Source organism: Mycobacterium sp. NPDC050853, from assembly GCF_040653875.1.
Classification (GTDB): domain Bacteria; phylum Actinomycetota; class Actinomycetes; order Mycobacteriales; family Mycobacteriaceae; genus Mycobacterium.
In genome coordinates this window covers 1-113,346 of record NZ_JBFAGW010000004.1, presented here as the reverse complement: position 1 = coordinate 113,346, position 113,346 = coordinate 1, and the positions used below count along the sequence as shown (strand labels likewise).

The window sequence follows — 113,346 nt, the reverse complement described above, 5'->3', positions numbered from 1 at the left end:
ATTCTGTACTGCCGGAATGGTGTTGACGGCGGCAACTCTCACCGAGGGTCAGCTGGACGACCTGGGGGACGCGTTGAAGGGCAATCTCTGCCGCTGCACCGGCTACCGGCCCATCAGAGAGGCCATCCGCGGTGCTGCTGCGCCGCAGGACTCCGTCAGTGCTCCCGCCGCCGCACGGGTCGTTACCGGCACCGAGCCGTACACCATGGACCAGTTGCCCGCTGGTGTGGGACATATTGCGGTACTGGGCAGCCCGCACCCGTCGGCCCGCATCACCCGCATTGATACTGAAAAGGCCCGCGCCCTGCCGGGGGTGCGTGCGGTGCTGTACTACCGCGATGACCCAGGGGTGCCGTTCTCCACCGCTCGACATCACGAGCGTGCCGACGACCCCGATGACACCCTGGTTTTCGATCGCATCCTGCGGTTCACGGGGCAACGGGTTGCGGCGGTGGTGGCCGACTCGCCTACTGATGCGCAGCGGGCACTGGATTCTATCGACGTCGAATATGAGTTGCTGCCAGCGGTATTCGACCCCGAACTGGCGCAGCGGTCGGGAACGCACCTTGTACATGGCGACAAGGGGATCGGCGCCAGGATCGCCGATCCCGCACGCAATCTCGTCGCTGAGGTGCACGGTGAGGTCGGGAGTGTCGCTGAGGCCGTGGCGCGGGCCGGGGAATCCGGTGCGGTGGTCAGCGGCAGCTGGCAGACCGCCCGCGTGCAGCATGTCCACCTAGAGACACATGGTTCGGTGGGCTGGCAGGACGAGCGCGGGCGCTATGTCCTGCGCACCAGCAGCCAGGTCCCGTTCTTGGTGCGCGATGAGCTCTGCCATATCTTCGGCCTTGCGCGCGAACAGGTCCGGGTGTTCGCGCCGAGGGTCGGTGGCGGGTTCGGCGCCAAACAGGAGATGCTCACCGAGGACCTGGTACTGATGGCGGTCCGCGCGACCGGGGCACCCGCCGTCTACGAGTTCAGCCGCACCGATCAATTCACCATCGCACCGTGCCGGCATCCCATGCGGGTGAATGTCACCGCGGCGGCCGACCCTGACGGGGTTCTGACCGCTCTCGCGGTTGACGTGCTCTCCGATGCAGGGGCCTACGGCAATCACAGTGTCGGTGTCATGTTTCACGGATGCAACGAGTCGATGGCCCAATACCGTTGTGCCAATAAGAGAGTCGATGCACAGGCGGTATACACCAATAACATCCCGTCCGGTGCGTTCCGCGGCTACGGGCTGGGGCAGGTGCTGTTCGGTATCGAATCGGCCCTCGACGAGCTGGCACGCGAGCTCGGTATCGACCCGTTCGAGTTCCGCCGCCGCAACGTCATTGTCCCGGGTGATCTTTTTGTCAGCTGGGAGGTCGAAGAGGACGACCTCGAATTCGGCAGCTACGGGCTGGACCAGTGCCTTGACCTCGCCCAGAATGCGTTGACCCAGGGGGCGACCGACCCGGCACGTGACGGTTCGGCGCTACCTGCTGGCTGGAAGATGGGCGAGGGCATGGCCATCGCGATGATCGCGACCGTTCCGCCGCGTGGGCACGTGGCCGATGCGCGCGCCGAGCTGGACGAGCGGGGCCGCTACCGGATCGCTGTGGGTTCGGCCGAATTCGGCAACGGCACCACCACGGTGCACGCCCAGCTCGCGGCGGCCGTGTTGGGCTGTACGCCGGGCCAGATCGACGTCCACCAGGCCGACACCGACGAGGTGGGGCACGACACCGGGGCATTCGGCTCGGCCGGCACCACCGTCGCCGGATTGGCCGTGCAGCAGGCAGCAGAGCGGCTGCGGGAGAAGATCATCCGATTCGCCGCGGCCAAGCTGGTGGCACCGGATTCCCTGTGCGTGCTGGGCCCGCACGGGGTGCAGATCGGCACGGAGCTGCTGGAGCTTGCCGATATCGCACGCTTGGCACCACAGCCACTGTCGGCGATGGGGCGCCACGAGGGCACACCGCGGTCGGTCGCCTTCAATGTGCAGGCATTCCGGGTCGGTGTGCACCCGGATACCGGCACCGTGCGCATCCTGCAATCGGTGCAATCCGTCGATGCCGGGGTGGTCATCAATCCGCAGCAGTGCCGCGGGCAGGTGGAAGGCGGTGTCGCACAGGCCATCGGCTCAGCGCTCTACGAAGAGATCCTGGTGCAGGACGGCGTCGTCAGCACGGCGACCCTGCGCAACTACCACATTCCGCAGCTGGTGGACCTGCCCGATACCGAGGTCTATTTCGCGGACACCTACGACACGCTCGGGCCGTTCGGTGCCAAGTCCATGAGCGAGTCCCCGTACAACCCGGTGGCACCCGCGCTGGCCAACGCCATCAGAGATGCCGTCGGCGTGCGGATGCACCGCTTGCCGATGAACGCGGCGCGCGTGTGGTGGGCCGTCAACGAATCCGGGGGAGGGGAGCCTTCGTGAAAGACATACTCGGTGATCTGGTGAGGCGGCTTGAGGGCGGTGGCGCCGTCGCGCTCGCACGCGTGGTGGAGGTCAGTGGTGCTGCCCCGCGTGAGCCCGGTGCGGCGATGGTCGTGACGGCCGATGGGCGGGTAATCGGGTCACTGTCCGGCGGGTGCGTGGAGGCAGCGGTCATCGAGACCGCGCGCGAGGTCCTGGAGACCGGGGTATGTGTGGGCGAGCGGTTCGGCATCGACGACGGAATCGCACCCGGACTCACCTGCGGGGGCGAGATCGAGATCGTCACCGAATACGTTGGCGCCAAGAGGCTGCCGTTGTTACGCCAGCTGCGCGCCTTGGTTGAGGCGGGGGAACCGGTGGCATTGGTGACCACCCTGTCGGGTGTCTCCGATTGGGCACTGCTGCAGCCGGGCGAGCCGGGGCCGTGGCCGCAGATCGATGGCGATATCGCCGCGCTGGTGCGGTCGGGGCGCAGTGCGGTGGCGGGGGCCGATCGCTGCGAGCCCGATCAATCCGCCCTGCCGCGGGTGTTCGTACAGGCGTTCGCTGCGCCGCCCCGGATGATTCTGGCGGGGGCCAATGCATTCGTGCGGGCGTTGAGCCGCACCGGAAGTCAGCTCGGTTACCGGGTGACGGTGGTGGATGCCCGTGAGGTGTTCGCGACGCCGGCGCAGTTCCCGCATGCAGACGAGGTGGTGGTCGATTGGCCGCACCGGTACCTGCGCGCTGAGGCGGAAGCAGAGCGTGTCGACGGGCGCACCGTCGTGTGTGTGTTGACTCATGACCCGAAATTCGATGTGCCGATGCTGGCGGCGTCTCTCGCCGTGGTGCCGCTCGCGTTTGTTGGTGCGCTGGGCTCGCGGCGGACGCATCTGGACCGGGTGGCGCGGCTGCGAGAGCAAGGCGTGACCGACGCCCAACTGCGGCGGCTGCGCAGCCCGCTCGGCCTGGACCTGAACGCCCGGACGCCCGAGGAGACCGCCATATCCATTGCGGCACAGATCATTGCCGAGACTTCAGGAGGCTCCGGGCGCGCGCTGAGCGACACCGACGGACCGATCCACCGGTAGTTGGGAGCGGCAGACCGAACGGGACGCGTCACAAGACGAAGTTGTTGGGTTTTGTCGTGTGTGGGCTGACGGCCTGTCATACTCGTTGTTATCCATATGGTTTCAGCCCCGGTGAGGTCCGATGCGAGCAGCTCGTGTGCTACGGCGTGTTACTCGATCTGACCGTGAGTTCCAGGCGTTATCTGGCGGATGGAATCGGCGATTTCACGCGAATCCTCTGGAGATCGTGTTTCCGGCCGACGCTGACGAGGTGGCTGTGGCTCTGCTGGATGCGCAAGAGCGGGGGGTACCGTTTCGAATCCGCTCGGGTGGGCACTCAGTAGACGGCTTCTCAGGGGTCGACGACGGGATCATCATTGACCTCGGAGATCTGAATACTGTTGACGTCAGCGCTGATCGTGCGCAGGCCAGAGTGGGGGCCGGCGCGCATCTGCACGATGTCTATGAGGTGCTAGGTGAGATCGACCGGGTGGTACCGGGCGGGGTTGGTCACTCGGTTGGTATGGGAGGGTTGATCACCGGCGGGGGACTGGGCGGCCTGACTCGTTGGCTGGGGGCGCTGGCGCACAACGTGCTCTGCTTCGATCTGGTCGATGCGCAAGGACAGATCCACAATGTGACGCCGGATAGTCACCCGGACTTGTATTGGGCCTGTCTTGGTGCCGGTGGAGGCAATTTCGGCATCATCACCGCCTTCACGTTGCGGACGACGCCCCTATCTGCAGCAGTCTGGTATCGGTTGTCGTGGCCGTGGAGTCAGTTCGAGCACGTTTATGAGGCGTGGCAGCAGTGGGCTCCGGCCGCCGATAGTCGCCTGACGCCGCTGCTGGTGATGTGGCCGACAACGACAGCCAATCGCATCGATGTAGCCGGCATCTTTCCGGGCACCTCTGAACAACTCGAAGACTTGTTAGATCCCCTACTCAAGGCGGTGCCGTCGCCGAGCGAAAAGCAAACAACGCCAACCACATTCGTTGCCGCCATGGCGGCTCTTCTACAGAAGATTGGCGGTGAGTCCTTCGACGTCGACACACGGGCCGCGACCGCATCGCCGTTCTTTGACCAACCACTCGACCGGAACCTCATGGGAATACTTCGTGATTGGCATACCAAAGCGCCAGGTAACTCGTTTGTTTGGTGTCTTCCCGGTGGCGGAGAACTTACAGCCGCCGCTGACCGGGGAACCCAATCGTTCTCCCACGGCCACATGCAGCAGCTGATGCTCATCCGATCGGACTGGAGCGACTTACGCGACGACGATGCCTGTATCTCATGGGTCAGCGGCCTTTACGATCTGGTACAGCCGCACGCCAGTGGTGCTTATCTCAACTGGACCAACACAGACACCGAATCGCGGCCGCACCGGCTATACCGCGACAGTTATGCCAGATTGGTTCAGATCAAGCACCGCCACGATCCGCACAGCATCTTCAGCTTCACGCACGCGATCCCGGCCTCGATATCTCGCGCACACGCCCGTCAGCTCCAACTACCAGACTCCACACTCACCGAGCTGTCCGACCGAGGCCTCCTGGTCGACTAAGAAGCGCCTCGCCGCAGACTGCTTTCGGCTGGACCGCGTCCGGCCAGCCAGGAGGAGCTGCCCTTATCGGTAAACGAAGCCTATGGCAGTAGTCGACTGCAGCACTGAATGCCTTCGGGGTGCCATAGCCGCGGTCGCTGATCGCGACATCGATCGGACGATCCGTGGGGCGATGATGCCTGGCCAGAGGCTTAAGAATTGCCTTTGACCCGTGATCCTGCTGGTGCGCGATACTGGGATTGAACCAGTGACCTCTTCCGTGTCAGGGAAGCGCTCTCCCGCTGAGCTAATCGCGCCTGTCTAAATGGAGGTGGAGACGGGAATCGAACCCGTGTGCACGGCTTTGCAGGCCGTTGCCTCACCACTCGGCCACTCCACCGCAAGGGATGCCAGTCCACCTTCGAGCGGATGACGGGATTCGAACCCGCGACCCCAACCTTGGCAAGGTTGTGCGCTACCAACTGCGCTACATCCGCGCGCAACGGATGAGATCGTCACCCGGTGCGAAGTGAAACAGTAGTCGAACGAGAGGTTTAATCACAAATCCCTTGAGCGCACGGCTCGTAAGCTGCTGGGCTGCGGTCTTTCCGGTACCTCGTGCTAGCCTTTCACCTCGATTGATCAGCCATCTCCGATCAACGCGCGGTCTCGTAGCTCAGCGGAAGAGCACTCGCCTCACACGCGAGGGGTCGCTGGTTCGAACCCAGCCGGGACCACCAAGAGTTCATTTTCATCACGTCCGCCATCCTGATCACTACGCCAGGATGGCGGCATGGCTGAGATCGACTTCTCACTGTTGGATGTGCCACGAACCACGCCGGTGGGCGATCCCGAGGCGTATCTCCGTGCCGCCATCGCCTGGCATTTCCGTGAGGGCACCGGCTCACCGTTCTGGCTGCGTACCGCGCGGACCCTGGACTTCGATCCGTTGACCGACATCAACGGTTTCGACGATCTCCGGCTGTTCCCGAACCTTGTCAACGAGCTACGGCACGCCCCCGTCGAAGACCTCATTCCGCGCGGCTACGGTTCGCCGGCGCCTGTGCCCAAGATCTTCGAGTCGGGCGGCACCACCGGTGCACCCAAACGCACGGCACAGCTGCCCGACTGGGTCGAGCAGGTCACCCAATGGCAGATCGAGGACTTCACCGCCGGCGGGTTCGTAGCCGGAGAGGGTCTGCTGTTCCTTATGCCCAGCGGCCCGCACGGGGTCGGCCACTTCTCCCGTGCGGTCAGCGAGCGGCTGAGGTCGGTGTTCTACCCGGTGGACCTGGATCCGCGGTGGGTCAAGAAGATCGCCGCGCGGGGTGCCACCGCCGAGGTATCGGCGTATGTCGAGCACGTCCTGGAACAAGCCAGATTCGTCCTGCAGACCCAGAAGGTGGCCAACCTGCACATCAGTCCGCCGCTACTAGGTGCCATCGCCCGCGATGACGCCATGGTGGACCTGGTCAACCAGAAGATCCGCTACATCCTGCTCAGCGGCGCCCACGTGGATCTGGACACCCTGGATCTGCTTCGGGAGATCTTCCCGACGACCGAGATCGCGATGGCGTTCGGCAGCACGATGATCTTGTCCCAGGCCAAGACTCGGGTCGAGGGTGACGCGTTGGTGTTCGACCCCAGAACGCCCTATGTGGTCTTCTGGGTGATCGATCCCGACACGGGCGAGCGCGTGCCGTACGGCGAGCGCGGTCAGGTGGTGATGAACCACATCAGCAAGGGCATGTTCATTCCCAACAACCTCGAACGCGATAGTGCGATCCGAATGCGCGGACCCGAGGGCCAGATCGGTGATTCCGTCAGCGAGGTGGCGCCCGTCGCTATCTTCGAAGGCGAGGCCGTCATCGAGGGCGTCTACTGATCGTGATTGCACTCGATGCGCTGGGCCCCAGCGGCGAATACCGCACCCGCACCCGTGAAGTCATCAACGATATGGCCGGGACGCCGGTCGCTGAGCTGAGCATCGTGCCCCCGCTGTATGTGCACCGCAGCATCCGGGCTCAGCACAACGCGAGACCACTGTCGACCGCGCAGCGCGCCATCGCGCTGGCCGGCGCCGCCGAGGTCTTCGGCACCGCGGTGATCGGCGGTTTGGGCTTCGAGCAATACGTCGAGATGGTCAGCCGGACATCGGGTCTGCCGATCGCGGTGGCGCGGTCCAGCGCCCGCGGAGTCGCCGAGTCCGTCCGATGTGCGGTCGATGCGGTGACACCCGCCCAGCCGGTGGGCGCCGCCCGCGATTGGCGCGATGAGCGCACCCGACGGGGGAGCGCGGTGTGGACACGTCGCGGCGAGGTGTTGGCGGTGCACGCATCGGGAAACAGCCCGGGTGTTCACGGCTCGTGGGCGCAGGCACTGGCGCTTGGCTACCGGGTCGCGATACGTCCGTCGCGGCGTGAGCCCTTCACCGGTCACCGGCTGGTCAATGCGTTGCGTCAGGCAGGATTTCGACCCGAGGACGCGGTGTATCTGCCCACCGGCCACGTAGGTGCGGCCGAGATCATCACCGCGGCCGACCTCGCGATCGTCTACGGCGGGCAAGACATCGTCGACAAGTACGCCGGCGACCCGACGGTGATGGCGAACGGGCCCGGCCGCACCAAGATCCTGATTACCGCCGAACAGGACTGGCGTGACTATCTCGATGTCATCGTCGAGTCGATCAGCGGTCAGGGCGGGATGGCATGCACCAACGCCACGGCCGTTCTCTATGAGGGGGACCCGCGCCCGTTGTCGGAGGCGGTTGCGGCCAGGCTTGCGACGATTGCACCGCTTCCGATCACCGACGAACGTGCCATCCTGCCCACCAAGCCCCTCGGCGCGGCGCGGCGCCTCGCGGACTACCTCGCGGTCAAGGCCCGGGGCGCTACGCCACTGTTGGGCGCCGATCAGGTGGTCGCGGACCTCGGCGACGGCTCCGCGGCGCTGCGACCCGCACTGCATCTGCTGGAGCGGCCCGACGGCGACCAACTCAATACCGAGTTGGCGTTTCCGTGCGTGTGGATCTCACCGTGGTCCCGTGCCGATGGCCTAGCCCCGCTGCGGCATTCGCTCGTCATCAATGCGATCACCGGCGACGAAGACCTCATCGACGATCTGCTCAGTGACCCGACGGTGTCCAACGTCTACAGCGGCGGGCACCTCACCTCGTACGCGGCACCCGGCATCCCACACGACGGCTTCCTTGCAGATTTTCTGATGCGCAACAAGGGCATCATCCGAGACTGACGGCTACCCGTGTCACGACACCCAGGGGCCGTTGCCGCCGATGGAGTCAATGCGGATGCGGGTGAGGTACCCGGAGGGGGCGTTCGGCGGCGGGAAGTGTTCATCGGAGCCCAGCATCGAGACGGCCAGCTGCTTGAGCAGCTCGGGTGCCCCGCCCTCGACGACCCACGCGGTGCCTGTGACGGCCAGATACTCGCGCTGCTGACCCGGCTGGCTGGGCGCGAGGATGGTCACGGCGACATGTGGATCCCGCCGGATGTTGCGCAACTTCTTGTATCCGCCGGATAGATGGGCGGATACCAGTTCGTCGCCATCGGCGGTGGACTGCAATGCGAACCAGACGACGGACACCTGCGGGCTGCCGTCGTCGTTGATGGTGACGAGCGTGGCATCTGTGCCCGCCCCGATGAGTGTGCGTGCGGCCTCATTGAGTTCCATGTGCGATGTCTACCCCGTTGCGGTCGGTTTCATTCCCGGATTGGAAGGACGCCCGAAACGACGGTGCCCGGCTGACAGGCATCGTCAGCCGGGCACCGTGTCGTAATGGGCTTACTGCAGAACGGTCGTGGTGTTCGTTCCGAACGGCACCTGCGGGTTGGTGCCCAGGGGAGTGCGTGGGTTCGCGCCCTCGTGAGTTGGCTCGTGGAAACCGCGGTCGTACAAGTTGGTGCCGGGCTGTGTGCAGGCCCCGCCGACACGCGGCGCGCCGCCGGCGCAGGCCGTCCGGCAGCTGTGGTTGTACGGCGTCTCGCCGGCTGAACACACCGGGGATGACGGCTCCGCGGCCGCGACCGGGGCGAGGAACATCGCGGCCGAGGCGCCCAGGGCCCCGGCGAACAGCGCGATGCGAGTGGGCAGCGAAACCATGAGGTTCAGAGCTCCTAACAATGCATGAATGAAACCTGAACAACAGGCTACATATCATAACGATTTCAACTCAAGGAATATTTGCTGCATTGCGAGAAAGGGTATCTGAATGGGTGAACTCCCAGTAGACATGCCTAGTGAACGGACATGCCGTAAGTAGCTGAAGGAGATGAACAGCTAACCTGTAGCCTACCGGGGGAGGGTTCTGGTCGGGGCGATCGATGGCGCTCGACTCACAACGCGCGCAGGTACCGCCTGGTTACCAAACGCTGCAGCTGCCTGGCTACGAGATTGCCTACCCGAATCCACCAGAACGATGGCTTCGAGAAAGCCGTGATCTCCACGGACACAATGTCATTGGATGGATCAAAGCGCACCGTAAAAGCTTCCTCGCCGGTCTCCGGGTGTCCCTGCAAGGTGCCGTACGCGAAACCGCGCCGGTTCGGCTCGTCGATCACGTACACAACACGGCACAACGCCCAGAACGGCCACAGGTGCGTCGCCACGTTCACACCTTCGGCGACGTCCGGGGCGGAGGTCTGCACGGGAAGTCCAATTCCGCGTTGGATGCCGAACCGCATCAGGCTCGCGGTGGCCTCCTCGAACCGCGCCCTACCCGTCCCGATCTGCTGCGACTCGTGCAGATGGTGATATCCGGCGGGCAGTTCACCGGCCGTCGCGCCGATCTCGGGGTAGGTGAACGGGAGCTGGCTCAGCTGCGCAATATCCACCCCAATAACGTAGGGGAGCATGACCACCGAGGAAGCAGTAACAGCGCACGAGGGTGGCGGGTTCAATCCGCCCGATCCCACCCTCAAGGGCGGCCCTGACTACGGCCGCTTCATCGATGCGCTGCGGACCCTGCAGGACCGCGCTCGCGCGGTCCTGCCTCCTGACGAGGTGATCACCGGGCTGGCCGATCAGATCGAGGCCATGAATGATCTGCTTGCCCCACACGAGGTTTCCGAATGGGACGCGCCATCGGGTCGGCGCACAGATCTTCCGCTGCGCGGAAACATCCTGTTGGTCCCGATGACGGTCGATAGTTTTGACAACGGAGTCCTTACGGGCACAGCCACTTTCGGGCGGTACCATCTGGGGCGCAACGGCGCGGTGCATGGCGGATGCCTGGGGCTGCTGTTCGACACCATTATCGGCACCGGCACGATGCTGCTTACCGATCTGCGCAAGCTGCGCACCGCCTACCTCAACATCAACTACCGCAAGGTCACGCCCATCGAGAAGGAGTTGCAATATGACTGCACCCTGGATCGGGTGGAGGGGCGCAAGGTGTTCTTGAAGAGCAGGCTGCTCGACGGCGAGGATGTGCTCGCCGAGGCCGATGCGCTCTTCGTGAAGCTCAACCCCGGGCAGCCGTGACCGAAAACGCCTGGCGCCGGGCCACCCGCAGGTGGGCTCGTTGGCGCGACCGGGTGCGGGATCGGCCCGCGCTGGACATCGCGTATCGCATGGTGGTCGCCGTCGTGGGCCTGGCCGTACTCATTGTGGGCATCATCACCATCCCGTATCCAGGACCCGGCTGGGCGATCGTGTTCCTCGGTCTGGCGATCCTTGCTACCGAATTCTCCTGGGCAGGCAAGGTTCTGCACGCCGTCAGGGCCCGGTATGACAGATTCATGGCCTGGTTCTCCACCCAGCCGCACTGGGTGCGGGGGATCGGGGTGCTCTTCACCGCAGCCGTGGTCGTGGCCACGCTATGGGTGCTGGGCGCGGTCGGCTGGGTTGCTGCACTGGTCGGGATCGAGACGCCGTGGCTGAAGAGCCCGCTAGGACTTGGCGGCTGACCGTCGTCCCCGCACGCGATCGATAACATTTGTCCACAACACTTTTGAACCCGCCACAAACTCCGAACCGACCTCGCGCGTCGAGATCATCTCCTTCATCATTCGAACCGCGTCGGCCTTGTTGCGTGTGGAGGCCTTGCTGAAATGGCCGGTGTCGAACGGAGGCTGCGGGTCGTACTCGATGCAGAGTTGTGTGGCCTCGGCGCGCGATCGCCCGGCGATCTCGCCGACGAGCCATAATCCGAGGTCGAGTCCTGCCGAGACACCGGCGGCGGTGATCACCTTGCCGTCTCGCACGATTCGTTTGTCCCGGCGGGGATTCGCGCCGAAGGTGGTGAGCATCCGTTGCCCGGCCCAGTGACAGGTGGCGTCCTTACCCTGCAGAATCCCGGCCGCACCAAGGATGAGCGACCCGCTGCATACCGACGCCGTCCACTGCGTGGTCCGGTGCACGTTCCGGAGCCAGTTCAGCACGCCCTCATCCGCGGCCGTGGTCATGGTGGCCGGTATCGAACCCCCAACCAGGACGATGTCGGGTGTCTGCGTTTCCTCGAATGAATGCGTCGCCCCGAGCACCAGCACCCCGCTGTCGGTCACTATCGGGCCCGGCTCATGCCAGACGAATCGAAACTCGGCATCGGGTAACCCCCTGAGCACTTCAAACGGACCGATCGCATCGAGTGTCGTCATCCCCGGGTACGCCAGAATCGCTATCTGCATGACTGCCATGGTCGATGAGAGGTCACCCGAGCAGAAGTGGCCAGATAGTCAGCATCCGACGAGATATTGCCAATCGAGGTTTACGCTGGCCGCATGGACACCGTGTCGTCGGGTCGTTCGGACAGGCCTCACTCCGTGCTGTCGGGTCGTTCGGACAAGCCTCACTCCGTCGTCGTTCTCGCCCTTCCCGAAACCATCGGATTCGACCTCGCCACCGCGGTTGAGGTGTTCCGGCGCGTGCACCTGGCCGACGGCAGCCGGCCCTACCGCGTGCGGGTGTGCGGCACCGAACCGGTCGTCTCCGCCGGGCCGTTCGGCATTGCGACAGACCTTGGGCTTGAGGCCCTTTCGGAGGCGGACACGATCGTGGTCCCGGCCCGCAACGACGTGACCGCACCCGTCCCCGATGGTGTCATCGAGGCATTGCAGGCCGCATACGCGCGCGGCGTGCGGATCGCCTCCATTTGCGCGGGGGCGTTCACCCTCGCCGAGGCCGGGATCCTGGACGGCAAGCGGGCCACCACCCACTGGATGGCCGCCGACCTGTTCCGGGAGATGTTCCCGGCGGTACGCCTGGATGCCGACGTGCTGTACGTCGACGAGGGGCAGGTGCTCACCTCCGCCGGTGCCTCGGCCGGTATCGATCTGTGCCTGCACATCGTCGCGTGCGATCACGGCACGGCGGTCGCCTCCGCGGCGGCGCGAGTAGCAGTGGCGCCGCTGCACCGCGACGGCGGTCAGGCGCAGTACGTCATCAGAAACCGTCAGCGTGCCGAGGCAGGTCTTGGCGAGATTCTGGCGTGGATCGAGCACAACGCCCATCGCGAGCTGTCCCTGGAGGACCTCGCGGCGCGGGCGTCCACCAGCGTGCGCAGCCTCAACCGGCGGTTTCGCGCTGAAACGGGCCAGACGCCCATGCAGTGGCTGACAGGGGTGCGGGTCCGTCACGCCCAACAGATGTTGGAAAGTTCCGCGGATCCGGTGGAGTGGATCGGGCGCGAGGTGGGGTTCGGTTCACCTGCGAATTTCCGGGAGCAGTTCCGCCGGCTCACCGGTGTCTCCCCGCTGGCGTATCGGAACACCTTCCGGATGCGGTCGGCCTGAGTGTAGCGACCGCCATCAGGCTGGGAAGGCGCTGGTGTGGACCGATAGCATGAGTTCGCAAACCCCCGCCTCTGACGATGGAGAACTGCTGATGACTGCGCCCAACCCGTCTTCCCTTGTGGCCCCGATCCGGGTGCCGGCCGGGACGACGGCGGGCACCGCGGTGCGCGAGGCGGGCCTGCCCGGTAAGGGTGAGGACGCCGTGGTTGTCGTGCGCGTCGACGGGAACCTGAAGGATCTGTCGTGGACCCCGGAGGTCGACACCGAGGTAGAGCCGGTCGCGGCCAACACCGAGGACGGACGCAGCGTCATCCGACACTCGGCCGCCCACGTGCTGGCGCAGGCCGTGCAAGACCTCTTCCCGGCCGCCAAGCTCGGTATCGGCCCGCCGATCACCGATGGCTTCTACTACGACTTCGGGATCGATCACGCCTTCACTCCCGAGGATCTGACCGCCCTCGAAAAGAAGATGAAGCAGATCATCAAAGAGGGACAACGTTTTTCGCGCCGTGTCTACGGTTCGGTCGAAGAGGCTCAGGCCGAGCTGGCGAGTGAGCCGTTCAAACTGGAGCTGGTTTCGGACAAGTCCGGCGCCGACGACCCGGAGGTCATGGAGGTCGGCGGCGACGAACTGTCGGCTTACGACAACCTGAATCCACGTACCGGGGAACGGGAATGGTTCGACCTGTGTCGTGGCCCGCACATTCCCACCACTAAACACATCCCGGCGTTCCGGCTTACCCGTAGCTCGGCCGCCTACTGGCGCGGAAACCAGGCCAACGCGAGCATGCAGCGCGTCTACGGCACCGCTTGGGAGTCCCAAGAAGCCCTCGACAAGCACCTCGAACTGCTGGAAGAGGCGCTGCGACGCGACCACCGCAAGCTCGGCGTCGAGCTCGACCTGTTCAGCTTCCCCGACGAAATCGGTTCCGGTCTCCCGGTTTTCCACCCCAAGGGTGGCATCATCCGCAAGGAGTTGGAGGACTACTCGCGCGCCAAGCACTCCGCCGCCGGGTACGAGTTCGTCAACACCCCGCACATCACCAAGGAAAACCTGTATCAGACCTCCGGGCACCTGGATTGGTACTCCGACGGCATGTTTCCCCCGATGCACATCGATGCCGAGCTCAACGAGGACGGCACCGTGCGCAAGCCGGGGCAGAACTACTACCTCAAGCCCATGAACTGCCCCATGCATCACCTGATCTACCGGGCGCGGGGCCGCTCGTACCGTGAACTGCCGTTGCGGCTCTTCGAATTCGGTTCGGTGTACCGATATGAGAAGTCGGGCGTGGTGCATGGTCTGACCCGGGTGCGCGGTATGACGCAGGACGACGCGCATATCTACACCACCCGCGAGCAGATGCACGAGGAACTGACCTCACTGCTGCGGTTCGTGCTCGATCTGCTGTCCGACTACGGGCTCGACGATTTCTATCTGGAGCTTTCCACCAAGGACGAGACGAAATTCGTTGGTAGCGACGAAGACTGGGAAGAGGCCACCAGAACCCTGGAGCAGGTGGCGCGCGACTCCGGCCTTCAGCTGGTCCCGGACCCGGGCGGCGCCGCTTTCTACGGCCCCAAGATCTCGGTGCAGGCCAAGGACGCACTGGGCCGGTCCTGGCAGATGTCCACGATTCAGCTCGACTTCAACATGCCCGAACGGTTCGATCTCCAATACTCCGCCGCAGACGGCACCCGCCAGCGTCCGGTGCTCATCCACCGCGCACTGTTCGGGTCGATCGAACGGTTCTTCGGTGTGCTCACCGAGCACTACGCGGGCGCCTTCCCGGCCTGGCTGTCGCCGGTGCAGGCGGTGGGCATCCCGATCGCCGATGCCCACGCTGTGTATCTGAACGACATTGTCTCCCAGCTCAAATCCCAGGGCATCCGTGCCGAGGTCGACACCAGCGATGACCGCATGAACAAGAAGATCGTCAACCACACCAACCAGCGGGTGCCGTTCCTGCTGTTGGCCGGTGACCGCGACGTGGAGGCGGGCGCTGTCAGCTTCCGTTTCCGTGACCGCACCCAGGTCAACGGTGTGCCCCGCGAGGAGGCCGTCGCCGCGATCATCGACTGGGTAAGCAGACGCGAGAATGTGTCGCCGACAGCCGAGCTCATGAAGTTGGGGACCCGTGACTGACGAGGACTCGACCATCACCGACCGGGGAGTGGGCGACCCCGATCACTTGCAGCGGCTGTGGACCCCGCACCGGATGACCTACCTCGTCGAGGCAGTGAAATCGAGCGGGGCAGAGTCCGCTCCGTTCACCGACATTCCTGAGATGGCCGACGAAGACGGGCTGGTGGTGGCGCGCGGCGACCATGTATACGCCGTGCTGAACCTGTACCCGTACAACCCGGGGCATCTCATGGTGGTGCCGTACCGGCAGGTCGCGGAGCTCGAAGACCTCACCGAGGACGAGAGCCGGGAACTGATGGCGTTCACCCAGAAGGCGATTCGGGTGATCAAGAAGGTCTCCCGACCACACGGCTTCAACGTGGGACTTAACCTGGGCAGCGCCGCGGGTGGATCACTGGCCGAGCACTTGCATCAGCATGTGGTGCCGCGCTGGGGCGGCGACGCCAACTTCATCACCATCATCGGCGATTCCAAGGTGCTGCCGCAGCTGCTACGGGACACCCGCAAACTGCTCGCCACCGCCTGGGAGCAATTGCCATGAGCGGCTTCCTATCCCGGGAGACATTCGCCAAGATCACGAAACCGCTGGCCAATGCGGTACTGCGCGCCGGATTCACCCCCGACACCGTCACCATCTTCGGAACCGCGGCATCGGTCGTCGCGGCACTCACCCTGTTCCCGACGGGCCACCTGTTCTGGGGTGGCATTGCGGTGGCACTGTTCACGATGTTCGACATGCTCGACGGGGCGATGGCGCGCGCCCGTGGCGGCGGCACCCGGTTCGGTGCGGTGCTCGACGCGACATGCGATCGGGTCGCCGACGGTGCGGTGTTCGCCGGTCTGCTCTGGTGGGCCGCATTCGGTTGGGGATCAACGTCTTTGGTGGTCGCCACGCTGATCTGCATGATCACCTCGCAGGTGATCTCGTATGTGAAGGCCCGGGCCGAGGCGTCCGGATTGCGTGCCGACGGCGGGCTGATCGAACGCCCCGAACGGCTCATCATCGTGCTCCTCGGAGCGACCTTCAGCGGAGGCCTCGGGGTGCACTGGCCATTGCATGTGGCGATGTGGGCGCTGGCGGTCGGGAGCCTGGTGACCGTGGCGCAACGGATGCACGCGGTGCGCACATCTGCCGGTGCTCTGGACGCGCTGCCCAACCCCGATGGCGGCCAGGACACGGCGGAGTCGAGTCAGTCATGAGCGTCTGGGGTGAACGGGCTGCCGATTGGGGATACGCCGCCGGCTGGAAACTGACACAGGTAACACCAGATCCGATCGCCCGTGCCATATTCGATCTCGGAGCGACGGTCGGCGCGCGCGATGGTGGTCCCGAGCAGCTCCGCAAGAATCTCGCCCGGGTACTAGGGGTGCATCCCCGCGAGGTGCCCGATCGGCTGATGCTTGACGCTGTGCGGTCCTACGCCCGGTACTGGCGTGAAGCGTTCCGGCTGCCCTCACAGAACATGGAACGTCTTGCCGGCCGTTTGGACAGCGGCGCCTTCGGGCGTCGGAACATCGAGGCATCCCAGGACCGCGGTAAGGGAACGGTGATCGCGCTGCCGCACAGCGGCAACTGGGACATGGCGGGTGTTTGGCTGGCCCAGACCTACGGCACCTTCACCACGGTGGCCGAGCGTCTCAAGCCTGAATCGCTGTACCGACGTTTCCTTGATTACCGGGAAACCCTTGGCTTCGAGGTGCTGCCGCTCACCGGTGACCAGTCCGGGCCGTATGAGCTGCTCGTCCAGCGATTGCGGGAGAACCGGGTCGTCTGTCTGATGGCCGATCGCGACCTGAGCCGCAGCGGTGTCTCTGTCGACTTCTTCGGCGCTGAAGCCCGGATGCCTGCGGGCCCGGCACGCCTGGCAATCGACACCGGTGCGGATCTGCTTCCGGCGCACTGCTGGTTCGACCCACATGGTCAATGGGGCGTGAGGATTCATTCGCCTATTGACACCTCGTCGGGGGACGTCGCGGTGGTCACCCAGGCGATGGCCGATGTGTTCGCCGCCAATATCGCTGAGCGCCCCGCGGATTGGCACATGTTCCAACCGTTGTGGCTCGAGGACCTCTCGGAGGACCGTCGCACCAAGCTGCGCGCCGCCGCGGCCCAGCCCACCCCTACAGAGGAGTCGGAGCCCACACGGGAAACGGATCCGGTCGGTGGGCAGGCGTAGTGCGCATCGGGATGGTCTGCCCCTACTCGTTTGATGTACCGGGCGGCGTCCAGTCGCATGTGGTGCAGCTGGCGGAGGTCATGCGGGATCGCGGCCATCACGTCAGCCTGCTTGCGCCATCGTCATCGGAGCTGGAGCTGCCGGAATTCGTGGTTTCCGGCGGTAAGGCCGTCCCGATCCCATACAACGGCTCCGTCGCGCGACTGCGCTTCGGTCCCGCCACCTATGCCAAGACCAGGCGCTGGCTCGTGGATGGCGACTTCGATGTGCTGCATCTGCATGAACCGAATGCGCCGAGCCTGTCCATGCTGGCGCTCATGGTCGCGGAGGGGCCTATCGTCGCGACCTTCCACACGTCGACCACGAAGTCGTTGACGCTGAGCGTCTTTCAGGCCGTGCTGCGTCCCTGGCATGAGAAGATCGTCGGCCGGATCGCCGTCTCCGAGCTGGCACGGCGCTGGCAGATGGAGGCACTAGGTTCCGACGCGGTCGAGATACCCAATGGCGTCGATGTTCGATCCTTCTCCGGGGCGCCGCCGCTCGAGGGCTACCCGCGAGCGGGTAAGACGGTGTTGTTCCTGGGCCGCTACGACGAGTCGCGCAAGGGTATGGACGTGCTGATGGGGGCGCTACCGAAGATCACCGCAGGCTTCTCCGATGTGGAGATCTTGATCGTCGGCCGTGGAGACGAGGACGAATTGCGCTCGCAGGCAGGTCCATTGGCCAAACATCTGCGGTTTCTCGGCCAGGTCGACGATGCGACCAAGGCCTCGGCAATGCGTAGCGCCGACGTGTACTGCGCACCCAACATCGGTGGCGAGAGCTTCGGCATCGTGTTGGTGGAGGCGATGGCCGCGGGTACCGCGGTGGTCGCGAGCTCGCTCGACGCCTTTCGGCGAGTGCTACTGGACGGCAAGGCCGGCCGGCTGACGCAGACGGGCGACCCTGATGCCTTGGCGGCGGCCATCATCGAAGTGCTCGGCAACGACGAAGGTCGCGCGGAGCTTGTCGCGGCCGGTACCGAAGCGGTGCAGCGGTACGACTGGTCGGTGGTCGCGCAGCAGATCATGCTCGTCTACGAGACCGTGACCGCCGCCGGTGTACGGGTGAAGGTCGACAGTTGGTGACCTTCTCGGCGTTGACCGTCATCGTCATCGCCCTCATCGCGACCTTCCTCGCCTTCGGCCTGTTGTGGGCCTATCTGGTGGCCAACCGACTCGACCGCCTGCATGTGCGCAGCGACCTGTCCTGGCAGTCGCTCGATGCCGCCCTGGCGCGCCGCGCCGTCGTCGCGCGGGCAGTGGGAGATGCGCTCAAGGACAATCAGCTGATCAAGGTGGCGGCCAAAGCCGAACGTGCTGAACGCAACTGGCGCGAGGATGCGGAGAACCAGCTGGCCTCCGCACTATCCACCATCGACCCAAACCGGCTGCGGCCCGCGCTGGTGGCCGAACTCGCCGATGCCGAAACGAGGGTGCTGATTGCGCGCCGTTTCCACAACGACGCAGTGCGTGACACCCTCGCGTTGCGTGTACGCCGTCCCGTGCGGTGGCTGCGGCTGGGCGGAACGGCGCCGATGCCAACATATTTCGAGATCGTTGATCTGCAGGGCGCGGGCTCCGAGGATCCTGCTCTGGCCAACTTCCGTACCTCGGCGCGGATCATCCTGTTGGACGAGGACGGTCGGGTGCTGCTGCTGCGTGGTTTCGACCCGGCCGCGCCCAGTCCGGCGGTGCACTGGTGGTTCACGGTCGGCGGTCAAACCCTGTCGGGGGAGAAGCTTGCCGATGGTGCAGTGCGCGAGCTGGTCGAGGAGACCGGATTGACGGTGCCCTCCGGACGGCTCGTCGGGCCGCTGTGGCGTCGGGTCGCCGTCTTCGACTTCAACGGCACCACCATCCGTTCCGAGGAACTGTTCTTTGTGCACCGCACCAAGAGATTCGAGCCGGCCACCGATGGCCGCACCAATCTGGAGCAGCGCTACATCACCGGCCACCGTTGGTGCGACGCCGAGCAGATCGCCGCATTGACGGCGTCGGGGGAGCAGGTGTTCCCCAATCAGCTAGGAGAGCTGCTGAATGAGGCCGCCGCGGCGGCCGATGCGGTAGTCGCTGGTGGGCGCCGCGAACCGATTCTGATCGGGTGAGCCCGGTCACCGCACCTCCCGGAGCAAAATCGCTGGTGCGGCGGCATTAGACTGATGGAAGAACCCGACATCCAGGAGCCCTCAGTTGACTAGCACGACCAACGGAACGTCCCCCGAGACCGGAACCGGCACCGCGCGCGTCAAGCGCGGTATGGCCGAGATGCTCAAGGGCGGCGTCATCATGGACGTCGTCACCGCCGAGCAGGCGAAGATCGCCGAAGACGCCGGAGCCGTCGCCGTCATGGCGTTGGAGCGGGTGCCCGCCGATATCCGCGCCCAGGGTGGCGTGTCCCGGATGAGCGATCCGGACATGATCGACCGCATCATCGGCGCCGTCAGCATCCCCGTCATGGCGAAGGCCCGGATCGGGCATTTCGTGGAGGCGCAGATCCTGCAGAGCCTCGGCGTCGACTACATCGACGAGTCGGAGGTTTTGACCCCGGCCGACTACACCAACCACATCGACAAGTGGAAGTTCACCGTGCCCTTCGTGTGCGGTGCCACCAACCTGGGCGAGGCGCTGCGTCGTATCACCGAGGGTGCGGCAATGATCCGCTCCAAGGGCGAGGCCGGCACCGGTGACGTGTCCAACGCGACCACCCACATGCGCAAGATCGGCGGCGAGATCCGTCGCCTCACCTCGCTGGCCGAGGACGAGTTGTATGTCGCTGCAAAGGAACTGCAGGCCCCATACGAGCTGGTGGTCGAGGTTGCACGGGCAGGCAAGCTCCCGGTCACCCTGTTCACCGCCGGTGGTATCGCCACCCCCGCCGATGCCGCGATGATGATGCAGCTCGGCGCCGAGGGTGTGTTCGTCGGATCCGGAATCTTCAAGTCCGGCAACCCGGAGCAGCGGGCCGCGGCGATCGTGAAAGCCACCACCTTCCACGACGACCCGGACGTGCTCGCGAAGGTGTCGCGTGGTCTCGGTGAGGCGATGGTCGGCATCAACGTGGAGGACATCGCTCAGCCGCATCGGCTGTCCGAGCGCGGCTGGTAATGCGATGAGCCGCTTACGCGAGGAGCGTCGGGGCTAGCTGATGGCCGATATCGAAGAGATCCTGACGCTGGAACAGCTCGAAAAGGACATCTTTCGGGGCAACGTGACCCCGAGCAGCCTGCGCCGCACCTTCGGTGGACAGGTCGCGGGACAGTCGTTGGTATCGGCGGTTCGCACCGTAGAGCCGGAGTACCTCGTACATTCCCTGCACGGATACTTCCTGCGGCCCGGAAATCCCAACGAGCCCACCGTGTTTCTCGTTGACCGGGTGCGCGAGGGACGGTCGTTCTGTACTCGCCGCGTCACCGCGATCCAGGACGGCCAGCCCATCTTCAGCATGTCCGCTTCCTTCCAGACCCTGGATAGCGGCATCGAGCATCAGGATCTGATGCCACCGGTGCCGGCACCCGAGGACCTGCCGGATGTACAGGATGCGGAGGAGTCGTTCAGTAGTGATCTGTTCCGGCAGTTCGCCGAATGGGATATCCGTATCGTTCCCGATGAGCTGATGGATCGGAATCCACGGCTTGCCGCGCAGCAACGCGTATGGTTCCGCTGCCGTAAGCACCTTCCCGACGATCCGGTGCTGCATATCTGTGCGCTGGCCTATATGAGCGACCTGACCCTGCTGAGCTCGTCCAAAGTGCCGCATCGGGATGCGGTGCTGCAGACGGCATCCCTTGACCACGCGCTGTGGTTCCTGCGACCGTTCCGCGCCGACGAGTGGCTGCTGTACGACGAGACATCGCCGTCTGCCGGCTACGGACGCGCGCTGACCCAGGGCCGGATCTTCGACCGCGAGGGCCGAATGGTCGCGGCGGTGGTGCAGGAGGGTCTCACCCGGTACGAACGGAACCCGGATGAGGCGTCGATTGCCAAGGGGAACATGGCGTGAGCCCGCTCGTCGGCGTGCTGGCATTGCAGGGTGATGTCAGGGAACATGTTGCTGCCCTGAGAGATTCGGGTGTCGACGTGGCGAGCGTGCGCCGTCCCGAGGAGCTCGCCAAGGTGGACGCGCTGGTGATCCCCGGTGGTGAGTCGACCACGATGAGCAACCTGCTGCGTGTGTTCGAACTGTTGGACCCGCTCACGGAGCGCCTACGCGAAGGCCTGCCGGTCTACGGTTCGTGCGCCGGCATGATCCTGCTGGCCAGCGAAATACTCGATACCCGTCCGGATGCGGTGGCACTCGGCGCCATCGATATGACGGTGCGGCGCAATGCCTTCGGCCGTCAGGTCGACTCCTTCGAGGGCGACCTGGATTTCATCGGGCTCGACAGTGAGCTGCACGCGGTATTCATCAGGGCGCCGTGGGTCGAGCGTGTCGGCGAGGACGTCGAGGTGCTGGCCAGTGCACAGGGGCATCCGGTCGCGGTCCGGCAGGGGAGCGCACTGGCGACGGCGTTCCACCCCGAGGTGACCGGCGACCGTCGGGTGCACGAGTTCTTCGTCGATATGGTGCGTGCTTCGTAGCAGCCCGTTGCGCGAGCAGACGCGTATTGCACGCGCGTCCTGGGGTTTCTGTGCACTAAGTGTCTGCTCGGCCGGGGGATCTGGCACGTGCGGTTCACCAGCGGAGCATCGGCATGGGGCGCAGCGGGTGCTTAAGCGTCCACCTTCCCGCGGTACGCAACAAGAATCCGTGAAAACCGCCGTAGGGCAACGCCTCCACGACCTCGCGCACATCAGAGCGTTCCAGACCGGTCCAGACGTACAGACCGCGGAAGGCATCGATCCGGTCGCCTAGGCGGAAGGTCTCGACCCACAAGTCCTCAACGGTGCGCAGCTTGTGGTGTTCGGCCACCATCGACCGCACCCGCGCGATGTCGGTGACTCCGAATTCCGGCGCCAGCTGCTCGGCGAGCGCCACCGACGGATCGAGGTAGTCCCAGGTGCCTGCCGTCCAGATCCCGATATCGTGTGTCGCCCACGCCAAGGCAATCTCGGGTGGTGCCTCGGTCATGCCGAGAAGCCGTAGCTGGTAGTTCATGGCGCGGTACAGATGGTTGCGGTAGTCGGTCAGGCTCTCGCCGATGGTTTCCGCGTATCGGTCCAGCACGGCGTCGACAATCGGGTCTTCCACCAGGACAGTCATGCGGTTCACCCTAGTTGCGCGAGTACACTCGGTCAGCGCTGAAAATGAACACAGACAGAAAGAAGTAACCGGGTACATGAGCGGCCATTCCAAGTGGGCCACCACCAAGCATCAGAAGGCCGTCAAAGACGCGCGCCGTGGCAAGGAGTTCGCCAGGCTGATCAAGAACATCGAGGTCGCCGCGCGCACAGGCGGCGGTGATCCGTCCGGCAACCCGACGCTCTACGACGCCATCCAGAAGGCCAAGAAGACCTCGGTGCCCAATGACAACATCGAGCGGGCCCGCAAGCGCGGTGCCGGCGAGGAAGCCGGCGGCGCCGACTGGCAGACCATCATGTACGAGGGCTATGGCCCGAATGGTGTCGCGGTGCTTATCGAATGCTTGACCGATAACCGCAACCGTGCCGCCGGTGAGGTGCGTGTCGCGATGACCCGCAATGGTGGCGCCATGGCCGATCCGGGGTCGGTGTCCTATCTGTTCTCCCGCAAGGGCATGGTGACCCTCGACAAGGGGAACCTGTCCGAGGATGACGTGCTCATGGCCGTCCTGGAGGCGGGTGCCGAGGAGGTCAACGATCTGGGCGAGAGCTTCGAGGTCGTCTCCGAGCCCACGGACCTCGTTGCGGTGCGGCAGGCGCTGCAGGCTGCCGGGATCGATTACGAGTCGGCGGAAGCGAGCTTTCAGCCGTCGGTGAGCGTCCCCGTCGATGTCGACGGGGCCCGCAAGGTGTTCAAGCTGGTCGACGCGCTGGAGGACAGCGACGACGTGCAGAACGTCTACACCAACGTGGACCTGTCCGATGAGGTGCTGGCCGCGCTCGACGAGGACTGACCGGCCGCCCAGACCGCCAGGGTCACCACCGCGGTGGTGACGAGCACGGCGCCGATGGTGTCCGTGACGTAGTGATACCCGCAGGCAACCTGCCCGAGTAGCCCCAGCGTGCTGACGATCGCAGCGGCAACGAAGGACCACATCGCCCCGCCGGCCACCAGCACGACCATTCCCATCACCGATACCACCAGCGTGGTGTGGCCGCTGGGGTAGGCGAGGTAGCCGCCCTTCTCGCGTCCCACGAGCAGCTTGGTGGCCTGAGTGGTCCAGATCGCGACGAACGGACAGGCGAGTACCACCGCCGCCACCCGCCAGCGCCGGCGATACAGCTCGAAGCCGATGCAGGCCAGCAGTACCGGTCCGAGCAGCGCCCAGTCGGTGAAGATCAATAGCCAGCGTGGCTGCACCCCGAATACCTGTTGGGTCGCATCGAAAAACCAGATGTCAAAGGGTGTTGAACCCTTCCCGACGGTGAATCCGAGCACCAACATCGTGATCACGCCAAGGGGAGGCCACCACTGAATCGTTTTCTGGATCGACAGGTTTCCGGCAGACACTATGACGACAGTAATCGTCGGGAATGTAACGCCACCCGTGCGGCGTTACTGTGATGTCAACGACTGTTGGTCAACATGTGTTGACAGCTATGTCAAGTAGGCGTACATCTTAGACATCTAGGAGTGAAGGGAGGCCCGTCATGGCCACACAAACAGTCATCTCGGCGCCCGAATCGACGAGTCTCTGGCGCACCGCGCGTGCCGTACTCGCGCTGCCGGTCACCATGACAGTCCTCATTCCACTGGTCATCCTCTACGGATTGGGCATGGAAGTGCCCTCGTGGATGTCGGACCAGATGTCGATGGCGGCGACGGTGATCGGGACGCTGTTGATCGGTGCGGGCCTGTTCCTGGTGACGCGGACGGTGCTGCTCTTCCATCAGATCGGTAAGGGTTCTTTGGCGCCATTCGATCCACCGACCCGACTGGTGGTCTTCGGTCCCTACCGCTACGTGCGCAACCCGATGATCACCGGAGTGATCGCCATCCTGGTGGGCGAGGCACTCGCCGTGAACTCTGTTGGTCTGCTGATCTTCGCGGCGGTGTTCATTACCGTCAACGCCATCTACTTCCCCCTGGTTGAGGAACGCGGCCTGTTGAAGCGGTTCGGCCGCGACTACGCCGAGTACTCCCAGCACGTACCGCGATGGATTCCGAGGCTGCGCCCCTGGGCTCAGCCCGCGGCCTGAGGTGCGGGTGCGTCGAGGTAGTGCTGAATGATTGGCGCTAACCAGTCGATGACCTGCTCGCGCGTCATGTCCACCACGGGACTCAAGTTGAGGATGTAGCGGCATGCGGCGAAGCCGATCATCTGCGTGCCAACCAGGGCAGCACGCTCGAGGATGTGATCCGAGATCACTGGCGCCATGGCAGGAACCGTCTGGCTGCTGAAGATGTCCTCCATTCGCGCTCGCGCGGATTCGTGCGATACCGCGGCGCGTAGGAGTGCGACCATCGTGTCGTCTACTTCCCAGCGGTCCATGAAGTGCTCGACCATCGTCGTGCCGAGCTCGGCATGGGGCACTGCGGTGAGATCAGGCAGGCACAGGTCGAAGTTGGCGGCCGCCGCGAACAGCTTTGCCTTGTTGCCGTAATAGCGCATCACCAGGGACGGGTCGATACCCGCGGTCGCTGCGATGGCTCGGATGGTTGCCTTCTCGTAGCCGACGCCGGCGAAGTGTTCCTGGGCAGCCTCAAGGATGGCCGCGCGGGTGGCGTCCGATCGCCGAGGTTCGGTGGACATGCGCTGAGTTTAGGCCAACGAGCGTTGACATTTGGAGAGCCCTCGCGTGTTGATATGCCGGATGGGCGAAACCCCTCGATATGCTGATCGAACAGTTGTTCTACGGCGAGAGGGCTGACACGTGCGGGTGATGGGAGTCGACCCGGGTCTTACCCGGTGTGGCCTGTCCATGGTCGAGGCCTCCTCGGGCCGCAAGGTGGTTGCCCTGGATGTCGACGTCGTGCGTACCCCGGCCAATCAGCCTCTCCCGCAACGACTTCTGGCGATCAGTGAGGTCGTCGAACACTGGATGGACACTCACCGCCCCGATGTGGTCGCCATCGAGCGTGTCTTTGCTCAGCACAACGTCTCCACCGTGATGGGAACCGCTCAAGCCGGCGGGGTGATCGCGCTGTGCGCCGCAAGACGGGGAATCGAGGTGTATTTCCACACCCCGTCGGAAGTCAAGGCAGCGGTAACCGGCAACGGGCGGGCGGATAAATCGCAAGTGACAGCCATGGTCACCCGCATCCTGCAGCTGCAGACGGCGCCGTCACCCGCGGACGCGGCGGATGCACTGGCCCTGGCAATCTGTCACTGCTGGCGTGCGCCCATGCTGGCGAGGATGGCCAAAGCGGAGGCCGCAGCGGAAAAGCAGCGGAAGGCCTTTGCGGCCCGAATGAAGGCGGTGGCGCGATGATGAGCCGCTTGCGCGAAGAAGGTGGTATCGAATGATTGCTTCGGTCAATGGCGAGGTCATCGACATTGCGCTCGATCATGTGGTGATCGAGGCCGCCGGTGTCGGATATCGCGTCAACGCCACCCCGGCGACACTGTCGACGCTGCGGCGCGGCACGCAGGTGCGGCTGATCACGGCGATGATTGTCCGCGAGGACTCGATGACCTTGTACGGCTTCACCGACACCGATGCCCGCGATCTGTTCATGACGCTGCTTGGGGTCTCTGGTGTGGGGCCCAAGATCGCGATGGCCACGCTCGCGGTGTACGACGCACCGACGCTGCGTCAGGCACTGGGCGATGGCGATGTCACGGCGCTGACCCGGGTGCCGGGGATCGGTAAGCGTGGCGCCGAGCGCCTGGTGCTGGAACTGCGGGAGAAGGTGGCGGCCGCCCCGAGCGGATCCACCGAGCTGGGCCGCGGCACTGGATCGCTGGTGCGCACACAGGTCATCGAGGCGCTTACGGGCCTCGGATTCCCCGCCAAACAAGCCGAGCAAGCCACCGATGCCGTGCTGGCCCAAGACAATTCCGATGGCGACACCTCGACCGTATTGCGCTCGGCACTGACGCTGCTGGGTAAGACGCGATGAGTCGCTTCGACGAGTTCGGGGACCTTGAGGCCGAGGAGGAGGGCTTCGAAACCGCCGAGATGTCCAGTGCCCTGACGGTCGGCGAGGGCGATGTCGACGCAGGATTGCGGCCGCGGACCCTGCACGAGTTCATCGGCCAGCCACGCGTGCGCGAGCAGCTGGAGCTCGTGTTGTCCGGCGCGAAGAATCGTGGCAGCACCCCGGACCACATCCTGCTGTCCGGTCCGCCCGGGCTCGGGAAGACCTCATTGGCCATGATCATCGCCGCCGAGTTGGGCTCCGCGCTACGGGTGACCTCGGGGCCGGCGCTGGAAAGAGCCGGCGACCTCGCGGCGATGCTGAGCAACCTCGTGGAAAACGATGTGCTGTTCATCGACGAGATCCACCGCATCGCCCGGCCCGCCGAGGAAATGTTGTATCTGGCCATGGAGGACTTTCGCGTCGATATCGTCGTCGGCAAGGGACCCGGTGCGACGTCGATCCCCCTGGAAGTGGCCCCGTTCACGTTGGTCGGCGCGACCACCCGATCAGGAGCGCTCACCGGGCCGCTGCGGGACAGATTCGGATTCACGGCCCATATGGACTTCTATGAGCCCCCCGAGCTCGAACTCGTGCTGGCCCGGTCGGCGGGAATCCTCGGTATCGAACTGGGGGACGACGCCGGTGTGGAAATCGCCCGACGGTCACGGGGCACCCCGCGTATCGCCAACCGACTGCTGCGCAGGGTCCGCGACTACGCGGAAGTGCGCGCGGACGGCGTGATCACCATCGATGTCGCGAAGTCCGCCCTAGAGGTATACGACGTAGACGAACTGGGTCTGGATCGTCTCGACAGAGCGGTGCTTTCGGCCCTGACGCGCAGCTTCGGTGGCGGTCCGGTGGGCGTGTCAACGCTGGCGGTGGCGGTCGGGGAGGAGTCGACCACTGTAGAAGAGGTATGCGAGCCATTCCTGGTGCGTGCCGGGATGCTGGCCCGTACGCCGCGCGGACGCGTGGCGACCCCATTGGCGTGGACGCATCTGGGTCTGACCCCGCCGCCGCAGGCGCTGGGGCAGACCGGACTGTTTGATTGACACGACGCTCCAGTCCTGGCGGGCACGGGGTTCGCGTCGATTCCGCAGAGTCGGATGGCACACTGGTGGCTTGTCGCGCGCTCGTTCACGCAGACCGTGCTTGATCTTGTGAAGACCCAACGGAAAGAACCCCGAAAGCCGCCATGGAATCGTTCATCGTTTTCTTACCGCTCATTCTCGTCATGGGCGCGTTCCTCTACTTCGCGAACCGTCGGCAGCGCAAGGCCCTCGACGCCACCATCTCGCTGCATGACTCCCTGGCAATCGGAGACCGGGTGCACACCACATCCGGGCTGCAGGGCACCATCACCGCCGTCACCGACGACGACGTCGATCTGGAGATCGCGCCGGGCGTCGTGACACGCTGGATGAAGCTCGCCGTCCGCGGCAAGATCGAGGACTCGGACGAAGACACCGATGACACCGTTGAGGAGACCTCTCGCGACGTCGAGAGCTCCGGGGTCGAGCTGACCAAGGACTAGTGGCTTTCGCCTTGCCGAAAGCCTGAAAGCCCCCGACGACCCGCCCTCGACAAGCAAGGAGACCGGACACGTGGCCTCTCCATCGGCCCCTGTGCATCCCGCGCGCTATCTGGCTGCCTTCCTGGTGCTACTGATAGGTGCCTTTCTGCTGGTGTTCCTGACCGGCGATAAGCAGGCCAAGCCCAAGCTCGGTATCGACCTGCAGGGCGGTACTCGCGTCACCCTGACGGCCCGTACCCCCGACGGTTCAAAGCCGACTCGGGAAGCGTTGACACAGGCGCAGCAGATCATCAACGCACGCGTCAACGGACTCGGCGTCTCCGGATCCGAAGTCATCATCGACGGCGACAACCTCGTCATCACGGTGCCCGGTAACGACGGCAGCGAGGCTCGGAACCTCGGTCAGACCGCCAAGCTCTATATCCGGCCCGTCCTGCAGGAAATACCTGCAGAGCCGCCGCAGCAGCCGCAGCAGCCTGGTGGTCCGGCGGGGAAGCCTGGCGGCGAACAGGGCGCAGCGCCGGCCGAATCCGCACCGGCAGCACCGGCAGCACCGACACCCAAGCCGCAGCCGCGCCCGTATCCGGCCCAAACCACCACTCCGCCTCCGCCCCCGGCCCCGGCAACTGCGCCGGCGACCCCGGCCGCCACCACGCCTGCAACTCCTCCGACGCAATTGCCTCCCAAGCAGGACGGCGAGCAGCGCAAGGCGTTGATCGATATGCACAAGCAGCTGCGGCAGAGTGAGGATCCACGGCTGCAGATCGCGGTACTGCAAGCGCAGGCCGCCAGTTGCGCCGACGAGGATCCGTTGGTCGGCAACGATGACCCAAACCTCCCGCTGATCACCTGCTCGCAGGATGGGAAGGCGGCGTACCTGCTGGACAAGTCGATCATCAGCGGTGAAGAAATCAAGGACGCCAGCTCGGGACTTGACCAACAGCGCGGCATCTATGTGGTGAGCATGGAATTCAAGTCCACCGGCGCCAAGGTGTGGGCGGACTACACCGCGTCGCATTGGCAGCAGGGCACCCAGACCGCCTTCACGCTGGACTCCAAGGTGATCAGTGCACCGGCGATCCGCGAACCCATCCCTGGCGGTAAGACCGAGATCAGCGGACAGTTCACCTCCGACCAGGCCAAGCAGCTCGCCGCGGCACTCAAGTACGGCTCGCTGCCGCTTTCCTTTGAGGCCTCTGATGCAGAAACTGTCTCGGCCACACTCGGATTGACCTCGCTCAAGGCCGGTCTCATCGCGGGCGCCATCGGTTTGGCGGTCGTGCTGCTGTACTCGCTGCTCTACTACCGCGTGTTGGGTCTGCTGACCGCGTTGTCCCTGGTGGCCTCCGGCGCGATGGTCTACGCGATCTTGATTCTGCTCGGCCGATACATCTCCTACACCCTGGATCTTGCGGGCATCGCCGGTCTGATCATCGGTATCGGCACCACCGCCGACTCCTTCGTGGTGTTCTTCGAGCGCATCAAAGATGAGATACGAGAAGGTCGTTCATATCGTTCGGCGGTGCCGCGCGGTTGGGCACGCGCCCGCAAGACGATCCTGTCGGGTAACGCGGTGACCCTGTTGGCCGCCGTAGTGCTCTACGTCCTGGCCATCGGCCAGGTGAAGGGCTTCGCGTTCACCCTGGGGCTCACCACCATCCTCGACGTCGTCGTGGTGTTCCTGGTGACGTGGCCGCTTGTCTACCTGTCCTCGAAGTCCGCGACCCTGTCCAAGCCCGTGTACAACGGGCTCGGCGCGGTCCAGCAGATTGCCCGCGAACGTAAGGCGGCGGCACACGCATGAGCACCAGCAACGACACCGTGAGCAATGGAAACGGCGCAAAGGACACCGTGGAGGGCGCCGATAAGGACTCGGCGGACGTCACCGCGAGCGCCGCGAAGGAACCCAAGTCCACTGCGGTGGAAACCGCCGGTGCCGCACCAGAACACGGGTTCTTCTACCGCCTGTACACCGGAACCGGCGCCGTCGACGTGGTCGGCAAGCGCACGTTGTGGTTCGGGATCAGCGGCGCGTTCATGGTCATTGCGATCCTGTCGATCGCGATCAAGGGATTTGTCTTCGGCATCGACTTCGAGGGCGGCACCAAGGTGTCGTTCCCGAAGGGTGAGGCCACCGTCCAGGCGGCAGAGGATGTCTTCAGTCAGACACTCGGTCGCGATGCCGAATCGGTAGTCGTCACCGGAACGGGCGCCTCGGCCTCGATTCAGATTCGCACCGAGACGCTCGACAACGACGAGTCCACGAAGCTCCACAAGGCGATCTTCGATAAGTTCGCGCCCAAGGGGTCAGACGGTAAGCCGTCTATCAATGCCATCAGCGATTCGGCGGTATCGGAGACCTGGGGTGGTCAGATCACCACCAAGGCACTCTGGGCGCTTGGCGTGTTCCTGGTGCTGGCCGGTATCTACATCGCGGTCCGCTATGAGCGTTATATGGCGTTGGCCGCGTTGGCCGCGTTGGTCTTCGACCTGCTGGTCACCGCGGGTGTGTACTCGTTGGTGGGCTTCGAGGTCACCCCGGCGACGGTGATCGGCCTGCTCACCATTCTCGGCTTCTCCCTGTACGACACCGTGATCGTGTTCGACAAGGTGGAGGAGAACACGCACGGCTTCCAGCACACCTCACGGCGCACGTTCGCCGAACATGCCAACCTGGCCGTGAATCAGACGTTCATGCGATCGATCAACACCAGCCTGATCTCGGTGATCCCGGTGCTCTCGCTCATCGTGGTCGCCATCTGGCTGCTGGGCGTCGGAACACTGAAGGACCTTGCACTGGTTCAGCTTGTCGGCATTCTGGTGGGCACGTACTCGTCCATCTTCTTCGCGACCCCGCTGTTGGTGGCGTTGCGTGAGCGCACGGAGCTGGTGGCGAGCCACACCAAGAAGGTGCTGAGCCGTCGCAAGCCCGACGCTGCGCCGCTGGCGGAAACGGGTTCGGGAACGAAGGCCACCAAGGCTGCGTCATCTGGGTCCTCGGAAGCCTCCGACGCTCCCCGGGTGCGGCCTGCCAAACCGAAGCCCGGTGCTCGTCCTCAAGGTAAGCGAAACGCGCGGCGGCACTGATGGTTTCACGGGGCCAGGCACGAGCCAGGGCACGACGGATCGGGCGGATAGGCGCCATCGCCGCGACGGTGCTCCTCGCGTCAGGACTGTTGACCTCGTGTTGGACTTCGGCGGCGAAAACGCTGGACTACGCCGTCGACGGCCGCCTCACGACCTACAACGTCAACAGCGTCGCGGGGAACGCCTCGGCAGGCGCGCAAGCGTTCAACCGCGTACTCACCGGTTTCGGCTTTCACGGACCCGACGGTCAGGTGATTGCCGACCATGACTTCGGCTCCGTGGAAGTAGTGGGCCGCATTCCGCTGGTTCTCGACTACACCATCAATGACAAGGCCGTCTACTCCGACGGCAAGCCGGTGACCTGTGAAGACATGGTGCTGGCCTGGTTCGCGCAATCCGGCAGGCAGCCTGATTTCGATGCTGCCAGCACGGCCGGATACGCCGACATCTCCTCGGTCGACTGCAAGCCGGGGCAGAAGACCGCGCGGGTCACCTTCGCGCCCGATCGCGCCTTCACCGACTGGGCCCAGTTATTCACCGCGACAACGATGTTGCCGTGGCATGTGATCGCCGACAAGCTAGGTGGGGGTGTCGACCTGATCGGCGCCATCGCCGCCAACGATGTTCCGACGCTGCAGAAGATCGCCGATTTCTGGAACACCCAATGGAATTTCGGGCCGGACCTGGACCTGTCGAAGTTCCCGTCAGCAGGCCCCTACAAGCTCGACGGTTACAACGAAGACGGATCGGTTGTACTCGTCGCCAATGACAAGTGGTGGGGGAACCCGCCGGTCACGAAGCGGGTCACGGTGTGGCCCAGCGGGATCGACGTGCAAAAGCGTCTGTCCGACGGTGACCTGGAGGTTGTCGACGTCGCCGCAGGATCGGCCGGGACTCTCACCGCGCCTGACGGATTCGCACGCACCGAGGAACCCGGATCGGGTGTGGAACAGCTCATCTTCGGTGCCGCCGGATCGGTCGGGGCTCCCGATCTGCGCCGCGCGGTGGCCCTGTGTACCCCACGCGACGCCATCTCGGGAATCGCCGGAGCGCCGGTGATGAACGCACGACTGGATACCAGTATCGGAGACTCGTTCGCCTCAGTAGAAGCTGCGGCCGAGGCGGGACGATTCATGCGTTCGGACCCGGCCGCGGCCCGTGCCGCCGCGGCCAACCGTCCGCTGACCGTCCGAGTGGGATACCAAGCGCCCAACCCGCGTCGCGCGGCGATCGTGTCCGCGATGGCGCAGGCCTGCGAACCTGCGGGGATCACCGTGCAGGATGTGAGCGCACCTGAGGTCGGGCCACAGTCGTTGCGGGACAATCATATTGACGCGTTGCTCAGCTCGATCGGCGGTGCTCCCGGAAGTGGGTCGACCGGTTCGTGGCTCATGGATGCGTACGCCCTGCGTTCTCATGAGGGAAAGAACCCGGCGAACTACGCCAACGGTCAGATCGATGGAATCATCGCCGCGCTCGCGGTGACCACCAATGCCAGGGACCAGAGCCGGCTATTGGGCGATGCATCGGCGATCCTGTGGAACGACCTCCCGACGCTGCCGCTGTACCGACAGCCACGCGTGCTGATCGCACCGAAGTCGATGTACGCCGGCACACCCAGCGTCACCCGGTGGGGCGCGGGCTGGAACATGGACCGCTGGGTGCTGCCCGCGTGACGGATACGGATCCGCGGATTGCGCTTCTGGTGGCATCGCTGACCCGTGAGGTTCCCGATTTCCCGGAGCCAGGGGTGCAGTTCAAGGACCTGACACCGCTGTTCGCGGATGCGAATGGTTTGTCACAGGTGACCGACGCGTTGGCAGAGGCGGCCGATGGTGCGTCTCTGATTGCGGGGATTGATGCGCGCGGTTTCCTCTTGGGGGCGGCCGTGGCGATTCGGCTCGGTGTGGGAGTGCTGGCGGTGCGTAAGGCCGGAAAGTTGCCGCCACCCGTGCATTCCCAGTCCTATCAGCTCGAATACGGCACCGCGGCGCTGGAGATCCCCGCCGACGGGGTGGAACTCGCCGGTCGCCGCGTGTTCATCGTCGATGACGTGCTGGCCACCGGAGGAACGCTCGCGGCAACGGTGAGGCTGTTGCGCAGTGCGGGGGCCGACGTGACGGGCGCCGGTGTGGTCCTGGAATTGTCTGATCTGGGCGGTCGCACCGCCGTGGCGCCACTGCCATTAACTGCGCTGCGCGTGATCTGAGAGATAATCTAGGCAAAGACCGGCGGAGGAGGTGAACCGTGGCTGACGAGCACGTACCCAGCGAGAATCAGGTCGCGGTGGAATCCCTGCCTGTCGTGAACGAACTGACGGTACCGAGCTCGGAGTCCCTGCGGGTCAGCGGCACCATGAGCGCTTCGCGCCGGGTGCGAGCTCGACTGGCTCGCCGGATGACCGCGCAGCGCGGTGCTGTTAGCCCAGTGCTCGAACCGCTGATGGCCGTCCATCGCGAGTTCTATCCCAAGGCCGACAGATTGGTGCTCCAGCGCGCCTATGAGGTGGCCGAAAGCCGACACTCCGAACAGTTCCGCAAGTCGGGCGATCCGTACATCACGCACCCGATCGCGGTGGCGAACATCCTGGCCGAGCTGGGCATGGACACCACCACGCTGGTTGCCGCGATCCTGCATGACACCGTCGAGGACACCGGCTATAGCTTGGAGCAGCTGACCGCCGAATTTGGCAGCGAGGTGGCCCATCTGGTCGATGGTGTGACCAAGCTCGACAAGGTGGTGTTGGGCAATGCCGCCGAGGGCGAAACCATCCGCAAGATGATCATTGCGATGGCGCGCGACCCTCGGGTGCTGGTCATCAAGGTCGCCGACCGGCTGCACAACATGCGCACCATGCGATTCCTGCCGCCGGAGAAGCAGGCGCGGAAGGCACGCGAGACACTGGAAGTGATTGCGCCACTGGCGCATCGGCTGGGCATGGCCACGGTCAAGTGGGAGCTCGAAGATCTTTCCTTCGCGATCCTGCACCCCAAGAAGTACGAGGAGATCGTGCGGCTGGTCGCCGACCGGGCGCCGTCACGCGATACCTATCTGGCCAAGGTTCGTGCGGAAATCATTGCCACCCTGAATGGTTCGCGTATCAGTGCCGTCGTCGAGGGGCGCCCCAAGCACTACTGGTCGATCTACCAGAAGATGATCGTCAAGGGCCGTGACTTCGACGATATCCACGACCTGGTGGGCGTCCGGATTCTGTGCGACGAGATTCGTGACTGTTATGCCGCTGTGGGCGTGGTGCACTCGTTGTGGCAGCCGATGGCGGGCCGCTTCAAGGACTACATCGCGCAACCGCGTTTCGGTGTCTATCAGTCGTTGCATACCACCGTGGTCGGGCCTGAGGGCAAGCCGCTGGAGGTGCAGATTCGCACCCGCGATATGCACCGCACCGCCGAGTACGGCATCGCCGCGCATTGGCGTTACAAGGAAGCCAAGGGGCGCAACGGAGTTCCGCTCACGCTTGCGGGCGCCGAAGTCGACGATATGGCGTGGATGCGCCAGCTGCTCGACTGGCAGCGTGAGGCCGCCGACCCTGGTGAGTTCCTGGAGGCGTTGCGGTACGACCTGGCGGTGCAGGAGATCTTCGTCTTCACCCCCAAGGGCGACGTCATTACCCTGCCTGCCGGATCCACTCCGGTGGACTTCGCCTACGCGGTGCACACCGAGGTTGGGCACCGCTGCATCGGTGCGCGCGTCAATGGGCGCTTGGTGGCACTGGAGCGCAAGCTCGAAAACGGGGAAGTGGTGGAGGTTTTCACCTCCAAGGCCGCCAGCGCCGGCCCGTCGCGCGACTGGCAGACCTTCGTGGTGTCACCGCGTGCCAAGGCCAAGATCCGGCAGTGGTTCGCCAAGGAACGGCGCGAGGAGGCGTTGGAGGCCGGTAAGGACTCCATCGCCCGTGAGGTGCGCCGCGGTGGACTTCCGCTGCAGCGCTTGGTCAACGGCGAGGGCATGGCATCGTTGGCCCGGGAGCTGCGCTACCAGGACACCTCCGCGCTGTACACCGCGGTGGGCGAGGGGCATGTTTCGGCCCGGCATGTGGTGCAGCGGCTGGTTGCCCAGCTGGGCGGGGTGGACAGCGCCGAGGAGGAACTCGCAGAGCGGTCCACTCCATCGACGATGCTGGTGCGCCAGCGCCGTAGCGACGATGTGGGTGTCGCGGTGCCGGGTGCCCCGGGTGTGCTGACCAAGCTCGCCAAGTGCTGCACCCCGGTACCGGGGGATCAGATCCTCGGATTTGTCACCCGCGGCGGGGGAGTCAGCGTGCACCGCACCGACTGCACCAACGCCGAATCCCTGCAGCAGCAATCGGAACGGATCATCGAGGTGCACTGGGCGCCGTCGGCGTCCTCGGTGTTCCTGGTGGCCATCCAGGTCGAGGCGCTGGACCGGCATCGGCTGCTCTCCGATGTGACGCGTGTCCTTGCTGATGAGCGAGTCAACATCCTGTCGGCCTCGGTGACCACATCGAATGACCGAGTTGCCATCAGCCGGTTCACTTTTGAGATGGGCGACCCCAAGCATCTGGGCCATGTCCTCAACGTGGTCCGCAATGTCGAGGGCGTCTATGACGTCTACCGGGTTACATCCGCCGCGTAATCCCTTACGCCAAGCACAAGTGTGGACACTCGGTGGTTAGGAAGTCAGTGCCTTGAGCGCGATTCGGGTGGCCTCGGCGATGGTCTGCTTGCCCTTGGTGGATTTCGGGTCGTCGGGGATCGCGAGCACCGCGATGGCGATGGGCGCACGCCCGGGTGGCCAGATCACCGCGATGTCGTTGGTCTCGCCCTTGAATCCGCTGCCCGTCTTGTCACCGACCGGCCAGCCCGTCGGGACACCCGCCCGAATCGATTGATCACCTGTGGTGTTCCGCTTCATCCAGTCGGTGAGCAGGTCCCGGCCCTGGGGATCCAGCCCGTCACCGAGAACCAGCCTGCGCAGGGTGGTCGCCAGCTGTAGCGGGGTCGACGTGTCCTTGTCGCCGTCGGGAATGTTCAGCTGACCCTCGATGCGATCCATACGAGAGATGTTGTCGCCCAAGCCTCTGACGAACTGCTCGGTGACCTTGGGGCCGCCGAGCTGAGCGATCAGCAGGTTGGCGCCGGTGTTGTCGCTATAGCGGATCGTCGCATCACACAGCTCCGAAATGGTCATGCCGTCGGCCACATGCTTGGAGGTGATCGGCGCCCACTCCAGAACGTCGGCCTGCGTGTAGTGAATCCGCTTGTCCAGCAGGCCCGGATCGCTGCGGCGGCGGTGCAGAATCGCCGACACGATGAAGGTCTTCACCGTCGAACACATGATGAAGCGTTGGTCGCCCCGAAAGCTGAATGTCGCACTCGATCCGACCTGGACCGCACACACGCCGAGGCGGCCGCCGAAGTCCTCTTCGAGGGAACTCAGCGCGATCCTCGCCGGGTCAATGGGTAGCCGGCATCCGGTTCCCGCGGATTGGGTGAACTCGTACGCCCCGGCACCCACCGCGGCCACCGCACCTGCGGAGAGGCCCCCGATAAGCAGCTTGCGACGCGAAATCACGTCAGTCGAGCTGCAGGTCGATGATCTTCACCTCTTGGGCGGGTGTGCCATCGCCCGAGCCGCGAGAACCCGGCTTGATGCCGTTTTTGGCGATCTTGGCCAGGGTGTCCATACCGGTCTTGTCGATGGTTCCGAACACCGTGTACTGCGGCGGAAGCTTCGAATCCTTGTAGACCATGAAGAACTGGCTGCCGTTGGTGCCAGGTCCCGCATTGGCCATCGCCAATGTGCCCGCCGGATAGACGACGGGACTCTCCGCGGCCGGATCACCCGGCTTGTACTGGTTGGTGGGGTACTCGTTGTCGAACTGGTATCCCGGGCCGCCGGAACCGGTGCCCGTCGGGTCGCCACACTGCAGCACCGAGAGACCGCCACTGGTTATCCGGTGGCAGATGGTGTCGTCGAAATATCCACCCTGCGCCAGGCTGGCGAAGCTGTTCACCGTGCACGGAGCCTTCGCATTGTCCAGCACCAGGCCGATGTTGCCCTGGCTGGTTTTCACGCTGGCGGTGAGCGTCGCGGGTTCGGTGGGCACCTTCCCGGTTCGCGGTATCTGCTTTTCGATCTTCTTGGAGGGCTTTTCCGCGGGCAGGTACTGGCAGTTGGCACCCAGATTGGCGGGGGCCACGAACTGCGGGAGAGCCGGCCCGGTGACAGGCGGTTCGTCGGGTGTCGGCAACGAGGAGGTCGGTGGTGCGTCGACCGTGGAGACCGGGGTGGTGTCAGAGGCGGTGGCCAGGGCGGAGTCGGTCTTATCGCTCTTGCGGATGGCCAGCCATGCGGTGATGGCCACCGCTGCGAGGACGGCGACAACCGCGACGCCGCTGATCGCCCAGATCCGCTGCTTGCGAGCGCGCTCCGCACGGCTCTCCAGCTGTCGCTCCAGCTTGCGCTTGGCGGTCTGACGTCGCTGCTCGTTGGTCGGCACCGGGCTCTCCTTCTAGGGCTTCCGCTGAAGAATCATCGAAGAATCTAGGTCGCCAGAGAGTGTGCCAGCCACACCTAAGAGAACGTGCAGGACCCGCCGCCTAAGCTGTTCGGGTGCTGATCACCGGATTTCCCGCGGGCATGTTCGCCACGAACTGCTATATCGTGGCGCCCCACGAAGGCGGCCCTGCCGTCATTATCGATCCCGGCCAAGAGGCCATCCCGGGTGTCAAGGAGATCCTCGCCGAACGCAATCTGACCCCCGCGGCGGTGCTACTCACCCACGGGCATCTCGATCACACGTGGACCGCGCAGCCGATCGCCGACGAGTACGGGATCCCGGTGTACATCCACCCCGATGATCGCGTGATGCTTGCCGATCCGCTTGCCGGGATCGGGCCGGGCCTGGGTCAGTTCATCCAGGGCGTGGAGTTCACCGAGCCCAAGGAGCTCATCGAGATCGGCGACGGCGACAAGCTGGAGCTCGCGGAGATCACCCTCACCGTGGATCACACGCCCGGGCATACGCGCGGCTCGGTGGTCTTCGGGATCGAGGTCGACACCGAGAACGGCCCGGTTGATGTGGTGTTCAGTGGCGACACCCTGTTCCAGATGTCGATCGGGCGCACCGACCTGCCTGGCGGGAACCACCAACAGCTGCTTAATTCGATTGCGGCCAAACTGCTGACCCGCGACGATTCCACCGTTGTCCTCCCCGGGCACGGCAACTCCACCAGCATCGGCGACGAGCGACGCGCCAACCCGTTCCTCGAGGAAATTCAGTGAGCGAGAAGACATACGGGGCTGGATCCTTTCGGGCCCCGAAGGGCATTCCCGATTACATACCACCGGACTCGGCGCAGTTCCTGGCGGTGCGTGACGGCTTGTTGGAACAGGCGCGGCTGGCTGGGTACGGCTATATCGAATTGCCGGTGTTCGAGGACACCGGACTGTTCGCCCGTGGGGTGGGGGAGTCCACCGATGTGGTCAGCAAGGAGATGTACACCTTCTCCGATCGCGGCGATCGTTCGGTAACGCTGCGCCCGGAGGGCACGGCCTCGGTGATGCGTGCGGTCATCGAGCATGGCCTGGACCGCGGCCAGCTGCCCGCGAAACTGCGTTACGCCGGACCGTTTTTCCGGTATGAGCGTCCGCAGGCCGGCCGCTACCGCCAGTTGCAGCAGGTGGGCGTGGAAGCCATCGGCGTCGACGATCCGGCCCTGGATGCCGAGGTGATCGCGATCGCGGATGCCGGGTACCGCTCGCTGGGGCTTACCGGCTTCCGCTTGGAGATCAGCTCGCTGGGCGATGCGTCTTGCCGCCCGCAGTACCGAGAGTTGTTGCAGGAATTCCTCTTCGGCCTGGACCTGGACGAGGCGACGCGGGAACGGGCCCGTATCAATCCCATTCGGGTACTCGACGATAAGCGGGCCGAGGTGCGCGAGATGACCGCCGCCGCGCCGCTCATGCTCGACCATCTCTCGCAGGAATCCAAGGCGCATTTCGATGAGGTTCTCAATCATCTGGACGCGTTGGGCGTGCAGTACGTGGTGAACTCGCGGCTGGTGCGCGGCCTGGACTACTACACCAAGACCACATTCGAGTTCGTGCATGACGGACTGGGCGCGCAGTCGGGGATCGGCGGCGGCGGGCGCTATGACGGACTCATGGCGCAGCTCGGTGGACAGTCGTTGTCGGGTATCGGGTTTGGGCTCGGCGTGGACAGAACTCTGCTCGCCCTGCGGGCCGAGGGCGTCGAGGTGGGGGACAGCGGGCGCTGCGAGGTGTTCTGCGTTCCCCTTGGGCAGGACGGAAAATCGGCGTTGGTCAAGGTGGCGGCGCAGCTGCGTGCTGCTGGAATCCGCACCGATATCGCGTACGGCGACCGTGGACTCAAGGGTGCGATGCGCGCGGCGGACCGCTCCGGAGCCTCGATTGCACTGGTCGCCGGGGACCGGGAAATCGGTGAGGGAAACATCGAACTCAAGACGCTGGCAGATGGCGTTCAGCACCCGGTGCCGATTGGTTCGATTGTCGACGAGGTAACGGCGCGGCTAGCATCGCGGATATGACACGTATGGGACGTATCGCAGCAGGTCTGCTCGCCGTGGCCGGTTCCGCAACCTTGACCATGTCCGTGACGGCCCTGATCCCGGTAGCGCAGGCGGCACCGCACCAGGTGAAGTACGTGATCAGCTCCGACCGTGAGTTCCTCTCGCAGACCCTCGTGCTGCAGAACGAGCCGCCCAGCAAGGCCGCGTACGACTCGGAGTCGAGCAAGTATCTGGTGCGTAACTCGACCCGTATCTCGCCCGACGCTCCGTTTGTGGTCGAGACCACGTTGAACGATCCGACGCAGTGGGCTTATGTCAGCGCGAGCGCGGCGGCCAAGGCCGTTACCGGTGCTCCCGTGTTCCATTGCGAGGTGTTCGTGGACGGCGCTCTCGCAACGCAGGCCGATGGCGAGACCGCCGTTACGTGCGCACTGCGTAAGTGGTAGCGCGCTAGCCGGCTGCCCACACGTAGACCCAGGCCGTTGCGCCTGAGCGCAGCGGCACCGAAATGCGTCGATAGTCGTCGACTTCGTATTCGTCGGCGGAGGCCAGCTGTGCGGGGGTAATGGAAAAGACTGTCCCCGGGACCTCCGCAGCGGCCGTTGCCGACGGACGCAGGATGGGATGCCGATCGTTGCCGCTGGTTGCTATGACATGCGGGTCGGTGATGGTGACGTAGTCCAGGTCGAACCCGACGATGGCGTCGCCCTGCCCTTCGAGTTCCTGCCCGAACGTGGCGCGTTGCACCTCGGGCTGCTGCAGGGTGCCATAGGAAAACAAGAGCTCTGTCGTCGATTCCGTCACGTGATAAGTCAAGCAGTCCCTCGCGTGCGACGCATCTCAGTACCACCGCGCTCCTACACTGACCGGCATGCGTCGTTGGCCGGTCGAACTCTGGAAGATGCTTACCCGGGTGAGCATCGGATACATGTTTGTCAGTGGCGCGGTGGGAAAGATCGCCAATCTCGGGAGGTTTCGCGATGACTTCGCGGCATGGGGTGCCCCGCTGCCGTCGATATCGGCGCCCGTGACGGCGTGGGTGGAGTTGATCGCCGGAGTCATGCTCATTGTGGGTCTGCTGACCTGGATGGCTGCGCTGGCACTGTCCGCAATCATGGCCGGAGCGATCTGGCTATCGGTGGTTCCTGGGCTCGCGGGGCAGTCCACGGCTGAGTTCTTCAGCAATTTCTTCTACTCACCGGAATGGCTGTTGTTGCTGGTGCTGGGAGCGGTCGCGTGGGTCGGTGCGGGCACGCTTAGCTGCGACAACCGGCTGCGGCACGCCAATCTTCTTGTGGCCGGCCATAAGTGGAATTTTGCCGATCCACGGGGGCTTTCGAGCGCGGTTGGTGCTTGACACCGTATCGAACATATGTTCGCATAGATCATGCGATGGGACGGCCAGGCGCTGGGCGCCGACGACGGGGCGCTCCCGGGTTTGGAGCGCATCGGTCTGGTGCGCAGCGTCCGCACACCCGAGTTCGAAGGCATCACCTTTCACGAGGTGTTGTGCAAATCGGCGCTCAACAAGGTCCCGGCCGCGTCCATGCTGCCGTTTCGCTTTACGGTCAACGCATTTCGCGGGTGTTCGCATGCCTGCCGTTACTGCTTCGCGCGCCCGACGCATGAGTACCTGGAATTCGACAGCGGTGCTGATTTCGACACTCAGATCGTCGTGAAGACCAATCTGGTTCCGGTGCTCCGGAAAGAGTTGCAGCGCAAGTCCTGGGTGCGTGAGACGGTCGCGCTCGGCACCAACACCGATCCCTATCAGCGGGCCGAGGGCCGCTATCAGTTGATGCCGGGAGTGATTGCCGCGCTGGCCGATTCGGGGACACCAATGTCGATCCTTACCAAGGGGACGCTGCTGCGCCGAGATTTACCCCTGCTCGCCGAGGCGGCCGGGCAGGTGCCGGTAAGCCTGGGCGTCTCGCTCGCTATCGGCGATGACGCGGTACACCGGGAAGTCGAGCCGGGGGTGCCCTCACCCCAGGCACGGCTGTCGCTCATCGCCGCGGCGCGCGAGGCGGGATTTGAGCCGCATGTGATGGTGGCGCCGGTGCTTCCGTTTCTCACCGACTCGATTGAGCATCTCGATGACCTGCTGGGCCGCATCGCGGATGCCGGCGCGGGTTCCGTGACGGTTTTTCCGTTGCATTTGCGTGGGACGACACGGGGCTGGTTCATGTCCTGGGTATCGCAATCGCATCCCGAGCTGGTCGGTCGATACCGGGAGCTGTACCGGAAGGGCGCATATGCGCCGGCCGAGTATCGGTCATGGCTACGAGAGCGGGTGGCCCCGTTGGTCGACAAGTATGGATTGGCCTCGCACCGTGAGGAAACCCCTACGCGGCCACCAAAACTGGTGCCCGCGCTGGAGCCGACGCTGTTTTAAGCCGCCGAGCCCGGTGCCTAGTTCAGGTTCTCGGCGTTGAAGGTGTCGCAGACGCGGTAATCACCGCTGCGGTACCCCTCGGTGAACCACCGCTGACGTTGTTCGGATGAGCCGTGCGACCACGACTCCGGGTTGACGCGCCCGGTCGCACGCTTCTGAATTCTGTCATCGCCCACCGAGGATGCCGCGGAGAGCGCGTCCTGAATGTCCTGATCCGACAGCGGTTTCAGGAAGGGCACCCCGGTGCCCTCCTGCTTGGTGGTCGATGCGTGCTGGGCCCAGACCCCGGCGTAGCAGTCGGCCTGCAGCTCGGTGCACACGCCGCCACCTGCCTGGCCCTCGGCGCAGCGTTGATTCTTGCCCAGCACGCCGAGCAGGTTCTGCACGTGATGGCCGTACTCGTGGGCGACCACATATTCCTGCGCCAATGGGCCGCCGCTGGATCCGAACTGGTCGACCAGCACCTGGAAGAAGCTGGTGTCGAAGTATGCGGTCTGGTCGGCGGGGCAGTAGAAGGGGCCGACCTCGGTGGTCGCGGCGCCGCAACCGGTGTTCACCTGACCGCTGAACAGTTTCACGCCGGGCCGTGGGTACTTCGGCCCGAGGATCTGCTTCCAGACGGCGTCGACGGAATTCCCGGTAGCGATGATGCGGCAGTCCAACGCGTTGTTCGCATCCGCACCGGTTTTGCAATGGCTGAAGTCCTGTGTCTGCTCCTGCGCCGGGCCCGCTTGCTGCTGGCCCTGCTGTTGCAGAACCTGGCTGGGGTCGCCGCCGAGCAGCATCACCACCACTGCGATCAGCAACCCGCCGACACCACCGCCGATGGCCAGTTTCGGGCCGCGGCCCATGCCTCCACCCGAGGTGGTGCTGGTATCGATCTGCATGCCTTCGTTGAAGGTCATTGGTCTGCCACTCCCACGTTGTATCTCTGCTACTCAGTTATCGGCTGCGTCCGGCTGCCGATACCTTTGCATACTCCACAGGCCGACGTATCGCTACACGGCGAAGAGTTCATGTCCGTCTCCGGTACTTTCCCGCGGCGCCACACGGCCCATAGCGGGTCTATGGCCTCCGCCCGCATTACGATTCGATACGTGGCCGTTGATGTCGCCTTACCGACCATCGTCCGCACACCATTGGGAGACCTGCGGGGAACCATCGATCGCGGCGTTTCGGTGTGGCGTGGGGTGCCGTACGCGCAGCAGCCCGTCGAACAGCTTCGGTTCCTGGCACCCGCTCCGCTGGAGGCCTGGGACGGTGTGCGCGACGCCATAGAGCACGCGCCGTTGCCGCATCAAGGAAAATCGTTCGTGGGTGCCGGGCGGGACGACCCCAAGGTCCGAGGCGAAGACTGCCTGACGGTCACCGTATGGTCGCCCGACGTCCACGCCAGCCTGCCCGTCATGGTGTGGATCCCGGGCGGGGCCTTCGTTTTTGGTGCTGGGCAGCTGGAGCTGTACAGCGGTGCGCGACTGGCCGCCAATGGCAATGTCGTGGTCGTCAATGTCACGTACCGGATCGGAGCGCTGGGTGGGCTGGAGCTCAGCGCCCTGGGCGAGGGTTTTGACGACAACCTGGCCCTGCGTGACCAGATCGCCGCGCTGAAGTGGGTGCGCGACAACATCGCGGCCTTTGGTGGCGACCCCGATCGCGTCACGATTTTCGGTGAGTCGGCAGGGGGGACTTCGGTGCTGGCGCTGTTGGCCAGCCCGGCGGCGGGAGGGCTGTTCGGTCGCGCCATCGCGCAGAGCCCGGCGTTACCGCTCATTGCCGACAAGGCCCTGCGAGACCGGCGTGCGCACCGGTACATGGAGCTGCTCGACGTCACGGACCCCAGCCGTCTCAAGGTGTTGCCGCAGCGGGAACTGCGCCGCGGCGCGGCCAAGTTGCAGATCGAGAGCGCGACCGATACCCCGATCCTCGGATACGGGCTCACCTACGGCACTGACCTGCTGCCACACCACCCCGTCGAAGCGGCGCGGCGCGGCGAGGTGCATCAGGTGCCGCTCATCATCGGGTCCAACAGCCATGAGGCATCGATGTTCGCGCGGGTGAAACCGCCGATGCTGCCTACCACTGAGTCGACCATCAACGGCTACTTCAACCGGATAGGCCCGGAGTATCAAGACGCGATCGTGTCCGCATACCCGAGATACCCGAGCCGTTCGGCGCTCGTCGCCCTGGGTTCCGATGCCATGTTCGCCGCCCCCATGTGGGCCTTCGCCGATGCCTACAGTGCCTTCGCCGATACCTTCATGTACCGGTTCGACCACACCGCCTGGGGCCTCAAGGTGCTCGGCCTCGGTGCTACCCACGGCAGCGAGATCGTGCACGTCCAGCACAGTTATGGGTCATTCGTCGGGATGCTGCTGAGCCCGCTGGGGGCGCGGATGATGCCCTCGGTCGGCCGCCGCATGCAGCGCGCCTGGCTGGACTTCGCGGTCGGAGACGGACCCGAGGGCTGGCCGACGTATGGAGCAGAGGGTCGACGGACCCGGATCATCCGGTCCCGTGCCGACGTCACCGTGGAGGATCCGGACTCGGTGCGCCGCCTCGCCTGGGCCCAGGTGCACTGAGTCCGTCGAGGTCGCTAAACGCGGGCCGCTAGGCTCAAATGTCTTAACACTGACTTTTCGAAGGGATCTTTTGTGCTGCGCAGTCACGACGCGGGAACGTTGCGGGAGTCCGACGCCGGGCAGCGGGTAACGCTTGCCGGCTGGGTGGCTCGACGACGCGACCACGGCGGCGTCATCTTCATCGATCTGCGCGACGCCTCCGGCGTGTCGCAGGTGGTGTTCCGCGACGACGCGGTGCTCGAACAGGCTCATCGGCTGCGTGCCGAATTCTGCGTCGAGGTCAGCGGAATCGTGGAGGTCCGGCCCCAGGGCAACGCCAACGACGAGATCCCCACCGGCCAGATCGAGGTCAACGCCGCCGAACTGACCGTGCTCAACGAGAGCGCGCCGCTGCCGTTCCAGCTGGACGAAACCCCGGGTGAGGAAGCGCGTCTCAAATACCGGTACCTCGACCTGCGTCGCGAGGGTCCGGGCAATGCAATGAGGTTGCGCTCCAAGGTGAGCGCCGCGGCGCGCAGCGTGCTGGCCCGCCACGATTTCGTCGAGGTGGAGACGCCGACACTGACTCGCTCGACGCCGGAGGGCGCGCGCGACTTCCTGGTACCGGCCCGTCTGCAGCCGGGCAGCTTCTACGCCCTGCCGCAGAGCCCGCAGCTGTTCAAGCAGCTCCTCATGGTCGCGGGTATGGAGCGGTACTACCAGATTGCGCGTTGTTACCGGGACGAGGATTTCCGGGCGGACCGGCAGCCCGAGTTCACCCAGCTCGATATCGAGATGAGCTTCGTGGACCAGGACGATGTCATCGGGCTTGCCGAGGAGATCCTCGTGGCGTTGTGGGATCTGATCGGCTATCACGTGCCGACACCCATCGCGCGCATCACCTATGCCGAGGCGATGCGCCGCTACGGCAGCGACAAGCCGGACCTACGTTTCGGCCTGGAGCTGGTGGAGTGCACGGAGTACTTCTCCGACACCAGTTTCCGGGTTTTCCAGGCGCCCTACGTGGGTGCGGTGGTGATGCCCGGCGGTGCCGATCAGCCACGTCGCACGCTGGACGGCTGGCAGGAATTCGCCAAACAGCGCGGACACAAGGGACTGGCCTATGTGTTGGTGGGGGAGGACGGCACCCTCGGCGGCCCTGTCGCCAAGAACCTGTCCGATGCCGAACGCGATGGGCTGGCGGCCCATGTCGGCGCCAACCCGGGTGACTGCATCTTCTTCTCCGCCGGTGCTGTGAAGTCCTCGCGGGCTCTGCTCGGTGCGGTGCGCGGCGAGGTTGCGCAGCGCCTCGGTTTGATCGACCCCGACGCCTGGGCATTCGCCTGGGTGGTGGACGCGCCGATGTTCGAGCCTGCCGATGACGCCACCGCCGCGGGTGACGTGGCGGTCGGTTCCGGTGCGTGGACTGCGGTGCACCATGCCTTCACCTCGCCGAAGCCGGAGTCGGAGAACACCTTCGATACCGATCCGGGTTCGGCGCTGGCATTCGCCTACGACATCGTGTGCAACGGCCACGAGATCGGCGGAGGGTCGATCCGTATCCACCGCCGCGACGTCCAAGAGCGGGTCTTCAAGGTGATGGGTATCAGCAACGAGGAGGCCCAGGAGAAATTCGGGTTCCTGTTGGACGCCTTCGCATTCGGCGCCCCGCCGCACGGCGGGATCGCCCTCGGCTGGGACCGGACGACCGCGCTGCTGGCCGGCACGTCTTCGATCCGCGAGGTCATCGCCTTCCCGAAGTCCGGTGGCGGTGTCGATCCGTTGACCGATGCCCCGGCGCCGATTACCGCGGCGCAACGCAAGGACTCCGGGATCGACGCCAAACCGGAAAAGCCCGGTAAGCCTGCGGACGCATAGGGCACGTGCTTCACGTCCGGATTATCGCACCTGCGGACCTGTCCGATCAGGTGGTGGAATTCCTTTCCACCACAACAGGAGTCGCGCATATCGTGCGCCTGCCCGAAGCGGCGATCAGTCCGGCGGGCGATGTGATCACCGCCGACGTGGCGCGCGAGACCGCCAACGACGTGCTCGACGGACTCAAGTCGATCGATATCGACAAACGTGGGTCGATCACTGCGGAGGTTCTCGACACGGTGATCTCGCAGACCGCCTATGAGGCCGAGGACGAGGCCGAGGGGGATCCGGCCGATGCCGTCATCTGGGACGAACTGATCGGTCGTACCCGCGAGGAGTCGACCCTCAACCTGACCTTCCTGGCATTCCTATGTCTGGCCTGTCTGATCGCTGCAGTCGGTGTGGTCACCGATTCGCCGGTCACCATCGTGGGCGCCATGGTGGTTGGCCCGGAATTCGGCCCGCTTGCCGCCCTGGCGGTTTCGATCGTGCGGCGTAAGTGGTCGCTGGCGCGTCGGTCACTGCTGGCGCTGATGGTGGGCTTCCCGGTGGCGATGGCGGTGACTGCTGTCGGAGCGCTGGCCGCCGAGGGTGCCGGATGGGTAACGCTGAAGAGCGTGCGAGAACTGCAGCAGGTTGACTTCGTGTTCCAGGTGGGGCCGTTCTCGTTGGTAGTCGCGCTGCTGGCCGGAGCCGCAGGCATGCTCTCGCTGATGTCGGCGAAATCGGCTGCACTGGTGGGCGTTTTCATCTCGGTCACCACCGTGCCGGCCGCCGGTTTCGCGGTGGTGGCGGCGACAGTGGGGGAATGGGAGCTCGCCGGACTGTCCACATTGCAGCTGGCGGTCAACCTTTTCGGCATCGTCCTTGCCGGGGTGTTGGTGCTGCTGGTACGGCCCAGGGGTCTGCGCTAGGCGCCGGCTGCTCGTGTCAGCCCGCCAGAGTGTTGACGGCACGCCGGAACAGCGCTGGCGCCAGGGCGGAAGCGGGCACAATGGCCTTCCGGGTGAGACGAGGCGCCGTGGCCAGTACCAGCCCGCGTGTCAGGTACCGGTAGCGCCGGGTCACCTGGTGCCATGCCGCCTCGTAGGACTGCGGTGTGTCATTCACAATGGCATCGATCGCCGCGGCCGCCTGCTTGACCGCCAGGCTGACGCCTTCTCCTGTCAGGGCATCTTCGTAGCCGGCGGCATCGCCGACCAGCAGCACCCGACCCTCGACCCGCCGTGAGACGACTTGGCGCAGTGAGCTGCATCCACGGGCGGGACCGGGCCGGGCATCGCACAGCCGGGCAGAAAGCTGACCGAACCAGGCAAGATCCGGCTGCTTATGCCGGCTCAGGATTGCCACCCCCACGAGATCGGGTTGCACCGGAGTGACATAGGCCTCGCCCCAGGGCGACCAATACACTTCGACGTACTGCGACCATGGCGCCATCGCATAGTGCCTGCGCACGCCGTGTCGGTGCGGTCTACCCGCTGTGGTGGCGATGCCCAGAGCGCGGCGCACCGGTGAATGCAGCCCGTCGGCGGCGATCATCCATTTGGCCCGGATGCCGGCGGCGCTGACCCCGGCTCGGTCTTGGTTGACTTCCGAGACCCGCATTGCTATCGATTGCGTCCCTGCGGATTTCGCGCGCTCCGCGAGCGCGGTATGCAGGGTGGTGCGCCGCACGCCGCGTCCCGTGCCTCCTGTGAAATCCGCCTGGGCGCGGCGGCGCTCGCTCAGATAGGTGATACCGCACAACGGCATTCCCGCCGGGTCTACGTCGAGTTCAAGCAGCTCTGCCAGACCGCCCGGCATCAGTCCTTCGCCGCATGCTTTGTCGATCGGAGAGGTGCGGGGCTCAGCCACAATGACCGTGAGCCCTTGCCGTCTGGCGCGCAGAGCGCAAGCCAGGCCGGCCGGGCCCCCGCCGACGATCAGCAGGTCCGCGTCATAGTCCGTCATGCGTAGCCAAGAGCCTTGTTTTCCACCCGGATTCGCGTCACCAATACGAATGCATTGGCCACGGTGAAGCACAGCGCGGTCGCCCAGGCCGTGTGTACGAGCGGCAGTGCGATTCCTTCGGCGACCACGGCCACATAATTCGGATGGTGCAACCAGCGGTACGGGCCCCGCCGCACCAACGGCGCTTCGGGTAACACGATCACCCGGGTGTTCCATCGCTCACCGAGACTGGTCACGCACCACCAGCGCAGTATCTGACTGAGCACAACGATCGCCAGCATGGACCAGCCGAGAATCGGCAGGAACGGCCTATTCAGCAGCCACACCTCAAGGACGCAACCGACCAACAGCCCCGTATGCACGGTGACCATCGCCGTATAGTGCCCACGGCCAAATTCCTTGCCGCCCCGGCTGAAAGACCAGCGTGCATGCCGGTTGGACACCACCAGCTCTGCGAGCCGCTCGATCCCCACCGCGAGGATCAACAGGTAGTACACGGCGCTACCAGGCCAGCAGTACGAGCTCGGAGCAGAAGCCCGGGCCCATGGCGATCATCATCCCGATAGACCCGGGAGGCGGCGGGGCGGCCAAGGTGGCCCTCAATACATCGAGGACTGATGTCGAGGAGAGGTTTCCGTTATCCCGCAATGAGTTCCGGGTGTGAATCAATGCATCCTCAGGCAGTTCGAGACCTCGCTCGATGGCCTCGATGACCTTGGGGCCGCCGGGATGGCAGACCCAGGTGGTGACATCGTCAACGGTGAGACCGTGATCGGCGAGGAAGCGCGTCACATCTTCCCGGAGGTATTTTTCGGCGATCGAGGCGACCTCGGTGGACAGAATGATCTTGAAACCGTCGGAACCGATATCCCAGCCCATCACCCCCTCGGAATCGGGGTAGAGCCTGCTGCGGGTGGCAAGCACGCGTGGGCCAGACGCTGCCCGATTCGCGCCGACTGCCACCACGGCCGCAGATCCGTCGCCGAAGAGGCTGGAAGCCACCAGGTTTGCCATTGACTGGTCGTTGCGCTGGATGGTCAGTGAACACAGCTCCACCGACAACAAGATCGCGACATGGTCGGGGAAGGCGCGCAGGTAGTCGTGTATCCGGGCGACGCCGGCGGCACCGGCCACGCATCCCAGCCCGAACAGCGGCACCCGCTTGATGTCTGGGCGTAATCCGACCCGCTCGACGAGCCGGGCTTCCAGGGTGGGCACGACCAGGCCGGTGACCGTTGTCGACACCACCAGATCAACTTGCGATGGTTCGATGCCCGCAGATTGCAAGGCTGATTTGATGGCGCGCTCACCGATTTCCAGCGCAGTGTCCCGGAACGTGTCGTTGGCTTCGGTGAAACCGCTGATGGTGCTATATCGGTTGAGAGGCAACGCCAGATGCCGCGATTGCACGCCAGCCGACTTGGCGAACCGCTCGAATGCGGGTCCGGCGAAGCCGGTCAGTGCCGAGCAGATGTCTGCCTGGCTGTACTGATTCGGCGGAAAGGCCGTCGCGGCCGCCGCGATCGATGGGGCCCCTACCTGCTGTGCTGCGACTTTCGCGGCAGCAGATTGGGGACTACGGACGGAGGAAGGATTCGAGTCCACATACATGGTCACGAGTGGGACCGTGGTTTGGTTCAACCGTCTCAGCGGATTTGGTGAATACCGGACACTTCCTGGTCGAACTCCCCGTCCGCGTCGGTGTGCGCCAGCACGGGATCGCCGTATTCGAGTGGTCGCGACACGAACACCGTGCCCAAGCCGATCTCCCGCGCGGCACGCAGGTCATAGGGATGCGCGGCCACCATGGCCGCCTCGCTGGGTGCCACACCGAGGTAGCAGAGTGCACGCCGGTACACCACCGGGTCCGGCTTGAAGCACCCGAACACCTCTGCGGTGAGGACCGTATCCCACGAAATGCCCAGGTGTTTAAAGAGATTCACCATGGTGGCCATATCCGTATTCGAGAGGGTGGCAATCGTGGCTCGCGAACGCAGCGCCGCGAGACCGGCAGGCACGTCCGGCCACGGAATCAGGCGCTGCCAGCTGGCCGCGGCGGCCGCGGCGGTCGCAGCGTCCGGGCGCGGGAGTCCGAACGTCTCACAGACGTCCGCGAAGCCGTCTGTGTAGAGATCCTGAACCCGTGTCCAGTCATCCACGGATTGCGTCAGATTCGAGACGCGGTCGAAATAGTCTGCGCGCCAGGCCCGAGTGAATGCACCGGCGTCGACCTCGGGCACCTGCTCGGCAACCGTGCGCGACACCGGTTCGAAGAAGTCGAGCAGCGTGCCCTGCACGTCGAACAGGTATGCCTTGTACCGCAACGAGGCTCCGTTCAGTAGGTGTTCTTGGGCGGATCGGTGCGGGTGAGGCCGGTCACCTCGATGACGGGAATCGAGGAGGGGCCGCGATAGCTCTGCCCTCCGGGCACCGTCCCGGTCACCGACACCCAGGTGTTCTCCGGCAGCGCCGATGCCGATGCTGCCGCCGGCCCGGTCATCTTCAGCCGTGCCAGCTGGGCGTCCGCCGCGCAACAGACGATGACGATCTTGGCCAGATCGGTGCGCTCACCCTCCTTGAACGTGAACCCGGTGACGGTGATCGTGCGTCCGGTCAGCGTGTCGGAGGATCCGGCAGCAATGCGCATCAGTACTTCGGGCAGCGGCACTGCGGGCGCCGCGCCGGGCGGCAGCGGGGGAAAGGCCCGCCGTGACACGTTGGCGGATCCCGCGATATCCGCCTGTGCGATGGAACGCGGGCTCAGGGCCGGGGGCACGATGAATATCAGCAGAACTATCGGCAGTACCAAAAACCATGTGGCGCCATGCTTGTGGGCGTGATCGCCGTGGCCCTCATGCCCGTGAGCGGCGTCGTCATGATCGGTGTGGCCGTGGCGCACATCTCGGACTATGGCGGCCAGCCCGAGTCCGATCACAATGACCGCCGAGGCGGCAAGCCATGGCAGCAGTCCGGGTTTGACGTAGCGGGTAAACGTTCCCGTCACCGCAATCATCGCCACACTGACCCCCAACAGGATCAGCAGCGTGTTCTCGGTATCGCGCCTCACGAGGTTCCCAGCACTGCCAGGCCGATACCGGTCGCGACGAGCGTGGCCACCACAAACGTCACGGGAGCGAACCGGGCGGCGAAGGCCCGTCCGAACATTCCCGACTGCATGGCCACGAGCTTGATGTCGACGGCGGGCCCCACCACGAGGAACACCAGCCGGGGGATGAGCGGCATCATGGTGATGCTCGCGGCGACGAAGGCGTCTGCTTCCGAGCACAACGCCAGCACAAAGGCCAGCAGCGCCATGGTCACCACGCCGACCACCAGATTCCCCGCCAGATGCTCGAACACCCAGGCCGGTACCAGTACGTGCAGCGCCGCGGCGGCCACTGCGCCGATTGCCAAGTACGAGGCGGCCTGCAGAAAGTCGTGCCGCGCCGCCTCGGTGAATATCGTCCAGCGGGAAGAGGATTCGGAGTGTGCGGCGGGCAGCTTGCGGGTGACCCAGCTGTCGCGGCCCCACCGTGACCACACCATCCCCATCACCATGGCGGTAAGCAGTGAGGCCACCGCGCGCGCCAGCACCATCTTCGGCTGACCGGGGAAGGCGACGGCGGTGGCGACCAACACCACCGGGTTGATCGCGGGCGCCGACAACATGAACGTGAGCGCGGCCGCACCGACGGAGCCCGGTCCGTACAGCCGGCGGGCGACCGGCACCGAACCGCATTCACATCCGGGCAGCGCGGCACCGCTCACACCCGCCACCGCCACCGCCGCGACGGACCGATTCGGCAGCCACCGTGCCAGCCGTTCCGGGGTAACGAACGTCGCGACCAGTCCACTCACGATCACACCGAGCGCAAGGAACGGGACGGCCTGGACGAACACCCCGCAGAACACGGTCCCGGCCGTCGCCAGCTTTTCGTTGCCGTCGACGACGCCGCGTAACCAGCCTGCTGCCAGGGCCATAGTGATGAGCGCCACCACCAGGATCTCGGTCGAACCGAACCAACGTCGTTCCTGGGAGGCAGCCACCGTCACCCAGCCATCCTGACAGTGCAACCTGAGAAACACGGCGCAGGACTGGCACTCTGGTGAGGTGACCGATGACACCCCTTTTAACCAACTGCCCGCCGCGGTGATCAATGAGTTCAACGACGGCATCACCAAGGAGTTCCACGCGAACGACGGAGAGGTCGGCGGACAGTTCGCCGGCGTGCCGATCCTGCTCCTGACGAACACCGGCGCCAAGAGTGGAAGCAAGCGCCTCAATCCGCTGGCGTACTTCGACATCGACGGAACGATCTACGTCGTCGGCTCGTTCGGCGGCGCCGACAAGAATCCCGCATGGGTGCACAACCTGCGGGTAAATCCACATGCGCATATCGCCATCGGAACCGACGGTTATGACGTGTCAGCCCACGAGCTCTCGCGCGCGGAACGCGACGCGCTGTATCCGAAGGTGGTCGAGCGAGTTCCCGTGTTCGCCGACTACCAGGAGAAAACCGACCGGGCCATCCCGATCTTCGAGCTGCGTCGCCACTAACCGAGGAACTTGCGCGTCACCGTCTTCGGCGCCTGGCAGAGCCAAGCCTCGGTGATGAGTTCGGTGAGGTCCGGCGCCGCGATGGCGTCCAACCGGGCCAGCACGATGGGGTAGCCGTCGAAATGCGGTGTCGTGAAGTACACGTCCGGTTCGTCGGCGATGAGTGCCAATTTGACGCCCTCATCGCTGACGCGGGCGCCCAGTATGTCGCCGTCGGGGGCCGAATCTCCCAGGGCTGCCAGATCACGCTTGCGCAACGGCCGCTCCCAGACGAACAGCTTCTTGCGGACCTTCCACACCCGCGGCGACGTCTCGACCACGTCGGGGAGCCCCGATACAGTGCCTTCCACGTCATCCCAGGTGGCCACGGTTTCATTGTGCCCCGATCCGTAGGCGATGCGGGTAGCGCCAGGTTGTGGTGGGATCAGCCGATGGGCATCAAGGTGGCGCTGGAGCATCGGACCAGCTACACATTCGACAGACTCGTTCAGGTACACCCGCACGAGATCAGATTGCGTCCGGCTCCGCACACGCGCACACCAATCGAGGCGTACTCGCTACGGATCACGCCCGAGGACCATTTCATCAACTGGCAGCAGGACGCGTTCGGCAATTTCCTTGCGCGCCTGGTGTTCCCGAATAGGACACGGCGGCTGTCCATCACCGTTGGACTTATCGCCGACCTGAAATCCGTCAACCCGTTCGACTTCTTCATCGAGGAGTGGGCCGAACACGTCGGATTCGCATATCCGCCCGCGCTGGCCGCCGATCTGGAGCCCTACCTGAAGCTGGTGGATGAAAAGGAGCCCGGCGCGGGGCCGGGTGAACTCGTACGCGCCTGGGTCGCCAACTTCACCATGGCTCCCGCCACCCACATCATTGACTACCTGGTCACGCTCAACCAGGCGCTATACGCGGACGTCGGCTACGCGGTCCGAATGGAACCCGGCGTCCAGAGCCCGGACACCACGCTGGCGGTGGGTATCGGCTCCTGTCGGGACACCGCCTGGCTGCTGGTATCCATCCTGCGGCAAAAAGGGCTCGCCGCCCGCTTCGTATCCGGGTACTTGGTCCAGTTGACCTCGGATATCGCCGCGATCGACGGCCCCTCCGGACCGGTCGCCGACTTCACCGATCTGCATGCCTGGGCCGAGGTGTACCTTCCCGGCGCCGGATGGGTAGGCCTGGACCCCACATCCGGACTGCTCGCGGGAGAGGGGCATATTCCGCTCTCGGCAACCCCACATCCATCGACATCCGCCGCCATCTCCGGTGCCACCGACAAATGCGAGTCCACCCTCGACTTCTCCAATACCGTCACCCGTGTCCACGAAGATCCCCGAGTCACGTTGCCGTACACGGCATCGACATGGGAGGCCGTCACCACACTGGGTGCACAGATCGACACCCGGCTCGATGAAGCCGCGGTAGGGCTCACTATGGGTGGCGAGCCGACCTTCGTGTCGATCGACGACCAGGTGTCCGAGGAATGGACAACGGCGGCCGATGGAAGTCACAAGCGTGAACGGGCAGGCGACCTCGCCGCCCGTCTGAAAGCTGCCTGGGCGCCAACGGGTTTGGTGCAGCGAAGCCAGGGCAAGTGGTACCCCGGCGAGCCACTGCCGCGGTGGCAGATCGGTTTGTACTGGCGCCACGATGGCCGGCCGTTGTGGTCGGACCCCGACCTGCTTGCCGACCCGTGGGCCGCTGAGGAAGCGCCGTTCGCACCGGAGGGCGCCGATCGTGCCCTGCTGCTTGCCCTCGCGCACGATCTGGGGCTGCCCGAGACCCAAGTGCGGGCGGCATACGAGGATCCGCTGAGTCGACTTGCCGCTTCGGTTCGGCGGCCCGCAGGTGATCCGGTGGAGGCTGGCGATGATCCGGCACCGCAAGAGGATTCGGCGGAATGGCGATCAGATTTGGTGAACCGCCTGGACGAGTCGGTGACCCGGCCGGCCGCCCACGTCCTACCGCTGCACCGCAGCGAGGAGGACAACGGCTGGGCCAGTGCAGACTGGAGACTACGGCGCGGCCGTATCGTTCTGACCGAGGGAAAATCGCCGGCGGGACTGCGGCTCCCGCTGGGTGCCATCTCCTGGGAGCCGCCACCGCACATGCCCGAAGCGGATCCGATCAGCGTCTCAGCCGAGCTCGGCGCACAACGCTCCGAAACGGCCGCCACTGTGGTGTCGGCGGACGGGGCGCCCCCTACTGCCGTGGTAGCGGAAATCCGCAAGGGGCTGCTGTATCTCTTCCTGCCGCCGCTGGAGAGCCTCGACGACTTCGTAGACCTCATCGCGCGCGTCGAGGCGGCGGTGACCTGCCCGCTGGTCATCGAAGGCTATGGGCCACCGCCGGACCCGCGGCTGGAATCCATGAGCATCACACCCGATCCGGGCGTCATCGAGGTCAACGTGACCCCCACCGGCAGTTTCGCCGAACAATCCCGCCAGCTTCAGGTGCTGTACGAGGAGGCGCGCAAGGCGCGATTGACCACCGAGTCGTTCGACTTCGACGGCACCCATACCGGGACCGGCGGAGGCAACCACATCACACTCGGAGGGCGCACACCGGCGTCATCGCCGCTGCTGCGCCGCCCCGATCTGCTGGTCTCGTTTCTCACCTATTGGCAACATCATCCGGCGCTGTCGTATCTATTCTCCGGAAGGTTCGTCGGCACCACCTCGCAGGCTCCTCGTGTGGACGAAGGACGCGAGGACGCGTTGTACGAGTTGGAGATTGCCTTCGCCGAGATCGAGCGGCTGACGAACCTGGAGGAAGGCGCTGCGGATGAGGGCCGCTCCGCGAGCGGCGCTCCGGATGATGATCGCTCCGCGAGCGTCGCTCCGTGGATCACCGATAGGGCGTTGCGGCATCTGCTCACCGACATCACGGGGAACACCCACCGCGCGGAGTTCTGCATCGACAAGCTGTACAGCCCCGATAGCGCCCGCGGACGTCTCGGCTTGCTGGAGCTTCGCGGATTCGAGATGCCCCCGCATTTTCAGATGGCGATGGTGCAATCGCTGCTGGTGCGCGCACTGGTGGCCCGTTTCTGGGAACAGCCACTGCAGGCGCCACTGATCCGCCACGGTGCCAACTTGCACGGCCGTTACTTGTTGCCGCACTTCATTATTCATGACATTGCCCAAGTCGCCGCGGATCTACGCGCGCATGGAATCGCCTTCGAGACCAGCTGGCTGGATCCGTTCACCGAGTTCCGGTTCCCGCGGATCGGCACCGCGGTGTTCGAGGGTATCGAGATCGAGCTGCGTGGAGCCATCGAACCGTGGCGGGTGCTGGGGGAGGAGGCCACCGCCGGAGGCGCCGCGCGATACGTGGACTCGTCCATCGAACGTGTGCAGGTTCGGGTCATCGGAGCGGATCGCTCCCGGTACGTCGTCACCTGCAACGGCGAACCCATCCCGTTGCTCTCGACAACCAACCCGGATGTACAGGTGGCCGGTATTCGGTACCGGGCCTGGCAGCCGCCGAGCGCGCTGCACCCCAGCATCACCGTCGACGATCCACTGCGCTTCGAGCTCATCGACACCGCCAACGCACTGTCTCGTGGCGGCTGCACGTACCACGTATCGCACCCGGGCGGCCTGGCCTATGACGACCCACCCGTCAACGCGGTGGCCGCCGAGTCGCGGCGCGGTCGGCGTTTCGATGCCACCGGTTACACCACCGGGCGGGTCGATTTGTCAGACTTGCGCGAGAAACAAGCCCGCATGTCCACCGATGCCGTAGCGCCCGGCATCCTGGACCTGCGCCGCGCGAGAACCGTGGGGCGCAGATAGGACTAGATAAGCAACGGGAAGGAAGGTACGGCCGGTGGCAGCACCTGCTCAGGGAGCTCCCGTCGGCCCCGGCTTCCCCATGAACGAGAACCCGTTGATATCGCAGTACCGGAGCGCTCGGGCCCAGGGCGCGCTGTTCGAGGTCGGACGGCGGGGCAGCCCGGCAGGCTACGACGAGTTCCTGGCGCCTGACGGCACCGTGCGCCCGGCCTGGGCCGACCTGGCCGATGCCATCACACAACGCGGCCGCCCCGGTTTGGACCGGCTGCTGGATCGTGTGCGCACGCTCGTCGACACCGACGGCATCACCTATATGGACCCCAGCCGCAGCCCTGGATCTCCGCCCGCGCCCGATGCGCCCACTCATCCAGTGCCGTGGCGTCTGGACGGGCTGCCGCTGCTCATTGATCCCGGCGACTGGAACGCCCTGGAGGTTGGTCTCACCCAGCGGGCCATGCTGCTGGATGCCATTCTGAGCGACCTGTACGGTCCGCAGGAGTTGATCAGGTCCGGTGCGCTGCCACCGCAGCTGCTCTTCGCGCACCCCGGATATGTGCGTGCCGCACACGGCATGGCCCTGCCGGGACGACACCAGCTCTTTCTGCTCGGATGCGATATCAGCCGCACCGGCACCGGAGACTTCCGGGTGAACGCCGACTGGACGCAGGCGCCATCGGGCGCCGGCTATGCGATCGCGGACCGTCGGGTGGTTGCGCACGCCGCCCCCGATTTGTACGAGAAGGTGGCACCAAGGCCGACGTCTCCCTTCGCGCAGACGCTGCGATTGGCACTCATCGATGTCGCGCCCGAGTCGGTCGAAGACCCGGTCGTGGTGGTGCTCAGTCCCGGCATCCATTCGGAGACGTCCTTCGACCAGGCCTACCTGGCATCGGTACTGGGATTTCCGTTGGTCGAGTCCGCGGATCTGGTGGTACGCGATGGCAAGCTGTGGATGCGATCGCTGGGCACTCTGCGGCGGGTGGATGTGGTGCTGCGCCGTGTGGACGCCGCCTACTCCGATCCGCTGGATCTGCGGGCCGATTCGCGGTTGGGGGTCGTCGGCCTGGTCGAGGTGCTCCGCCGGGGCGCCGTGACCGTCGTCAACTCGCTGGGTAGCGGGATACTGGAAAATCCTGGCCTCGCCCGTTTCCTGCCAGAACTGTCATACCGACTGCTCGACGAGCCACTCGGGTTGTCCGGCGGCGAGACCTGGTGGGGCGGTATCGACACGGAGCGCTCGCACCTACTCGCGAACCTGAGCTCACTTCTTGTCAAATCGACAGTGGGGGAAGAGGTTCACACCGGTCCCCTCCAGTCCGCACAGGCGTTGGAGACATTGCGGGCGCGGATCGAGGCGGCGCCCTGGCGGTGGATCGGTCAAGACCTGCCCGAGTTGTCGGTGGCCCCCACCTACCTGCGACCCGGCACGCTTACTGCCGCGCCGATCGGTATGCGTCTGTTCACAGTTGCGCAGCGCGGCGGGTACGCGCCGATGATCGGTGGCCTCGGCTACGTGACCGCTTCCGGATACTCCGGCTCGACTCTCAATAGTTTTGCTGCCAAAGATATTTGGGTTCAGCAGCCGGATCGCGACCAGACCGAGCGGGCACTGACGGTCGCGCCGGTGGACCTGCCCGCCGGACGATTGCCGGAGTCCGACGCGGTCAGCTCACCGCGTGTGCTGTCGGATCTGTTCTGGTTGGGTCGATACGGAGAGCGTGCCGAGAATCTGGTCCGGCTGCTGGCCGTTACCCGGGAACGCTTCCACGAGTACCGGTATCGGCAGTTCATGGAGGCCGGCGAATGCGTGCCGGCACTACTTAAGGCGCTCGGTGATATCACCGGCACCGACACCGAATCCGGCGATCTGAGCACGCATGTGTGGTCCTTGACCGTGGACAAGGAACGGGCAGGCTCGTTGGCGCAGGCGGTGGAGCGGCTCGGTCTGGCCGCCCGTGCCGTCCGCGACCAGATGTCCAACGACACCTGGATGGTGCTCGGCGGCATGGACCGAGCCATCGTCGCGGCAGCGGCCGAATACGACGAGTACACCCGATCCGGCGGCGGGCAGAGTCGGGCCGATGACACAGTGCTCGCCGCCACCCAAACCCAGGTACTGGCAGGGCTTCTCGCCCTAGCGGGCCTGGCCGCGGAGTCGACGGTTCACGATATCGGCTGGACCATGATGGACATCGGCAAGCGCATCGAACGCGGCCTCGGCCTGACTGCGCTACTTCGGTCCACCCTCACGACGGTCCGTGGGCGTGCGGCCGAGCAGTCGGTCACCGAATCCACCCTGGTGGCCTGTGAGTCCTCGGTGATGTACCGCCGCCGTACTCGGGGCAAGATAAGCCTGGTGGCCGTCGCTGATCTGCTGTTGTTCGACGCCGATAACCCCAGATCGCTCCTGTATCAAGTCGAGTCGTTACGAAATGACCTCAAGTCGTTGCCCAGCGCTTCGGGAACCTCGCGGCCTGAGCGCCTGGTGGAGGATCTGGTGACACAGCTGCGGCGGCTCGACCCGGCCGATCTCGACACCGCTGGTGAGCAGGGGCAGCGAGACGCACTCGCCGAAACCCTCGATAACGTCCATCAGGTGTTACGCGAGCTGTCGTCCGTGATCACCGCGACTCACCTGTCCATGCCGACCGGTATGCAACCGTTGTGGGGTCCCGACACCGGACGGCGGCTGCCGTGATGCGCTATCAGGTGACGCACCGCACCCTCTACAAGTACTCCGACGATGTCACGAGCTCGTACGGGCGCGGCTACCTCACGCCGCGTGACACCGATTGGCAGCACTGCGAATCGCATGAATTGATCGTGGAACCGGAACCCTCGGACAGTTCCACCGGCAGGGACCTTTACGGGAACCTCAGCTCCTACTTCCACGTCACAGCGCCGCACCGCGAGCTCAGCGTGACCGCCCGCGCGGTCGTCGATGTCGGCACCCCGCCGTCGCCCGGAGCGGGTTGGGAACAGGCATGGGAGCTGGCCCGCCCGGCGGACGGGGGATCGTCAGGTGCCGGTGCGCTCGCCACCGAGTTCGTGCTGGACTTGGTGCCGCCGGAGATTACCGACGAGGTACGCGCCTACGCCGCAGTGAGTTTCACCGCAGGGCGGCCCCTCGGAGAGGCCGTCGTCGATTTGATGGGCCGGATATACCGCGATTTCCAATATCGGTCGGGGTCGACCACCATTTCCACCAAGGTCAGCGAGGTCTTCGCAGCAGGGGAGGGCGTGTGCCAGGACTTCGCCCGCATCGCGGCGACGGCACTGCGTACGCAGGGGCTCGCGGCGCGCTACGTATCCGGCTATCTGGCAACCAATCCGCCGCCCGGACAGCCTCGGCTCGTCGGCTCTGACGCCACCCATGCCTGGGCGGCGGTGTGGGTGCCGCCGGACGGCTGGGTCGCCTTCGACCCGACGAACGACACGATCATCGACGAGCGGTATGTCACCGTCGGGTGGGGACGCGACTACGCCGACGTGCCGCCCTTGCGCGGCATTATCTACACCGATTCGGACAGCAGCACCATCAAGGTGTCGGTGGATGTCGCTCCCTGTGAGGACAACCCCGCTCATGCGTGACTTCACGTGCCCGCAATGCGGCCAACACCTGGCGTTCGAGAACTCCGTATGTCTGTCATGCGGTAGCCGTGTCGGGTTCTCCCTCGACGCATCGGCGCTACTCGTCATCGCCGATGACTCCGGCCCCGGATTCGTCGATGCCGACAGTCATCAGCTGTGTGCGAACCTGCATGTGGCCGAATGTAATTGGCTGGTCAACGGCTTGGGATCGGCGACGTTGTGTGCCTCCTGTGTGCTCACCCGCACTCGCCCCGGCGATAGCGATGACACCGCGTTACCGGCGTTCGCCGAGGCCGAGCGGGCCAAGCGACGCCTGCTCGCCGAGCTCGCCGAGCTGCGGCTACCGGTCACCGGGCGCGACGTCGACCCCGAATTCGGGCTGGCCTTCGATCTGCTTTCCAGCCAACAGAAGCAGGTGGTCACGGGCCATCAAAACGGGGTGATCACGTTGGATCTCGCCGAAGGTGATGATGTCCACCGCGAGCAGCTCCGCATCTCTATGGATGAGCCGTACCGCACATTGCTCGGACATTTTCGCCACGAGATCGGGCATTACTTCTATTACCGCCTCGTTGGAACCTCGCCGGACTATGCCGACAGGTTCCGGGGTCTGTTCGGCGATCCGGACGCCGACTACCAGGAGGCGCTCGACCGTCACTACCAGCAGGGCGCACCGGAAGGATGGGAGGCGAACTTCGTCTCGTCCTATGCGAGCATGCATCCCGCCGAAGACTGGTCGGAGACCTTCGCTCATTACCTGCATATCCGCGATACCTTGGACACCGCCGCGTCCTTCGCCTTGGCACCCGCCGGAGGCACCTTCGATCGCAGGGTTCTGGGCCCCAGCGGATTCGATACCATTATCGAGATGTGGCTGCCACTGGCATGGTCGCTCAACATGGTCAACCGCTCCATGGGACGCGACGATCTGTATCCGTTTGTACTACCCGGCCCGGTGCTGGAGAAGATGCGCCTGATCCACGAGATCGTCACGGGCGCGGGGGCCGCCGAGGGCGGGTGACTACCCGCCGGGTGTGGCGAATACGAACAGGGCCATGAACGCCACATTGATGAAGAAGGTCGCCTCCACCAGGCTGACGGTCATGAAAAACGGTGTGAACAAACGGTTCTGCGATTCGGGTTGACGGGCTACGCCGGCGATGAGCTGTGCCCCGGCCATACCGTCGCCGATACCCGCGCCGATGGCGCCGCCTGCCAACGTGATCGAGCCGGCTAGCAGCGCGTTGCCCATGAGGAGTTCAGTGGCCATGATGTGCACCTTTCGTCGTCGTGGTTTCCAGTAGTGCGGCGATGATGTCCGTCGCCGCCCCAGCACCGTCCTCGTCACGAATCAGCCGTGAGAGACGTTGCGCTTCTTGGCGGTACCGAGTCTCGGTGATCACGTTGGTGATGGATGTGGAGAGTTCGTCGGCCCGTAGCGATGTACGCGGAAGCGGGGCGCAGGCGGCGCCGAGTCGAGACAAGCGGTCGGCCCAGAAGGGTTGGTCCATGATGCCCGGCACCGGAATCGAGGGGACCCCCGCGCGTAACGCGGCCGCGGTCGTTCCCGCACCGCAGTGGTGGACAACGGCGGCCATCCGCGGAAACAGCCACGAATGCGGAACGTCGTCGACAGTGATGACATCGTCGCCCCCGCAGGAGAGGCCGGCCCACCCACGCTGCACCACTGCCCGCACCCCGGCGCGACGGATCGCGGTGGTGATCGTCTCCGACAACTCGCGACCCTTTGACGTGGCGGTACTACCGAAACCAATGAAGACCGGAGCGGGACCATTGTCGATGAATTCGGCCAGTTCTTGTGGTGGTAGCGAGGTTTCGTCGTCGGCGGGCCACCAGTAGCCGCTGAGGTGCCAGTGCGCTCGCCAATCGCGGGGGCGTGCGACGAGATGGCGGCTGTAGCCGTGCACGATGGGCCAGCGCTTCGCGCGGGCATCCCGATAGCGGCGCCGCGGTGACGGAGCCAGCCCCAGGTTGTGGCGGAGATCGTCGATGAGTGGGGTGTAGATCCGTTCCCCCCACGCGGCGAGGCGCCACACCAGCCGGTTACCGCTACCGCCGAAGGAACGGATGGTGAGCGGCGGTGGCGCGAAATCGGCAGTTGGGCAGGCTGGTTGAAGTGATAGCCCCGCGCTCGGTATGCCGAGTGCTTCGGCGACGTGGTATCCCAGCAAGGTACCGACGGGGCCTTCGGCGAGCAGCACGTCGGCATCCTGGGCTGTTGCGGCCATGGCCTCTCCGACTCCCGCGAGTCCGGTGCGCATCTCGTCGAGAGCCGCCCGCGAGGGCTGCATGCGTGCGCCGTCCACAAGTGCTTGACCATGCTCGGAATCTCGGGTGGCCGTCTCGGTGTCGCCGGGCAGTGTTCGGAATTCCAGCCCGGAGGCACGCACCGCGTGCGCATACGGACCTTGTGCGGCAATGACCACATGGGCGGATAGATTGTTGCGCAGACGGATTCCCAGCCCTGTCAGGGGTGCCACGTCTCCGCGGGTGCCGTATGCGGTGATCACGATGGTGGTCATGACGTGGCTCCGACGGCTCTTGTGAAGATGTCGACCAGCTGTTCTCCGTAGCCGATTGCGTCGTAGTCGGGGTCGCGCCCGAGCTCCCACACGACACCGTCCAGTGCGGCTCGCAGGGCATTTTTCATAAACGGGGGTGAGACCGGTTGGAATTCGCCGCTGGCGACGCCCTCGGTGAAGATGGTCTCGGGATCCATCGCGGCGAATTCGGCGGGGGGAGCGGTGCCGGCGGCGGCCTGGTCGAAGCGGAGGCCATCCTGACTGCGGTAGCCGCAGATAATTTCCAGTAGGGCTATCGCTGCCACTCGATTGCTCACCACGAACTCGATGTTGGCTCTGATGTAGGCCGTCAGGCGTCCGGTAGCGGTTGACTCGGCCTGCACCGCGGGAACCATCACGGTCGCGGCTCGGGTGAAGGCCTCGGCCATCACGGATTCGATGACGTCCGTTTTCGACGTGAAGTGATACAGCACCGCGCTCTTGGCGACTCCCACATGCTCGGCGATCTTCGACAGGGATGTCTGCGGATAGCCCGCGTCGGCCAGCACCTCAATGGCGCCCGCCACTATCTGTGTCCGCCGCGCTCGTTCCGTGAAGGTCAGCGCCTTTTTAGACCGCATGGTCTTAAATTAGACCGATCGGTCAGGAAAGGCAAGCGTGACTATCGCAATGCCGACTGGCAAATACGGCGGTGCGGATGCCGCTAAGACTGTGGGCCGCCCCACAGTCTTAGAAAGACGGGGTATGGTGAGACGGTAATGACGACACTATTGGCAGACCCCGTCGCGCAGGTTATCGCCACCGCCGAGGGGTTGCTCTCTAGGCGGGCGGGCGCAACGGTAACGCTGGCCGAACCGGAGGATCTCGGTGGCAGCGGCCCCGCGATCGTCATCCGGGTTCGCGCGGTGCAGAACCCATTCGCGTTGCCGAAGTCCATGGTGATCAAGCAGGTCCCCGAGGGCGGATCCGATGCGTCGGTGCTTCGCGAGGTGGTGTCGTATCAGTTCGCAAATTCGTTGACGGCCAAGCATCGGCCCGGGCCGGAGCTGGTTGCCTATGACATCGCCGAGCGCCTCATCGTGCTCACCGATCTGGGCGCCGCCCCGACCATGGCCGAGCTGCTCGCGGAGCGTAATCGTGCTGCCATAAACCATGCGCTGATGGCGTGGGCGCAGGCCCTGGGGCGTATGCACGTCGCCACGGTGGGCCGTGAAGGCGACTTTGCTGCGTTGTTGCGGCGCATCGATGTCAAGAAGACGGATGTCGACCCCGCGCAGCAGCGCGTCGGCGGGTCCGAAGCCATCGCGCCATTGCTGCAGATCTTGAGAAGCGAGTACTCGCTCGACGTCTCAAAGACGCTGGTTTCTCGGATACAGCAAACAGCCGCACTTTTCGAGAAGGGTGGCGTTCGAGCCTTCAGCCCCTCCGAAGTGGCCCCCGACAACATCCTGGTCACCGAGCATGGCGTCCGAATCCTCGACTACGAATGGGGCGGATTCCGCGATATCGTGCTGGACATCGCCCACGCACTTACCGTCTATCCGGAGTTCCTCGCCGCCGCCGACCGCGAGGAAGTCGCCGAGCTCGACGATGCGATGACCGAAGCCTGGCGATCCGATGTTGCCTCGATCGCGCCTGCCTTGGCCGATGACGACACCCTCGCGCGACGCATTCTGGATGCACGGCTGACATGGGTGTGGCTTGCCACCCATGAGTACTTCACTCTCGATGTCGACCTCGACGATGACACGGTCGTCTTCGGCAATCCCGCACCCAGCCATACCGCGCTGCTCGGGCGATGGATCGGATTACACGCCGCGGCTGAGCGCGTGGGCGATCGGGGCGTGGCCACCCATGCCGCAGATGTCATCGCAGGGCTACGCGGCGAAACCGCCGCAGAAGACTGAGACACTCGGCGTTTTTGTTTCAATCATTCGGTCAGTCTGATCGAAACGCGCCTGTCAGGCGCCACGGTGGCGCATTGCGTACCGGTGGCCATCGCGGCGCAGGTCACTCCCACCTGCTGGTGGCGTAAACCACGCACGGCGCCGATATGCGTAGCGTGAGCCCCTGAACCGCAACCGAATCCGCTGTTAGCGTCACTCCCGAATCAGACCGGCGCGTAGGGAGACAGATGGTATCGGCGTCGACGGACCGTCCTGGGATCACCGAGGCGCTGAGCGTCCGACTCCGGCACACCATCGCACGGCCGATGACTTCGCCTAAATCCCTTTCGTACAAGGGGATTCGTCGGGCGGTAGTGTTCGTGTTGCCGGTCCTAAGCCTGGCTCTGGTGGTCGCCGGATGGGATCTCGCGGTGCGCCTGGAGCTGTTCTCGTCGCAGTTGTTGCCGTCACCGGGCGCTGTGGCGGCGGCCGCGCGGCAGATGTATGCCGACGGCACATTGGTCACCGATGCGACCGCGAGCTTCCGGAGGGCGTTTCAGGGGTTTCTGCTCGGTTCCGTCATTGCCATGACGATCGGCGCCCTGACAGGTCGCAGCCGGGTCGCTCGCGCCCTGCTGGAACCAGCCATCCAAGTACTGCGCCCTATTCCGGTGATCGCGTTGGTTCCGCTGGCCATTCTCTGGTTCGGAATCGGCGAGGAGTCCAAGCTCTTTCTGACCAGCCTCGGTGTGTTCTTTCCGGTGTGGGTGAACACGCACACCGGCGTGTCGTCGACCCGCGAGGACTACCTGCGCGTGGCGGCATCCGTGGGCGCATCGCGCTATCAGACGTTCGGGCATGTGGTGATTCCGGCATCCCTACCCTTTGCCCTCGTCGGGTTGCGCCAGGGCATTGCCGCATCGCTGATCCTGATCGTGGCATCGGAACAATCCGGGGTGGCCGAGGGCCTCGGGTTCCGTCTCGATCAGGCCCGGTTATTCAGCCAGCCCGACCGGCTGTTTGCATGCCTCGCAGCGCTGGGCATCGTCGGGGCGCTTGCCGATCAGATTTTCCACCAGCTCACTCGGCGGCGAGTGCGATGGGCGCAGGAGCAGTCGTGACGGCCGACGGAATCGATATCGACGCGCTGACTGTGCGTTACGACGATGGCCCAGCCGTCGTCGAGAGCCTCGACCTGACCATCGGTCACGGTGCCTTCGTCGCGCTTCTGGGGCCGTCGGGATGCGGGAAGTCCACGGTGCTCAACTCGATTGCGGGTTTCGTTCGGCCGTCGGCGGGTTCGGTCCGCTTCGAGGGCGCTGTGGTCACCGGACCGGGCCGCGAGCGAGGTGTCGTCTTTCAACGAGATGTGTTGTTCCCCTGGGCATCTGTGGGTAGCAATATTGAATTCGCGCTACGCGCGGGAAAGCTCGGACGTGGCCGACGGTACACGCGGGTGACGGAACTGATCCGTGCGGTGGGACTTGGAGCCGACGTTATTTCGAAACTGCCGCACGAACTCTCGGGTGGAATGCGGCAACGGGTCGGTATCGCACGGGCTCTGGCCAACGGCCCGCGCGTGCTGCTGATGGATGAACCGTTCGGCGCACTCGACGCGCTCACTCGGCAGCAGATGCAGGATCTGGTCATCGAGCTGTGGGAGCGCAGTAAGACGACGATCGTCTTCGTCACTCACGATGTGGACGAAGCCATCCGGATAGCGACCTCGATTGTGGTGATGAATCGCGGTGGCGGAATCGCCGCGCACCTTGCCAACCCGCTGCCGAGGCCGCGCCCCGCGAGCCGACTGGCCGAGATAGACGGGTACGCCGCGCTACGCCGGCGACTGCACGATCTGCTGCGCACCGACGAATACCCGGTATCCCTAGGAGAGGAAACGGCATGACACCCCGGACTAACTTCACAAAGTTATCCGTAGTGATAGCAACGGCTTTGGTGGTATTGGGTGCCGTGGTCGGATGCGGACGCGACCAGAAGGGCGATGCGGAGTCACTCACCCTGGGCTGGGTGGTGGATCCCTCCTGGGCGCAGGTCCCCGTCGCCCGCGACCTCGGCTACTTCACACAGAAGAACGTGAACGTCAAGATCGTCCCCTTTCCGACCGGGGCGGCAGCGCTCGAAGCGCTTACCGGAGGTGCTGTGGACATCGCGAACGCCGGAGACGTTCCGACATCGGCCGCGGTGCTGAAGAACCCGCGCATTCGCGTGATCGCCGACGGATCCCGTTGGCCCGAAGGACGGTTCGTGGCACGTCGATCGGCGGGGATCAACTCGATCGCGGATCTTGCGGGCCGTAAGATCGCTGTTCCGCTGGGCAGCAGCGCACACTTCTTCGCCAGCAAGTTCCTCACCGACGCGCATCTCGACGCCGACCTTGTGCACACTGGGCCCGCCGAGATCGTGACGGCCATCGCCAACAAGGATGTCGACGTCATCGCTGTCTTCCAGCCTGCGCTGAGTAAGGCAGTTGATGCTCTCGGCGGTGATGTCGTCGAACTGCAGGGCACCCAGAAGTACAACCAGCACAGTCTCTTTCTGGCCAACGTGGATGCCATTGAATCGAAGAAGCCTGCCGTGTCCCGGTTTGTCGCCGCGATCACCGAAGCCGACGGACCGTTGACCGAGCGCAGACCCGAGGCGCTTGCCGCGGTGTCCAAGGCTGTGGGACTTGACCCGAAGCTGATCGGGGTAGTCACCGCGGAGTTCGTGTACAAGACGGGACTCGGAGCGGAGCTCGCGCCGGATCTGGCCGACCGCGCCCGCTGGGCCCAGGGCATCGGACGTATTCCGGCTGACCAGAAGCTGCCCGACTATCAAAGCCTGATCGAGACCTCATTTGTGCAGGAGAACCACTCGTGAGCGGGATCGTGCTGCTGGGACTGGGTGGCACCATCTCCATGCACGAGACCGACTCCGGTGCGGTTCCGGTGGCCGATGCAGCCGAATTGACCACGGCGGTGTCAGGTTTCAGCGCCGCTGAGGGGCTGGCACTTGTGGGCGGTTCTGAGGTCGACTTCGATCTGTTGGAGCGGTTGGTGCGCCGGGCCCGCGAGGTCGTGGCGCGCGGTGCCGACGGGATTGTGGTGACCACCGGCACCGATTCGATCGAAGAAGTCGCCGCCTGGTTGTCCTATCGGGAGAACTGGCCGGTGCCGGTGGTGGTCACCGGTTCGATGATTCCCGGCGCCCGCTCCGATAGTGACGGCCGCGCCAATCTCGCCGATGCGCTGGCCGTTGCCGCGTCGGGAGCTGATATCGATCCCGTGGTGGCTTTCGCGGGAAAGGTGCTCGCCGGTCGTGAGGTCGTGAAGGTATCCGGGGTGGTGCGCGACGCATTCGATGCACCGGGACGCGGCGCCATCGGGACCGTGGCCAGCGGACATGTGCGTTGGCATCGGAAACCGGAACGGGTTGCTGCGCATGGTGATCCGGCCGATACGCTGCGACCCGTACCACTGGTGATCGGTGCGCTCGGAGATGACGGCACGTTGTTGCGTGCCGCCGGGGGCGGACAGTCGGTCGTCGTGGTCGCCGCGAACGGATCGGGAAATCTGCCGCCGGGTCAGGCCGCGGCGGCCCGCGACCTGATCGACGACGGCACGCTTGTCGTCATCACCACCCGGGCGGTGGACGCCCGCGTCGCGCCGACGTACGGCTACCCGGGCGGGGGAGCAGGGCTGGCCGCATACGGAGCGCAATTCGCCGACGGGGTGTCACCGCACCGGGCTCGATTGTTGACCACCCTCGGAGTTGCGCAACGCCGAAGCCAGGACGGTCTGCGTGCGCTCATCGACACCGAGGTGCGTCCATGACCGGGGTGTTGATCGCACCCGATGTGCGCGAGCTCGCGCGCTTCACCACCGAGTTGGTGGCCCAAGGGCAGCCGTGGTGCGAAAACAGCCTCGACGGCCCCGCACGTCCGCCGGAGGAGGAACGCATCGCCCGTCCACTGGCCGAACTCCTGCAAAGCTGGGGGTTCTCCGTGGAGTTGGTTGGGCGCACGCCACAGCGCCCGAATGTGCTGGCGTACAAACGTTTCGGAGACGGGCCGACAATCATGCTCAACGACCATCTGGACACCTATCCCTCCGGACCGCCCAGTCGATGGCAGGTGTGTACCGAGAGCCCCTATACGGCAGTGGAATTGGACGGCCGTATCTATGGGAGGGGCACCTCGGACACCCGCGCCAATCTGGCGGCGCTCTTGACGGCGGCCAAACGGGTCGTGGACGACCCGCCGTCGCGCGGCGCGCTGCTGGTCGCACTGACGGTGGATGAGGAACGCAACGGTGTCGAAGGCTCCCGGTACCTGGTGGAGGAAATTGGGCTACGGCCCGACGCGTCCATCACCGTCGAACCCACCGCATGGCGGGAGGGTGGCGACAGTGGAATAGCGCTGGCTGTCGCACAAACCGGGCATGCGCTGCTCGACATCACGGTGCGGGGCCGCTCAAGCCACATCTGGCGACCGGATACCGGAGTCAACCCGGCGCAGTTCCTTGCCGAGTTTCTCGCGGACCTGCGAACCCGCCGAGTAGGAGACTGGCCGGTGTCAGTGGTCGGTCTGGGAGCGGGTGAGGCAGGGATGGCACAGTTCACGCCGCTGAGCGCGACCGCACGTATCGCCGTAGTGAACGTCGGACCGGAGGTGTCAGCCGGTGAGCTGCTCGGCGCCTTCCAACGACGTCTCGCCGAGGCGAGCACGGAAGGCATCGTCGTCAGCGTCGAATACGTCGACGGTCCGACCTTCGTGGCCGGCACGCATCGCATGGACGACGACGAACCACTCATCGCGGCAATAGTTCACGCATACCGGCGAGTGACCGGAGAACCGGTGCGCACCTACACCAAACCCGCATTCAACGACACCATCAGGTTCCGGCACGCCGGCATACCGGCGGTCACATTCGGACCGGGAGATGACGGCTGGGCGGTCTACGACGAGAGCATTTCCCTGCAGACCATGGCCACGGCGGTTCAGGTTCTCGAACAGGCTGTGCGCAAGTATCTTTCATTCGATCGGAATGGGTGATACATTCCCAGTAGTGTCGAGTATCACAGTTGGTAGTCATCTAACCTGACATACAAGGTCGGTCCTGTCGCTGACTTGACACATCAGCATGCGCAGGGTTTATCGCATGCCGTCTGCCTCCATAACCTCAACACTGTTCGCCATGACAGTGTTGTCATCCGCTGCGAAACATAATCCGCGCGTAGATATTTGAGGTGACCGGTGACATCGCACAACACTGTGTACTCCGAGGAGCTCGACCTGGTCTTTGAGGCCGTTCAGTCGGTGGCCACGGAAGAGCTTCCCGAGCTCACTCCCGATTCGGAGATCGCCGACCTTGGCTACAGCTCCGTCCAAACCCTTGAATTCCTTAGCCATATCGAAGAGGTCACCGGGTTCCGGCTGCCGCCGCGCGAGCTCGTCAGGGTGAAGACACTCTCCGACCTGGCGGCTGTTGTACGCGCGCATCTCGCGGGCGAGCTCGCCGGCTGATGGACACGGACCGCGGTAACGGTCCATCGGAGCCGCTGGCCATCGTCGGGATGGCGTGCCAGGTCCCCGGGGCCGGGGATATCCGATCCTTCTGGCAGATGCTGCTGCGCGGCGATACAGCCGTCGGACGGATCCCGCGGGAGCGCTGGGAGCACGGCCCGTTCTTCGATCCGGAGGGCAAGCGCCCGAACACCACATACACCGATGTGATGGCGGCGGTCAGTGGTATCGACCGGTTCGACCCACTCAGCTTCGGGATATCGCCGCGACAGGCCGAGGTCATGGATCCGCAACACCGCATCCTGCTGACAACCACGCGAGAGGCACTGGAGGACGCGGGTTTCGATCAGCAGAGCTTCGCGGGACGCAGCGTTGGCGTGTACGTCGGCATCTCGACATCCGATTTCCGCGAGATGGTGGTGAGTGCGCCGCTGCGCGGGGTTCAGCTGGGCGCGGGCGAATTCGGGGATCCCTCGAATCTCTCGGGTATCGACCACCTGGCAATGACGGCCGATGTGCCGGTGGTGCGACCCTTCACCATGCCGGGCTCATTGCTCAACATGTCGGCCGCGATGATCAGCAGGGCCTTCAATCTGCGCGGCCCGTCGATGGCCGTCGACGCCGCCTGCGCATCATCGCTTGTGGCACTGAACAACGCCGTGCTCGCCTTGCGATCACGGCAGTGTGAGGTGGCCGTCGTTGCGGGGGTGCACCTGAACCTGGTGCCCGACTCGCTGGTCATGTTCTCGAAGATCGGCGCCGTCTCGAAGTCCGGCGTATGTGCGCCCTTCTCTGCTGGGGCGGACGGTTTCGTGCTCGGTGAGGGGGTTGGCGTCATCGTGCTGACCCGCGAGGACACCCTGCCCGCGCGCGGCGAAGTGCATGCCTGGCTACGCGGCGTCGGATGCAATAACGACGGCGCCGGGGCGGGGCCGATGGAACCGCAGGCCGCCGGGCAACGTGCCGCGATCGAATTCGCGCTCGCCGATGCGGGTCTGGATCCTGGTCAGGTCGACTACGTGGAGGCGCACGGTACCGCCACCCCGGTGGGCGATGCGGTGGAGGTTGAATCGTTGAGCTCCTGCCTGCCCCACCGCGGGGATCTGCCGCGATACCTGGGCAGCGCGAAAGCCAATGTGGGGCATGCCATGTCAGCGGCAGGGCTCATCGGGCTGATCAAGGCCGCGCTGGTGTTGCGCACCGGCGTCGTCCCGCCGCAGCCCAATATTGGCGCGAAGCGGGACGCGCTAGGCCTGGACGAACGCGGGTGGCGTATCACCGAATCCGCCACGCCGCTACCGGATGTGCAGGCGCGCGCGCATGTGGCGGGTGTCAGCGTCTTCGGATTCGGCGGAACCAATGTGCATGTGTTGTTGGAGGCGCGTCAGCCGAATCACGCTCAGCAGGTGGGCACGGTACGCGACTCCTGGGTGATCCCGATTCGCGGCGAGAACGCAGGCGATATCGAGGTGCGCTGCCAATACCTACTCGACGATATCGACGCCACCTCGAATTTGGATCTCGGGCAGGTGGCTCGGACGCTCACCCGTCGCGAGGACCGCGACGTGGAGCTGTTGATCGTCACCGGTTCCATCTTGGAACTCCACGAGCACTTACGGGTAGCACTGGCGGCGCTCAGATCCGGCGGCGAGATTCCCACGCGAATCGGCGATGACATCTGGTACCGGGGGGCCAAACAGGCTGGCACGAATCCACGGATCTGCTTCCTGTTCGCCGGACAGGGGGCGCAGACCCTCAACGAGCTGGCTTCGTTGAGAACCTCTGTACCGGAAGTGAACGCGACCATCGAACGCCTTGCCGCCGCGGCAGCCAGCCCCGGGCTGCTCGACGTGATGTACCCGGTCGAGCACACTCCGGAAGCCGAGGAGGCGCTCGCCCGCACCGATCGCTGCCAACCCGCCCTGCTGATCACCCAGCTGGCCGTCGCGCAGTACCTGGCCGGTGCCGGTATCACCCCCGACGTGGTGCTCGGCCACAGTGTCGGTGAATTCGCCGCCGCCGCCACGGCGGGAGTGCTTTCTGACGAGCAGGCGGTGCACTTCGCGGCCCGGCGGGGAGAGGCGATTGCCAAAGCCGATATTCCGGCGGGGGGAATGATCGCCTGCCGCGTCGATGAACCGGTGCTGCGATCTCTCGTCGAGGACATCCCGTCGGTATGGGTCGCCAATCGCAATGCCACCGATCAGACCGTCCTCGCCGGGACCACCGACGGATTGGCCACCGCAGGAGCGCTGCTCGCCGATGCCGACGTTCCGCACAAGGTGCTGAACGTCTCGCACGCCTTCCACAGCCCGCTGCTGGCACCCGCGAACGACGAAATAGTCAGGCGGATAGACGAGTTGCCCCTGCAGGATCCGAAGGTCACCTTCATATCCTGCATATCAGCCTCGGAGTGCGCCGATGCCGAGGACATTCGCGGACGGTGGCGCGAGCACGCGCTCGTACCGGTCCGTTTCGCGGAAGCTCTCGCAGTCCTCGGCGACCCGGATACCGTGTTCGTCCAGATCGGCGCCGGACGTGCGCTACTGAACCTTGCGCGGTCAGCCGGAGCGACGGCCGAACGATTGGTAGCAGTGGACAGCGTGGAGCACACACGACTCCTGAATCGGGTGCGGGCCCAATTGCGTTCGGTGGGCGTTCCCGCAGGCCTGGACGGTACTTCAGATCACCGGGGTGCGCTGCTCACCACGCGCCCGGTTCCCGCGAAGCCGTTGTGGCCCATCAAGAAACGCGACGGAAAACGTGCCGTCACAGCCACCCCTCAGGAGGGGCGGACAGAATCCGCGCTTACCGGGAAGGAATCACCACTCGTGCACGACATCATCTCGCTGTGGCGTGAACAGACCGCGCTGCTCACCACGGTTCTTGGCCATCAGACGGTCGAGGTGCAGCCGATTGTCCAGGCTCCGCCCGTGATCTCCACCGCGCCGGCCGCGCAGCGGAGCGCACCTCGAAGGCCCCAGCTCCGAAACAGCAATGCGCTCAACCAGATCGCGCGTATCGGCTCGTATGACGTGACGGCACTGCAACCGCGGCTGGCGCTCGTCGGGGACCTCGGTTTCGACTCGCTGATGCTTACGGAGCTGTTCAAAATCCTGCAGAAGGACAATCCCGATCTGACGCTGCAGGACTTCAGCGCCAAGGAACTCACGGTGGGGAACATCGTCGCATTCGTAACCGGCGAGGCCGTGGTTGCGATCGAGAAAGAAGTCCCAGCCGAGAACGTCGCCCGCGAGCGCACCATCACCGACTTTCCGGAATGGCAGGCGTTGGACAAGCGCCTGAAAGACTTCGACAGCGAGGGCTCACAGAATCCGTATTTCACGGTGCACCAACAGGTCGTCAACGACACCACCCGCGTCGGCGACCGGGTGCTGATCAACTTCTCCAGCTATAACTACCTCGGGTTATCGGGAGACGAGCGGGTGACCGCCCGCGCCCACGAGGCGTTAAGCCGTTACGGCACATCGGTTTCGGCGAGTCGGCTGCTGTCGGGGGAAAAGCCGGTGCACCGGGAGCTGGAGGCTGCGATATCGCGCCTGCTGAAGGTGGAGGACACGCTGACCCTCGTCGGTGGTCACTCGACCAACGTCACCATCATCGGGCACATTCTTGGCGCGCAGGACATCGTGCTGCATGACGCCCTGGCACACGACAGCATCATGCAGGGCTGCCGTTTGTCTGGTGCGACGCGTCGCCCGTTCAAGCACAACGACGCCGCCCATCTCGACGAGTTGCTCACCACCGTGCGCGACCGATATCGCCGCGCCCTGGTGGTGATCGAAGGCGCCTACAGCATGGACGGCGATATCGCCGACCTCCCGGCCTTCATCGAGGTGGCCAAGCGGCACGACGCACTGCTCATGGTCGACGAGGCGCACTCCATCGGGGTCCTCGGTGCGGGAGGCGGAGGCATCGGAGAGCACTTCGACGTGGACCGTTCCCAGGTCGACATCTGGATGGGCACACTGTCGAAATCGCTATCGAGCTGCGGTGGCTACCTTGGCGGATCCCGCGAGCTCATCCAGTACCTCAAATACAGCCTGCCCGGCTTTATCTACAGCTGCGGGCTGCCGCCTGCCTCGGCCGGGGCCTCACTCGCGGCAATCGAGATCCTCGAAGCCGAACCGGAACGCATTGCGACACTTCATGCCAACGCCGATTACATGCGTGCCGCGTTTGCAGGCGCGGGTCTTTCCTTCGGCGACAGCAGCGGAACACCGATCGTCCCCTTCGTGGTGGGTGACTCGCGCAGATCGCTGCTGCTGGCGGCGCGGCTGCGGGAGGCCGGCATCAACGTGGACCCGATCCTGTACCCCGCGGTGCCCAACGATCAGACCCGGCTGCGCTTCTTCGTCACGGCCAGCCACAGTTTCGAGCAGATCGACCGCACCGTTGCGACGCTCGCCCGCGAGTACCAGAACCTGACCATCCCCACCCCCGGAGTGTGACGATGTTCGATATAGACCACCCGCGATCACTGGTACAGGCGTTGCAGGCCAACGCCGCATCGACCACTCGCGGACTGACATTCATTGGCGATGACCGCAGCGAGGTGTTGGTGCCGTTCGCCGAGCTGCTCGGCGATGTCGCGCGTGGCGCAGGTGCGCTGGCCGGACACGGCATCGAACCGGGCGACCGGGTGGCACTGGTGGTGCCGGACACCCGCGAATTCGTCACGGGATTCCTGGCAATCGTGTGGCTCGGTGCGATACCCGTGCCGCTCTACCCGCCGACGAGCCTGGGCAAGCAGGACGCGTACCTCGATTTTCTCGGATCGGTGTTGTCCTCCAGCGGATCTCGTGCACTGATCGCACCGCAGTGGGTCGATGAGGTACTGAACCTGTCGGTCCGATTTGGTGAGCAGGTGGCCGTCGTGGTGCACACCGAAACGGTCACCGCCGGTGGCGACTACGTGGATGCGGCCCCACGCAGCACGGATCAGATCACCTTCCTGCAGTTCACCAGTGGCAGCACCGGGAAACCGAAAGCCGTTCAGGTGACCGACGCCTCCCTGTGGGCCAACACGCACTCGTTCCTGACCAACCTGCGCTGCCTGGAGGCCCAGAAGTACCCCACTGAACGCTTCGTGAGCTGGCTGCCGCTGTACCACGATATGGGTCTCATCGGGCACTTCCTGAGTGTGGTGCTGTTCGGGCTGCAGGCCACCTATCTGCCTACGCTGGCCTTCCTGCGTAGCCCGGGCATCTGGCTCGACGCAGTATCTCGGCACCGCGGAACCGTCTCTTTCGCACCGAATTTCGCGTTCGCGTTGACCGTCAAGAAGGCCAAGGCGCCCCAGGCAGAGGAGGCGGGCTGGGACTTCTCCAGCATGCGGGTCTTTGGTTGCGGTGCCGAACCGATCAACGCCGATGTGCTCGACGCATTCATTGACGCCTACGCTCGGTACGGCCTCAAACAAGAGGCCGTGATGCCCGCCTACGGCATGGCCGAAGCCACGCTCGCGATTACCTTCGACAACGTCGAGCGCAGATTCCAGCGTCTGCCGATCTCCGGTGCCGCCTACCGGAACGAAGGCCTCGTGGTGCCCGCCAGCGCCAAGGGGCAGGACACCGCCGATGATGTGCTCACCTTCGTCAGCTGCGGGCGGGCCCTCGACGATCGTCACGCGGTACGGATCGTCCATGACGCCGGACACGAGCTCGCCGAGGGCCGCGTCGGCGATGTGCACTTCCACGGACCGTCCGTCGCGGCCGGGTACTTCGAGAACGAGGAGGTAACCCGAAACGCCTTTGGCGCCGACGGGTGGTTGCGCACAGGCGATCGCGGATTCGTGGTGGACGGCAACCTCTACATCACCGGACGCAAGAAGGACATCCTCGTCGTCAACGGTCGCAACTACGACCCGCAGCAGGTCGAATGGGCTGTGGAGGAGGTGCCCGGAATCCGCAAGGGCAATGTCGTGGCCTTCTCCGTCCCGGGAGATATCACCGAAAAGGTGGTGATCGCCGCCGAACGCACCGGTCGAGAAGAGGACCAGATCGCTGTTCAGATCGCTGGGATCCGGCGCTCGGTGTCCGATCGCACCCGCCTGGCGTTGGCCGACGTGGTGCTGCTGCAACCGGGGCAGCTGCCCAAAACCTCATCGGGGAAGGTGCAGCGTTCCCGCACCCGCGACCTGTATGTGCAGGGAGTGCTCGGTGATTCGGTGGTGGCCACTCGCACACACGCCCATGTGGACCCGGTCACGGTCTAGAAACGAAGGCGCGTCGTAACCCGATGCGGCGCGGACGCATTCCTAGGATCGCCGGGTGGCTGATCGCTATGGCATCGACATCTTGTCCAACAACCCGCACACCCCGCGGCGTCCGCAATCCACGGAGGTCGCGGCGATAAAGGGCCTTGTTGTGGAAGACGCCCAGACAGGGTTTGTGGGTGCGGTGGTGCGCATCGAATACGGCCGGATGGATCTGGAGGACCGGCACGGCCGCGTCCGCGGATTTCCGGTGGGCCCGGGATACCTCATCGACGGCAAGCCGGTGATCCTGAAAGAGCCACTGCGGCACACACCCGCCAAGTCGACCACGTCGGCCTCGGGATCTGTTGCGGTACACGGCCTTAAGGCGCGCAAAGCGTTGGCCAGCCGAATCTACGTGGAGGGGCGTCATGACGCCGAGCTCGTCGAGCAGGTATGGGGTCACGACTTGCGTATCGAGGGCGTTGTCGTGGAGTACCTGGGCGGGGTGGATGACTTGGCCGCCGTCGTGAAGGAATTCCAGCCCGGCCCGGGGCGGCGGCTCGGAGTGCTGGTCGACCACCTGGTCAAGGGGTCGAAGGAATCGCGTATCGCCGAAACAGTGCAAAGGGGTCCGTACGGCGAGCACACCCTGGTGGTGGGCCACCCGTTCGTCGACATCTGGCAGGCGGTGAAACCGGAGCGGATCGGTCTGCACGCCTGGCCCAACGTGCCGCGGGATATCGAATGGAAGCACGGCATCTGTCAGGCGCTCGGCTGGCCGCATGGCAGTCAGACCGAGATCGCCGAGGCCTGGCGCAAGATACGGGGCAAGGTGCGCACCTGGACGGATCTGGAGCCCGCCCTGATCGGCCGGGTCGAGGAACTGATTGATTTCGTGACGCAACCTGCCAGCTGAACAAGTCGGTATGACGTGGTAAGCCTGAGACGTGTCAGACAGCCTGTTCGACGTACCGGGGGGCGCTTTCAGCTCGGCTCCTAGCGCCCCAGGGGTGCCACCCAACGCGCCTCTCGCTGTCCGGATGCGTCCCGCCTCCCTCGACGAGGTGGTGGGGCAGGGGCACCTGCTTAAGCCGGGCTCGCCGTTGCGCCGGCTGGTCGACGGGTCCGGCGCGGCGTCGGTAATCCTGTACGGGCCCCCTGGTACGGGGAAAACAACTCTTGCGTCGCTGATTTCGGGTGCCACCGGGCGCAGGTTTGAGGCTCTCTCCGCGCTCTCCGCCGGTGTGAAAGAGGTTCGCGCCGTTATCGACACGGCCAGGCGGGCCGCGGTACACGGTCAGCAGACGGTGCTGTTCATCGACGAGGTACACCGGTTCTCCAAGACGCAGCAGGATGCGCTGCTCGCGGCCGTCGAGAACCGGGTGGTGCTGCTGGTGGCCGCCACCACCGAGAATCCCTCCTTTTCCGTTGTGGCGCCGCTGCTCTCGCGCTCGCTGATACTGCAGTTACTACCTCTGGGCGACAACGATATTCGCGAGGTGCTGTCCCGGGCGATCGCCGATGAGCGCGGGCTCGGCGGCGCGGTGGCCGTGGATCCCGAGGCGCTGAGCCTGCTGGCGCAGCTCGCCGCGGGCGACGCACGGCGGGCGCTGACCGCCCTCGAGGTCGCCGCCGAAACAGCGGGAGGGGCGGGCTCAGTCATATCGGTCGAGGTGGTCGAGCAGTCCGTGGATCGGGCCGCGGTGCGCTACGACCGCGACGGCGACCAGCACTACGACGTGGTGAGCGCCTTCATCAAGTCGATTCGCGGCTCCGATGTGGACGCCGCATTGCACTACCTTGCGCGCATGCTGATCGCGGGGGAGGACCCGCGCTTCATCGCCCGACGGCTGATGATCCTGGCCAGCGAGGACATCGGGATGGCCGACCCGACCGCGTTGCCCATGGCCGTGGCCGCGGCGCAGACGGTGCAACTGATCGGGATGCCGGAAGCGCAACTGACACTGACCCACGCCACCATCCACCTCGCGACGGCGCCCAAATCGGGAGCGGTCCCTGCGGCGCTGGGGGCCGCAATGGGTGACATCCGCGGGGGGAAGGCCGGTTTGGTGCCGCCGCATCTGCGCGACGGCCATTACAGCGGGGCGGCCAAACTCGGTAACGCCGTCGGATACGTGTACCCGCACAACGACCGCGACGGCGTCGTGGCCCAGCAGTATCCGCCAGATGAGTTGGTGGGCGCCGATTACTACCAACCCACCGATCACGGCAACGAACGCGAGATCGGGACTCGGCTGGAGAAGCTGCGTGCCATCATTCGGCGTGGGCTCAAGCGCTGACGTGCTGGTCGCGACGTGGCCGCAGTGTCGGCACGAGGGCTTTACCTGGCGCGTGTTGGGGTTCAGGCCATTTCGGGCACCCGTAGGTGGGCGATGGCGAGCTCGAATTCGCCGGTGTCGAGTTCCTCGACGCCGGCCTCGCGCATCGACCTGATCTTGAGCTCGGTCGCCTGCTCCCGGTTCCGATCCAGCGCTTCGCGGCTGTCGAACGACTCTGTGGAGACTCCCCGGCCACCTCTGCGGTCGACGAGCAGACTGGCGCTGCAGAATCCCTCGAGCTCCTCGATCTGCGACAAGGCCGAGGACTTGTAGAACTCGACCCCTTGGTCCACGGCTTCGGGCGCGATTTTCACCCACGTCGCGCGCACGCATGTGCCCTCGTGTGCGCGGTGGTCGCGGTGCAGGACGGCGATTTCCCATTGGTCGACGCTGACATCTCCGCCGAAGGTCTCGCTGGCCCGTTCGCGCAGCGATGCGGCTTTCTCGGTGCTCGTGCGCATCGCGTCCTCGGTTTCCCATGCGCTGGTAGCGACGCAGCGGCCCGACTCCCGGTCGACCAACAGCGACAGGCCGACGTAACCGCCCATTTCCTGGAGTGCCGGCATGACCTCATCACGAACGTAGGCAATTCCGGCATCGATCGACGAAGAGTTTGCCTGGATTGTGGTAGAGCGTGCGTACACGATCCACCTCCCTTATGTCGGGGCCGCGCCCCGGTGGCGCCGCCGAACCAACCTCCAGCTTCCTCCTGCACAGCATGCGATTCAATGGATTGTTCGTGATCTATTGAAGCGCTTCCTATGTTGGATTCATGGATCCCGACCTACTCGATGTCGACACGTCGAGGGGAGAAATCGTCGGTCTCACCGACGCGGTATGAGGCCTTCCGCGGCGCGGCGCAGACTGCCCCCGCGGAGCGGCCAAACTCGGCAACGCCGTCGGATACGTGTACCCGCACAACGACCGCGACATCGGTAGTCGACTCGACAAGCTGCGTGCCATCATTCGGCGCGGGCTCAAGCGCTGACGTGCTGATCGAGTGTGCGGATTACGTCGAGATCGGTCAGAAAATCGACATAAACCGCACACTCGGCATACTGGGCAATATGGCGTCACGTATGCGTTTGGCCGCCGGCGGAGTGCTTGCAGCGCTGGCTCTGATGACAGCACCCGTTATCGCATCGGCGGATCCAGAGCCGGAACCGGACCCCGCGCCGGTCTTCGAAGATCCCGGTCCGCCGCCACCGTCGGTCGACCCGTGGATGGAGCAGTACGGCCGGGATGTCGGAGCGGGCGCGGCCGGTGGTGCCGCCGAGGCAGGTGCCGGCATCCTGTTGAGCCCGTTCCTGGGGCCGTTCACCGGGCTGGCGACGGCGCCGATCGGTGGTGCCATCGACAGCTCGATCCGCGACGCGCCGTAACGGTCAGCGGCCCGGGCGATTCAAGAGTCTCGGCATGTCGAAGAGTGCCTCGACGGGCTCGAGGTAGACCCTGCGCATCTGGTCCCATCGTGGTCCCGGACACCACTCGACGGCGTTCTTGACGGTGGTGTCGCCGTCGGCGACAACGACACTGGTTATGCCTGCGTCGATGCAGCCGTCCGATCGGCCGTCCTTCAGATTGGGCACCGACGCGATGAGCCTGTTCCAGATCTCGTCGGGAATGTTTTTCTTGTCGTGCGCGATCTCTGAATCGCCGTTTGAAATGACGATGCTCGCGTTTCCTCGACGCGCGGTAATCACGTAGGAGCGATACACGGATACCTCGCCGTCGGACGAACTCATCGTGATGATGGTCCGATCTGGATCGGGTGGATCCCCGGCCTTTTGTGAACAACCCGACAGTGCGCCTAGCACTGTGATTGCTAAAACCACGATTTGGGCCCGTCCGTACATGTCAGAAGTCTATTCAGCATTAGCTCGGCACAATGTGACGATATGCGGCACCTCGGTCTATTGGGTGGCGGCACCGCCTGACCTTGGCGTATACCGGCCATAGGTAGGCGCACCGGTAGGGTGGGCCGGTCAGATTCTCGAGCTACACGCAAGGACGAAATGCAGACACACGAGATCCGGAAGCGATTCCTGGACCACTTCGTGAAGGCGGGCCACACCGAGGTGCCGAGTGCCTCGGTGATCCTCGACGACCCCAATCTGCTGTTCGTCAACGCCGGCATGGTCCAGTTCGTGCCCTTCTTCCTGGGACAGCGCACGCCGCCGTACAACACGGCCACCAGCGTCCAGAAATGCATCCGTACCCCGGACATCGACGAGGTGGGTGTCACCACCCGGCACAACACCTTCTTCCAGATGGCCGGGAACTTCTCCTTCGGCGACTACTTCAAGCGTGAGGCGATCCGGTTCGCCTGGACGCTGCTGACCAACCCCACATCCGAGGGTGGCTACGGTTTCGATCCGGAAAAGCTTTGGGCCACCGTCTATCTCGACGACGATGAGGCCATCACGCTATGGCAGGAAGAAGCCGGGCTGCCGCTGGAGCGGATTCAGCGCCGCGGCATGGCCGACAACTACTGGTCCATGGGCATCCCCGGCCCGTGCGGTCCGTGCTCGGAGATCTACTACGACCGTGGCCCCGAGTACGGCATCGAGGGTGGTCCGGAGGCCAACGAGGACCGCTACATCGAGATCTGGAATCTCGTGTTCATGCAGAACGAGCGTGGTGAGGGTACGTCCAAGTCGGACTTCGAGATCCTCGGGCCGCTGCCGCGCAAGAACATCGATACCGGTATGGGCGTGGAGCGCATCGCGTGCCTGCTGCAGGGCGTCGACAATGTCTACGAAACCGATCTGGTGCGACCCGCCATCGACTGTGTGGCGGCGGTTGCCCCGCGTGGATACGGGCAAGGCAGCCACGAGGACGATGTGCGCTACCGCGTCATCGCCGACCACACCCGCACGGCGGCGATCATCATCGGCGACGGGGTCAGCCCCGGGAACGAGGGCCGCGGCTATGTGCTGCGCCGCCTGCTGCGCCGAATTGTGCGCTCCACCAAGCTGCTTGGCGTCGAGCAGCCCATGATGAGCGAGCTGATGATCGTCGTGCGTGACGCCATGGGTCCGTCGTACCCGGAACTGGTCACCGACTTCGAACGGATCAGTCGCATCGCCGTCGCCGAGGAGACCGCGTTCAACCGCACCCTGTCCTCCGGCTCGAAGTTGTTCGAGGATGCGGCGGAAAAGACGACGGCGTCCGGGGCTTCCCGGCTGTCGGGTACCGATGCATTCACCCTGCACGACACCTTCGGTTTCCCGATCGAACTGACCCTCGAAATGGCGGCCGAGGCCGGGCTTTCCGTGGATGAGGACGGCTTCCGGGATCTGATGAACGAGCAGCGGCAGCGCGCCAAGGCCGACGCCGCGGCCCGCAAGCACGCTCACGCTGACCTAACGGCGTACCGCGAGCTCGTCGACGGGGGTCCTACCGAGTTCACGGGATTCGACGAATTAGATTCCCAGGCCACAATTCTGGGGATCTTCGTGGATGGTGCACGGGTGCCGGTCGCCCCGGCGGGCGCCGAAGCGGAAATCGTGCTGGACCGCACCCCGCTGTATGCCGAATCCGGCGGCCAGATTGCCGACATCGGATCCATTCGTGGAGACGGGGCGAACGCGATATCGCAAGCCAAGGTCTCCGATGTCCAGAAGATCGCCAAAACCCTGTTCGTGCACAAGGTCACGGTGGAATCCGGCGAGTTCGTCGAGGGCGACCACGTGGTGGCCTCGGTGGATGCGCAGTGGCGTCACGGCGCCACCCAGGGCCATTCGGGCACCCACCTGGTGCATGCGGCGCTGCGACAAGTACTGGGGCCCAATGCCGTTCAGGCGGGCTCGCTGAACAGGCCCGGATACCTGCGTTTCGACTTCAGCTGGCAGGGCGCGCTGTCGGAGGCACAGCGTCAGGAGGTCGAGGACGTCGCCAACAAGGCCGTCGAGGCCAACTACGCCGTCAATACCTACGTCACCGATCTGGAGCGGGCCAAGGGTATGGGCGCCATGGCGCTGTTCGGCGAGAACTACGGCGACCGTGTGCGCGTCGTCGATATCGGCGGACCGTTCTCGTTGGAACTGTGCGGTGGCACCCACGTGGCGCACTCCTCGCAAGTCGGTCCCGTGACGCTGCTCGGTGAGCAGTCGGTGGGCTCTGGTGTCCGCCGCGTCGAGGCTTACGTCGGACTCGACGCGTTCCGGTACCTGTCGAAAGAACGCGCATTGATGGCGGCGCTCTCCTCGAGTCTGAAGGTTCCCACCGAGGAGGTTCCGGGCCGGGTGGCCACCCTCGTGGAGCGGCTCAAGGTTGCCGAAAAGGAATTGGAGCAAACGCGTTTGGCCTCGGTAAGGGCCTCCATCACGACATTGGTGGATAACGCCGAACGCATCGGAGACACCACCGTGGTGGCGCACCGGTTGCCCGACGGCACCGGTGCGGGCGATCTGCGCAGCCTGGTGGGCGATATCCGCGGCCGACTCGGCAGCGATCCGGCCGTTGTCGCGTTGATTGCCGCCGGCGACGGCTCGGTGCCCTTCGTGGTATCGGTCAACCAGGCCGCCCAAGATGCTGGGCTGCGTGCCAACGATCTTGTGGGCGCTATCGGCTCGGCAGTGGACGGCCGCGGCGGCGGCAAGCCCGATACGGCACAGGGTTCGGGTAAGAACTCCGCCGGTATCGACGCGGCGCTCGGCGCGCTGCGTGAACAGATCCGCCGGGCCTGAACGTAGTGCCCGACAGCATGGATGACCCGCTTGCGGGAAGACCGACAGGCGATGACCCGCTTGCGGGAAGACCGACAGGCGATGACCCGCTTGCGGGAAGACCGACAGGCGACGCCCCCACCCCGGATCGTCCTGGCCCCGATGATCCGGGCCGAGGCCGTCGTCTCGGCGTCGACGTGGGTACCGTCAGGATTGGGATCGCGTCGAGCGACCCCGATGGAATTCTTGCCACTCCGGTCGAGACCGTTGCGCGGGATACCAAGGAAAGCAGTGATTTTCGGCGGATCACGGACCTGGTCGCGGAGATGAGCGTGGTGGAGGTTGTCGTTGGCCTGCCGCGTAACCTGCGCGAGGGCACCGGGGCGTCCGCGCGGGATGCGGCCGGATTCGCCAGCGAGCTCGCTGAGCGGATTGCCCCAGTGCCGGTGCGTTTAGTAGACGAGCGTTTCACTACCACCACCGCGCAGCGTTCCCTGCGTGAGGCTGGAGTACGGTCTCGTCAGCAGCGGGGCATCATCGACCAGGCGGCAGCGGTGGCCATTCTGCAGGACTGGCTTGAGCAGCGGCGTCGGCGCGGCAATGAGGGGGGTACGCGTTGAGCGACTGGGACGATCACGACAGTCGCGAGAACCATGACGACGAGTGGTCAAGCGGCCGCCGAGCGGCGCCGGTCGCGGTCGGTCCCCGGCCTCGGGAGAGCCGTCGCGAACGTGCCCGGCGTAGGGCCGCCGCCCGACGTCGGCGCAACGCCGGGCTGCTGGGTCTGGCGCTGGTCGTCATCGTTACGGTCGCTGCCGTGGTCGGCGGAGCCAAGTTGTGGGACAGCCTGTTCGGCGCCGACAGCCCCGTCACCGACTACTCGGGTTCAGGGGTCAAGGACTTCGTGTTCGAGGTGCACAGCGGGGACACCACCAAGGTCATCGGGCAGCGTCTGAAGGAAGAGGGAGTGGTAGCCACTCCTAGTGCGTTCACTGATGCGGCCCAAGGAAATCAGACCATCGCGTCCATCCAGCCCGGCTTCTACAAACTGCGTACCAAGATCCCCGGCAAGGCCGCCGTCGCACGCCTGGCCGAGCAGGAGAACAGGGTCGGGCTGCTCGTCATACCCGAGGGGCGTCAGCTCGATGACGTATCCGCGGTGGCCAATGGTGCTGTCACCGAAGGCATCTTCACCCTCATCGCTCGTGCCTCGTGCGTGGACCTCGACGGGGACAAACACTGTGTTGCCGCTTCGGACTTACGGCAGGCCGCCTCGACGGCGCCGCAGTCGGAGCTAGCCGTTCCGGAATGGGCGTCCAACGGCGTCAACGCCGTGCGCGACGATCATCGCCGCATCGAGGGGCTTATTGCCGCCGGGCGGTGGGACTTCAACCCGATGGCCGAGCCCGAGCAGATCCTGGCATCCCTGATCCGTGAGAGCAGTGCGCAGTACGAGCAACTGGGGCTCCTGAACGCCGACGCGGCTGGGTTGTCGCCCTATGAGGTGCTGGTGGTCGCGTCGCTGCTGCAGCGAGAGGCCAAACCGCGCGATTTCGCCAAGGTGGCGCGGGTCGTCTACAACCGGCTCGCGGCACATCAGAAGCTGGAATTCGACTCCACGGTGAACTACCCGTTGGACCGGCAGGAAATCGCGACCACCGACGACGACCGTGAACGTAAGACGCTGTGGAATACCTATCAGTCACAAGGGCTTCCGGCGACCCCGATCTCTTCGCCCAGCCCGGAGGCACTGCGAGCGGCCGAGCATCCGGAGCCGGGGGACTGGCTCTACTTTGTCACCATCGACGCCGAGGGCACCACATTGTTCACGGCCGACTACAACGAGCATCTGGCCAATATCGAGCTGGCCAAGAGGAACGGCATCCTGGACAGTGCGCGATGAGCACGTCGGGTGACGCACCTGACGCTCGCCGCGCCGCGGTATTGGGATCGCCGATCGGGCATTCCCGGTCACCCGACCTGCACCTGGCGGCGTACCGCGCGCTGGGTCTGACCGGTTGGACCTATGAGCGGATCGAATGCACGGCCGAGCGGCTGCCCGATGTGGTCGGAGGCTCCGGGCCCGAGTGGGTGGGTTACTCGGTGACCATGCCCGGAAAGTTCGCCGCGCTGAATGTTGCCCTGAGTGCTACTGAGCGCGCCCGGTCGATCGGTGCGGCCAACACGTTGGTGCGAAAAGAAGGCGGTTGGCACGCCGATAACACCGATGTCGACGGAGTGTCCGGGGCATTGGGTACTGCCGGGATCGATCCGTCGGGACAACCGGCGGTGATCGTGGGTGCCGGGGGCACCGCTCGTCCGGCGATCGTGGCTCTTGCCGAAATGGGCGCGCGGTCCCTGACCGTGGTGGCTCGTGATGCGGGCCGGGCGCGGGGCGCTCGTGAGCTCGCGGAGCGAATGGGCCTCTCTGTCTCGGTGATCGGCTTCGATGACGGCGCGCTGTCCTCGGTGTGCGAGTCGTCCGGAGTGTTGGTGAGCACCGTGCCCGCAGAGGCTGCCGCCCCGTTCGCGCCGTCGCTCGCCGCAGCGCCCGCGATTCTTGACGTCATCTATCACCCGTGGCCTACCGAGCTGGCCGCCCTAGCGCAGCGGCGCGGTGCGGTGGTCGTTGGTGGGCTTGAGATGCTGCTCAATCAGGCCTTTACCCAGGTAGAGCTGTTCACCGGGCAGTCGGCACCCCGGGAGGCAATGGCCGCCGCGCTGCGCTGATCTCTTATTACCGCGTCTGTGCCGCCCGAGTCTGGATATCGGACCCCCACCTGCGGCAATGAAATTTGTGGGACTTTCGGTCCCATGAGGCCTTGCGTGGGATGCTCCGTCCCATTAAATTGGAGGCAGTTGGAGGAGGAAGCAATGCCGCTGTTCACCGTCCCCAAGTCGGGCGCATTCGATGACGAGTACCTAATGACACTTCGCACCCTCTCAGAGGGTTCGGTGCGCCTGCACTTCGATCCGTTCCAGGACATCGACTGGGATGCCCCGGACTACCAGATCGACCGCAACGATCCCCGCTGGGTACTGCATCCCGAACTCGACACGCTCGGCGGAACCCAGTGGTACCGGAACCAGCCGCTGGAGCGTCAGATCGAGATCGGCCGCTGGCGCCAGGCCAACGCGATCAAGGTCGGGCTTGCCTTCGAGAGCATCCTGATTCGCGGCATGATGCAGTACCTCATGAAGCTGCCGAATGGCTCACCTGAGTTCCGCTACTGCCTCCACGAGATGACCGAGGAGTGCAACCACATCCAGATGTTCCAGGAGCTCGTCAACCGTATCGGTGACGACGTTCCCGGTATGCGTAAGTGGTTCCGTCGGGTCTCGCCGATGATCGGTGTGCTGGGTGGATGGGCCCATGTGGTTCTCTTCATCGGCATTCTCGGTGGCGAGGAGCCCATCGACCACTATCAGAAGTCGTTGATCCGCAGCGATGTCGCCATGCCGCCGGCGGTCAAGCGGGTCATGCAGATCCACGTCGCCGAGGAAGCGCGCCACATCTCCTTCGCGGGTGAGTTTCTGCGCGTACATGTTCCGCTGATGAGCGCGCGCAAGCGGGTCCTCTGCACCATCCTCTTCCCACTCGCCATGCGCTGGCTGGCCGGAGAGATCATGACCCCGCCGAAGTCGTTCGCCACCGAATTCGACATTCCGCGTGAGGTTTTCAAGGAGGCCTTCTGGCGCGGCGAGCATGCGCGCCAGACGCTGTCCGGGTATTTCGGTGATATGCGCAAGCTCACCGAGGACATCGGTATGCGTCCCTGGTGGGTACGTCCGCTGTGGAAGCTGCTGCGCATCGACGGCCGTCCGTCGCGGTATCGCAGCGAGCCCGACCGTTCGCACGCGAGCACGCCGCTACTGGTGGGCGCCTGACAGTACGGCGAGCGCGGCCATGAGTTCGGTCTGCGGGTCCATGGACAGGCCCACCGAACGGGCGGCTCCGTCCAGCACATACCAGACGTAATTGGCGAGATCCTCGACGATTTCGGTGCGATTGCGCACTGGTTCGGTTTCCCGTAACCACCGGGAGAGGGTTCCTTCGACCATCGTCACGACTGCGTAGGTGACCGATTCAAAGGGGCTGTAATCGATCCCGAGCAGTTCGGTGATCGGGATCAAGACTCCTCGGACACGCTGCTCCATCCGGACCTTGACCGTGCTGATGGCATCGACGGCGGGGTCCTCGTCGGTGGCGCCGGAGCGCATGAATTCGTAGCGATGCGGGTAGTCGGTCATCCAATCCAGCACGGCCCGAATGGTTCTGGTGGCAATATCGTCGATCGAACCCCGGGTGACGTCGAGCTGCGACGAGATGGACGTATCGAAATCCTCGAGCAGATGTGAGCGGATGCGGCGATCGAGATCCTCGCGCCCCTCGAACTGCCGGTACACCACGGATTTGGCCAGCCCGGCTCGCTTAGCGATCGACTGCACGGGAATCTCGGTGCCGGGCGGCGTTTCATCGAGCAGCGCGACGGCGGACTCCACGATGCGGGTCTGCCGGGCCGAGTTGTGCCGTTCCCAGCGTGCCTCGTGTCCGGTCAGTACACGGTGTGAATCCGCCTCCCCACGTGCGAGTGGCTCATCGGTGCTGGCCTGGGACACCGGCTGAGTCTATCGACCCGTTTCCGGCTTGGATGCCACACAGAAGATCCGGCGGAATCCGAAAGGTGTCACGGCACCGGATGGCGGGTATGCCTGACGCAACAGTGCGGCATATTCCTCCTCGAATTCGGCGAATTCATCGGCCGAAAGCGCCGAGATCACGGGCCGTAATCCGGTGCCGTGTACCCATCGCAGCACCGGGTCGTTCCCTTCGAGTAGGTGCACGTATGTCGTTTCCCAGGCGTCCGGAACCAGGCCTGCGGAAATCGCCAGGCGCGCATAATTTTCGGCCCCGTCGCTGCTCTCCTCACCGCGCAGCACGCCGCCCAGCCGTGACGCCCATCGCGAGGATTCGGCGACCTGGCGCATGAGCGTATGAGAGGGCGCGCCGAAGTTGCCCGGAACCTGGAAAGCCAGCGAACCACCAGGATTGAGCTGCTGCGCCCACGCGGTAATGAGTTCGCGATGCTGCGGAAGCCATTGCAATGCCGCATTTGTGAACACCACATCTATTCCGTCGGCCCGGAAGTTGGCGATATCGCCCTGTTCGAGGCGAAGATTGGCCGGCAGATCCGCGGGGGCGGTAGCGAGCAGCTCGGCAGAGGAATCCAGTCCTAGCACCGCTGCATTCGGCCACCGGCGCGCCAATTCGACGGTCAAGATCCCACTGGCACAACCCAAATCGACGACGGTACGAGGGGTCGAGGCAGGGATACGGGAAAGAAGCTCATAGAACGGGCGACTGCGTTCATCTCCGAATCGGCTGTATTCCTGAGGGCTCCACAATGTAGTCGTCACTACTCCGAATGTAGCCTCGCGGCGCTACATTCCCCACATGAATTACGGGGTGGGGGTAATGGTGCTGTGCTGGATGACGGCGCTGTCGTACTTCGATATCAGGTATCGCAGGCTGCCGAACTGGCTCACTCTGTCCGCGGCCGCGGTGGTTGTCGTGGTGGCGATGCTTGATCGCAACCCGACGATGGTGGTGGGTGCGGTGGCGCTGACCGGTCTGTACCTGATCGCACATCTGTTATCGCCGCGCGCGATGGGAGCGGGGGACGTGAAGCTCGCCTTCGGCACCGGTGGCTTATCGGGGGCGTTCGGATTGGACGCGTGGTTCCTGGCGGCGATCGGTGCGCCGCTGTTGACCGGCCTGATCGGTCTGGTGCTCATGACTATCGGCCGTCGAAAGACATCCGTGCCGCACGGCCCCTCGATGTGCTTGGCGACCGCCGTCGCGGTGGGGTTGTCCACCGTGACGCCGGGCATCTGACAAAGAACGGTCCACTGTCCCGATCGATTTGGAGGACCGACCTGCCCGCATGGGACAATGGTGCACGTGTTGCGTTGGATCACGGCAGGTGAATCGCATGGACGCGCGTTGGTCGCGGTCTTGGAAGGCATGGTCGCCGGTGTCGAACTGACATCGGAGGACATCGGTAGGCAGCTGGCGCGTCGCCGCCTGGGCTACGGCCGAGGCGCGCGCATGGCCTTCGAGGCCGACCAGGTCACCGTGCTCGGTGGTGTGCGGCATGGTCTGACCTTGGGTGGTCCGGTGGCGATCGAGATCGGCAACACCGAGTGGCCCAAATGGGAGACCGTGATGTCCGCGGACCCGGTGGACCCTGCCGAGCTGGAGAACATCGCGCGCAACGCGCCGCTTACCCGCCCGCGCCCCGGCCACGCCGACTACGCAGGCATGCTCAAGTACGGATTCGACGATGCGCGCCCCGTGCTCGAGCGCGCCAGCGCGCGTGAGACGGCGGCCCGTGTCGCGCTCGGCACCGTCGCCAAGGCCTTCCTGAAGCAGGTATTGGGTGTCGACGTCATCTCGCATGTGATTTCCATCGGCGATTCCGAGCCATACGACGGAGCGGTTCCCGGTGCGGCCGATCTAGTGGCCATCGACGCCAGCCCGGTGCGGGCGTTCGGCGAACAGGCTGAGTCCTCGATGATCGCCGAGATCGAGGCCGCCAAGAAGGACGGCGACACCCTCGGTGGAGTTGTCGAGGTGGTGATCGCCGGACTGCCGGTCGGTCTCGGCTCGTTCGTCAGCGGTCATGACCGCCTGGACAGCCAGCTCGCGGCCGCCATCATGGGAATCCAGGCCATCAAGGGCGTCGAGATCGGTGACGGGTTCACCACCGCGCGCCGCCGCGGGAGCGCCGCCCACGACGAGATTTACCCCGGCCCCGACGGCATCCTGCGGTCGACCAACCGCGCCGGCGGTTTGGAAGGCGGTATGACCAACGGTCAGCCGCTGCGGGTGCGCGCTGCGATGAAACCCATCTCCACGGTCCCGCGCGCGCTGGCGACTGTCGACATGGCCACCGGTGACGAGGCCGTCGCGATTCACCAGCGCTCGGATGTGTGCGCGGTTCCGGCCGCTGGTGTGGTCGCCGAGGCGATGGTCGCGCTGGTGGTGGCCCGCGCGGCGCTGGAGAAGTTCGGGGGAGACTCCCTCACCGAGACCAAGACCAATGTCGGGACGTACCTGGATGCGGTGGCGCAGCGAGAGCCACGCCGGGAATCATCCACGGGATGAGCCCCAAAGCCGTCCTCGTCGGGCTGCCCGGATCGGGTAAGTCCACCATCGGCCGTCGGCTCGCAAAAGCGTTGAACGTCGACGTCTACGACACCGATACCGGCATCGAGACCGAGGCCGGGCGGACCATCGCCGACATCTTCGCCACCGACGGAGAACCGGAATTCCGACGTATCGAGGAATCGGTGATTCGGCAGGCGTTGGATCAGCAAGGCGGAGTGGTTTCGCTGGGGGGTGGCGCCGTGCTTACCCCGGGAGTTCGTGAAGCACTCGCCGGGCACACCGTGGTGTATCTGGAAATCAGTGCCACGGAAGGGATTCGGCGTACTGGAGGAAGCGTGGTGCGTCCGCTGCTGGCCGGGCCCGATCGTGCCGAGAAGTATCACTCGCTCATATCCCAGCGGGTGCCGCTGTACCAGGAGGTTGCCACCATCAAGGTGAACACCGATAGGAGAAATCCCGGTGCGGTGGTGCGGATGATCGTCTCCCGGCTGGAGAACCCCGACTCGGGCACAGCGCCAGGCTCGTCACGGCGACGACGCCCCCGTCGACGCCCCCGTTCTCGGCGCCGCGCTTCGAGCATCACCGCCACGACTCAAACACCAACCGACACGTCCGGAACCGAAACCAAGGAAAGAGCCGACAATGACTAGCGCCGACCCGACGACGATCACCGTCGAGGTGAATCCGCCCTACCCGGTCATCGTGGGGACTGGTCTGCTGGGTGAGTTGGTGGACGCACTCAAGGGCGCCGACAAGGTGGCGATCCTGCATCAGCCCACCCTCGCCGTCACCGCCGAAGAGATCAGAAAAACTTTGGCCGAGAACGGAATCGATGCGCACCGGGTTGAGATTCCAGACGCCGAGGATGGCAAGGACCTGGCCGTGCTCGGCTACATCTGGGAAGTGCTGGGCCGGATCGGAGTCGGACGCAAGGACGCCGTCGTCAGCCTCGGGGGAGGGGCCGCCACCGATACTGCGGGCTTCGCGGCGGCCACCTGGTTGCGCGGGGTGAAGGTGGTGCACGTGCCCACCACACTGCTCGCGATGGTCGACGCAGCCGTCGGCGGAAAGACAGGTATCAACACCGAAGCAGGGAAGAACCTTGTCGGCTCGTTCCACCAGCCGGGGGCGGTGCTGGTGGACCTGGCGACCCTCGACTCGTTGCCGCGCAACGAGCTAGTCGCCGGTATGGCTGAAGTGGTGAAGGCCGGATTCATCGCCGACCCCGTCATTCTCGATCTCATCGAGGCCGACCCACAGGCCGCGATCGACCCGTCCAAACCGGTGCTCCGCGAGCTCATCGAACGTTCCATCGCCGTGAAGGCCAAAGTGGTGGCGGCCGACGAGAAGGAGGCCGAGCTGCGTGAGATTCTCAACTACGGTCACACCCTCGGTCATGCCATCGAGAGGCGCGAGCGGTACCGGTGGCGCCACGGCGCAGCGGTTTCGGTCGGTTTGGTCTTCGCCGCCGAACTGGGACGCTTGGCCGGACGTTTGGATGACGAGACCGCCGATCGTCACGCGCAAGTGCTGTCCGCGCTCGGGCTGCCGACCCGCTACGACGCCGACGCGCTGGGGCAGCTCATCGAATATATGCAGGGCGATAAGAAGACCCGTTCGGGCATACTGCGTTTCGTGGTGCTCGATGGGTTGGCCAAACCGGGACGGTTGGAAGGCCCTGATCCGTCGCTGCTGGCCGCCGCCTACTCGGTTGTGGCAGGACCGGCTCAGGCTGACAGTCAGGGTAAGGGGACGTTGTTGTGACGATTCAGGTGCTCAACGGCCCCAACCTGGGTCGCCTCGGCAAGCGCGAGGCCGCGGTGTACGGCAGCGTCACCTACGACGAGCTGGTCTCGCTCATTCAGGCCGAAGCCGCCTCGTTGGGTGCGGATGTTCAGGTGCGGCAGACCGATAGCGAAGCCGAGCTGCTCGGCTGGATTCACGATGCCGCCGACGCGAAAGATCCGGTGATCCTGAACGCCGGTGCGTTCACCCATACGTCGGTCGCCCTCCGGGACGCGTGTGCGGAGCTCACCGCCGGACTCATCGAGGTACATATCTCGAATGTGTATGCACGCGAAGAGTTCCGGCATCACTCGTATCTGAGTGCGCTGGCCACGGGCGTTATCGTCGGGCTCGGCGTGCAGGGATACCTGCTGGCAATACGGTATCTAGCGGCTACTTAACGTTCGCTTCTTCCTGAACCGCCTGGAACACATCGGTATCTGACTGCTGCAGAGCGGCATGTTCCTTTTCCTTGCGGTCCACGAGCAGCCGGCCTACGAACACGCCGGCCATGGCGGGCGCGAACACCACGAGCGCCACGAACGCTGCGGTCGTGGTGAGTTCGGCGAGGATGCTCGCGGCGTAGATTCCGTGGTTGAACAGGCTGATCAACCAGACCACCAGGCCACTAACAACCCCGGCGAAAATGCCGGCGAGCAGCCACCACATGGCGAGGTCGTCTCGGCGGTCCGGGTCGGGGTTACGTTGGGCGTCGCTGCGGCCGTCCGTGAGCGCCCATGCGACCACCGCCGCGATGAACACAATGAGCAGCACCAGGTTGATGGCGGTGCCGTGGTTTTCCCACACGCTGAGGGCCAGTCCCTGCACCACGCGGGTCAACACCATCAGGATGGCGAAGACGGCGCCGCGGGTGAGCCATTGTGTGGTCAAAGTACGTGTGGTCGATGAGCCGCTTGCGCGAAGAGCATCGGATTGAGCTTCGGGCATGGGCCCAGCGTATCGCGGTAGCGTCGACACCTGTGAAGAGTGATGAGCAGCTTGCGCGAAGAACCTCGGGTGCGGCCCTCAGCCATATCGACCGCAGAGAGCGGCTGCGCGAGGGGCTGCGCGCCGATGGGCTCGATGCGCTCTTGGTCACCGATTTGATCAATATTCGCTATCTGACGGGTTTTACCGGGTCCGCTGCCGCGCTGTGGGTGGCTGCCGATGATGACAGGTCGAGGGAGGACGCCACCGTGCTGTGCACCGACGGCCGGTACCGCACCCAGGCCGCCGCGCAGGTGCCCGATCTGCGCGCTCTGATCGACCGCAAGTACGGCGCGGCGTTGGTTGCAATGGCCGGTTCGAGCCGAGCCGGGCGTGCGGGATTCGAAAGCCATGTGGTGACCGTCGACGGATTCGACAAGCTGGAGCAGGCGTCTGGGGATGTTGAGTTCGTAAGGGCACCGAACCGCGTCGAGAAGCTGCGTGAGGTGAAAGACGATTCCGAGGTGCTCTTACTCGAAAGGGCTTGTGCCGCTGCCGATACTGCATTGTCAGCGTTGATCGACACCGGCGGGATTCGGCCTGGGCGTACCGAGCGTGAAGTGGCACGCGACTTGGAGAACCTCATGTGCGAGCACGGGGCCGATGGCCCGTCCTTCGAAACAATCGTCGCTGCCGGATCACACTCGGCGATCCCGCATCACCGGCCCACCGACGCAGTGTTGGCCGCCGGCGACTTCGTCAAACTCGACTTCGGTGCGTTGGTGGGCGGGTACCACTCGGATATGACCAGAACCCTTGTGCTGGGTTCGGTGGCCCCCTGGCAGCGCGAGATCTACGACTTGGTGCTGGCCGCGCAGGGGGCGGGGCGGCAGGCACTCGCGCCCGGGGTGGCACTGAAGGATGTGGATGCCGCCGCGCGCGATCTCATCGCAGCTGCCGGATACGGCGAGAACTTTGGCCACGGCCTTGGGCACGGGGTGGGTTTGCAGATCCACGAAGCACCAGGCATCGGATCCGGAACCACCGGTACACTGCTTGCTGGCTCGGCGGTGACAGTCGAGCCAGGGGTCTACCTGCCCGACCGGGGCGGAGTCCGGATCGAGGACACGCTCGTGGTGCGGCCCGACGGGCCGGAGCTGTTGACCCGGTTCCCCAAGGAACTCACCGTCATTAACTGAGGAGACAAAAGACGTGGCTTCAACCGCCGATTTCAAGAACGGCCTGGTGCTCAACATCGATGGTCAGCTGTGGCAGATCATCGAGTTCCAGCACGTGAAGCCAGGTAAAGGTCCGGCATTCGTGCGGACCAAGATCAGGAACGTGCTCACGGGCAAGGTCATCGACAAGACGTTCAATGCCGGTGTCAAGGTGGAGACCGCGACGGTCGACCGCCGCGACACCACCTACCTGTACCGCGATGGTGACTCTTTCGTCTTCATGGACAGCCAGGATTTCGAACAGCACCCGCTGTCACCGGAACTTGTGGGCGACGCATCCCGCTTCCTGCTAGAGGGCATGACCGTCCAGGTGGCGTTCAACGAGGGTGCCGCGCTGTACATCGAGCTCCCGACCACCGTCGAACTCGAAGTAAGCCACACCGATCCAGGCCTGCAGGGCGACCGCTCCAGTGCCGGCACCAAGCCGGCGACCATGGAAACCGGTGCAGAAATCCAGGTTCCACTGTTCATCAACACCGGTGACCGGCTCAAGGTCGACTCTCGCGATGGCAGCTATCTCGGCCGCGTGAATGGCTGATACCGGCAAGCCCGCAAAGGGTGGTCGCCGCAAGGCGCGCAAGCGGGCCGTGGACCTGCTGTTCGAAGCCGAAGCACGGGATATGACGGCTGCGGACGTCGCCGACGAGCGCAAAGCCTTGGCCAAGTCCAAGCCCGAGATAGAGCAGCTCAATTCCTATGCCGTCACAGTGGCCTATGGAGTGACGGAGCACGCCACCCATATCGACGAGCTCATCTCCTCGCATCTGCAGGGCTGGACGCTGGCCCGACTGCCCGCGGTGGACCGCGCCATCATGCGCGTGGCCGTCTGGGAACTGCTGCACGCTCAGGATGTTCCCGAGGTCGTCGCCGTCGACGAGGCGGTCGAGCTGGCCAAACAGCTCTCTACCGATGAGTCACCCGCCTTCGTGAACGGAGTGCTGGGCCAGCTGATGCTCGTGACCCCGCATATCCGGGGTAACGCAACGCCGTAGGCCGATAATCGGCGCCCGCTCTAGGCCGTCAGAGGTCGATGGTGAGCTCGCCGTTGCCCGAGCGGTCGGCGCAGCGGGATACACAAGTCAGCATGGCCCCCACGCCTCGTTCGGAGGCGGTGAGCAAGGTGTCGCGGTGGTCGACTGCACCTGAAACGACTTTCACCTCGCAGGTTCCGCAGAAGCCTTGTTTGCAGGAGTACGCAGCGTTCGGAGCGCGCCGCAGAATCGCCGCGAGCGCGCTCTCGTCGGCGGCCACAGGGATCCGTTCGCCGCTGCGGGCCAGGACGACCGTGAATGCGGCTCCATCCACTACCGGTGGGGCCGAGAACCGTTCGTAGTGCAGTTCGACATCGTCGCGGTCGATCAATGCTGTGCGCATGAGCTCGAGCATCGGTATCGGACCACAGCAGTACACCGCGGTGGCCCCGGGAATATCCCCGAGAAGATCTGTGGCGGTGGGCAAGCCGTGCTCGTCGTCGGTACGTACGGTGATCTTGTCCCCGAAGATCTTGAGTTCGTCGAGGAATGGGATCGAGTCGCGGCTACGCCCGGTGTAGACCATCGACCAATCCAGCCCGAGCCGTTCTGCGGTCATCAGCATCGGCAGTATCGGCGTGATGCCGATTCCGCCGGCCACAAACCTGAGGCGGTGTGCGGGGGACCCGTGGCCGGGCACGGCCATCGGCAGTCCGTTTCTCGGCCCCTTGACCCTTATCAGGGACCCGGTACGCAGCGTGTCGTGCACCTCGATTGAGCCCCCGCCACCGTCGGGCACCCGGCGCACTGCGATTCGGTAGCTGTCGCGGGTGGCAGGATCGCCGCAGAGCGAGTACTCCCGCATGCGGCCGGACTCCAGTAGCAAGTCCAGATGCGCGCCGGCCGTCCATGGCTCCAGCTCACCGCCGTCCGCGGCGGACAGGGTCAGTGCGACGACGTTCTCGTCTTGTGCGACAACCTCTCGCCGGATGACTCTCAGGGTGCGTATCCGGTTGACCTCACGGGTTTCTCCGGTCTTGGCCAGCCGCGCGAACAGACTGAGCCATGCCTTGGCCGCGGTGCCACCGACTACGAGCAGCGGATCGCGCGAGTATTTTCCGCGTAGATCTGGGGGAGTCTTCGCGATCTCGGTGTCCGCAGGAAGGAAGTACGACCCGCCGGGGTGTGTTGCTGTGGTGCCTGTGCTCACAATGCGGCGCTTCTCGCGCCGGGCGAGGCCGCCAGGTAGGCGACCGCCTGAGCGGTGGAGCCAACCTCCTCGGGATGGAAGCTGGGCCGGAAATAACTGAGCGTTGAGGTGACCAAGAAGCCGAGCCTGGGTAACAAACCACGGCGCGCGGCCCTGAAGTACTCGATCCAGATCCGGGGATAGGAGTAGTTGATGGACGGATCCTCGCGAAGGATCAAGAGCGCACCGCGATGGACCAACACGGATAGTCCGATAATCGACAAAATCATGGCCCGGCATCGCTGGAAATAGCTGGCGTTGAAGTAGTTCGCAACATCGTGAGCCACGCTGCGGTGTTCCATCTCCTCCGCGCCGTGCCACCGCAGAATGTCGGTCATCGTCGGGTCGGCACCGTGTTCGGTCCAGGTGGCATTCAGGGCGAAATCTCCGAGCACTGCCGTGTAATGCTCGATGGCCGCGATCAACCACAGGCGCTGAATCAGGTCGTTATAGCGCACCCGCGCCGATCGTGTTTGCCTGGGCGCCAGCACCTTACGGAACAGGTATTCGGCATGACGCAGGTAGGGCGCGGTGTTGATGCCGCGCGCCTCGAGGAAGTCGCCGACTGCCTTGTCATGCACCTCGGCATGCATGGCCTCCTGGCCGATGAAGCCGCGCATATCGTGAGCGAGCTTCTCGTCCTTGACGTATGGCAATGCTTCAGCAAACGCCTCGCAGAACCATCGTTCCCCTTCGGGGACCATGATGTGCAACACGCTGAGCGTGTTGGAAGCGGAGGGCTCGTTCGGAATCCAGTGCAACGGGGTGTCACTCAAATCGAACGAAACATTCCGGGCACGTATCGTGATGCCCTGTGGCTCATGAATCGATGTCATGAAAAACGCCTTTCAACACTGAAAAAGCGACCGGAGTGACATTCTTCACTCGAATTGAACAAACGGTAACATGGCGGGCGCACTAGATCACTGGTCGGTTGTGTCACATCCGTCGGGATGTGGTGCCCTACGTCACATCTCTGTGCGCCAGTCGGCCCGATACCTCCACGGTGCTGGTCGTAGCTATTAGTTGACGATGGCAGGCGGCGCACGAGACGGGGATCTAGGCGAGTGTTCCTTCGGCTTTGTAGTACTGCCGCGCGGGGAACCAGAATGCGGCGAGGAAAGCGACCGAGGCCAGAAGCAGCAACATGTCTTGGTAGTGGTGGTGAGACTGCCCCGTCATGGTCAGCGTCATGAACGTCATCCCGAGCCAGTGGGCGAGATTACCACCGATGGTGAAGTCCAGGAAGGTCTTGTTGGCCTGAGGTTTTCGTGCCGCGACGAGCAGAAAAATCGCCCATGCGACGTAGATGCTCTCGAGCATGACTTCGGGGACGTTGTTTCCATGTCCCCAGGCGAACACATGGAACAGGGCATTTCCCACTTGCTCAAGTTGTGGGATGCCGAGCTTCTCGGCGTATATGCGGCCGAGGTCCTCGGGGTGCTGGCTGGCCGACGCGAACAGCATGAACGACCAGATGCCGAGGTGAAACAGCGCGAACAGGCTGATGGCCAGCGGCAGCCAGCTTGCGGCGAAGGCGCCGAAACTGCTGCGGGAGGTCCCAGATCCGGCCAGCGCGAAGTCTCCTTTGTATACATCGAAGAATCGGGCTGCGTTCTTCTTTATGTCTTGTCCCTGAGTTGCCATCAACGGACGGCTTCGATTGGCGCGGATGCAGACTGCGTTTCGCTGCGGTCTCCGCGTTCCAGCAGGGGGCGCAGGAAACTGGCAACGGCGGCTTCGGTTTCCGTGGCGTGGGTGATGAGGGGCCAGTGGCCGGCCTTGTCCAGGATGACCAGTCGCGCCGACGGGAACGCGTCCAACTGCTGATAGGCGTGTTTGACGGGCAGGAAGTGATCGCGCGCACCCCATATCACCAACGCCGGAATATCGTGCTGGTGGAACAGGTATGCGAGGGCGTCGCCGAACTCTCCGAGGTGGTGTGATGCGCGGTACAGACGCAACACGGCGTCGCGTGTGCCTGCATCGAAATCGTCTGCCATATGTGCCAGGAAGTCGGCGGGCAGCCGGGCGGGCGCCGACTTGAGGGCGTAGCCGTACTGGATAACGAGTTTGAACGCCGTGGTCGTGGTCAGCCGCATCATTAGTTCACCGACGCCTCGGGTGAGCCACAGCCGGGCGGGCCAGTGCCAGCGGTGTTCGTAGACCGAGCCGGTGTTCATCAAGGTGATCGATGCGACTTGGTCCAGATGGGCGGCGGCCCAGGTCAGTCCCCAAAGACCACCAAAGTCATGCAGCACCAAGTGCACATTGGTGATGTCCAGCGCCGACAGTGCGCCGTCGAGGTGGGTGGCATGCCCTACGGCGCTCTGCCGGAAGTTGGACGGCTTGTCCGCCTGTCCGAACCCGGGCATGTCCAGGGCAACAGTCCGGGCGTGATCGCCAAACGCTGCCAGCAATCCACGAAAGTCGTGTGAGGAACCGGGATTTCCGTGGATGAAGACCACAGCGGTCCGGCCGCGATCTGGTCCGGCAAGCAGCACCGGAGATCGCACCCCGTCGACGATAACTTCGCTTGTTCGTAGCTCTGCCACGTTCTCTCCTCGATGAATGGATACGGCGCGCATTGCCTCAGCTGGGCCGGTTTCGAGAATCTAACATATGGTAGATACCATAATCTATATACTGATTCCGCTTCCGCATGGACCGGAAGCGGAAGGGGCGATTGACCAGTGGTTATCGCAAAGGCCGCGCCGCAGCCGGGCAAGGGTCAGACCAAGCAGCGGATGCTGCATGCAGCCGTCGAGCTGATGACCGAGCGGAGTGCGGCCGGGGTCACCGTCGACGAGGTGATCGCCCGGAGCGGCGCACCGCGCGGATCGGTCTACTACTACTTTCCGGATGGGCGTGCACAGCTGCTCGCCGAGGCGCTTGAGCTGGCAGGCAAGATCACTGCGGCGACGATCACCGATGCGTTCGCGGAAGGCGCGACCAGCGGAATAGACCGTTACGTCAAGTACTGGACCGCGATCCTGCAGCACAAGGACTTCGGGGCCAGCTGCCCGATCGCCTCGGCCGCTATTGGCGGCGGCGACATCGATGGAAGTCTCATCCCTCAGGCAGACATCATCTTTCAGACGTGGCAGGACTTGATTGCATCCGGTCTTGTCGACATGGGAATTTCACAGAAGCGCGCGGCCGGGCTGGCCACCCTGATAGTCACATCGATCGAGGGCGGCCTGATACTGGCGCGCGCCAACCGTGATACTGCGCCGCTGCAGAGGGTTCAGGACGAGCTCGAACAGGTTCTGCAACAGGCGCTTAACGAGAAATAGGTTAGCTGAACCGGATCTCGAACACTGGGATCAGGCGATCGGTGGCTGTCTCATAGCCGGCAAATCCCGGTGCGCGCTGTTTGACGATTTCGTACACGCGGTCGCGCTCGGCACGAGGGAGTTCGACTGCGGTGGCAGCGGTGATCGGGTTGGCCCCGATTTCGACCTTGACATCGGGGTTGGCGCGGATATTTACGACCCAGGCCGGATTGCCCGGTCTGCCCGCGGCGGAGCCGACGATGTAGGCCTTACCGTCGATATCGAAGTACGCCAACGGATTTACCCGCTGGGCGCCGGATTTGGCACCGATGCTCGTCAGAAGCAGCAGTGGAAAACCTTCGAACTGGCCGCCCACTGTGCCGCCGTTCGCCCGGAATTCGGCGATGTTGTTTTCGTTGAATGATCGTTCGGTATCCAAAGGTTCGGTCATCGTTGTCTCGCTTCTCTCGGCGACAGGTTGAGCCTAGTGGCACATCCTGAGCCGAGATGAGCAACGTGAAGGATTCCAGTCGAGGTGCGGTGCAGGTGAATGATGTCCGGCGCCTACGCCGGTCGGCGGTCGAGGCGTTGCAGCGCGAGCGGATCGGGCAGAGCGAACCACCCGGTCGGGGAATCGTGCTGGTCCGGCAGGGGAGTGGGTAGCACGCACCCTACTGACCTGCCGAAAGTAACAACCTCGGGGCCGTAACACCGGCGGAAAGCACTTGAGTGGTTCTTGAGTTATCGAAGAGACATTGGACGCGACAACTGCGGAGGAAACTAAGAACCCAAGGACGGGGCGTTATGCGGGGTCGGGTTGTTCTCGTTACCGGATCCTCGAGAGGGATCGGGTTGGCGACTGCGCGCCTTGCCAAGGCCGCCGGAGCCGAGGTGGTTCTGCACGGACGCACCGCTTCTACCGCGCTCCGGCGGGAAGCGGCTGATATGGACGTGCGGTACATCGTCGCTGATGTCGGCAATCACGAGGAGGTCAGCAGCGCGGTTGAGGAAGTCGTCCGTACTCATAGCCGTATCGACTCCCTGGTGAACTGTGCTGGGGTGGCCAGCCCCCGTGCGTTCGCGGAGCTGACTAGACGGGACTGGGATCAGCACCTGACGGCGAATCTGATTGGGGTATTTAACTTTTGCCAAACGGCGGCCCCGTATATGCCGCGCGATGGCAGCGCGAGAATCGTGAACGTCTCGTCCATGCGGGGGAACTTGTCGATGGCCACCGCGCGAGGGATGGCCTACTCGGCGTCGAAGGCTGCATTGAATAGTTTCACCGTGGCGCTCGCGAAGGAGCTCGCACCGGAAATTCTGGTCAATGGTCTGGCTCCGGGCCTCATCGAGACCGATCTGGTCGCCGGACTAAACCCGCTGAGCCGTGCGGAAGCCGAATCGTCATTGCTCGGCCGAATAGGGACCCCTTCAGAAATAGCAGAGATGCTGGTATTTCTCGCGAGCGAAAAAGTCAGCTATATGACCGGCCAGATCATTACTGCCGATGGCGGCACGGAACTAGGCAACAAATAAGGATCGAGTCTGTCATGTGTAACGCGGCTTATCGCATCGGATCATCGATATCATACGAAGTTAATCGTACGGTAACGCATGCGCTAAGCGGTCACGCGCGTACCCAGTTAGGCTGGGAAGAACCTGAGAGGTTTTAGAAACAATAAATCGGAAGCACACTGACGTGCCCCTGAATGGTATCACGCGGAGGTAGTGCAGAATGGTTGTACGTGCAGACGCTAATATTCTTGGTCCATTGTCATTGACCGCTTCTCTTTCATCGGGCGAGCGGGACGCGACGCCATCGGCAAAAAAACAACGTCAAGTTCTTGCGATGCTGCTGGCTCGGACTGGGCGTTTTGTTCCAGCGGCCGTACTTATCGACGAATTATGGGACGATGAGCCACCCAAGAGTGCAACGACAGTGGTGCAGACCTATATCCTCAGTATACGCAAGACTATAGCCAAAGAATTTGACATGAGTGTGGCCCAGGTTGCCTCGTCCATGTTGCAGACAAAAAACATGGGCTACCTGTTCAGCCCCCAAGATATTAACCTTGACCTGCGTAAATACCAAAGTCTGATCGAATCGGCGCGGTGCGCCAAGGAGTCGGGAAACGATCATCAGGCCGTCCTGTTGTACGTAAACGCCGAAAAGACATGGACCGGTCCCGCGTTTGTTGATATCGAAGTCGGACGACTCCTGGCATCAGAGAAGGATCAGGTGGAATGTATATTTCTAGCCAATTTGGAATTGCGCATTGAGGCTCAATTACGTCTCGAAAGGTATCGGGAAGCGGCGATTGATCTTGCGCTTTGGGTATCTCGGTTCCCGTATCACGAGCGACTGTATGCGTACTATATGTATGCATTGTGTCTGGCGGGCTGGCGGGATAAGGCGCTCGGGGTATTCCAGCTGGCGAGAAAAACGTTGGCTGCAGGGCTCGGACTGGAACCCTGTGTGAAATTGCAGCGACTGCACGGCGATATTTTGGCCTCGTCCGATGACACCGTAGCCGAGCGAATGAAAACCGAACATGGCCGGTTCCTTACCGGGCTAATTCCGCATACCGTCACGGGGCTGACGTCTCAGGTTTCCTGATAAGAAAATCGCCACAGCTAAATCCACCAGCAATGCTGGTGGATTTTTTTGGCCTTTTGCCCCGGCCGCGGCCGTTTGATCTCGAATACGACAGCTTGAGCCGTCTTTGAGTAGTGGCTCCCCACAATGTATCTGACATCAATACCGACACAAACTGAGAGGTGGGAGATGGAGCGAAGAGTAGTCATCACCGGCATCGGTGTACGCGCACCGGGTGGTCGCGGCGCCGACGAGTTCTGGAAACTGCTGGCCGCTGGACGCACCGCGACCCGAAGCATCTCCTACTTCGATGCGTCGCCGTATCGGTCTCGGATCGCCGGTGAGGCCGATTTCGACGCAGTGCAGGAGGGTTTGTCGCCCAAAGAGATTCGGCGCATGGACCGGGCCACCCAGTTCGCGGTGGTCTGCAGCCGCGAGGCCGTGGCCGATAGTGGACTGGATGTGAACACGCTCGACCCCTATCGACTTGGGGTAAGCCTGGGCAGTGCCGTGGCGGCGGCTACCAGCTTGGAGCAGGAGTACCTGGTGCTGTCGGATTCGGGGCGGAATTGGCTTTCGGACCCGAAAGCGGTGTCCCCCCACATGTTTGACTACATGATTCCTAGCGTGATGCCGGCCGAGGTGGCCTGGACGGTGGGGGCGCAGGGTCCGGTGACGATGGTGTCCAACGGGTGCACCTCGGGGCTGGACTCGGTAGGCCATGCCGTGGCGCTGATTCGTGAGGGCAGTGCCGACGTGATGCTTAGCGGCGCCGCGGACACCCCGATCACGCCGATCGTGGTGGCCTGCTTTGACGCGATTAAAGCCACCAGCACGCGTAATGACACCCCGGAAACCGGTTCTCGCCCCTTCGACGGTTCTCGCAACGGCTTTGTGCTGGCTGAGGGTGCGGCGATGTTCGTGCTGGAGGAGTTCGAACATGCACGGGCTCGTGGTGCGCAGATATATGCAGAGGTATCCGGATACGCCACCCGCTGCAACGCCTATCACATGACAGGGCTGAAGATCGATGGGCGGGAGATGGCCGAAGCCATCACCATTGCCCTAGACGAGGCACGGCTCGATCCGACCAAGATCGACTACATCAATGCCCACGGATCGGGTACCCGCCAGAATGACCGCCACGAAACGGCGGCATTCAAACGCAGTTTGGGCGAGCATGCGTATCGCACGCCGGTGAGCTCGATCAAGTCCATGGTGGGCCACTCCCTGGGGGCTATCGGGTCCGTCGAGATCGCTGCCTCGCTACTGGCGCTTAAGAACCAGGTTGTTCCGCCGACCGCGAATCTGCACGAGGCAGACCCGGAGTGCGATCTGGACTACGTCCCCATCACCGCACGCGATCACCACTTGGAGCATGTGCTCACCGTGGGCAGTGGATTCGGTGGATTTCAGACCGCGATGGTGCTGAGCCGTCCGGCCGAGATGTTGGGAGCATCGGCATGAAACGCGTATTGGTGACGGGTATGGGAGTGTTGGCCCCCAATGGTCTGGGTACCGAAAATTACTGGGAAGCCACAGTATCTGGGCATACCGGGATCTCGACTCTCGACAGATTCGATGTTTCCGGATATTCGAGCACCTTGGCGGGACAGCTCACTGATTTCAACGCCAAGGAGCTGCTGCCCGGACGGCTCCTTCCGCAGACCGATATCTCAACCCGGCTGGCCCTCGTGGCCGCGGAGTGGGCTCTGGGCGATGCCAAGGTGGATCCGGAGGAATTCACCGACTACGAGATGGGTGTGGTCACGTCGACTGCCTCGGGTGGCTTCGAGTTCACGCACCGGGAGTTCCAGAAGCTGTGGTCCCAGGGCTCGGAGCACGTCAGTGTGTACGAATCGTTTGCTTGGTTCTATGCCGTCAATACCGGCCAGATCTCGATTCGGCACGGAATGCGTGGCCCTAGTAGTGCTTTGGTGGCGGAGCAGGCCGGCGGGCTGGATGCTCTCGGACATGCGCGCCGTACGGTGCGGCGTGGTACCGCTCTGGTGGTCTCCGGAGGCGCGGATTCGGCTCTCGACCCATGGGGCTGGACCTCGCACATCTCGACCGGGAATGTCACCAGGGCGACTGATCCTGCGCAGGGATACCTGCCGTTCGATCAGCGGGCCAACGGATATGTGCCGGGCGAAGGGGGCTGCATCCTCATCTGCGAAGACGCGGATGCAGCGGAGGCGCGCAATGCCCCCAACATTCACGGTGAGATCGCTGGATATGCCTCCACCTTCGACCCGGCCCCGGGATCGGGTCTGCCTAGCGGACTGGCCCGTGCGGCCCAGATGGCGATCGCGGATGCTGGACTAACACCGACCGATATCGATGTGGTATTCGCCGACGCGGCCGGTGTGACCGGCGCCGACGCCGCGGAAGCAGCGGCCATCGCGGAGGTGTTCTCGCCATACGGCGTGCCGGTGACTGCGCCAAAGTCGATGACCGGCAGGCTCTATGCCGCTGGCGGGCCACTGGATGTGGCGACGGCACTGCTATCTCTGCGGGACGGAGTGGTCCCGCCCACTGTCGGTACCACCGATATTCCCGAGCGCTATCAGCTTGATCTTGTGCAGGGTCAACCACGTGAGGCGTCACTGTCGGCCGCCTTGATACTGGCGCGGGGCCGGTGGGGTTTCAACTCCGCCGTAGTCGTGCGTCGTTGAACACGAAAATCAGCAAAGGAGAAGAGAAATGGCCGAAGTAACGCTTGTTCAGCTGCATAAGATCCTGGTTGCCTGCGCCGGTGGCGAGGACGACAGCGAGATTAGTCCAGAGAGTGCGACGATTGAGTTCGAAGAACTCGGTTACGACTCCTTGGCCCTGATGGAAACCGCTGCCCGGCTGCAGCGGGAATACGGCGTGCATATAGCCGAAGAGGAGCTGGCTGACCTGACTACGCCGCAACAGATGCTGGATGTCATCAATACGCAGCTGGCCGGTGCGGCATGACTTCTCCGGTAACGCATACGTTGACGCACTCGCGAGAGATAGCGGCCCCCGCAGAGGTGGTCTACTCGCTGGTGGCGGACGTGACCCGCTGGCCGGTTATCTTCGGCCCGACGGTGCACGTGGACCTGCTCGAGCGCAGCGACACTGGCGAGCGTTTTCATATCTGGGCGACAGTCAATGGTTCGGTGCGAGATTGGGTATCGCGGAGGAGCTTTGATCCACAGGCCAAGCTCGTCGAGTTCGCCCAGGAGCGCAGTGCAGCGCCCATTACGTCGATGGGTGGGAGCTGGAGGTTCACAGATCTGCCCGGTGGGTACACCAAAGTGGTGCTGGACCATCACTTCACGGTGGCAGGCGATGATGCCGCTCAGGCCGCCATCATCAAGGCAGTCAATACCAATAGCGAAAAGGAGCTGACCGCATTGGGTCTGGTGGCCGAATGCGGTTACGTGCCTGGGGAAATCATCCATGTGTTCGAGGACACCGTGCAGCTGCCGGGAAGCGCATCCGACATCTACACGTTCGTAGAGCGCAGCGACTTGTGGCCGAAGCGGTTACCGCATGTTGGACGGGTCGACCTGGTCGAGACCGCGGATGGCGTGCAGGACATGGAGATGGACACCGTCACCACAGATGGCAGCAGTCACACCACCCGGTCGGTGCGACTGTGCTTCAGCCCGAACAAGATTGTGTACAAACAACAACTACCGCCAGCGCTGCTGCTGGGACACAGCGGGGTGTGGGAGTTCACAGACGGTCCTGACGGCGCCGTCGCCACCTCCCGACACATGGTCGCCATCAATCCGGCGGCGATAGCCCCTGTGCTGGGTGCTGGCCAAGGTATTGGCGATGCTCAGCAATACTTGCGAAACGCGCTGGGTGCCAATAGCAAAGCTACCCTCGCCCATGCCGGGTACTGGGCAGAGTCTCTCGCGGAAAACCTCAGTTGACCTCCGGGCTGGCGGCACGGGGTACCGACCGGATCACCGAAATCGCGGACGGTGTCTACGCTTATCTGCAGTTGCCCGGGGGCTGGTGCCTCAGTAACTCGGGAATCGTGGCGAGTCCGGACGGCGCGGTCGTCGTCGACACCCTGGCCACGGAAAGCCGCAATCGGCGGCTGGTCGCGGCGGTTGACGGATTGGCTCCTGGCTCGCGACGCACCGTGGTCAACACTCACTTCCACGGCGACCATCATTTTGGCAATCACATGTTTGGCCCGCAGGCGATGATCATCGCTCATGAACGCGCCCGGATCGAGATGGACGAGGCGGGCCTTGCGCTAACCCAACTATGGCCCGAGGTCGAATGGGGAGATGTCAGAGTCACTTTGCCATCGGTGACCTTCTCCGATCGGCTCCAATTGCATATAGGGGACCGGACGGCCGAGTTGATTCATCTCGGCCCGGCGCACACCACCAACGACGCGGTGGTGTGGCTTCCGCAGGACAAGATTCTGTTCGCCGGTGACATCGTGCTTTCGGGTGCGACCCCGTTCAACCTGATGGGCTCGGTCGAGGGTGCGCTGCGTGTTATCGGTGAGTTGGCTCAGTTTGGTGCCGAGACCGTGGTCTGTGGTCATGGTCCGCTCACCGGGCCCGAGGTATTCGAGCAGACGATCGCGTACCTGACCTGGATCCAGCGTCTGGCGGCCGAGGGGTCTGCCGACGGCATTGGGCCCCTCGAAGCCGCTCGCCGTGCCGAGCTGGGCGATTTCGCGGGGCTGATCGACTCCGAACGGCTGGTGGGCAACCTGTACCGAGCCTATGCCGAACAGGGTGCGGAACCGCGAGACGGTGACATCGGGGCGCCGCTCGATGTGATCGCCGCGTTCGATGACATGGTCAGCTACAACGATGGCCAGGTGCCCGAATGCCTGGCGTAGCCGTCGACGTGTGTGTGATCGGCGGCGGTCCGGCCGGGCTGATGGCCGGTCTGCTGCTGGCCCGATTCGGTCTTGACGTCACCGTTCTGGAGAAGCATGCGGACTTTCTCCGTGACTTCCGTGGCGACACAGTGCACCCGTCAACTCTGCAGGCGATGGATGAACTGGGGCTGATCGACCAGTTTCTCGACCTTCCTCATGCCAAAGCTGAAACGCTACCGATAGCAACAGATTCCGGCCAGTTGCTCTTTGCGGACTTTCGGGGGCTACCCGGCAGGTACCGGTATCTCGCGTTCATGCCGCAGTGGGACGTACTGAACTTCATCGCCTCTGCCGCCCGCCGGTACCCGGGATTCAAACTGCTACAACAAGCTCAGGCCACGGAACTGATTCACGATGGCGAGGACGTGGTGGGTGTGCTCTGCAGCAGCCCCGACGGCCCGCTGCAGATCCGGGCCACACTGGTCATCGCCGCAGACGGACGGCGGTCACTCGTGCGGACCACCGGATCGCTTGACCTTGCGGCCTCCACGGCACCGATGGATGTGTTGTGGTTCCGGGTGAGTCGCGAGGCCGACGATGTGATTCCGGCGGTGCGCAGCGGCAGGGGCTATTTCATCGTTTGCCTCAACCGTCAACACTATTGGCAGGTCGCGTACATGATCCCCAAGGGCGGCTATGACCAGATTCGGCGTAATGGCCTCGAAGCACTGCAGGCAGCGATCGCCGGGATCTATCCGGCGTTCGCCGGCAGGCTGGCCGAGGAGCTATGCGATTGGAGCAGCTTTCATCTTCTAGACGTACGCGTGGACCGGCTGCGGCGCTGGTACCGGCCGGGCCTGCTGGCGATCGGCGATGCGGCACATGCCATGTCGCCCGCCGGTGGTGTCGGTATCAACCTCGCCGTGCAGGATGCCATCGCTGCGGCGCGCATACTGGGCCCGGTACTGGCTTCCGGCGCCAGGCCCTCGGTATCGCAGCTCGCTCGCGTGCAACGCCGCCGCCAGTATCCGGTGCGGGCAGTGCAGTGGGCGCAGTTGCATCTGCTGGCTGATCTCTATCCGACCGCTGGCCGTCCGCCCGCCGAGCGGCCGCTCCTGATACGGCTGATCCGGGCATTTCCCATGTTGCCCAGGCTTATCGCCCGGGTCATAGGTCAAGGCCTGCGGCCTGAACCCATACCCCCGCCGCTGGTGGGGGTGCAGTCAGAATCCATGGAGGCTTAGACATGACAACGTATGTATTGGTGCACGGCGCATTTCATGGCGGGTGGTGCTGGGAACGGCTGACCCCTGTGCTTGAGGCGTCCGGCCACGAGGTCTACGCGCCCTCGCTGACGGGGCTTGGCGACAGGGCCGGTGAACTGGGCCCGGACGTGGGTCTTGATGTTCACGTGAACGATATCGCCGGGCTGATCGAGGATGAGGACCTGACCGACGTCGTGCTGGTCGGGCACAGCTATGCCGGCGTCGTCGTGACGGCAGTCGCAGACCGAATCCCCTCCCGCATAGCCTTACTGGTGTATCTGGATACATTCGTCGCGCACGACGGTGAGGCCGTCGCCGACATCCTTCCGGTCAATGTTCAGGCTTTCGCGGATGCGGCGCAGGCCGAAGGTGACGGCTGGCGAGTGCCGGTGGCCGACATGCCTCCAGGGGTCGAGGGCTGCTACGGGGTAACCGACGAGCCCGATCTGAGCTGGTTGCGTTCGATGCAGAGCCCGCAGTCATTGCGCACCTTCACCGATGTCCTGCGGCTCGGCAATCCGGAACAGCTGCAGAGTGTCCCGCGGGTTCATATCCATTGTTCCGGTGGCGGCGAGGCATGGACGTCTCTGCGGAAGCAGTTGATGCCACGTTCCTATCCGCCGGCCGGTGAACCTGTGCGCGAACTGGAAACAGGCCATGACGCCATGATCACCAAACCTGACGAGTTAGCAGCGGCGCTAGATGATCTGGTGACGGCGCACGCCCGCAGCGGATCTGCTCATGCACGCCAGTGAGGCTGAGCCCGTCCGGCCCCGTGACTTCGTGGGGCAGTGGCGGCTGGAGTCCTATTACGACCTCGATGAGAATGGCGCCACTGGCGAGGGGCCACTCGGTCAATCGCCTATCGGTCTGCTCTACTACGGCGCCGAGGGCGCGCTGTCGGTAAGCATGATGCGCGGAGAGCAAGTGCCCGGCGCAGTCCCGTTCATGGGATACGCCGGGCACTGGCAGGTTGACGGACCGCTAGTACTGCACCGGATTACGGTCTGCTCCAACCCCGCCTGGGCCGGCACTGTGCAGACACGTCAGTACGACTTCGATGGCGATAAGCTGACGTTGATCGGCGCACTCCAGCAGGGCGGCAAGCAGCAGCGGCGCATACTTGCCTGGCGAAGGGCTTAGTAATTGCCCAGGCCGCCACAGACATTGAGGGCCTGAGCGGTCACCGCATTGGCGCCGGGGCTGATCAGGTAGTCGACCATGGCCGCTACCTCTTCGGTGTCCACATACCGGCCGATGGGCACACGAGCGGCGACCCGTTTACCTGCTTCCTCGGCGTCCACACCCCACAAGGTGGCGTAGGTTTCACGAACCCGCTCGGCCATCGGCGTCTCGACGAACCCGGGGCACACGGCGTTCACCGTGACACCGGTCTTAGCTAGTTCGAGCCCCAAAGCCTTGGTGAATCCCACCATCCCGTGCTTAGACGCCGAATACGGTGCGCCGTGCAGCACGCCCTGCTTACCTCCGGTCGAGGCGATGTTGATGATTCGCCCCCAGCCCTGGTCGAGCATCCCGCCGGTCGTGAGTGCCGCCTTGGTCATCAGGAAAACGCTGTTGAGGTTGGTGTTGATGACGTCGAACCACAGTTCGTCGGTGATGTCCTTGGTGATCCCGCCGCCGTTACGACCGGCATTGTTCACTAATATGTCAATCGGCCCAAAGCGATCCACAGCGGCGGCGACGTAGGCACGTATCTGCTCGGGCGAGGTGACATCGCAGGTCACCCCGTCGGCCTCGTAGCCGTCGTTCTGTAGTTGTTTGACTGTTTGGCTGAGTGACTCCTCGCTGCGAGCGCAGAGGAAGACCGCGAAATCCTGTTTCGCCAAGTGTTGCGCGATCGTCAAACCCATGCCGCTGGTCGCGCCGGTGATGAGAGCAACTTTACGAGTCGTTGTCGAAGTCATGAAGGTGACTATGCACGGCTCCGCTATAGCTCCGGTCAAGCCCGGGTGTAGTGCCCTTGACCGAGATTCGAGCTCTGCTAAGGAAACTGGCGACACCCGAAGGTGCCAGGCGAGGTGTATGAGACTAAGGAGCCGACCGTGACGACCGTTGACATCAGCACGAGCCTCTACATCGAGGTGCAGCAGTTCTACGCCAGACAGATGCAGCGACTCGACGCGCAGGACATCGAAGGTTATGCGGCGACCTTCACCGAGGACGCGATCTTCGACCACACCACCGCTCTACCGGCCAGTGTTACACGGACCGGAATCATCAACGACCTGTACGACTTCCGTGAGATGGGTAAGCACGATCCGGTGCAGAAACGGCACTACTTCTCGATGATCGACCTCGAATATATCGATACCGATGAGATTCGCTCCACCGTGTACTGCCTGGTGGTCAAGACCAGGCCGGGCAAGCCCGCGGAGGCGAACCCGAGTTGTGTGGTTCACGATGTGCTTGTCCGCGTCGATGGTGAGTTGCAGACCAAATCCCGTCATGTCAGATATGACAGCGATTCGCCACTACTGCAAGGGAAAACGGTACCTGAAGAGTCGCCGCTGGAAGGATATCTGGCCCTGCCCGCCGTCGCTCAGGACCTGCTTTTCCGTCAGGCTCGCACCGCCAACACCTTCACCGACGAGCCGGTCGCCGACGAGCAGATACAGGCCATCTACGAGCTGATCAAGTTCGCTCCGACGTCCATGAATCAGCAGCCGCTGCGAATTGTCTTGGTGCGTTCCGGGGAAGCGCGGTCACGGCTGGTCAAGCACATGCTTGGCGCTAATCAGGCCAAGACCCTCTCGGCCCCTTTGGTGGCAATTCTTGCTGCCGACTTGAACTTTCACGAGGAGCTGCCTACCCAGTTCCCGCATTTACCCGAAGCCAAGGACTACTTCGCCGATGCTGATGCGCGCGCCGCGTCGGCGAGAACCAATGCCTTGATCCAGGTTGGCTATTTCATCCTCGGTATCAGGGCCTCCGGGCTCGCGGCGGGACCGATGACGGGATTCGATGCCGGGGCCGTTGACCGAGAGTTCTTCCCCGATGGGGTGCACCAATCCTTGGCGGTGGTGAATATCGGCAAGCCCGGCCTGGATGCCTGGCACCCGCGGCTACCTCGCCTCGCCTACGTCGACGTCGTCACTTCGGTCTAGCAGATCTAGGAGGATGAACATGTTTGCAATGGTGATGCCAGGCCAGGGTGCTCAACGCAAAGGCATGATCGCGCCCTGGCTGGACGATGCCGGATCGGCCCGGATCGACGAATTCTCAGAGGCCGCGGACCTCGATCTGCGTTACTACGGCTCACTGGCCGAGAACGACGAGATTACCGACACCGCAATAGCTCAGCCACTCATCGTCGCCACCTCGCTGCTGGTGTTCGAACGGCTTCGCGATGAGCTGACGCTGCCGGACCCGCTGATTTTTGCCGGTCATTCGGTGGGGGAGCTGGCAGCCGCCGCGGCGGCTGGTGCCATGACCTCACGCGACGCCGTCCGGCTGGCCAGGCTCCGAGGGCTGGCGATGCGCCGTGCCTGCGACCACGAACCCACCGGTATGGCGGCAGTGGTAGGTGGTGGCCTGTGCGACGTTACCCGCGCGGTGGAGGAGCTCGGTCTGTTCGTGGCGAATGTGAACGGTCCCGGACAAGTGGTCGCGGCCGGCCGGCTCGACGAGCTAGATCACTTGCGGGCCAACCCTCCGGCCGACACCCAGGTGAAATTGCTCCCGGTGGCCGGGGCCTTCCATTCTCCGTATATGGCGTCCGCCGAGGCGGAATTCGGTGCCGCGTTGGAGAACACGCCCGTGGTGATGGCGCGGCACCCGCTGCTGTCGAACGCCGATGGCACGCTTGTCATCGGACCGCAGGATCTTAAACACCGGCTGGTCCGGCAGTTGACTCGTCAGGTGCGATGGGATCTTTGCGCCCGGTCGCTTCGTCAATACCGCGCAGATATTCGCGTCGAATTGGGTAAGGGCGCGCTCAGTGGGCTGACTCGCCGGGAAAGGCCGGCGCCGCAGGCAATTCAAGCATCGGCGCCGGAAACCGTCGCGTTGGTTCGGGAGGCTCTTACCCAGTGGGAGAACACGCCGGGACCTATCGGGCCTCGCCTGGCGTCGTGATAGCCAAGTCTCCTGGTGACATCGGCGGATAGCAGTGGACCGGGAGTGCCTCTCGGCTATTTACTCACCCGCACTGCAACACTCCTGCAGCGGCATGCGACCGTAGGGCTGGAACCTCTTGGCCTGTCACTGTCGGCCTTCATCTGTATGCAGATTCTGTACGCGGACCCTGGATCGTCCAACTCCCAGCTTGCACGTAAGGCACGCGTGAGCCGACAGGCGATGTTCGATGTGCTGCAGCAGCTTCAGGATGAGGGGCTTGTCACGCGGCCGGTATCCGCGGAACAGGGCCGGACGCTGCCCGCCTCACTCACCCGGCAAGGGCTGCAGCGTCTTGAAATGGCTCGCCAACAAGTCACCTGTGCAGAACATCGAGTAACGGCTGCCCTGACAGAAGTGGAGCGTGGGCAGCTTAAATCGCTTCTAGCGCAATTAAGTATGCCGACGTCCACATGATTGGTGTCCCCGGGAACGGCGGTTCAGAGTGGGATGTTTTTGTGGCGGCCGCGGCGGTTGGGGGCTTCGGCGAGTGCGCGGGTGAGGACGGCGCGGGTTTGTGAGGGTTCGATTTCTTCGTC

The 113,346-nt window shown here is 64.4% G+C and carries 113 protein-coding genes, 4 tRNA genes and 2 pseudogenes (1 of these 119 only partly in view); 83 read left to right on the top strand and 36 right to left on the bottom strand.

Annotation, left to right across the window (positions count from 1 at the left end; translation table 11 throughout):
* The 3 genes from AB0H22_RS15140 to AB0H22_RS15130 all read left to right on the top strand — a co-directional run.
* On the top strand, positions 1-2,428 hold the 3' portion of the coding sequence (locus AB0H22_RS15140) for a molybdopterin cofactor-binding domain-containing protein (RefSeq protein ID WP_358147130.1). The gene continues 281 nt to the left of window position 1, outside the view; 2,428 of the gene's 2,709 nt are visible here — the last part of the coding sequence; its start codon lies beyond the left edge, outside the window; it ends in the stop codon at positions 2,426-2,428.
* A complete protein-coding gene (locus tag AB0H22_RS15135) occupies positions 2,425-3,498 on the top strand; it encodes an XdhC family protein (protein WP_358147129.1) in 1,074 nt (357 codons plus the stop codon). Before AB0H22_RS15140 ends, AB0H22_RS15135 begins: the two co-directional genes overlap by 4 nt.
* Positions 3,499-3,724: 226 nt before the next feature.
* Positions 3,725-5,041 carry an FAD-binding oxidoreductase gene (locus tag AB0H22_RS15130; protein ID WP_358147128.1) on the top strand — a complete coding sequence of 439 codons (1,317 nt, stop codon included), beginning with the start codon at positions 3,725-3,727 and terminating at the stop codon, positions 5,039-5,041.
* 221 nt (positions 5,042-5,262) lie between these two features.
* On the opposite strand, the gene AB0H22_RS15125 is transcribed toward AB0H22_RS15130, so the two are convergent.
* The 3 genes from AB0H22_RS15125 to AB0H22_RS15115 all read right to left on the bottom strand — a co-directional run bounded on the left by AB0H22_RS15125 (position 5,263) and on the right by AB0H22_RS15115 (position 5,517).
* Positions 5,263-5,337: transfer RNA gene (locus AB0H22_RS15125), tRNA-Val, on the bottom strand.
* 9 nt (positions 5,338-5,346) lie between these two features.
* Positions 5,347-5,420: transfer RNA gene (locus AB0H22_RS15120), tRNA-Cys, on the bottom strand.
* Positions 5,421-5,444: 24 nt separating this feature from the next.
* A tRNA-Gly gene (locus AB0H22_RS15115) sits at positions 5,445-5,517 on the bottom strand.
* A gap of 168 nt (positions 5,518-5,685) precedes the next feature.
* Here AB0H22_RS15115 and AB0H22_RS15110 point away from each other — a divergent pair.
* The 3 genes from AB0H22_RS15110 to AB0H22_RS15100 all read left to right on the top strand — a co-directional run bounded on the left by AB0H22_RS15110 (position 5,686) and on the right by AB0H22_RS15100 (position 8,272).
* A tRNA-Val gene (locus AB0H22_RS15110) sits at positions 5,686-5,760 on the top strand.
* Positions 5,761-5,813: 53 nt separating this feature from the next.
* A complete protein-coding gene (locus AB0H22_RS15105) occupies positions 5,814-6,905 on the top strand; it encodes a phenazine antibiotic biosynthesis protein (RefSeq protein WP_358147127.1) in 1,092 nt (363 codons plus the stop codon).
* 2 nt (positions 6,906-6,907) lie between these two features.
* On the top strand, positions 6,908-8,272 hold the full coding sequence (locus tag AB0H22_RS15100) for an aldehyde dehydrogenase family protein (protein WP_358147126.1): 1,365 nt from the start codon (positions 6,908-6,910) through the stop codon (positions 8,270-8,272).
* 12 nt (positions 8,273-8,284) lie between these two features.
* Here the strand turns inward: AB0H22_RS15100 and AB0H22_RS15095 are convergent, their stop codons facing one another.
* From AB0H22_RS15095 to AB0H22_RS15085, 3 genes are all read right to left on the bottom strand, one after another.
* Positions 8,285-8,710: a PPOX class F420-dependent oxidoreductase gene (locus AB0H22_RS15095; protein ID WP_358147125.1), complete on the bottom strand. Its 426-nt coding sequence runs from the start codon at positions 8,708-8,710 to the stop codon at positions 8,285-8,287.
* Between the two features lie 111 nt (positions 8,711-8,821).
* A complete protein-coding gene (locus AB0H22_RS15090; protein WP_180747812.1) occupies positions 8,822-9,139 on the bottom strand; it encodes a hypothetical protein in 318 nt (105 codons plus the stop codon).
* A 233-nt stretch (positions 9,140-9,372) separates the two neighbouring features.
* The gene (locus AB0H22_RS15085) at positions 9,373-9,870 is read right to left on the bottom strand and encodes a DUF1990 domain-containing protein (protein WP_358147124.1); all 498 of its coding nucleotides are present in this window, start codon (positions 9,868-9,870) and stop codon (positions 9,373-9,375) included.
* 19 nt (positions 9,871-9,889) lie between these two features.
* Between AB0H22_RS15085 and AB0H22_RS15080 the strand changes: the two genes are divergently transcribed.
* Positions 9,890-10,519 (top strand): PaaI family thioesterase, encoded by a 630-nt coding sequence (locus AB0H22_RS15080; RefSeq protein ID WP_180747810.1) that lies wholly within the window; start codon positions 9,890-9,892, stop codon positions 10,517-10,519.
* Positions 10,516-10,944, top strand: coding sequence for a TIGR02611 family protein (locus AB0H22_RS15075; protein WP_358147123.1), 429 nt, complete (start codon positions 10,516-10,518; stop codon positions 10,942-10,944). Before AB0H22_RS15080 ends, AB0H22_RS15075 begins: the two co-directional genes overlap by 4 nt.
* On the opposite strand, the gene AB0H22_RS15070 is transcribed toward AB0H22_RS15075, so the two are convergent.
* A complete protein-coding gene (locus tag AB0H22_RS15070) occupies positions 10,927-11,664 on the bottom strand; it encodes a DJ-1/PfpI family protein (protein ID WP_180747808.1) in 738 nt (245 codons plus the stop codon). The two genes, AB0H22_RS15075 and AB0H22_RS15070, sit on opposite strands and share 18 nt — an antisense overlap.
* A gap of 93 nt (positions 11,665-11,757) precedes the next feature.
* On the opposite strand from AB0H22_RS15070, the gene AB0H22_RS15065 reads away from it, so the two are divergent.
* The 10 genes from AB0H22_RS15065 to pdxT all read left to right on the top strand — a co-directional run bounded on the left by AB0H22_RS15065 (position 11,758) and on the right by pdxT (position 21,710).
* The gene (locus tag AB0H22_RS15065; RefSeq protein WP_358147122.1) at positions 11,758-12,768 is read left to right on the top strand and encodes a helix-turn-helix domain-containing protein; all 1,011 of its coding nucleotides are present in this window, start codon (positions 11,758-11,760) and stop codon (positions 12,766-12,768) included.
* A gap of 91 nt (positions 12,769-12,859) precedes the next feature.
* On the top strand, positions 12,860-14,914 hold the full coding sequence (gene thrS, locus AB0H22_RS15060) for a threonine--tRNA ligase (protein WP_358147471.1): 2,055 nt from the start codon (positions 12,860-12,862) through the stop codon (positions 14,912-14,914).
* Positions 14,907-15,455, top strand: coding sequence for an HIT domain-containing protein (locus AB0H22_RS15055; RefSeq protein WP_358147121.1), 549 nt, complete (start codon positions 14,907-14,909; stop codon positions 15,453-15,455). Before thrS ends, AB0H22_RS15055 begins: the two co-directional genes overlap by 8 nt.
* Positions 15,452-16,114, top strand: a complete 663-nt coding sequence (gene pgsA / locus AB0H22_RS15050; RefSeq protein ID WP_180747806.1) for a phosphatidylinositol phosphate synthase — start codon at positions 15,452-15,454, stop codon at positions 16,112-16,114. Before AB0H22_RS15055 ends, pgsA begins: the two co-directional genes overlap by 4 nt.
* Complete coding sequence (locus tag AB0H22_RS15045) at positions 16,111-17,091, top strand: phosphatidylinositol mannoside acyltransferase (protein WP_180747805.1); 981 nt, start codon at positions 16,111-16,113, stop codon at positions 17,089-17,091. Before pgsA ends, AB0H22_RS15045 begins: the two co-directional genes overlap by 4 nt.
* Positions 17,091-18,218 (top strand): glycosyltransferase family 4 protein, encoded by a 1,128-nt coding sequence (locus tag AB0H22_RS15040; protein WP_358147120.1) that lies wholly within the window; start codon positions 17,091-17,093, stop codon positions 18,216-18,218. The genes AB0H22_RS15045 and AB0H22_RS15040 overlap by 1 nt, the downstream gene beginning before the upstream one ends.
* On the top strand, positions 18,215-19,237 hold the full coding sequence (locus AB0H22_RS15035) for an NUDIX domain-containing protein (RefSeq protein ID WP_358147119.1): 1,023 nt from the start codon (positions 18,215-18,217) through the stop codon (positions 19,235-19,237). The genes AB0H22_RS15040 and AB0H22_RS15035 overlap by 4 nt, the downstream gene beginning before the upstream one ends.
* A gap of 85 nt (positions 19,238-19,322) precedes the next feature.
* Positions 19,323-20,237 carry a pyridoxal 5'-phosphate synthase lyase subunit PdxS gene (gene pdxS / locus AB0H22_RS15030; RefSeq protein ID WP_180747803.1) on the top strand — a complete coding sequence of 305 codons (915 nt, stop codon included), beginning with the start codon at positions 19,323-19,325 and terminating at the stop codon, positions 20,235-20,237.
* Positions 20,238-20,277: 40 nt separating this feature from the next.
* Positions 20,278-21,132: an acyl-CoA thioesterase II gene (locus tag AB0H22_RS15025; protein WP_180747802.1), complete on the top strand. Its 855-nt coding sequence runs from the start codon at positions 20,278-20,280 to the stop codon at positions 21,130-21,132.
* Complete coding sequence (gene pdxT, locus AB0H22_RS15020; protein WP_358147118.1) at positions 21,129-21,710, top strand: pyridoxal 5'-phosphate synthase glutaminase subunit PdxT; 582 nt, start codon at positions 21,129-21,131, stop codon at positions 21,708-21,710. Before AB0H22_RS15025 ends, pdxT begins: the two co-directional genes overlap by 4 nt.
* Positions 21,711-21,804: 94 nt before the next feature.
* Here pdxT and AB0H22_RS15015 read toward each other — a convergent pair whose 3' ends face one another.
* Positions 21,805-22,332, bottom strand: a complete 528-nt coding sequence (locus tag AB0H22_RS15015; protein WP_180747800.1) for a hypothetical protein — start codon at positions 22,330-22,332, stop codon at positions 21,805-21,807.
* Positions 22,333-22,408: 76 nt separating this feature from the next.
* Between AB0H22_RS15015 and AB0H22_RS15010 the strand changes: the two genes are divergently transcribed.
* The gene (locus AB0H22_RS15010; RefSeq protein WP_180747799.1) at positions 22,409-23,164 is read left to right on the top strand and encodes a YebC/PmpR family DNA-binding transcriptional regulator; all 756 of its coding nucleotides are present in this window, start codon (positions 22,409-22,411) and stop codon (positions 23,162-23,164) included.
* Here the strand turns inward: AB0H22_RS15010 and AB0H22_RS15005 are convergent.
* A complete protein-coding gene (locus AB0H22_RS15005) occupies positions 23,110-23,721 on the bottom strand; it encodes a phosphatase PAP2 family protein (RefSeq protein ID WP_180747798.1) in 612 nt (203 codons plus the stop codon). The two genes, AB0H22_RS15010 and AB0H22_RS15005, sit on opposite strands and share 55 nt — an antisense overlap.
* Positions 23,722-23,861: 140 nt before the next feature.
* Between AB0H22_RS15005 and AB0H22_RS15000 the strand changes: the two are divergent.
* Positions 23,862-24,323: pseudogene (locus tag AB0H22_RS15000) on the top strand (methyltransferase); the annotation flags it as partial.
* A 71-nt stretch (positions 24,324-24,394) separates the two neighbouring features.
* Here AB0H22_RS15000 and AB0H22_RS14995 read toward each other — a convergent pair.
* Positions 24,395-24,964 (bottom strand): TetR family transcriptional regulator, encoded by a 570-nt coding sequence (locus AB0H22_RS14995; RefSeq protein WP_180747796.1) that lies wholly within the window; start codon positions 24,962-24,964, stop codon positions 24,395-24,397.
* A gap of 121 nt (positions 24,965-25,085) precedes the next feature.
* On the opposite strand from AB0H22_RS14995, the gene ruvC reads away from it, so the two are divergent.
* From ruvC to AB0H22_RS14950, 9 genes are all read left to right on the top strand, one after another.
* Positions 25,086-25,643: a crossover junction endodeoxyribonuclease RuvC gene (gene ruvC / locus AB0H22_RS14990; protein WP_358147117.1), complete on the top strand. Its 558-nt coding sequence runs from the start codon at positions 25,086-25,088 to the stop codon at positions 25,641-25,643.
* Between the two features lie 31 nt (positions 25,644-25,674).
* Positions 25,675-26,274 carry a Holliday junction branch migration protein RuvA gene (gene ruvA, locus AB0H22_RS14985; RefSeq protein ID WP_358147116.1) on the top strand — a complete coding sequence of 200 codons (600 nt, stop codon included), beginning with the start codon at positions 25,675-25,677 and terminating at the stop codon, positions 26,272-26,274.
* On the top strand, positions 26,271-27,347 hold the full coding sequence (gene ruvB, locus AB0H22_RS14980) for a Holliday junction branch migration DNA helicase RuvB (protein ID WP_180747793.1): 1,077 nt from the start codon (positions 26,271-26,273) through the stop codon (positions 27,345-27,347). Before ruvA ends, ruvB begins: the two co-directional genes overlap by 4 nt.
* Before the next feature lie 143 nt (positions 27,348-27,490).
* Complete coding sequence (gene yajC / locus AB0H22_RS14975) at positions 27,491-27,829, top strand: preprotein translocase subunit YajC (protein WP_358147115.1); 339 nt, start codon at positions 27,491-27,493, stop codon at positions 27,827-27,829.
* 70 nt (positions 27,830-27,899) lie between these two features.
* Positions 27,900-29,633, top strand: coding sequence for a protein translocase subunit SecD (gene secD, locus AB0H22_RS14970; protein ID WP_358147114.1), 1,734 nt, complete (start codon positions 27,900-27,902; stop codon positions 29,631-29,633).
* Between the two features lie 17 nt (positions 29,634-29,650).
* Positions 29,651-30,916, top strand: a complete 1,266-nt coding sequence (secF, locus tag AB0H22_RS14965; RefSeq protein WP_180749599.1) for a protein translocase subunit SecF — start codon at positions 29,651-29,653, stop codon at positions 30,914-30,916.
* Positions 30,916-32,592: an ABC transporter substrate-binding protein gene (locus AB0H22_RS14960; protein WP_180747790.1), complete on the top strand. Its 1,677-nt coding sequence runs from the start codon at positions 30,916-30,918 to the stop codon at positions 32,590-32,592. The genes secF and AB0H22_RS14960 overlap by 1 nt, the downstream gene beginning before the upstream one ends.
* Positions 32,589-33,125, top strand: a complete 537-nt coding sequence (locus AB0H22_RS14955) for an adenine phosphoribosyltransferase (protein WP_180747789.1) — start codon at positions 32,589-32,591, stop codon at positions 33,123-33,125. The genes AB0H22_RS14960 and AB0H22_RS14955 overlap by 4 nt, the downstream gene beginning before the upstream one ends.
* 86 nt (positions 33,126-33,211) lie before the next feature.
* Complete coding sequence (locus tag AB0H22_RS14950; RefSeq protein WP_219602639.1) at positions 33,212-35,530, top strand: RelA/SpoT family protein; 2,319 nt, start codon at positions 33,212-33,214, stop codon at positions 35,528-35,530.
* Positions 35,531-35,566: 36 nt separating this feature from the next.
* On the opposite strand, the gene bla is transcribed toward AB0H22_RS14950, so the two are convergent.
* Together bla and AB0H22_RS14940 are read right to left on the bottom strand one after the other, a co-directional pair.
* A complete protein-coding gene (gene bla, locus AB0H22_RS14945) occupies positions 35,567-36,469 on the bottom strand; it encodes a class A beta-lactamase (RefSeq protein ID WP_358147113.1) in 903 nt (300 codons plus the stop codon).
* 1 nt (position 36,470) lies between these two features.
* Positions 36,471-37,397, bottom strand: coding sequence for a peptidylprolyl isomerase (locus tag AB0H22_RS14940; RefSeq protein WP_358147112.1), 927 nt, complete (start codon positions 37,395-37,397; stop codon positions 36,471-36,473).
* A 113-nt stretch (positions 37,398-37,510) separates the two neighbouring features.
* On the opposite strand from AB0H22_RS14940, the gene AB0H22_RS14935 reads away from it, so the two are divergent.
* From AB0H22_RS14935 to AB0H22_RS14925, 3 genes are read left to right on the top strand one after another with little or no spacing between them, the layout of a single operon-like run.
* Entirely contained in the window at positions 37,511-38,182 is a 672-nt protein-coding gene (locus tag AB0H22_RS14935) for an MBL fold metallo-hydrolase (RefSeq protein WP_180747785.1), read from the top strand.
* Positions 38,179-39,468, top strand: a complete 1,290-nt coding sequence (gene hisS / locus AB0H22_RS14930; protein ID WP_180747784.1) for a histidine--tRNA ligase — start codon at positions 38,179-38,181, stop codon at positions 39,466-39,468. The genes AB0H22_RS14935 and hisS overlap by 4 nt, the downstream gene beginning before the upstream one ends.
* Before the next feature lie 5 nt (positions 39,469-39,473).
* A complete protein-coding gene (locus AB0H22_RS14925; protein WP_180749598.1) occupies positions 39,474-39,896 on the top strand; it encodes a hypothetical protein in 423 nt (140 codons plus the stop codon).
* A 4-nt stretch (positions 39,897-39,900) separates the two neighbouring features.
* On the opposite strand, the gene AB0H22_RS14920 is transcribed toward AB0H22_RS14925, so the two are convergent.
* Positions 39,901-40,254 (bottom strand): gamma-glutamylcyclotransferase family protein, encoded by a 354-nt coding sequence (locus AB0H22_RS14920; RefSeq protein WP_358147111.1) that lies wholly within the window; start codon positions 40,252-40,254, stop codon positions 39,901-39,903.
* Positions 40,255-40,321: 67 nt separating this feature from the next.
* Between AB0H22_RS14920 and AB0H22_RS14915 the strand changes: the two genes are divergently transcribed.
* Complete coding sequence (locus AB0H22_RS14915) at positions 40,322-40,807, top strand: DoxX family protein (protein ID WP_358147110.1); 486 nt, start codon at positions 40,322-40,324, stop codon at positions 40,805-40,807.
* 30 nt (positions 40,808-40,837) lie between these two features.
* Complete coding sequence (locus AB0H22_RS14910; protein WP_358147108.1) at positions 40,838-41,845, top strand: Rv2578c family radical SAM protein; 1,008 nt, start codon at positions 40,838-40,840, stop codon at positions 41,843-41,845.
* 17 nt (positions 41,846-41,862) lie between these two features.
* Here the strand turns inward: AB0H22_RS14910 and AB0H22_RS14905 are convergent, their stop codons facing one another.
* Positions 41,863-42,750, bottom strand: coding sequence for a neutral zinc metallopeptidase (locus AB0H22_RS14905; RefSeq protein WP_180747780.1), 888 nt, complete (start codon positions 42,748-42,750; stop codon positions 41,863-41,865).
* 162 nt (positions 42,751-42,912) lie between these two features.
* On the opposite strand from AB0H22_RS14905, the gene AB0H22_RS14900 reads away from it, so the two are divergent.
* The 3 genes from AB0H22_RS14900 to AB0H22_RS14890 all read left to right on the top strand — a co-directional run bounded on the left by AB0H22_RS14900 (position 42,913) and on the right by AB0H22_RS14890 (position 47,195).
* Positions 42,913-44,424 carry a carboxylesterase/lipase family protein gene (locus tag AB0H22_RS14900; RefSeq protein WP_358147106.1) on the top strand — a complete coding sequence of 504 codons (1,512 nt, stop codon included), beginning with the start codon at positions 42,913-42,915 and terminating at the stop codon, positions 44,422-44,424.
* Positions 44,425-44,496: 72 nt separating this feature from the next.
* Positions 44,497-46,281 (top strand): aspartate--tRNA ligase, encoded by a 1,785-nt coding sequence (gene aspS / locus AB0H22_RS14895; protein WP_180747778.1) that lies wholly within the window; start codon positions 44,497-44,499, stop codon positions 46,279-46,281.
* 5 nt (positions 46,282-46,286) lie between these two features.
* Positions 46,287-47,195, top strand: coding sequence for a DUF389 domain-containing protein (locus tag AB0H22_RS14890; RefSeq protein ID WP_180747777.1), 909 nt, complete (start codon positions 46,287-46,289; stop codon positions 47,193-47,195).
* A 16-nt stretch (positions 47,196-47,211) separates the two neighbouring features.
* Here the strand turns inward: AB0H22_RS14890 and AB0H22_RS14885 are convergent, their stop codons facing one another.
* The 6 genes from AB0H22_RS14885 to AB0H22_RS14860 are packed head-to-tail and all read right to left on the bottom strand — an operon-like array spanning position 47,212 to position 52,284.
* A complete protein-coding gene (locus AB0H22_RS14885) occupies positions 47,212-48,231 on the bottom strand; it encodes an NAD(P)/FAD-dependent oxidoreductase (RefSeq protein WP_358147105.1) in 1,020 nt (339 codons plus the stop codon).
* Positions 48,228-48,728 carry an isoprenylcysteine carboxyl methyltransferase family protein gene (locus tag AB0H22_RS14880; RefSeq protein WP_180747775.1) on the bottom strand — a complete coding sequence of 167 codons (501 nt, stop codon included), beginning with the start codon at positions 48,726-48,728 and terminating at the stop codon, positions 48,228-48,230. Before AB0H22_RS14880 ends, AB0H22_RS14885 begins: the two co-directional genes overlap by 4 nt.
* Positions 48,729-48,732: 4 nt before the next feature.
* The gene (locus AB0H22_RS14875) at positions 48,733-49,848 is read right to left on the bottom strand and encodes a type III polyketide synthase (protein ID WP_358147104.1); all 1,116 of its coding nucleotides are present in this window, start codon (positions 49,846-49,848) and stop codon (positions 48,733-48,735) included.
* A 29-nt stretch (positions 49,849-49,877) separates the two neighbouring features.
* The gene (locus tag AB0H22_RS14870) at positions 49,878-50,555 is read right to left on the bottom strand and encodes a haloacid dehalogenase type II (protein WP_358147103.1); all 678 of its coding nucleotides are present in this window, start codon (positions 50,553-50,555) and stop codon (positions 49,878-49,880) included.
* 11 nt (positions 50,556-50,566) lie between these two features.
* A complete protein-coding gene (locus AB0H22_RS14865; protein WP_180747773.1) occupies positions 50,567-51,298 on the bottom strand; it encodes a TIGR03943 family protein in 732 nt (243 codons plus the stop codon).
* Positions 51,295-52,284, bottom strand: a complete 990-nt coding sequence (locus AB0H22_RS14860; protein ID WP_180747772.1) for a permease — start codon at positions 52,282-52,284, stop codon at positions 51,295-51,297. The genes AB0H22_RS14865 and AB0H22_RS14860 overlap by 4 nt, the downstream gene beginning before the upstream one ends.
* A 58-nt stretch (positions 52,285-52,342) precedes the next feature.
* Between AB0H22_RS14860 and AB0H22_RS14855 the strand changes: the two genes are divergently transcribed.
* Positions 52,343-52,789, top strand: a complete 447-nt coding sequence (locus tag AB0H22_RS14855) for a nitroreductase family deazaflavin-dependent oxidoreductase (protein ID WP_180747771.1) — start codon at positions 52,343-52,345, stop codon at positions 52,787-52,789.
* Here the strand turns inward: AB0H22_RS14855 and AB0H22_RS14850 are convergent.
* Complete coding sequence (locus AB0H22_RS14850; protein WP_358147101.1) at positions 52,786-53,157, bottom strand: MmcQ/YjbR family DNA-binding protein; 372 nt, start codon at positions 53,155-53,157, stop codon at positions 52,786-52,788. The two genes, AB0H22_RS14855 and AB0H22_RS14850, sit on opposite strands and share 4 nt — an antisense overlap.
* A gap of 63 nt (positions 53,158-53,220) precedes the next feature.
* Here AB0H22_RS14850 and AB0H22_RS14845 point away from each other — a divergent pair, with 63 nt between their 5' ends.
* The 4 genes from AB0H22_RS14845 (at position 53,221) to AB0H22_RS14830 (ending at position 61,204) form a co-directional block, all read left to right on the top strand.
* On the top strand, positions 53,221-56,592 hold the full coding sequence (locus AB0H22_RS14845; protein ID WP_358147468.1) for a transglutaminase family protein: 3,372 nt from the start codon (positions 53,221-53,223) through the stop codon (positions 56,590-56,592).
* A 94-nt stretch (positions 56,593-56,686) separates the two neighbouring features.
* A complete protein-coding gene (locus AB0H22_RS14840) occupies positions 56,687-59,290 on the top strand; it encodes a circularly permuted type 2 ATP-grasp protein (protein ID WP_358147466.1) in 2,604 nt (867 codons plus the stop codon).
* A complete protein-coding gene (locus AB0H22_RS14835) occupies positions 59,290-60,183 on the top strand; it encodes a transglutaminase family protein (protein ID WP_358147463.1) in 894 nt (297 codons plus the stop codon). Before AB0H22_RS14840 ends, AB0H22_RS14835 begins: the two co-directional genes overlap by 1 nt.
* On the top strand, positions 60,176-61,204 hold the full coding sequence (locus AB0H22_RS14830) for a putative zinc-binding metallopeptidase (RefSeq protein WP_180747769.1): 1,029 nt from the start codon (positions 60,176-60,178) through the stop codon (positions 61,202-61,204). Before AB0H22_RS14835 ends, AB0H22_RS14830 begins: the two co-directional genes overlap by 8 nt.
* Here the strand turns inward: AB0H22_RS14830 and AB0H22_RS14825 are convergent, their stop codons facing one another.
* From AB0H22_RS14825 to AB0H22_RS14815, 3 genes are read right to left on the bottom strand one after another with little or no spacing between them, the layout of a single operon-like run.
* Entirely contained in the window at positions 61,205-61,453 is a 249-nt protein-coding gene (locus AB0H22_RS14825) for a F0F1 ATP synthase subunit C (RefSeq protein WP_180747768.1), read from the bottom strand.
* Positions 61,443-62,726, bottom strand: coding sequence for a glycosyltransferase (locus tag AB0H22_RS14820; RefSeq protein ID WP_358147100.1), 1,284 nt, complete (start codon positions 62,724-62,726; stop codon positions 61,443-61,445). The genes AB0H22_RS14825 and AB0H22_RS14820 overlap by 11 nt, the downstream gene beginning before the upstream one ends.
* On the bottom strand, positions 62,723-63,346 hold the full coding sequence (locus AB0H22_RS14815) for a TetR/AcrR family transcriptional regulator (RefSeq protein ID WP_358147098.1): 624 nt from the start codon (positions 63,344-63,346) through the stop codon (positions 62,723-62,725). The genes AB0H22_RS14820 and AB0H22_RS14815 overlap by 4 nt, the downstream gene beginning before the upstream one ends.
* A gap of 138 nt (positions 63,347-63,484) precedes the next feature.
* Here AB0H22_RS14815 and AB0H22_RS14810 point away from each other — a divergent pair, with 138 nt between their 5' ends.
* From AB0H22_RS14810 to AB0H22_RS14760, 11 genes are all read left to right on the top strand, one after another.
* Positions 63,485-64,633 (top strand): kinase, encoded by a 1,149-nt coding sequence (locus AB0H22_RS14810; protein WP_358147097.1) that lies wholly within the window; start codon positions 63,485-63,487, stop codon positions 64,631-64,633.
* Between the two features lie 227 nt (positions 64,634-64,860).
* Positions 64,861-65,733 (top strand): ABC transporter permease, encoded by an 873-nt coding sequence (locus tag AB0H22_RS14805; RefSeq protein ID WP_358147095.1) that lies wholly within the window; start codon positions 64,861-64,863, stop codon positions 65,731-65,733.
* The gene (locus tag AB0H22_RS14800; RefSeq protein WP_358147094.1) at positions 65,730-66,518 is read left to right on the top strand and encodes an ABC transporter ATP-binding protein; all 789 of its coding nucleotides are present in this window, start codon (positions 65,730-65,732) and stop codon (positions 66,516-66,518) included. The genes AB0H22_RS14805 and AB0H22_RS14800 overlap by 4 nt, the downstream gene beginning before the upstream one ends.
* The gene (locus AB0H22_RS14795; RefSeq protein WP_358147092.1) at positions 66,515-67,492 is read left to right on the top strand and encodes an ABC transporter substrate-binding protein; all 978 of its coding nucleotides are present in this window, start codon (positions 66,515-66,517) and stop codon (positions 67,490-67,492) included. The genes AB0H22_RS14800 and AB0H22_RS14795 overlap by 4 nt, the downstream gene beginning before the upstream one ends.
* Positions 67,489-68,445 carry an asparaginase domain-containing protein gene (locus tag AB0H22_RS14790; protein ID WP_358147091.1) on the top strand — a complete coding sequence of 319 codons (957 nt, stop codon included), beginning with the start codon at positions 67,489-67,491 and terminating at the stop codon, positions 68,443-68,445. The genes AB0H22_RS14795 and AB0H22_RS14790 overlap by 4 nt, the downstream gene beginning before the upstream one ends.
* The gene (locus tag AB0H22_RS14785; RefSeq protein ID WP_358147090.1) at positions 68,442-69,665 is read left to right on the top strand and encodes a M20 family metallopeptidase; all 1,224 of its coding nucleotides are present in this window, start codon (positions 68,442-68,444) and stop codon (positions 69,663-69,665) included. Before AB0H22_RS14790 ends, AB0H22_RS14785 begins: the two co-directional genes overlap by 4 nt.
* A 201-nt stretch (positions 69,666-69,866) precedes the next feature.
* Positions 69,867-70,136 (top strand): acyl carrier protein, encoded by a 270-nt coding sequence (locus AB0H22_RS14780; RefSeq protein ID WP_358147088.1) that lies wholly within the window; start codon positions 69,867-69,869, stop codon positions 70,134-70,136.
* Positions 70,136-74,608 carry an aminotransferase class I/II-fold pyridoxal phosphate-dependent enzyme gene (locus AB0H22_RS14775; protein ID WP_358147087.1) on the top strand — a complete coding sequence of 1,491 codons (4,473 nt, stop codon included), beginning with the start codon at positions 70,136-70,138 and terminating at the stop codon, positions 74,606-74,608. Before AB0H22_RS14780 ends, AB0H22_RS14775 begins: the two co-directional genes overlap by 1 nt.
* A gap of 2 nt (positions 74,609-74,610) precedes the next feature.
* Positions 74,611-76,374, top strand: a complete 1,764-nt coding sequence (locus tag AB0H22_RS14770) for an AMP-binding protein (RefSeq protein ID WP_358147086.1) — start codon at positions 74,611-74,613, stop codon at positions 76,372-76,374.
* A 55-nt stretch (positions 76,375-76,429) separates the two neighbouring features.
* On the top strand, positions 76,430-77,272 hold the full coding sequence (locus AB0H22_RS14765) for a DUF3097 domain-containing protein (protein WP_358147085.1): 843 nt from the start codon (positions 76,430-76,432) through the stop codon (positions 77,270-77,272).
* A gap of 94 nt (positions 77,273-77,366) precedes the next feature.
* Positions 77,367-78,656, top strand: coding sequence for a replication-associated recombination protein A (locus AB0H22_RS14760; RefSeq protein ID WP_358147461.1), 1,290 nt, complete (start codon positions 77,367-77,369; stop codon positions 78,654-78,656).
* Positions 78,657-78,718: 62 nt separating this feature from the next.
* On the opposite strand, the gene AB0H22_RS14755 is transcribed toward AB0H22_RS14760, so the two are convergent.
* A complete protein-coding gene (locus AB0H22_RS14755; protein ID WP_180747760.1) occupies positions 78,719-79,339 on the bottom strand; it encodes a hypothetical protein in 621 nt (206 codons plus the stop codon).
* A gap of 423 nt (positions 79,340-79,762) precedes the next feature.
* Between AB0H22_RS14755 and AB0H22_RS14750 the strand changes: the two genes are divergently transcribed.
* Positions 79,763-80,077 (top strand): hypothetical protein, encoded by a 315-nt coding sequence (locus AB0H22_RS14750; protein ID WP_358147459.1) that lies wholly within the window; start codon positions 79,763-79,765, stop codon positions 80,075-80,077.
* A 3-nt stretch (positions 80,078-80,080) separates the two neighbouring features.
* Here AB0H22_RS14750 and AB0H22_RS14745 read toward each other — a convergent pair whose 3' ends face one another.
* Positions 80,081-80,440, bottom strand: coding sequence for a hypothetical protein (locus tag AB0H22_RS14745; protein ID WP_358147084.1), 360 nt, complete (start codon positions 80,438-80,440; stop codon positions 80,081-80,083).
* Between the two features lie 270 nt (positions 80,441-80,710).
* On the opposite strand from AB0H22_RS14745, the gene alaS reads away from it, so the two are divergent.
* The 5 genes from alaS (at position 80,711) to AB0H22_RS14720 (ending at position 87,253) form a co-directional block, all read left to right on the top strand.
* Entirely contained in the window at positions 80,711-83,386 is a 2,676-nt protein-coding gene (gene alaS / locus AB0H22_RS14740) for an alanine--tRNA ligase (RefSeq protein ID WP_358147082.1), read from the top strand.
* 17 nt (positions 83,387-83,403) lie between these two features.
* Complete coding sequence (ruvX, locus tag AB0H22_RS14735) at positions 83,404-83,985, top strand: Holliday junction resolvase RuvX (RefSeq protein ID WP_358147081.1); 582 nt, start codon at positions 83,404-83,406, stop codon at positions 83,983-83,985.
* Complete coding sequence (mltG, locus tag AB0H22_RS14730; protein ID WP_180747757.1) at positions 83,982-85,268, top strand: endolytic transglycosylase MltG; 1,287 nt, start codon at positions 83,982-83,984, stop codon at positions 85,266-85,268. The genes ruvX and mltG overlap by 4 nt, the downstream gene beginning before the upstream one ends.
* A complete protein-coding gene (locus tag AB0H22_RS14725) occupies positions 85,265-86,095 on the top strand; it encodes a shikimate dehydrogenase (RefSeq protein ID WP_358147080.1) in 831 nt (276 codons plus the stop codon). The genes mltG and AB0H22_RS14725 overlap by 4 nt, the downstream gene beginning before the upstream one ends.
* Positions 86,096-86,239: 144 nt before the next feature.
* Positions 86,240-87,253: a diiron oxygenase gene (locus AB0H22_RS14720; protein WP_180747755.1), complete on the top strand. Its 1,014-nt coding sequence runs from the start codon at positions 86,240-86,242 to the stop codon at positions 87,251-87,253.
* Here the strand turns inward: AB0H22_RS14720 and AB0H22_RS14715 are convergent.
* Together AB0H22_RS14715 and AB0H22_RS14710 are read right to left on the bottom strand one after the other, a co-directional pair.
* Positions 87,236-87,925 carry a TetR/AcrR family transcriptional regulator gene (locus tag AB0H22_RS14715; protein ID WP_180749593.1) on the bottom strand — a complete coding sequence of 230 codons (690 nt, stop codon included), beginning with the start codon at positions 87,923-87,925 and terminating at the stop codon, positions 87,236-87,238. The genes AB0H22_RS14720 and AB0H22_RS14715 overlap by 18 nt on opposite strands.
* Before the next feature lie 69 nt (positions 87,926-87,994).
* Positions 87,995-88,783 carry a methyltransferase domain-containing protein gene (locus AB0H22_RS14710; protein WP_358147079.1) on the bottom strand — a complete coding sequence of 263 codons (789 nt, stop codon included), beginning with the start codon at positions 88,781-88,783 and terminating at the stop codon, positions 87,995-87,997.
* Positions 88,784-88,820: 37 nt separating this feature from the next.
* Between AB0H22_RS14710 and AB0H22_RS14705 the strand changes: the two genes are divergently transcribed.
* The 5 genes from AB0H22_RS14705 (at position 88,821) to aroQ (ending at position 92,722) form a co-directional block, all read left to right on the top strand.
* Positions 88,821-89,261, top strand: a complete 441-nt coding sequence (locus AB0H22_RS14705; RefSeq protein WP_180747753.1) for an A24 family peptidase — start codon at positions 88,821-88,823, stop codon at positions 89,259-89,261.
* A 66-nt stretch (positions 89,262-89,327) separates the two neighbouring features.
* Positions 89,328-90,533, top strand: a complete 1,206-nt coding sequence (gene aroC, locus AB0H22_RS14700; protein WP_180747752.1) for a chorismate synthase — start codon at positions 89,328-89,330, stop codon at positions 90,531-90,533.
* On the top strand, positions 90,530-91,186 hold the full coding sequence (locus AB0H22_RS14695) for a shikimate kinase (protein WP_180747751.1): 657 nt from the start codon (positions 90,530-90,532) through the stop codon (positions 91,184-91,186). Before aroC ends, AB0H22_RS14695 begins: the two co-directional genes overlap by 4 nt.
* Positions 91,179-92,300 (top strand): 3-dehydroquinate synthase, encoded by a 1,122-nt coding sequence (gene aroB, locus AB0H22_RS14690; protein ID WP_180747750.1) that lies wholly within the window; start codon positions 91,179-91,181, stop codon positions 92,298-92,300. Before AB0H22_RS14695 ends, aroB begins: the two co-directional genes overlap by 8 nt.
* Positions 92,297-92,722 carry a type II 3-dehydroquinate dehydratase gene (gene aroQ, locus AB0H22_RS14685; protein ID WP_180747749.1) on the top strand — a complete coding sequence of 142 codons (426 nt, stop codon included), beginning with the start codon at positions 92,297-92,299 and terminating at the stop codon, positions 92,720-92,722. The genes aroB and aroQ overlap by 4 nt, the downstream gene beginning before the upstream one ends.
* Here the strand turns inward: aroQ and AB0H22_RS14680 are convergent.
* Positions 92,715-93,269 (bottom strand): B-4DMT family transporter, encoded by a 555-nt coding sequence (locus tag AB0H22_RS14680; RefSeq protein ID WP_180747748.1) that lies wholly within the window; start codon positions 93,267-93,269, stop codon positions 92,715-92,717. The two genes, aroQ and AB0H22_RS14680, sit on opposite strands and share 8 nt — an antisense overlap.
* Positions 93,270-93,301: 32 nt before the next feature.
* On the opposite strand from AB0H22_RS14680, the gene AB0H22_RS14675 reads away from it, so the two are divergent.
* The 3 genes from AB0H22_RS14675 to nusB are packed head-to-tail and all read left to right on the top strand — an operon-like array spanning position 93,302 to position 95,478.
* Entirely contained in the window at positions 93,302-94,447 is a 1,146-nt protein-coding gene (locus AB0H22_RS14675; RefSeq protein ID WP_358147077.1) for a Xaa-Pro peptidase family protein, read from the top strand.
* 13 nt (positions 94,448-94,460) lie between these two features.
* Entirely contained in the window at positions 94,461-95,024 is a 564-nt protein-coding gene (efp, locus tag AB0H22_RS14670; protein WP_180747746.1) for an elongation factor P, read from the top strand.
* The gene (gene nusB / locus AB0H22_RS14665; RefSeq protein WP_358147076.1) at positions 95,017-95,478 is read left to right on the top strand and encodes a transcription antitermination factor NusB; all 462 of its coding nucleotides are present in this window, start codon (positions 95,017-95,019) and stop codon (positions 95,476-95,478) included. The genes efp and nusB overlap by 8 nt, the downstream gene beginning before the upstream one ends.
* Positions 95,479-95,506: 28 nt before the next feature.
* Here nusB and AB0H22_RS14660 read toward each other — a convergent pair whose 3' ends face one another.
* From AB0H22_RS14660 to AB0H22_RS14645, 4 genes are all read right to left on the bottom strand, one after another.
* Positions 95,507-96,604, bottom strand: coding sequence for a PDR/VanB family oxidoreductase (locus tag AB0H22_RS14660; RefSeq protein ID WP_358147455.1), 1,098 nt, complete (start codon positions 96,602-96,604; stop codon positions 95,507-95,509).
* 59 nt (positions 96,605-96,663) lie between these two features.
* Positions 96,664-97,542 carry a metal-dependent hydrolase gene (locus AB0H22_RS14655; protein WP_358147075.1) on the bottom strand — a complete coding sequence of 293 codons (879 nt, stop codon included), beginning with the start codon at positions 97,540-97,542 and terminating at the stop codon, positions 96,664-96,666.
* Positions 97,543-97,765: 223 nt separating this feature from the next.
* Positions 97,766-98,353: a hypothetical protein gene (locus tag AB0H22_RS14650; protein ID WP_358147074.1), complete on the bottom strand. Its 588-nt coding sequence runs from the start codon at positions 98,351-98,353 to the stop codon at positions 97,766-97,768.
* The gene (locus tag AB0H22_RS14645) at positions 98,353-99,261 is read right to left on the bottom strand and encodes an alpha/beta hydrolase (protein ID WP_358147072.1); all 909 of its coding nucleotides are present in this window, start codon (positions 99,259-99,261) and stop codon (positions 98,353-98,355) included. Before AB0H22_RS14645 ends, AB0H22_RS14650 begins: the two co-directional genes overlap by 1 nt.
* A 138-nt stretch (positions 99,262-99,399) precedes the next feature.
* On the opposite strand from AB0H22_RS14645, the gene AB0H22_RS14640 reads away from it, so the two are divergent.
* Complete coding sequence (locus tag AB0H22_RS14640) at positions 99,400-100,002, top strand: TetR/AcrR family transcriptional regulator (protein WP_358147071.1); 603 nt, start codon at positions 99,400-99,402, stop codon at positions 100,000-100,002.
* 1 nt (position 100,003) lies between these two features.
* Here the strand turns inward: AB0H22_RS14640 and AB0H22_RS14635 are convergent, their stop codons facing one another.
* Positions 100,004-100,432 (bottom strand): nitroreductase family deazaflavin-dependent oxidoreductase, encoded by a 429-nt coding sequence (locus AB0H22_RS14635; protein WP_358147069.1) that lies wholly within the window; start codon positions 100,430-100,432, stop codon positions 100,004-100,006.
* A 56-nt stretch (positions 100,433-100,488) separates the two neighbouring features.
* Here AB0H22_RS14635 and AB0H22_RS14630 point away from each other — a divergent pair, with 56 nt between their 5' ends.
* From AB0H22_RS14630 to AB0H22_RS14580, 11 genes are all read left to right on the top strand, one after another.
* A complete protein-coding gene (locus AB0H22_RS14630) occupies positions 100,489-100,644 on the top strand; it encodes a hypothetical protein (RefSeq protein ID WP_180747738.1) in 156 nt (51 codons plus the stop codon).
* A gap of 141 nt (positions 100,645-100,785) precedes the next feature.
* Positions 100,786-101,517 carry an SDR family oxidoreductase gene (locus tag AB0H22_RS14625; RefSeq protein WP_255485541.1) on the top strand — a complete coding sequence of 244 codons (732 nt, stop codon included), beginning with the start codon at positions 100,786-100,788 and terminating at the stop codon, positions 101,515-101,517.
* Between the two features lie 199 nt (positions 101,518-101,716).
* Complete coding sequence (locus AB0H22_RS14620; protein WP_358147068.1) at positions 101,717-102,598, top strand: AfsR/SARP family transcriptional regulator; 882 nt, start codon at positions 101,717-101,719, stop codon at positions 102,596-102,598.
* A 168-nt stretch (positions 102,599-102,766) separates the two neighbouring features.
* Entirely contained in the window at positions 102,767-104,044 is a 1,278-nt protein-coding gene (locus AB0H22_RS14615; protein WP_180747735.1) for a beta-ketoacyl-[acyl-carrier-protein] synthase family protein, read from the top strand.
* Positions 104,041-105,252 (top strand): ketosynthase chain-length factor, encoded by a 1,212-nt coding sequence (locus tag AB0H22_RS14610; RefSeq protein ID WP_358147067.1) that lies wholly within the window; start codon positions 104,041-104,043, stop codon positions 105,250-105,252. Before AB0H22_RS14615 ends, AB0H22_RS14610 begins: the two co-directional genes overlap by 4 nt.
* A gap of 28 nt (positions 105,253-105,280) precedes the next feature.
* Positions 105,281-105,538, top strand: coding sequence for an acyl carrier protein (locus tag AB0H22_RS14605; protein WP_180747733.1), 258 nt, complete (start codon positions 105,281-105,283; stop codon positions 105,536-105,538).
* Positions 105,535-106,488, top strand: a complete 954-nt coding sequence (locus tag AB0H22_RS14600) for an aromatase/cyclase (RefSeq protein ID WP_180747732.1) — start codon at positions 105,535-105,537, stop codon at positions 106,486-106,488. The genes AB0H22_RS14605 and AB0H22_RS14600 overlap by 4 nt, the downstream gene beginning before the upstream one ends.
* Complete coding sequence (locus tag AB0H22_RS14595) at positions 106,485-107,423, top strand: MBL fold metallo-hydrolase (RefSeq protein ID WP_358147066.1); 939 nt, start codon at positions 106,485-106,487, stop codon at positions 107,421-107,423. Before AB0H22_RS14600 ends, AB0H22_RS14595 begins: the two co-directional genes overlap by 4 nt.
* Entirely contained in the window at positions 107,411-108,649 is a 1,239-nt protein-coding gene (locus AB0H22_RS14590) for an FAD-dependent oxidoreductase (protein ID WP_180747731.1), read from the top strand. Before AB0H22_RS14595 ends, AB0H22_RS14590 begins: the two co-directional genes overlap by 13 nt.
* Before the next feature lie 2 nt (positions 108,650-108,651).
* The gene (locus tag AB0H22_RS14585; RefSeq protein ID WP_358147065.1) at positions 108,652-109,425 is read left to right on the top strand and encodes an alpha/beta fold hydrolase; all 774 of its coding nucleotides are present in this window, start codon (positions 108,652-108,654) and stop codon (positions 109,423-109,425) included.
* Positions 109,412-109,813, top strand: coding sequence for a lipocalin-like domain-containing protein (locus AB0H22_RS14580; protein WP_358147064.1), 402 nt, complete (start codon positions 109,412-109,414; stop codon positions 109,811-109,813). The genes AB0H22_RS14585 and AB0H22_RS14580 overlap by 14 nt, the downstream gene beginning before the upstream one ends.
* Here the strand turns inward: AB0H22_RS14580 and AB0H22_RS14575 are convergent.
* The gene (locus AB0H22_RS14575; RefSeq protein WP_180747728.1) at positions 109,810-110,598 is read right to left on the bottom strand and encodes an SDR family NAD(P)-dependent oxidoreductase; all 789 of its coding nucleotides are present in this window, start codon (positions 110,596-110,598) and stop codon (positions 109,810-109,812) included. The genes AB0H22_RS14580 and AB0H22_RS14575 overlap by 4 nt on opposite strands.
* Before the next feature lie 102 nt (positions 110,599-110,700).
* Here AB0H22_RS14575 and AB0H22_RS14570 point away from each other — a divergent pair.
* The 4 genes and pseudogenes from AB0H22_RS14570 to AB0H22_RS14555 form a co-directional block, all read left to right on the top strand.
* Positions 110,701-111,129, top strand: a pseudogene (locus AB0H22_RS14570) (nuclear transport factor 2 family protein); the annotation flags it as partial.
* Positions 111,130-111,201: 72 nt separating this feature from the next.
* Positions 111,202-111,798 (top strand): malonic semialdehyde reductase, encoded by a 597-nt coding sequence (locus AB0H22_RS14565; RefSeq protein ID WP_358147452.1) that lies wholly within the window; start codon positions 111,202-111,204, stop codon positions 111,796-111,798.
* 19 nt (positions 111,799-111,817) lie between these two features.
* Positions 111,818-112,768: an ACP S-malonyltransferase gene (locus tag AB0H22_RS14560; protein WP_358147063.1), complete on the top strand. Its 951-nt coding sequence runs from the start codon at positions 111,818-111,820 to the stop codon at positions 112,766-112,768.
* A gap of 15 nt (positions 112,769-112,783) precedes the next feature.
* Positions 112,784-113,224, top strand: coding sequence for a MarR family transcriptional regulator (locus tag AB0H22_RS14555; RefSeq protein WP_358147061.1), 441 nt, complete (start codon positions 112,784-112,786; stop codon positions 113,222-113,224).
* Positions 113,225-113,247: 23 nt separating this feature from the next.
* Here AB0H22_RS14555 and AB0H22_RS14550 read toward each other — a convergent pair.
* On the bottom strand, positions 113,248-113,346 hold a 99-nt coding region (locus AB0H22_RS14550), incomplete at its 5' end, for a hypothetical protein (RefSeq protein WP_358146683.1).

Excerpts from the sequence above, each read along its gene's own strand:
- AB0H22_RS15105 (WP_358147127.1), top strand. The coding sequence starts at position 5,814 with ATGGCTGAGATCGACTTCTCACTGTTGGATGTGCCACGAACCACGCCG.
- AB0H22_RS15095 (WP_358147125.1), bottom strand. The coding sequence starts at position 8,710 with ATGGAACTCAATGAGGCCGCACGCACACTCATCGGGGCGGGCACAGAT.
- AB0H22_RS15090 (WP_180747812.1), bottom strand. The coding sequence starts at position 9,139 with ATGGTTTCGCTGCCCACTCGCATCGCGCTGTTCGCCGGGGCCCTGGGC.
- AB0H22_RS15080 (WP_180747810.1), top strand. The coding sequence starts at position 9,890 with ATGACCACCGAGGAAGCAGTAACAGCGCACGAGGGTGGCGGGTTCAAT.
- AB0H22_RS15070 (WP_180747808.1), bottom strand. The coding sequence starts at position 11,664 with ATGCAGATAGCGATTCTGGCGTACCCGGGGATGACGACACTCGATGCG.
- AB0H22_RS15065 (WP_358147122.1), top strand. The coding sequence starts at position 11,758 with ATGGACACCGTGTCGTCGGGTCGTTCGGACAGGCCTCACTCCGTGCTG.
- thrS (WP_358147471.1), top strand. The coding sequence starts at position 12,860 with ATGACTGCGCCCAACCCGTCTTCCCTTGTGGCCCCGATCCGGGTGCCG.
- pgsA (WP_180747806.1), top strand. The coding sequence starts at position 15,452 with ATGAGCGGCTTCCTATCCCGGGAGACATTCGCCAAGATCACGAAACCG.
- AB0H22_RS15045 (WP_180747805.1), top strand. The coding sequence starts at position 16,111 with ATGAGCGTCTGGGGTGAACGGGCTGCCGATTGGGGATACGCCGCCGGC.
- AB0H22_RS15025 (WP_180747802.1), top strand. The coding sequence starts at position 20,278 with ATGGCCGATATCGAAGAGATCCTGACGCTGGAACAGCTCGAAAAGGAC.
- AB0H22_RS15015 (WP_180747800.1), bottom strand. The coding sequence starts at position 22,332 with ATGACTGTCCTGGTGGAAGACCCGATTGTCGACGCCGTGCTGGACCGA.
- AB0H22_RS15010 (WP_180747799.1), top strand. The coding sequence starts at position 22,409 with ATGAGCGGCCATTCCAAGTGGGCCACCACCAAGCATCAGAAGGCCGTC.
- AB0H22_RS14995 (WP_180747796.1), bottom strand. The coding sequence starts at position 24,964 with ATGTCCACCGAACCTCGGCGATCGGACGCCACCCGCGCGGCCATCCTT.
- ruvA (WP_358147116.1), top strand. The coding sequence starts at position 25,675 with ATGATTGCTTCGGTCAATGGCGAGGTCATCGACATTGCGCTCGATCAT.
- ruvB (WP_180747793.1), top strand. The coding sequence starts at position 26,271 with ATGAGTCGCTTCGACGAGTTCGGGGACCTTGAGGCCGAGGAGGAGGGC.
- yajC (WP_358147115.1), top strand. The coding sequence starts at position 27,491 with ATGGAATCGTTCATCGTTTTCTTACCGCTCATTCTCGTCATGGGCGCG.
- AB0H22_RS14960 (WP_180747790.1), top strand. The coding sequence starts at position 30,916 with ATGGTTTCACGGGGCCAGGCACGAGCCAGGGCACGACGGATCGGGCGG.
- AB0H22_RS14925 (WP_180749598.1), top strand. The coding sequence starts at position 39,474 with ATGGGACGTATCGCAGCAGGTCTGCTCGCCGTGGCCGGTTCCGCAACC.
- AB0H22_RS14915 (WP_358147110.1), top strand. The coding sequence starts at position 40,322 with ATGCGTCGTTGGCCGGTCGAACTCTGGAAGATGCTTACCCGGGTGAGC.
- AB0H22_RS14910 (WP_358147108.1), top strand. The coding sequence starts at position 40,838 with ATGCGATGGGACGGCCAGGCGCTGGGCGCCGACGACGGGGCGCTCCCG.
- AB0H22_RS14905 (WP_180747780.1), bottom strand. The coding sequence starts at position 42,750 with ATGACCTTCAACGAAGGCATGCAGATCGATACCAGCACCACCTCGGGT.
- AB0H22_RS14900 (WP_358147106.1), top strand. The coding sequence starts at position 42,913 with ATGGCCTCCGCCCGCATTACGATTCGATACGTGGCCGTTGATGTCGCC.
- AB0H22_RS14885 (WP_358147105.1), bottom strand. The coding sequence starts at position 48,231 with ATGACGGACTATGACGCGGACCTGCTGATCGTCGGCGGGGGCCCGGCC.
- AB0H22_RS14845 (WP_358147468.1), top strand. The coding sequence starts at position 53,221 with ATGGGCATCAAGGTGGCGCTGGAGCATCGGACCAGCTACACATTCGAC.
- AB0H22_RS14835 (WP_358147463.1), top strand. The coding sequence starts at position 59,290 with ATGCGCTATCAGGTGACGCACCGCACCCTCTACAAGTACTCCGACGAT.
- AB0H22_RS14830 (WP_180747769.1), top strand. The coding sequence starts at position 60,176 with ATGCGTGACTTCACGTGCCCGCAATGCGGCCAACACCTGGCGTTCGAG.
- AB0H22_RS14825 (WP_180747768.1), bottom strand. The coding sequence starts at position 61,453 with ATGGCCACTGAACTCCTCATGGGCAACGCGCTGCTAGCCGGCTCGATC.
- AB0H22_RS14820 (WP_358147100.1), bottom strand. The coding sequence starts at position 62,726 with ATGACCACCATCGTGATCACCGCATACGGCACCCGCGGAGACGTGGCA.
- AB0H22_RS14815 (WP_358147098.1), bottom strand. The coding sequence starts at position 63,346 with ATGCGGTCTAAAAAGGCGCTGACCTTCACGGAACGAGCGCGGCGGACA.
- AB0H22_RS14810 (WP_358147097.1), top strand. The coding sequence starts at position 63,485 with ATGACGACACTATTGGCAGACCCCGTCGCGCAGGTTATCGCCACCGCC.
- AB0H22_RS14805 (WP_358147095.1), top strand. The coding sequence starts at position 64,861 with ATGGTATCGGCGTCGACGGACCGTCCTGGGATCACCGAGGCGCTGAGC.
- AB0H22_RS14795 (WP_358147092.1), top strand. The coding sequence starts at position 66,515 with ATGACACCCCGGACTAACTTCACAAAGTTATCCGTAGTGATAGCAACG.
- AB0H22_RS14785 (WP_358147090.1), top strand. The coding sequence starts at position 68,442 with ATGACCGGGGTGTTGATCGCACCCGATGTGCGCGAGCTCGCGCGCTTC.
- AB0H22_RS14775 (WP_358147087.1), top strand. The coding sequence starts at position 70,136 with ATGGACACGGACCGCGGTAACGGTCCATCGGAGCCGCTGGCCATCGTC.
- AB0H22_RS14770 (WP_358147086.1), top strand. The coding sequence starts at position 74,611 with ATGTTCGATATAGACCACCCGCGATCACTGGTACAGGCGTTGCAGGCC.
- AB0H22_RS14750 (WP_358147459.1), top strand. The coding sequence starts at position 79,763 with ATGGCGTCACGTATGCGTTTGGCCGCCGGCGGAGTGCTTGCAGCGCTG.
- AB0H22_RS14745 (WP_358147084.1), bottom strand. The coding sequence starts at position 80,440 with ATGAGTTCGTCCGACGGCGAGGTATCCGTGTATCGCTCCTACGTGATT.
- alaS (WP_358147082.1), top strand. The coding sequence starts at position 80,711 with ATGCAGACACACGAGATCCGGAAGCGATTCCTGGACCACTTCGTGAAG.
- ruvX (WP_358147081.1), top strand. The coding sequence starts at position 83,404 with ATGGATGACCCGCTTGCGGGAAGACCGACAGGCGATGACCCGCTTGCG.
- AB0H22_RS14725 (WP_358147080.1), top strand. The coding sequence starts at position 85,265 with ATGAGCACGTCGGGTGACGCACCTGACGCTCGCCGCGCCGCGGTATTG.
- AB0H22_RS14720 (WP_180747755.1), top strand. The coding sequence starts at position 86,240 with ATGCCGCTGTTCACCGTCCCCAAGTCGGGCGCATTCGATGACGAGTAC.
- AB0H22_RS14705 (WP_180747753.1), top strand. The coding sequence starts at position 88,821 with ATGAATTACGGGGTGGGGGTAATGGTGCTGTGCTGGATGACGGCGCTG.
- AB0H22_RS14695 (WP_180747751.1), top strand. The coding sequence starts at position 90,530 with ATGAGCCCCAAAGCCGTCCTCGTCGGGCTGCCCGGATCGGGTAAGTCC.
- aroB (WP_180747750.1), top strand. The coding sequence starts at position 91,179 with ATGACTAGCGCCGACCCGACGACGATCACCGTCGAGGTGAATCCGCCC.
- AB0H22_RS14680 (WP_180747748.1), bottom strand. The coding sequence starts at position 93,269 with ATGCCCGAAGCTCAATCCGATGCTCTTCGCGCAAGCGGCTCATCGACC.
- nusB (WP_358147076.1), top strand. The coding sequence starts at position 95,017 with ATGGCTGATACCGGCAAGCCCGCAAAGGGTGGTCGCCGCAAGGCGCGC.
- AB0H22_RS14655 (WP_358147075.1), bottom strand. The coding sequence starts at position 97,542 with ATGACATCGATTCATGAGCCACAGGGCATCACGATACGTGCCCGGAAT.
- AB0H22_RS14650 (WP_358147074.1), bottom strand. The coding sequence starts at position 98,353 with ATGGCAACTCAGGGACAAGACATAAAGAAGAACGCAGCCCGATTCTTC.
- AB0H22_RS14635 (WP_358147069.1), bottom strand. The coding sequence starts at position 100,432 with ATGACCGAACCTTTGGATACCGAACGATCATTCAACGAAAACAACATC.
- AB0H22_RS14630 (WP_180747738.1), top strand. The coding sequence starts at position 100,489 with ATGAGCAACGTGAAGGATTCCAGTCGAGGTGCGGTGCAGGTGAATGAT.
- AB0H22_RS14625 (WP_255485541.1), top strand. The coding sequence starts at position 100,786 with ATGCGGGGTCGGGTTGTTCTCGTTACCGGATCCTCGAGAGGGATCGGG.
- AB0H22_RS14620 (WP_358147068.1), top strand. The coding sequence starts at position 101,717 with ATGGTTGTACGTGCAGACGCTAATATTCTTGGTCCATTGTCATTGACC.
- AB0H22_RS14615 (WP_180747735.1), top strand. The coding sequence starts at position 102,767 with ATGGAGCGAAGAGTAGTCATCACCGGCATCGGTGTACGCGCACCGGGT.
- AB0H22_RS14610 (WP_358147067.1), top strand. The coding sequence starts at position 104,041 with ATGAAACGCGTATTGGTGACGGGTATGGGAGTGTTGGCCCCCAATGGT.
- AB0H22_RS14605 (WP_180747733.1), top strand. The coding sequence starts at position 105,281 with ATGGCCGAAGTAACGCTTGTTCAGCTGCATAAGATCCTGGTTGCCTGC.
- AB0H22_RS14600 (WP_180747732.1), top strand. The coding sequence starts at position 105,535 with ATGACTTCTCCGGTAACGCATACGTTGACGCACTCGCGAGAGATAGCG.
- AB0H22_RS14590 (WP_180747731.1), top strand. The coding sequence starts at position 107,411 with ATGCCTGGCGTAGCCGTCGACGTGTGTGTGATCGGCGGCGGTCCGGCC.
- AB0H22_RS14585 (WP_358147065.1), top strand. The coding sequence starts at position 108,652 with ATGACAACGTATGTATTGGTGCACGGCGCATTTCATGGCGGGTGGTGC.
- AB0H22_RS14580 (WP_358147064.1), top strand. The coding sequence starts at position 109,412 with ATGCACGCCAGTGAGGCTGAGCCCGTCCGGCCCCGTGACTTCGTGGGG.
- AB0H22_RS14575 (WP_180747728.1), bottom strand. The coding sequence starts at position 110,598 with ATGACTTCGACAACGACTCGTAAAGTTGCTCTCATCACCGGCGCGACC.
- AB0H22_RS14560 (WP_358147063.1), top strand. The coding sequence starts at position 111,818 with ATGTTTGCAATGGTGATGCCAGGCCAGGGTGCTCAACGCAAAGGCATG.